This is a genomic window from Saezia sanguinis, from assembly GCF_003991585.1.
Taxonomy (GTDB): domain Bacteria; phylum Pseudomonadota; class Gammaproteobacteria; order Burkholderiales; family Burkholderiaceae_C; genus Saezia; species Saezia sanguinis.
This window is the reverse complement of record NZ_PQSP01000010.1, coordinates 1-113,668: the sequence shown is the minus strand read 5'-3', so window position 1 is coordinate 113,668 and position 113,668 is coordinate 1. Positions and strand designations below refer to the sequence as shown.

Sequence of the window (113,668 nt, the reverse complement as noted above, 5' to 3'; positions counted from 1 at the left end):
GCACATCATCCATGCATGGGGTAACAATGTGTATGTCAAGGTGCCGGTCATCACGCCCGCAGGGGAGTCCATGGGGCCGCTGATCCGCAAGCTTTCAGCACAGGGCATTGCCTTGAATGTGACCTGTGTGTTCACGGTGGAGCAGGCACAGATTGTGGCCGATGCACTGGACCCGGCCACACCGGCGCTGGTTTCGGTGTTTGCCGGGCGTATTGCCGATGTCGGGGTGGACCCGGTTCCCATCGTTGAAGCCTGTCGCGATATATTCAAAGGGCACCCCAGGGCAGAGCTGCTGTGGGCCTCCACCCGCGAGGTGTATAACATCTGGCAGGCCGAGCAGGCCGGTTGCAGGGTGATTACAGCACCGCTTTCGATGGTGAAAAAATACAATGCCATAGTGAAAACCGGCGGCAAGGATCTGACCGAGCTTTCGCGCGACGGTGTGCAGGCATTCATGAACGACATTGCCCAGGCCGGCGTGAAGTTTGGCGCTTAGTTCTTAGTGCTTAGTGCCTGTTAGCCTGTGAGTGCCTGTATCATGAATTCTGCCAATACAAGAGGAGTCCTGCCGATGACAAACATGTGTGTAACAAGGTTCGCAGCTTTGGCGATGGTGATGTTTTCCGGCCATGCGCTGGCCGAGCAGACCGTGGTGTGCCCGGAACGCGTGATGCTTGAATCAGCAACCCTGTCTCAGGACAGTATTCCCGCCGGTTTTGAGCAGATGGCACGCCAGTATCCGTTGTGGTTAAGAGGGGTTTCGATTTACGATGGACATCCGCAAGACAATGCGGATTTAAAGCCCGATGACGAAATGGCGCAACATCCCAGTTGGACGCTGGAGGGGAGCTATCCTGAAGGCAAATGGCTGGCATGCAATTACGGCGCCGGAGCGACCAAACTGATCATGCGGCTGGACGATGCGTCTGCTTCTTGTACTGCTGTTTCTGAAAAAGGGCCGGTTCAGGGGCAGATCAATATCACGGTCACATGCCGCTGAGCCGCTTGTGCGGTGTTTCAGCCATGGCTGCGTCACAGTAGCAAATAGAAATAGGATAGGGTGGCACGACCGCATCAGGCGTCAGACAGGTAGCGTTCTGCCAGCCGCACCCAGTAGGTTGCGCCCAGCGAAATGATGTCATCGTTGAAGTCATAGCTGGGGTTGTGCAGTTCACATGCGCCCAGGCCGTGTCCGTGCAGGCGGTGTGAACCATTGCCGTTGGCAATAAACGCATACGCGCCCGGTTTTTGTTGCAGCATATAACCAAAGTCTTCCGAGGCCAGCGACGGCTGCTGCGCCAGCACGTGCTGCTCGCCCAGAATATCGCTCATGACAGCGCGTGCCAGTTCGGCTTCCTGCGCATGGTTGACCGTGGGGACGTAGGTATGCACAAATTCAAACCGGCAACTGGCACCATAAGCCGCACAGGTATGCTCGGCCAGTTCGCGCATACGCTGCTCAATCAGCCGGGTGACCTGGTGATCAAATGTGCGCACGGTGCCGCTGAGGCTGCAGTTTTCCGGGATGACATTGCTGGCCTGCCCGGCATTGATGGTGGTGACCGAGAGTGCGGCCACATCAAACGGGTTGCGGTTGCGTGAGACGATGGTCTGCCAGCCCAGCACAACCTGGCAGGCAATGGGCAGCGGGTCAACGCTCAGGTGCGGCATGGCCGCATGGTTGCCTTTGCCCTGAATGTGCAGGTGAAAGTCGCTGCACGAAGCCATGACCGGCCCGGGTGAGACTGCCATGGTGCCTGCGGGCAGTTCCGGCCAGTTGTGCAGCCCGAATACGGCGTCCATCGGAAAGCGCTCAAACAGCCCGTCCTTGATCATCACGCGGCCGCCGGCGCCGTCTTCTTCGGCCGGCTGAAAGATCAGATAAACCGTACCGTCAAAGTGGCGATGGCGGGCCAGGTACTGGGCTGCTGCCAGCAACATGGCGACATGTCCGTCATGTCCGCAACCGTGCATTTTGCCCGGATGTATGCTGGCATGGGCAAAGGTGTTTTGCTCCTGCATGGGCAGGGCATCCATGTCGGCTCTTAAACCTACGGCGCGGGCTGATGTGCCGTTGCGGATGACCCCGACCACGCCGGTGCCGGCCAAGCCGTAATGCACCTCAATGCCCCAGCTTTGCAGGGTCGCGACGATCAGGCTGGCGGTGTGGTGCTCTTCAAAACTCAGTTCCGGCCGCGCATGCAGGCGTTTTCTGAGTTCGGCGATGGCAGGGGCGGCGGCCTCAATGGCCTCAATGAGCTTCATAAATTAGGTTGTCGGGTCTGTCAATCTGTGTACGAAAGCATATAATTATCAGTTAATTTGGTTATAACTGTGCAAGACATAGGCAATGCGCTACAAGCCTGTTGCCAAGGCGTCATTTCAGCAGGGGCCTGGAGTACAACCGGCCTGGTGGTTGCAATATCCAATGTGCAGGTTTGATGGAGACGGCCTGCAAACAGTTTTTGCGCTGCATTTTGAATGCGGCGTTGTCCCGTTTATTAGGTGAGGTTTAAAAAATGACGTCAATGGATGATAGAGATGGCAAGATATGGATGGATGGCGGGCTGGTGGACTGGCGTGATGCCAAGGTCCATGTGCTCACGCATACGCTGCATTATGGCTGCGGTGTGTTTGAAGGGCTGCGTGCTTATGAAACACCGCAGGGCACGGCGATTTTCCGGCTGGATGACCATACCCGCCGCCTGTTCAACAGTGCCAAGGTATTGCGCCTGAAAGTACCTTTTTCTCTGGAAGAAGTGATTCAGGCACATAAGGATGTGGTGCGCGCCAACAACCTGAAGAGCTGCTACATCCGGCCGCTGGTCTGGGTGGGCTCTGAGAGCCTGGGCGTTTCGTCCAAGGGGCAGACCATCCATGTGATGGTGGCGCCATGGAGCTGGGGCACTTATCTGGGTGAAGAGGGGCTGGCCAAGGGCATCAGTGTGATGGTATCCAGCTTTACGCACCACCATGTGAATGCCACCATGACCAAAGCCAAATCGGTGTCGAACTATACCAATTCCATTCTGGCCAACCGCGAAGCCACCGACAATGGCTTTGATGAAGCCATCATGCTCGATCCGACCGGGTATGTGAGCGAAGGCTCCGGCGAAAACCTGTTTGTGGTTTCCAAGGGCGTGGTGTATACGCCTGACCTGTCATCCGGTGCGCTGGACGGCATTACGCGCAATACCGTCATTACGTTGTGTGGTGACCTGGGCCTGAAAGTGGTGGAAAAGCGCATGACTCGCGATGAACTGTATGTGGCTGACGAGGTGTTTTTCACCGGTACGGCCGCTGAGGTGACGCCGATCCGGGCTATTGACCGCATTGAGATCGGTGCGGGCAGTCGCGGCCCGATCACAGAAAAGATTCAGAAAGCATTTTTTGATGTGGTACATGGCCGCAATGCCAAATATGCATCCTGGTTAAGCCTGATTTAATTTAATAGGAGACGAAAGAATGAGTCAAGTAACAACCGTTGTGGAGCTGTCGGTAACCGATCTGACTGAACAGGGAGAAACATACTGCCCCAACCCCAAGGCGGGAATGCAGTTATGGAATACACACCCCAGGGTATTTCTGGACGTGGGTAAAACCGGTTCGGCCAAATGCCCGTATTGCGGTCAGTTGTACCGCCTGAAAGCCGGAGAGGTTTTCCAGCACTCGCACTGATGCGCGTTGCTTGACGGTTTGTTCGGGCTGCGCAAGGGGCGAGTTTCTTCCGTGCCTGGCAGCCGGGCCACCCTGAATACGACAAAAGCTGTCATGATTTTTCATGCCGCAGGGGAATTCAGGTAAAGTCGGGAGCTTGCTCCCGATTTATTTTTTTACAGATTATTGTTGAGGTTTGCATGTCGGCCAGTACCGAATTTGTTTTGACGTTATCGTGTCAGGACCGCAAAGGCATTGTTTATGCGGTTTCCGGCCTGCTTTACCAGGCAGGTTGCAACATCATTGATTCGCACCAGTTTGGCGATGAGGATACCGGCCTTTTTTTCATGCGTGTGCATTTTCAGGCGCCCGGCCATCTGTGCGATGTGCCGATACTGGACAAACTGTTTGCCAACATCCGCAGCGAATTCGGCATGCAGGCACACTTTCACTCGCTGGCACGCAAGCCGCGCGTGCTGATCATGGTCAGCAAGTTCGGCCACTGTCTGAATGACCTGCTGTTTCGCCGCCAGGCCGGGCAACTGGATATTGAAGTGCCGGTGGTGGTTTCAAACCATCCTGATTTTGCCGAGCTGTGCGCAAGCTATGGCGTGCCGTTTAGGCACCTGTCATTGCCCACCGGCGCCAGTGCTGAAGCCAAGCGCGCGCAGGAGCAGCAGATTGAGCAGATTTGCAGTGAGGAGCAGATTGACCTGGTGGTGCTGGCGCGTTATATGCAGATATTGTCACCGGAGTTCTGCGACTTTCTGCGTGGCTGTGCCATCAATATCCACCACAGTTTTCTGCCCAGTTTCAAGGGCGCCAAGCCTTACTACCAGGCACATGCACGCGGTGTGAAGCTGATCGGCGCCACAGCGCACTATGTGACGCCTGATCTGGACGAGGGCCCGATCATTGAGCAGGATGTTTCGCGCGTGACGCATGAGATGAGTGCCGAAGACCTGACCGCCGTTGGCCGTGATGTGGAGTGTATTGTGCTGGCCCGCGCAGTGAAGTGGCATTGTGAGCACCGTGTGCTGCTCAATGGCTCGCGCACGGTTGTTTTCTGACGCGTGTGTGGGGCGTGTTGAAGGCGTCTTTATAAGACAAATTTAACGCCCAGGCCCTTGGCCTTTGCTTTGTGAAAATAAAAACGTTATATCTGCAGTTACTTCAGCAGATTGACTTTGTTCTGCCCAGCTTTCCAATAGGTGTGGATCAGTGCAGAAGTTTCATCAAATTTTTGCTGGGAATGAAAGTTTTTGCGATCAATCGCAATCACCATGTTGGGGGCGACAAGTATGGAGACATACTTTTTGTTTTTGAACACCCAGCTCACCTTGCTCCAGTCATAACGCCGTTCACTATGGGGGGACGTTTCCCGGATAAATTCGGGCGTGATGGTGATGGTCTGCGCTCCTAAAATGCCTTTTTTAAAATAACTGTATGCACAGCAAAGTGACGTCGTGGTGGCAAACAGCACTACCAGCCAGGCCAGGCTGCTCAGGATGGACCAGGTTCCTGTCATGCTGTAAACCAGCACAATTATCAAGATAAAATAAAGGCCCGCAAAAAGCGGGGACGGCATACCAAGGGTATTGAAATAGACCACATCCCGCATGGTGGTGTGTGTCTGTATGGTGATGGTTGTGCCTGGTTCGGCAGGGGGTATGTTGAGCGGGCCAGCAGCGTGACTCATGCGTTTTTTGCCCCCTGGTCGCAGGGCTCCACATCCGTGGGTTCGCCATGCGGTGCCAGTGAGTCATCGTCCAGATGGCTGGCGTCAGCCCAGCGCACCATGCTCAGTCCTTCGGGGCTCCACAGCAGGCGGCTGATGCTGGCGTTGCCCAGTTGCCATGTCCGGGGGGCACGGATGTCCTGATGCGTGGCGTTGCGGTACAGCGTGTCCAGCACACCACCATGGGTGATGATGGCAATGGTCTGGCCTTCGTGTTTTTGGACGATATCAGACAGGGTTTGCAGGATGCGTGCCTGGAAAACATGCAGCGATTCGCCGCTTTCGCCCGGCACAAAATCCGGGTCGCGCTGCTGCCAGCGCTGCGCGTCATCCGGCGCCATGGCCTGCACCTGCAAAAATGTTTTGCCCTGGTAATAGCCAAAATGGCGTTCACGCAGCCCGGCCAGCGTTTGTACCGGGCGTTGCAGTGCGTGTGCAATCGGCTGCGCGGTTTGCATGGCGCGCATCAGGTCGCTGCTGTAAATCGCGTCCAGCGGGTGGTCTTTCAGCGCGTTGGCAAGCTGTTGGGCCTGGCGCAGGCCGCGTTCATTGAGTTCAATGTCCAACTGGCCTTGCAGGCGGCCATCAACGTTCCAGCGGGTTTCACCGTGGCGTATGGCCAGAATATGGGTAATGTTTTGCAGCATGCTCATCAAAATACCGATGGTTCTCCGTTACGGGTGACTGTACTGTATACGGCGCCTGATCAGGGCTGCAGCCTGGGATTGGTGGAGTAGGTGCCCCTGAATGACGACAGTGCCAGTACGCTCCCCTGGGATTGCAGTTCGGCCAGTGCCACCATGAGCTGCGAGCCGTTAAACGGGTTGGCGGCCATATCGAGTTTGGGCACAGCCAGTGCGTACAGTGAAAAAATGTAGCGGTGCAGGATTGAATCGTTGCCCGGCGGGTAGGGACCATCATAACCGAAGTATTTGCCCTCCATTTTGGCGTCTCCTGCAAACCAGTTGGTGTAGTCGTTGAGCCCCTGGCGGCTGCCATAGGCGGCTTCAGGCCCGGCTTTGCCCTGAACGGTAAAGCCATTGCAGAACTCGCCTTCCTTGATCTGGCGCAGTGAGGCGGGCAGGTCGATGAGCAGCCAGTGGTAGAAGTTGGCGCGCGGTGTAGCGGCGGGCACTTCACGGTCGGGCTTGTTCACGTCTTCCATGGTGCTGGGGGCATCGGGGTCATGGCAGATCAGCACAAATGACTGGACGCCTTCAGGTACCTCGCTCCATGCCAGCGGCGGGTTGAGGTTGGGCGCAAACCCTTTGAGGTTGGCTGCACCTGCCGCATATTTGGTCGGGATGTAGGCGCCGTCTTTGATTTCATCACTCCAGAATTTCATGTTCTGATCTCCTTTGTATTTGAAAGTAAGCAAGGCACAAAAAGTGCAACCTTGATGATAATCGTTTTAGCCTGCTTTATGAAGCCGGCTCAATTCTGATCGGAATGGTGACAGGGCCATTGTTGATCAAATGAATCTGCATGTCTGCACCGAATTCGCCAGTGGCCACATGCGCCAGTGCGGTGCGCGCCTTGTCGACAAAAAAACGGTACAGCGCTTCTCCCTGTGCTGCCGGTGCAGCAGCGGAAAAGCTGGGCCGGTTCCCTCCGGTAACATCTGCGGCCAGCGTGAACTGGCTCACGATCAACATCTGGCCGGCCTGGCCGTTGCCATCCATGTTCAGCAGGCTGTGGTTCATTTTGCCGTTCTGGTCGGTAAAAATGCGCAGCTTGAGTATTTTGTCGAGCATTTTGCCGGCTTCGAGCTCGGTGTCGTTTTGCTCGGCACATAACAGCACCAGCAGGCCGGCTCCAATTTTGCCAATGGTTTGCCCGGCGACTTCCACATGGGCCTGGCTGACTCGTTGTACGATGCTGATCATGGGTGTTTATCTTAATGCGGCTAAGCGTTTATTGCAGTAAAAATCGGGGTGCAGGCGCGGTTATGGCGCCATACATGGGAAAAGGGGTGCCAGACAAAGCCGGCCCCATGCATTTTCAACACAAGGGGCCGGATATGTGCTGCGGCTTGCGACTTGCGCCTGTGGGTCAGCTCAGGTGCACGCGGGCGAATTTGCGTTTGCCGACCTGGACCACATAAGTGCCTGCGGGCAGTTTCAGGTCGCGGTCAGTCACAACGGCGCTGTCAATGCGCACGCCACGCCCGTCAATCAGGCGGCCTGCTTCGCCATTGGATGCAGCCAGCCCGGCCTGTTTGACCAGGTACGTGATACCCAGCGGTGCGCCCTGCAACTGCACTTCGGGAATGTCGTCCGGAATACCGCCTTTGGCCCGCAGGTTGAAGTCTTCTTCGGCGGCATCGGCCGCCTGGGCCGAATGAAAACGGGCCACGATTTCTTTGGCCAGCATGACTTTGGCCTCTTTCGGGTTGCGGCCCGCGTCAATTTCGGATTTGAGTTTGGCAATTTCGTCTTCCGAGCGAAAGCTCAGCAGGGTGAAATAAGGCCACATCAGGTCATCAGATATAGAGAGCAGCTTGCTGAACATGGTGTTGGCATCTTCGGTAATGCCAATGTAGTTGTTCTTGGACTTGCTCATTTTTTCCACACCATCAAGCCCCACAAGCAGCGGCATGGTCAGAATGCACTGCGCCTCCTGGCCGTATTCGGCCTGCAGGTGGCGGCCCATGAGCACATTGAATTTCTGGTCGGTGCCGCCCATTTCCAGGTCGGACTTGAGCGCCACCGAGTCATACCCTTGCAGCAGCGGGTACATGAATTCGTGGATGGAAATCGGCGTGTTGGCGGCATAGCGTTTGGTAAAGTCATCACGCTCCATCATACGCGCCACGGTGTATTTGGCGGCCAGCTGGATCATGCCGCGCGCGCCCAGTTCGTCGCACCATTCGGAGTTGTAGCGGATTTCGGTGTGCTGCGGGTCCAGAATCAGGCTGGCCTGGCGGTAATAGGTGTGGGCGTTGACTTTGATTTGCTCGGCGGTGAGTGGCGGGCGTGTGCTGTTGCGCCCGGAAGGGTCGCCAATCAGGGTGGTGAAGTCGCCGATCAGGAAGATGATGGTGTGCCCCAGGTCCTGCAACTGGCGCATTTTGTTGAGGACCACGGTATGCCCCAGGTGGATGTCGGGCGCGGTTGGGTCCAGCCCCAGTTTAATGCGCAATGGTTTGCCGGTTGCCGCGCTGCGGGCCAGCTTGTTGAGCCATTCATTTTCAGGCAGGAGTTCGTCAACGCCGCGCTTGGTGATCCGCAGCGCTTCTTGCACTTCGTCTGTAATTGGGTAAGTTGTTGAAGTCATTGAAGAAGTGTCAGTCATTGGAATTGAAATTTATACAGTAAATATGTGAAAAAATTACGGCGAAAAACAAATTATCTTGGTATACTTGGCGGGTATTACAATTTTCTATCACTGCGATAGCCGAAATTGTAGTCGAATTTAAACTGGATATGAGCCATTTGACAACACAGCCTTTGTATGTGCTTTCCATTGTGCATAAGTGGTGGTAAGAGGTTTTGTTGCCAAATGAATTTACGCAAGGAAATGTCTATTATGCCTGAGCGCGCTCATATTTTTCTATGGTCTGGTTTATCAGGATAAGACATAGTGGCTGATTGGTTGTCGCTGCCCAGGGCAGTAAAAAATCTGGTGTTAGACGGTGTGGTAGGGTCGTTTAAAAGACATCCACGGGTGACATTACTGGGGGCAAGTCTGTTGGTCTGCGGAAGCGCAATGGCTGCTTTGAGCGTGTCGCCGGCGACCGATGAGGCCGCTTCGGTTCATGTAACCGCCATTGAGCGGGTTCTGCCGGTAGAGTCCGAACTGGCCCAGCAGGCTGATTTGCTGGGAGAGCACCAGTATTCCTTGTACCGTGACGGCTATACCCGCAGTTCAGATACCATTCAGGCATTGTTTGGCCGTTTGGGCATTGACGATGCGCAGGCACTTGAATTCATGCGCAAAGACCCGCTGGCACGCCTGATCATGTCTTCCAACCGGGACGTGCGTGTGATGGCCGAGGTCGGCCAACAGGGCGAACTGGTCCGCTTGCAGGCCGGGCTGCGTTCACAGACGGCCCGCCATTTCAACCGCATTACCATTCAGCGCAATGAAGAAGGCAACCTGACATCGGTTTCGGAAACCGTGCCGGTGGAAGTGCGTGAGCGCGTTGCCATGGGTACCATCAAGTATTCGCTGTATGGCGCCACCGACGCCATTGGCCTGCCGGACAACATCGCGATTCAGATGGTGGATATTTTTGGCAGCCGGATCGACTTTACCCGCCATTTGCGGCGCGGCGATACGTTCCAGCTGGTATATGAGTCTTACGAGGCCGATGGCGTGCCGATGGGTACCGGGCGTATCCTGGGGGCACAGTTCATTAACGGTGGGCGTAACTACAATGCGGTGTGGTTCCAGCCGGACGAAAGCGTGCGCGGGACCTATTACACGTTTGACGGCAAGAGCCTGAGAACCACGTTCTTAGCGTATCCGCTGGAGTATACGCGGGTCAGCTCGGCGTTTGGCCGCCGTTTGCACCCGATTCAAAATACCTGGCGCGACCATAAAGGCATTGATTATGCAGCCCCCACGGGTACAACTGTACGTACCGTAGGCGATGGCCGCATTGAATTTGCCGGCGTGCAGCGCGGTTATGGCAATGTGGTCATTGTCAGCCATGATAAAACACGCTCAACGCTTTACGCGCACATGAGCCGTATTGACGTGACCAAAGGCCAGTTGGTGCAGCAGGGTGACCCGATCGGGGCCGTGGGGCAGACCGGCTGGGCTACCGGACCGCATTTGCATTTTGAATTCAAGGAAAACGGCGTACAGCGTGACCCGGCAATTTTGGCCGCTCAGACTGAGGCACAGCCTATTCCTGAAAACCTGCAGGCAGAGTTTGACCGTACCGCGCAGATCCACGCAGACCTGCTGGGTCGTGTCGCGGAGCTGATGGTTGTCAGATCAACAGATACAGAGGTAGCGAGCAGATAACGACTTGACTGATTACAGTCATGCATTGACAGGGGTGTGAAGGATTTCACATCCCTTTCTTTTTGGCTGTGTGGCATACTCTGACCATGCGGCAAACCTGCACCATGTCAAAATCATTGCGAGAGTTCGGATGAAAGAAAAAAATCAGTTGTATATCGGTCTGATGTCAGGAACATCGCTGGATGGTGTGGATGCGGTACTGGCGGATCTGCCATCGCCCCATGAGGTTGCCATCAAAGGCCATGTTCATCTGCCTATGCCTGCGGCCTTGCGGGTCGAACTGTTGGCACTGAATGCATCAGGAAAAGACGAGCTGCACCGGGCGGCGCTGGCGGCTAATCAACTGGCCACCTTGCTCTACGTGCCGGCAGTGCAGCAATTGTTGCAACAGTGCCAGGTAACGGCCAGCGATGTGCAGGCCATTGGTGCTCATGGACAGACCGTACGGCACCAGCCGCAGGCCCATGACGGCACCGGTTACACCTGGCAACTCAATGCGCCGGCGTTGCTGGCAGAGCAAACCGGTATTTCTGTGGTGGCAGATTTTCGCAGCCGCGATATTGCGGCTGGCGGGCAGGGGGCACCGCTGGTGCCCGCATTCCATGCGGACATGTTTGCTCAACCCGGAAAAACCGTGGTGGTACTGAATTTAGGCGGTATTGCCAACCTGACGGTACTGTATGCCGACGGGCATGTGCTGGGTTTTGACTGCGGGCCGGCCAATATCCTGATGGATGGCTGGTGCGAGCAGCAGACCGGCGCGCTGTTTGATGAGGATGGCCGCTGGGCTGAAAGCGGCCAGGTCATATCCGACCTGCTGGACAGAATGGTGCAGGAACCTTATTTTAAACAGCCGGCACCGAAAAGCACGGGGCGCGATCTGTTTAACATGGCCTGGTTGAAACGCCAGCTTGCCGGAATGAAGGGGCTGCGGCCACAGGATGTTCAGGCCACCTTGCTGAGGCTGACCGTCAGCATCTGCGTGCAGGCCGTGCACCAGTATGCCCCTGGGGCTGCCGAAGTGGTGGTTTGTGGCGGGGGGGCCTTGAATGCCTGCCTGATGCGGCAGTTGCAGGTGTATCTGGCGGGTGCATCGGTGAAAAGTTCTGCAGAACATGGCTTGCCTGCGCTGCAGGTGGAGGCGGCTGCATTTGCCTGGCTGGCCCGACAGTGTATAGAAAAAGTGCCGGCCAATCTGCCCGAAGTCACCGGGGCGCGCGGGCCGCGTATTCTGGGAGCGGTGTATCCGGCCTGATGAAGATGGCGATCAGCTCAATTTGCTTTGCATTAAAAACACACCTGGAGGCCCAGGACAATCCGGTGGATATCGCCGGCAAGCCTTTGCGGGCATTGCCTGTGGCGTCGCCAGAGGTGATTGACCAGTGCGAACATGCGCTCGGATTTGCCTTGCCGCCGCTTCTGAAAGCGATTTATCTGAATGTTGCCAATGGCAGCTTCGGGCCGGGTTATGGCATTGGCAGCGCGATGGGGCTGGTCAACTTGTACCGGTTTTGCATGGAGCCGGACCCGGCAGAACCGCGTGACGAATGGTGCCCGACATGGCTGGCGTTTTGCGACTGGGGCTGCAATGTCCACTCGGTTATTGCATGCGCACAGGCGGATTATCCGGTGTTTTTTTATGATCCGCTATCGCTGCTGGATAATGAGGAAGCGTCACTGGCTTCCATTTATAAGTCAAGCCCAAAGCGTCCGCTTGCCCAGTGGTTTGAGGCGTGGATGGCAGGTACCGATTTCTGGCAGGTGGGCTACTGACCAGGCCGTAGCCGCTGGGCCACCCGGCAAAAATGCCTGCCCTGCGTCAGCAGAACAGGCATTCGCTTGGTTGTTTATTCAGGGTTTAAACTGAGAAACTCGAGCCGCAGCCGCAGGTGGTGGTGGCGTTGGGGTTTTTGATGACAAACTGCGCACCTTCCAGGCCTTCCTTGTAATCGATTTCAGCGCCGACCAAGTACTGAAAGCTCATCGCGTCAATCAGCAACTGGACACCGCCTTTGGTCAAAACGGTATCATCTTCGTTGGTGTCTTCGTCAAACGTAAAACCGTACTGAAAACCTGAGCAGCCACCGCCTTGCACGAAAACGCGCAACTTCAGGTTCGGGTTGCCTTCTTCGGCAATCAGTTCAGCCACTTTGGCGACTGCGCTGTCGGTAAATACCAGCGGGTCGGGCATTTGGCCAGCCGCAGGTGTCGGATCCAGTGTTTGTGCAGATGTATTCATTGAGTATTCCTTTCGTAGCCTGCAGGGGGTTACAGTACAACGCTACATGTACAGCAAGCTCTGCGGCAATGCCGCAGAATGCTTTAAAAGATGTAAATATATTACCAGTTATTAAGGTTAATTGCTTGATCGGCTGCCATTTACATATTACGGAAGAATGGGCACTTGCGTGAGCCCCATGGTTTCAGGCAGGCCGAACATCAGGTTCATACACTGAACCGCCTGGCCGGCAGCACCCTTGACCAGGTTGTCCTCTACCACCAGCACCACAACCGTGTCGGGTTGTGGCTTGTGCACAGCGATGCGTACAAAGTTGGAGGCACGCACCGAGCGCGTTTCAGGCGCTGAGCCGGCGGGCATCACGTCGACAAACGGTTCGTTGACATAGGCCGCTTCAAAAATGCTTTGCAGGTCGGCGGCTTGTCCGGCTTCGTTCAGGCGGGCATACAGTGTGGAATGGATGCCGCGGATGGACGGAATCAGGTGCGGCAGGAACAACACGTTGGCCTGCGGGTCAATGCGGCGCAGTTGTTCATTGATCTCAGGGCCGTGGCGGTGCCCTTTGACGGCGTAGGCCTTGAAACTGTCGCTGACTTCGGAAAACAGGTTGCCGGTGCTGGCTTTTTTGCCCGCGCCCGAAACGCCTGAGGCACTGTTGGCAATCATATGCGCCGGGTCGATCAGCCTGCTGCGCAGCAGCGGGGCAAAACCCAGTTGTACCGACGTGGGGTAACAGCCGGGGTTGCCAATGACCCTGGCTTTGCGGACGTCTTCACGGTTCAGCTCTGGCAGGCCGTAAACGGCATCGGCCAGAATGTCCGGGCAACTGTGGTCAATTTCGTACCATTTTTTGAATACATCAATGTCCTTGAGCCGGAAGTCTGCCGCCAGGTCAATCACCCGCACATCATTGGCGAGCAGCTCGCGCGCCTGCGCCATGGCCACGCCGTGCGGGGTGGCAAAAAACACCACATCGCAGGCTTTCAGTGCCGGGCTGTCGGGCAGTTCAAACTTCAGGTCCACATGCCCGCGCAGGTTGGGAAACATCTGTGCCACAGCCACGCCCTGTTCGCTGCGCGACGTGATCACCTGCAACTTCGCCTGCGGGTGCTGGCTGAGCAGCCGCAAGAGTTCAACGCCGGTGTAACCGGTTCCACCTACGATACCAATGTTGACGGTCATGACTGTTACCTATGTTGCTTATTGTGACGTGCCCTATAAAGGGCAATCCATTTTTCATGGAGAGAAGTCTCCAATTGTCAGGCAATCAAAAAGCCACCGCAATGGGTGGCTTTTTTGTTGTGTATGCTGCAGCAGTATTTGTTGCAGTATACAAACAGCAGTATCAGCGTTTGCTGAACTGTTTGGCGCGACGTGCTTTGCGCAGACCGACCTTTTTACGCTCAACTTCACGGGCGTCACGGGTAACGTAACCGGCACGTGAGAGTTCAGACTTCAGGCCTGCATCATAATCGATCAGGGCACGGGTAATGCCGTGGCGCACTGCGCCTGCCTGACCGGATTCGCCACCGCCGTTGACGTTGACCTGAATGTCAAACGCGCTTTCGTTGCCGGTAAGCACCAAAGGCTGTTTTACAATCATGATCGAGGTCTGGCGACCAAAATACTGTTCAATGGCTTTGCCGTTGACAACAATGTTGCCGCTGCCTTTTTTCAGGAACACGCGAGCGACACTGGATTTGCGACGGCCTGTGCCGTTATTCCATTCACCAATCATCTCTTAGGCTCCTTAAATTTCCAGCGGTTTGGGTTGCTGAGCGCTGTGGGGATGCTCTGCGCCAGCGTAGATCTTGAGTTTTTTGATCATCGCATAGCCAAGAGGACCCTTGGGCAGCATGCCTTTAACGGCTTTTTCCAAAGCGCGGCCAGGATGTTTGGCCTGCATGTCTTTGAACTTGGTGGCATAAATGCCGCCAGGATAGCCGGTATGGCGATAGTAAACCTTGTCTTCGGCTTTATTGCCGGTAACACGGAGTTTGGAGGCGTTCACAATGATGATGAAGTCACCGGTGTCAACGTGAGGCGTATAGATGGCCTTGTGCTTGCCGCGCAGTCGGTGTGCCACTTCGCTGGCGACACGTCCGAGTACTTTATCTGTTGCGTCAATCACAAACCAGTCATGTACCACCTCAGCGGGTTTAGCGCTGATAGTTTTCATGAATATCACTTTCAAAAGTGCGGTTTGGAAAAGCCCTTTTCCACGTTCGGTGTTCCTCTTTGTAAAGGCGGGAACCTCTTAGGTGGTGTTTCGCATCTAAACAAATTAAGCCGGTTTAAAACCGGGTCATTGCCTTGATGTTTATCCCCGCGGGACTTGGTTACGCTGGGAAAGCCTGCTATTTTATCTGAATTTTGTAAATTTTGCCAGGCAAAAGAAACGCCTGCCTTCACTGACCCGGGCGCGGGGAAAGCCCGCCCGATTCGCCCGGCAAAAAGAAGGGGGCAAAACGGCCGGTTGGTCGTGACTGAGCTACCACAAAAAAGTATCAGGGAAAACCAGAGGGTAGCTATTGGCGGTAGAATAAACCATTCCTGATTCGGGTAGGGCAACTAGGTAGTAAAGTGAAAGAAGTAAATTGGTACGGGGCCGATTGGTGGCGGCTTTTTGCAGGTGCGAAATGGACGGATGGTTTAACGCATTTTGAAAGGATGTTTATGACTGCCCCTGATGAAAAACACGATATGCCAGGGACGGCGGCGCAGGCGTTTGAGCCCAAACCCAGACAGGCAGCGACCATTCATGCATTAACACCGTCGTATCTGGAAGACATTCGCAAGCATGTGCATGCGCTCAATGAGCGTGACCGCTATATGCGCTTTGGTTTCCAGGCCACAGATGATCAGATTGACGATTATCTGGACAAAATCGACTTCAACCGGGATGATGTGTTTGGCGTGCTGGACAATGACCTGAATGTGGTCGGGGTGGCACACCTGGCGTATGGCGCGGAAAATTCCTCTCCGCGCATGGCTGAGTTTGGTGTTTCGGTAAGTGCTGAAGCACGCGGGCAGGGCTTGGGCGGGCAGTTGTTTGCCTACGCTGCGCAGCGTGCACGGCGCCGTGGTATTGATCAGATGTTTATTCACACACTGAGCAAAAACGTGGCGATGATCAAAATTGTCAAAAAAGCCGGGGCTGAAATTTTCCGCGATGGCGGTGAAATTGACGCATACCTGAACCTGCTCACTGAACCCCAGGTGCACATGTGGATGGATATGCAGGCCGCGGCACAGGACCATGCCGCCCGGATGGACTACGGTATCAAGGTGGGATTGAAGTTCCTCAAGGATATGTCTGCCATTGGCGGCAAAGACAAGGCGATAGCCATGTCCAAATCTAATCCCAACCCCGATGAGGGAAAGCCATCTGACCAGTAGATCCGTAACGGATGCTATTTTTAAAAACATCTGCGGCCTTGTTGTCTGATATGGATGCAAGGCCGTTTTTCATGGGGAAGCATGATTTAACCGATGGATGCACAGGAGCGTTTTTTTGGCCTGCTGTCAGGCACCGCAGTTGCTGACAGCATAGGTTTGCCCAGGGAAGGGCTGGCCCCGCGCCGGGCCCAGCGGCTGTTGGGTGCGGCACCTTTGCGGCACAGTCTGATTGTTTTGCCCGGACTGCGTATCGGCCTGTGCAGCGACGATACCGAGCACGCCTGGCTGACGGCTCAAGCTTTGGTCAGTTTGTCCGCCATCAATGAAAGCGAGTTTTCCGCAGGTTTGGCAAAGCGCCTCAAACGCTGGCTGCTCTCTTTACCGGCAGGGTGCGGCATGGCAACGTTAAAAGCCTGTTTGCGGCTGTGCGTCGGGGTGGCGCCTGACAAGTCGGGGGTACGTTCTGCGGGCAATGGTGCAGTCATGCGTGCACCGGTCATCGGTGCTTTTTTTGCTGATGACTGGGATATGCTGGCGCGCATGACCAAATGCTCCACCGCAATAACCCATCGTGATGAACGTGCGCAAGAAGGCGCGCTGGTAGTTGCACTGGCTGCAGCAATGGCTTATATAGCAAATGGCCTGCCCGTGACAGTGGCATCTTTTTTTGAGCGGGTACTGCCTTATGTGCAGGGGAGTGAACTGAAAGACAGGCTGCTGCAGGCGAAAGCCTATGTACAGGCACAGCGTTCCTTGTCTGATTTTGTCCAGTATCTGGGGTTGCAGAAAAAAGGCATTACCGGCTATGTCAACCATACGGTTCCGGCAGTGATTTTTACCTGGCTGCGGTATGGTGATGATTATGAGCAGGCCATCACCCGGATCGTTGAGGCCGGTGGCGATACCGACAGCAATGCGGCGCTGGTGGGCGCGCTGATTGGCGTGAATCAGGGGGCTCAGTGTATTCCGTCCCCCTGGCTGCAAGGCATGAAAGAGTGGCCTGCCGACACGGCTTTTTTACACCGCATGGCGCAGACGCTGGCAACCAGACAGGCGTCTGCTACATCCCGTGTTACTGTGCCCGAACTGCCCTGGCTGTTGTTGTGGCTGCGCAATCTGGTGTTTCTGGTTGTGGTGCTGGTGCATGGTTTTCGGCGGTTGCTGCCTTTTTGACTCTGTCAACTTTGGCGGGGCCATAAGATGGCACTCCTTTGCCAGGGCGTGTTAACACCAGTTCTAAAAATAGAGAATTGCTGCGAAGTAAGCTCATGTTTGTGAGCAAAAGCAAGAAAGGTTAGATGCTGAAACATCTAACCTTTTATCTGGTGGCTTCACCTGAATTTGATCTACAGTCTATTTTCGATAGACATTAGATCCAATGGCATTTTCATCATACAGACCCCTATACAGCGACCCATCTCGTGAAAGCACCGTCTTCTGGCTTTTCTTCTATCAACAGTGGTTTACGCCAAACCTGTACTTTATTGAGTGATTCGCGTCGTTTTTCCTCCAAATCTGTGGCATTCACCGCATAAGGCAATGCTTCCTTATACCCGCCGGAGTGCATGGGCTTACGTTCGCTCCGGTTATAAAAATAACTGCGGTCAAAGCACATGCCTGCACTTCCAATCAACGAGGTGGGCAACACTGCATCTTCTGGAATGCATTGCAAACTTTCTGCATCCACCTGAACCTGTTCCACAGTGCCATCATCAAATGCGTAATAAAGTGTATTTTCTGTCAGCAGGCATAAATGTTCTGTTTCTAAACATACCAGCCTTGCCTGGCCATTGACCACTTTGCTCAAAGCAGGGCCAAAGTAACGACCAGGGAGATAAAATCCTGTTTTATCGCGAAAAACAACAGTTCGCTTTAACGCAGCATAGGTATCAAATGTTGGTGTATCGCCCCCCAGCAGGGTCTCAAGGTTGCCGCTGCCTTGTGCAACATTCTTAAAGAAGTAGATGGAGTGGTCATCTTTATAAAATGACATTCTTCCACTTTGGGAGCGAACGTGTTCTTGATAGGCATAAGCCGTTGGCGAATTTGAATCAGTTGCCTCTGCATCATTGAGCCGTGTTAACTCCCCTGTGACATGCAATGCATAATTACCATGGCGGTCCATGACAAAACTTCCGGCGTAAGTCGTTGCCCCGCAACCGCTGATAGGATTACCATTAATATATTTCAATACCTGAAAAGTGTCTGCATCCAATGCCAACGGTTTGGCACGATAATAAATATGCCCGTTTGAAATAACAAAAACCCCTTGGACTACAAATGCGTCAGGCAAAGCACCTTGCAGGATTTCGCCCCTAAAATAAATATGCTTCGCATCTGAATAATATCCGTAGCCTATTTCATGGGCTGTTTTCGCATCCCCGGCTACTTTCTGTCCATACAGATAAATATGCTGGTCATCCCGCGCATAGTCATGATTGCTATGGCTAATGCCCTGGTAAAAAGGAAGCCATTCAAAATCCGCACCGTTTGCACCTTCCAGCAGTCGCCCATAGTAATAAACACGCTCTGCATCTTTCAAGTAGCCTTCCCATTTGTTCATGTCCTCACGAGAAACATATTGATCGAGTCCATCAATCAAAGCAATCTGGCCAAAACGTTGATTCAGGAAGGCCGCCTGGGCCGGGTTTATGCCTGCCAGAACGCGCCCTTGATAATACACATGGTTTTTATCTAAAACATAGTCGCTAAAATACCACTTATTGGTAGAAGGAGGTTTTCCATCAAGGTGTGCTATTGATGCAGCGTCCGCACCTTCCACAAGTACAAAATCGCTTTGATCATGTGGTTTGCCAGCGGGCCTGTAAAAAACCTGTCCATCCCGGGCTTGATAACTTCCTTGAACGGGACCATCTTCTATACAAGAAGCCCATGCAGACACAAAGTACCCTAAAAAACAGCAGAAAAATATCAGTATCTTTTTCATACTTTCCCGTTCCCCTACACACAAATGTTTGGCATATCTTCTTTCAATCCTGAATTTTCATTCTATTTGAAATTTCATGTTTAATTTTTTATCCGCACTAAAATTTTTTAGTAATGCGGCATGGTCAAAGCTATTTGCTGATGTATGAATGCAGGAATGAGGCTGAGCTTTGGTTTTCACTCCCCCTCATGAGCTGCAAGCGGGTTGGCATCCACTTCAGCGGAGTGATCAATGTACCAGCTGATCCGGTGTGCATCTGTATCGTAATAGGGAATTTTGGGATACCAGTAGGAGCTGCCATCACGCATTTCCTGCACCCATTCGTATGGGTAAGCTTTCTGGATTTGCCAGCCCTGGGGAGTCTGCCGCCAGATGACAATTTCAGGGGCGGGGGAGGAAATGAATTCGTCCTCACAGTCCTGCATGTCCTGTGGCTGGCCCGTGTATGTCAGGGTGCCGTCAGGGCGCTCAACGACCATGCGGGAGAATGCCAGCGTGCCTGTGTCGTGATCGTATTGTGGCGTGGTGTAACAGTAGCTGATCTGCCCATCACTGCGTACCGGCATAAAGTAGCTGCTTGCCTGATCAAACAGTTCAAGTTCTGGTTGGCCGTTGCGGGTCTGCCAGCGGTAAACATCAACACCATGTGATGTTGCACCAGCGCGCCAGAAAGAATAGATCTGCTGGTGCGTGCTGTCTATTCCGGGGCTGGTGACCATTTGCAGGCTCTGCGGTGCGTCTTCAAACAGGCCGGTCTGCGGGTTGTATAGCCAGTACTGGTAGGGAATGTTGGGACTGATGGGCAGGGAGGTCATGATCATCAGGTCGTCATAGCCGTCAAAATTCAGGTCAGCCGTTTGTGGCGTATAGCCGGCACAGGTACCATCTGATTCTGTTGCCAGTTCCTGTACAAGCTCCTGCTCACGGTATAGGCGGATTGCGGTGATTGTGGGCGGATCATCATCGCATGCACGCGGGTCAGAAATACTGCCTGTCATGACGATGGCCATGCGGTAAGGCAGACGGGGTGCGCCAGGTGCAGGCTTTATCTCCTGAAAAAGCAGCGAGGAAGGCGTATTCGCTGCCTGCAATGAAATCAGGCGGCCGCCTTCCTGTGTTTGTGCGACAAGCCGCCATGTTGCAGACTGTATCTCGGTGTCTTGCATGGTTTCAATGGTCAGGAGAATGTGGCCCGCAGAATCCCAGGTGCCTTTTACCAGGCCCAGGCCTTGCAAGAGGTTGACCGGTGCTGTCTGGGTGTCACATGACGCCTGGCTGGGCCAGAGCTGGCCCAGCACGTTCGGGCCGATTCGCTCCAGAAACAGGCATAATGTCTGCCCGTCTTTCTGCCCTTCAAACAGATGCCGGCTGATGTGGTATTCAACAAAACCCTGATCATCATCGTTTTCCTGGGCCGCGCTGCTGAAGGCGCTGGTCATGAGCAATGCCAGGCACACAAAAAGACACGGTAAAGAATGCAAATTGATTTTCATAGTATGCTTTCTCTTTTGACTTTAGCTTGATGGGTTTGATCATGCCGGCAATATGAGAAAATTCTGTGAAGTTTAGGTGAATTGTTAATGAAAAGGAATATTCGTATGGGGGCTCAGATTCAGTTAACCGCAGCAGATGGTCATACATTTTCTGCCTATGTGGCCCAGCCTCAGTCCGGTCAGGCAAAGGCCAGTGTGGTGGTGTTGCAGGAAATATTCGGGGTGAACAGCCATATCCGCTCGGTGGCAGACCGCTTTGCGGCAGCCGGCTATCAGGCCATTGCACCGGCGCTGTTTGACCGTATCCGGCCCGGCATTGAGCTGACTTATGAGGGGCCCGATCTGGAAAAAGGCCGTGCCTATAAAGCCGCTACCGATCCGGCAAAAGCGCTGCTTGATGTGGCTGCTGCTGTTGAGCAGGGGCGTGCGGTGGGCAAGGTTGGCGCCGTCGGTTTTTGCTGGGGCGGCCTGCTGGCCTGGATGGGTGCCAGCGAACTGGCTGGTTTGAGTGCTGCGGTGGTGTATTATGGCGGCGGCGTGCCCAATAATGCAGACTTGCAGCCCAAATGCCCGGTGCTGGCGCATTTTGGCGAGCATGACAAACACATACCGGTAGATGCGGTAAAGCAGTTCGCCCAGTTGCAGCCTGCGGTTGACGTGCATATTTATGATGCCGACCACGGCTTTAACTGTGACCAGCGCGGTTCCTTTGACGCCGCGGCTTCGGCTTTGGCGTGGGAGCGAACGACGGCGTTTTTGGCAGCCCACCTGAAATAAAGGAATAGGTGTGTGGTTGACAGGCTCAGCGCACCCCTGAAATGGGGTGCACTGGGCAGGCAAGGAGCATCATGATGCGTATTAAGGAACTGGCGCAGGCGGTTGGCACACCGGTGGAAACCATCCGCTATTACGAGCGCTCCGGCCTGTTGCCGCAGGCCCAGCGTTCGGAAAACAATTACCGCGTGTATTCCAAAGCAGACGAAGACCGCCTGCGTTTTATCCGTAACTGTCGTGCGCTGGATATGAATCTGGATGAGATCCGCGAGCTGATTACATTCATTGACCATGCCGAGCAGCATGGCGGTGAGCATGAAGACTGCAGCGGTATCAGGGCCATTGTGGCAGACCATCTGAACCACGTGCGTGAGCGCCTGCTTCATCTCAAAATGCTGAAACGGCAGATGGAGCATCTGCTGGCCGCATGTGACCAGCCGGAGCCGGCGGTGGCGTGCAATATGGTGCGCCAGTTGTTTTCCGAGATGGGGGAGCTGACCCAGTCGGGTGCCGGGCACGGTGTGCATACCAGTTGAGCCATCCGGGCATGGCGTTTCGCAGATGTCACACTGGCAGCTTCGAATATAGACAATAGCGTGCACAAGTGGGCCGTTTGTTCTTAAAATGTGAGCCATCATCGTTCGGGCCGCTGTATGGCTGACCTGTTGACGCCCCCTTAAGTTTTGTAAAGATGATACCCATATGACTGAAGAGCAATCTGTCGATCTTTCCGGCATTTCCCCACGGCACAAGGCTGAAATTCTGTCTGAGGCGCTGCCTTATATCCGCAAGTTTCATGGTAAAACCATTGTGGTGAAGTATGGTGGCAACGCCATGACCGATCCGGCGCTGCAGGCCGATTTTGCCGAAGACGTCGTGCTGCTCAAGCTGGTGGGCATGAACCCGATCGTGGTGCACGGTGGTGGCCCCCAGATTGAAGGTGCGCTGAACCGCGTGGGTAAAAAAGGCACATTTGTGCAGGGTATGCGGGTGACCGATGAAGAAACCATGGAAGTGGTTGAATGGGTGCTGGTCGGGCAGGTGCAGCAGGACATTGTCGGCCTGATCACCCATGCCGGGGGCAAGGCCATCGGGCTGACCGGGCGTGATGGCGGCCTGATCCGGGCCCGCAAGCTCAAGATGAAAGATCCCAGTGACGCCAATGCCGAGCTGGATATCGGGTTTGTCGGTGATATTGTTTCGATTGACCCGTCGCTGGTCAAGGCACTGCAGGACGAAGCGTTCATTCCGGTGATCTCACCGATCGGTTTTGGCGAACAAAACGAGAGCTATAACATCAACGCCGATGTGGTGGCGGGCAAGCTGGCCGAAGTGCTGCATGCCGAAAAGCTGATGCTGCTGACCAACACGCCCGGCGTGCTGGATAAAGACGGCAACCTGCTGACCGACCTGACCACCAGCAAGATTGATGAAATGTTTGCCGACGGCACGCTGTCCGGCGGTATGCTGCCCAAAATCAGTTCAGCGCTGGATGCCGCGCGCAATGGGGTGAAATCGGTGCACATCATTGACGGGCGTATCCCGCACGCGGTGTTGCTGGAGATTCTGACCGAACAGGCGTTCGGCACCATGATCCATTCTCGCTGATCTGGCGCAGGAACCGGCACCATCATTTACATGCTGCTCTATACCGGATGCCTGGCGCTTGCCGCTTCTGTGGCGCGCGGAGCCGTGCGATGAGTGGCTGCTGCACCCGCTATCAGGCGGCAGCGTCCTGCAAAAATCAGCCGCCTGCGGCATTAAAGCGCAGGGTCTGGTTGTTTGACCTGGATGATACGCTGCACGATGCCAAGGATGCCGCCTTTGCCTACATCGACAAGGCGATGACGGCCTACATTGCGCAACATCTGAGTGTTTCCACACAACAGGCCGATGACCTGCGCCTGCGTTACTGGCAGCGCTATGGTGCCACGCTGACCGGGCTGGTGCGTCACCATGGTATTGACGGGGACCATTTCCTGCATGAAACTCACCTGCTGCCAGGGCTGGAGCAGCGTTTGCGCATCGACCGGCGCCAGTTGGGGGTGATTCCCCGGCTGAAAGGGGAGAAATGGGTCTATACCAACGGCCCGCGTGCCTATGCGCTGCGTATCCTGAAAGCCGCAGGCATCAGCCACTGGTTTACCGGTGTCTGGGGCATGGAGCAGTCGCTATGGCTGGCACAATACCATCCCAAGCCCAGCCAGCAGGCGCTGCGCCGGTTTGTCGCGCATCTGAATATCTCCCCGGCACAATGTGTGCTGGTTGACGATTCTCCGGGCAATCTGGCGGCGGCCAGCCAAATCGGGTTAAAAACCGTGTGGATGTGCGGTTACCATGCCCCGGCCGAGCAAAGGGTGTTGCGGCGCAGGTTGAAAAACGTCAGTGCCGTCATCCGCGGGCTGGATGAACTGCAAAAACAGGATTTCCACTGGCGTTAAATAGCTATTTCCGATGAGGAAGGTCGGATAGGTGGTATGCTGAGCCTGTTGTCAATCAACGCGCTGCGCCCATATTCCTGCCTGGTGGATTTTTTCCATGTACGCGAAGGCATCTGCTGTTAAAATTCCTCCCGTGGCATGCGCAAAAAGTGCCAGCGCTTTTTTGAGGAGTTCTCATGGGGGAATCCAGCCCTCTCGATCTGACCAACCATTTTCTGATTGCCATGCCCGGCATGCTGGACGATTCTTTTTCTCAAGGTATCATTTACCTGTGCGAGCACAATGCACAGGGCGCCCTGGGGCTGGTGATCAACAAGCCGGTGGATATTTCGCTGCAGCAACTGTTTGACAAGGTGGATCTGCCTTTGGCCGACATTTTGCTGCAGGACAACCCGGTGTATTACGGCGGCCCGGTGCAGACAGAACGCGGGTTTGTGCTGCACGACCCGATGATGCCGATTACCGATGACCGCACGCTGTCCTATTACAACGCCACCCTGCATGTGCCAGACGGTCTGGATATGACCTCCTCCAAAGACGTGCTGGAAGACATTGCCACGGGCAAGGGGCCGCAGCGTTTTCTGGTGACGCTGGGTTATGCCGGCTGGGGTGCCGGCCAGCTGGAAGAAGAACTGGCGCGCAACAGCTGGCTGACGGTGCGTGCCAGCCCGGAAATTATTTTTGACACCCCGGCGCCAGACCGTTATGTGCGCACATTGGCTTTGCTGGGCATACAGCCTGAAGCACTGGTGGGGATTGCAGGACATGCCTGAAGCGTTAGGACCTGTATAAGATGGCGGAAAACCTTTTTTCAGCAACCCGTTTAACGCCACAGACCTTATTGGGATTTGACTATGGCGAAAAACGGGTTGGCGTTGCTGTGGGCAATACGCTGACGCAAAGCGCCAGGCCGCTGCAAACCATTGCCGCCACAGGAGACGCCCGCTGGCAGCAGATTGCCGGCGTTATCGCCGAGTGGCAGCCGCAACTGCTGGTGGTGGGGGTGCCGTTTCATCCTGACGGGGCCGAGCATGAAAATACGCTGCGTGCCCGCCGGTTTTCAAGGCAGTTGCATGGCCGCTTTCATTTACCTGTTTTCGAAGCCGACGAGCGCTACACCACGACCAGCGCCCATGAAATGGGCGCAACCGGGTTGCAGGCAGACGCGCAGGCGGCTGCCCTTATCTTAGAACAATACTTAAGGAATCTGACATGAGCACATTGACGCTGGATGCGGAAGCACTCTATGCTGATTTGCTGCAGGCTGTGCGTGCACAGCTACAGCAAAAGCCGCAGACCTATCTGGTAGGCATTTATTCAGGCGGGGTCTGGCTGGCTGAGCGCCTGTACCGCGACCTGAACCTGAAAAATCCGCTCGGGGAGCTTTCCTCGGCGCTGCACCGCGATGACTTCAACCGCCGGGGGCTCGCTGCCATCAGCCACCCGACCACGCTGCCGTTTGAGGTGCAGGACGCGCACATCATCCTGATTGACGATGTGCTCTATACCGGCCGCACCATCCGTGCGGCATTGAACGAACTGTTTGACTATGGGCGGCCCCAGCAGGTATCGCTGGTGGTGCTGGTGGATCGGGGCGGACGCGAACTGCCGATTGAGGCCGAGTTTGCCGCTGCCAAAGTACGCCTGCCGGATGAGAAAACGCTGGCGCTGGCATGCAATGACGATGGGACCTTTGCCTTTGAAATTCAGAGTACCGCGCAAGGAGATGCATCTTGATGAACAGAAGGGATATTCAATTCAATAAAAACGGGGAGCTGGTACACCTGCTGACCACAGATGGCCTGCCGCGTGAAACCATGACCCAGATTCTGGACACCGCAGCGGGGTTTGTCAGTGTGAATGACCGCGAAGTGAAAAAGCTGCCGCTGCTGCGCGGCAGAAGTGTGTTCAACATCTTTTTTGAAAACTCCACGCGCACGCGTACCACGTTTGAAATTGCCGCCAAACGGCTCTCGGCAGACGTGTTCAACCTGGATATTGCACGCTCTTCCACCGCCAAGGGCGAAACGCTGCTCGATACGGTGGACAACCTGTGTGCGATGCATGCCGACATGTTTGTCGTGCGCCATTATGACAGCGGCGCTCCCTGGCTGATTGCGCAGCACGTGGCGCCGCATGTGCACGTGGTTAACGCCGGTGACGGGCGCAACGCGCACCCGACGCAGGGCTTGCTGGATATGTATACCATCCGGCATTACAAAAAAGACTTTACCAACCTGTCGGTCGCCATTGTGGGTGACGTGCTGCACTCGCGCGTGGCGCGTTCCGACATTCATGCGCTGCGCACGCTGGGCGTGCCCGATATCCGGCTGGTGGGGCCCAAAACGCTGGTGCCGGCCGACATGGCGGCCATGGGCACGCGCATCTGCCATTCGCTGGAAGAAGGCATACGCGATGCCGATGTGGTGATTGCACTGCGGCTGCAAAACGAGCGCATGAGTGGCGCGCTGCTGCCGTCCACCGGTGAATACTTCAAGACGTATGGACTGACGCCCGAACGCGTGGCGATGGCCAAACCGGACGCCATTGTGATGCACCCCGGGCCGATCAACCGCGGGGTGGAAATACACTCCAGCGTGGTGGATGGCCCGCAGGCGGTGATTTTGTCACAGGTGACGTTTGGTATTGCGGTACGTATGGCGGTGATGTCTATCATAGCGGGGAACGAGGCATGAATATCCTGATTCAAAATGGCCGGGTGGTGGATCCGGCGTCTGGCCTGGATGTGCAGCAGGATGTTGCAATTGCATCCGGAAGAATTATCCACATGGGGCGTGTATCGCCCGAGTTCAAACCCAACCGTGTGATTGACGCCACCGGCCTGGTGGTGGCCCCCGGCCTGGTTGACCTGTGCGCCCGCCTGGGAGAGCCCGGTCATGAACACGAAGGCATGTTGGAAAGCGAGCTGAAAGCCGCTGCTGCCGGTGGCATCACCAGTGTGGTGTGCTCACCGGATACCGACCCGGTGCTCGATGAGCCGGGGCTGGTTGAAATGCTCAAGCGGCGCGCGCGCAAGCTGAGCTATTGCCGCCTGTTTGCGCAAGGTGCGCTGACCAAAGGCTTGCAGGGCGAGGCGCTCACAGAAATGTCGGAGCTGACTGACGCCGGCTGCATTGCGTTTGGCCAGGCCGATACGCCGATTGTCAGCCTGGAGGTGCTGCTGCGTGCAATGCGTTACGCCGCCACTTTCAACTACACGGTCTGGCTGCAGCCCACACATGCCCAGCTTGGCGGCGGTGTGGCGGCCAGCGGCGCGCTGGCAACGCGGCTGGGGCTTTCCGGCGTGCCGTCGATTGCCGAGACCATTGCGCTGTACAGCATATTTGAGCTGGCCAAAGCCAGCGGCGTGCGGTTGCACATCAGCCGTGTATCCAGTGCGGCCGGGGTGGAACTGGTACGGCAGGCCAAAGCGCAGGGGCTGCCGGTCACGGCCGATGTCAGCATCAACTCGCTGCATCTGACCGATGCCGATATCAAAGACTTTGATGCCGCCTACCGTGTTTATCCGCCACTGCGCCAGGCGGCGGACCGTCAGGCCTTGCGTGATGCGCTGGCCGAAGGTGTGATTGACGTGCTGGTAAGCGACCATACGCCGGTGGATGCAGACCTGAAAGTGCTGCCTTTTGCCCAGGCCCAACCCGGCGCGGTAGGGATGGAGCTGTTGCTGGGGCTGGCGCTGCGCTGGGCCAAAGAGGAAAAACTTAGCATGGCCGATGCGCTGGCACGCATCACCTGCATTCCGGTCAAGGTGCTTGGAAAATCGCTGGGGTCGCTGGCGGCCAGTGCCGGGCAACTGACGGAAGGGGGCGTGGCCGACCTGTGCCTGTTTGACCCGGACAAGGAATGGAAAGTGGACATGGCAGGCATGGCAACGCAGGGCAAGAGCACGCCGTTTGCCGGGCAAACGCTTACCGGCCAGGTGCAGATGACCATTGTGGCCGGCCATATTGCCTATGAGCACGGTTAATGGTGCATAAGGGGGTGGCATTTGCAATTATTCTTCCGTGCGCTTAATATGCAGCCTGTCGTTGAAAATGAGTGGACAGAGTGAATTATAAAAAGCGCCCGGTGCTAACCTCTTTGTGGAAAATCCTGCTGGTTCTGGGGTCGATGTTCAAGGTGGTCTGGAGGATCCTGTTTCATTTTGAAAAAATGGATATCCCGGCCCGCCAGGAGTACATGCGTCGCTGGGCGCTCAATATTCTGGGCATTCTGGGCGTGACGCTGGAGCGGCAGGGCGTGCCGCTGGCAGATCAGCGTTGCCTGCGGGTTTCCAATCATGTGTCGTGGCTGGATATTCTGGTGCTGTATGCCTGCTCGCCGTGCCGTTTCATTGCCAAATCAGAAGTGGAGGGGTACCCGTTGATTGGCCGTATGGCCAGAAATGCCGGCACCCTGTTCCTTAAAAGAAGCAGCATCAAAGACGCCATCCGCATGTCGAGGGAAATCAGCGAGGCATTGATGCAGGATGATTGCGTGGCTTTTTTCCCGGAAGGCACTACGGACAATGGTGCCGGGCTGCTGCCTTTGCATGCGAGCCTGTTTGAAGGTGCCATCGCGGCCCAGTGCCCGGTGCAGGCGGTGGCGCTGCGCTACCATACCTCGCAAAGCCTGCGCCCGTCGCGCGACGCCGTATATGCCGGGCCTGACAGCATGCTGGGAACCTTGTGGCGCATTATCCGCAATGGTGACATCAAGGCGCTGGTGGTGGGGCTGGAGCCGATGCCGGTGACGCAGCAGGATGATCGGCGCAGCCTGACCGCACGCGTGCAGCAGCAACTGGAAGGCGTGCTGTTTGAACTGACCTACCAGGCCCGTCTGCCCGATTTTGCCGTGCCGGAACAGCCGGTCAAATCGTATGCAACGCAGGTGTTTACGCCTGTAGTGAGCGAGACTGAGCAGCAACAGCGGTTCTGGCAGGATATGCGTTTACTCGTCACCACAGGGCGCAATAGCGCGCAAAAACTGCAGGCCAACGGCGCCAACCGCGATGCATTGCTGGACTTAAGGCAGTCGTTCAACGTGTTCAAAGGCGCCTGTCAGGCGATGGGCCATGCGCCGCAGGCACAGGCGGCACAGGTGTGTGAGCGCAGCATGGACGAATGGCTCAGCAACAAAAAAGCGGCGGTACCTACTGCATTGCCCCAGTTTGCCCTGTGGGCGCTGGAACAGTTTGAAAACTGGCTGCAATGCGCTGAACAGGGGTTGCCTGCTGACTGGCAGGGCGATGCGTTTGAGCCGGCGGCACAGGCCGCCAAAGCTGTTTAAAAGACGGGACCTGTATAGCCTGCCTGGACTGGCTACGGTTTTTGAGTAGCTTTCCAGCCCCGGTAAGCCTGTGAGATGTAAGGCTCAATCCGGTCGTAATTCTCCCAGTTGTCTTCCACATGGTAGACCGAAGGCAGAATGCGTGAGAGCGCCTTTTCATAATCGGCGATATAGCCTTCATTCGGGCTGTTGTTGTCATAATAAAAGCGGGTAAAGGCCAGCCCCTCATCACTGAGGTCTTCCTCGATGAATTTTTCGTCGCAGACTTTCATGAGAAAGTCGCGCCCGGTCATCTGCCGGCTGCGTACGGCGTCAAGCTCTGCAGCAGCTTCTTCCTGCAAAAAAGTGCTTTCAAGGTGGTGATGGATGAGCCACGTCAGAAACATGCCAATGTGTGTGCCGCCATTTTCATCCGGCAGGTCTTCAGGATAATCGCCGCCGTAATGCCAGTCCATGCGGTCAATTGACATGATGCTTTCCTTTTTGCTGTATGGGTGAAAGTGCCTGATTTTATCAGGGCCGCTTTAATTGGCGTTTGATGTTCAGAATGCTCTGCACCGCAGCCTCCATTTTGGAGCGGGCCGAATAATTGGCTGAATGAATGGTGATGTTGGGGGGCTGAAACCCGTGCAGCGCCACAGCCTCTTCAATCCACAGCAGCACATCATAACCGGTGCCGCGTTCGTCATCGCCCAGGTCATGGTCCAGGCTGATGTCGGTGACCTGCCCGGTTTTAAGCAGCGCAATGGCCTCTTCAGGCCAGGCCACCAGAATCCAGCCCGGTGGCGGGGTGCGCAAATCATCAAGAAAAACTTTCATATCAGGGAATTAATACATGTTTTCAAAAGGGAGGTATGAGTACGGAAGGCTCATGCAAGTACAATACCTTTTTCTGTGTATCAAGGCAAGAGGTTTTCATGAGTTACAGCGTGCACATTACGCGCAGGGGTCAATGGTCAGAGCAGGGCGGGCCGGACATTACGCTGGATGAATGGGTGACGCTGGTACAGAGCGATCCGGACATGCGCCTGGGTGGAAGCCGGCAGTGGAAAGACGACCACGGTAAAAAAATGTCGGATGCGCCGCAAGGGCTGGCGTCTTGGCAGGCGTACTCGCGCAACCAGTCAGGCGGCCAGCCGGTGTGGTTTGAGTATGTGAGCGGCAATGTGCAGGTGATCAACCCGGACCAGGAAGTGATGGGCAAAATGTGGCAACTGGCGCAAAAGCTGGGGGCGCGGATTCAGGGTGATGATGGCGCCTGTTTTGACGCGCAGGGTAACGAAATACCGCCGGACAGCACAACGCCGACAAAACCATGGTGGAAGTTCTGGCAGTTTGATGACTGAGTGCATGCCAGGTCTGGCCGGCCATCACATAAGGCAATGAACAGCAAAAAGGGCGCATGGTGCGCCCTTTGCCATTGCTGCTAAGGCAGCATCACGACTGGATATCGCCCATGCACAGGTATTTGGTTTCCACATAGTCGTCAATGCCCTGACGGCCGCCTTCACGCCCGAGCCCGGACTGCTTGACGCCACCGAACGGAACTTCTGCGGTGGAAATCAAACCGGTGTTAATGCCCACCATACCGTACTCCAGCGCTTCGGCCACACGCCAGATGCGGCCGATATCACGGCTGTAAAAATACGAAGCCAGGCCGTAAATGGTATCGTTGGCCTGGCGTATCACGTCGGCCTCATCGGTGAATTTGACCACAGCGGCGACCGGACCGAATGTTTCTTCCTGCGTGAGGATCATGTTCGGTGTGATGTCGGCCAAAACCGTCGGCGCAAAAAACTGGCCTTCAATGACTTGGCCGCCCGCCAGCACGCGCGCGCCTTTCTGAGCGGCGTCTGCAATATGCTCACTGACTTTTTTGACGGCTTTGGCGTCGATCAGCGGACCAACCTGCACACCGGCTTCAAAGCCGTTGCCGACCTTGACCTCTTTGGTTTTCTCCGCCAGCAGTTTGACAAACTTGTCGTAAATGCCGGCCTGGGCATAAAAGCGGTTGGGTGATACACACACCTGCCCGGCGTTGCGGTATTTGGCCGCCAGCGCGCCGGCTACGGCGGACTCCAGATCAGCATCATCAAACACAATGAAAGGCGCGTTGCCGCCCAGTTCCAGCGAAAGCCCTTTGATGGTGGAGGCGCATTGTTTCATCAGGATGCGCCCGACCTCGGTGGAGCCGGTAAAACTCAGGTGGCGCACGGTGGGCGATTCGCACAGCACGGCACCCACTTCAGATGAATGTCGAGTGGGCAGAATATTGATGACACCGGCCGGAATACCCGCGCGTGCAGCCAGTTCCACCGCAGCCAGCGCTGTTAGCGGTGTTTCGCTGGCGGGTTTGATGATGACGGTGCAGCCTGCGGCCAGCGCCGGAGCCACTTTGCGCGTGATCATCGCAAGTGGAAAATTCCACGGCGTGATGGCAGCACACACCCCGACCGGCTGGCGGATAGCGAGCAGCCGCTTGTTGCTGTCGTGGGTGGGAATGGTTTCCCCATAAACGCGGCGGCCTTCTTCGGCAAACCACTGTACAAAAGAGGAACCGTAGCTGATTTCGCCTTTGGCCTCGGCAAAAGGTTTGCCCTGCTCAGCCGTCATGATGCGGGCCAGGTCATCGGTATTTTCAACCAGCAGCGCATACCATTTGTGCAGTAACTGGCCGCGTTCACTGGCGGTGAGCTTGCTCCATTGGGTAAATGCCTTGTCCGCCACTTCAATCACGTGTGCGGTGGTTTTGGCGTCAACCGATGTGACATCCGTCAGCTTGAGCCCGGTTGCCGGGTCCATGACCGGAAAAGTTTCGTTGCCACTAACCCATTTGCCGTCAATAAAAGCCTGGGTTTTGAGTAAAGAGCCGTCTTTCAGCGAAGCAAGCGGCGATACATGGGTGTTCATAATGACTCCTTGATTGAATGCAGTACGCCATATTTTTCAAAACCGGATGGGCTGTCTGGCTGTGCCTGCTGCAAGGTGATCATGCCGTACGCTTGAAGGCAATGGTTTGATGCACAGCAAACCGCCGTGAAAGTCTGTGCGGCAACGGGGGCGCTCCATCCATGGGCGCATGACCGCACGATACACAATGGTTTTGAATATGGTTGACTTCAACCTTGATCGTACGCCGATCGCAGAATCTTGACCACCACGGGCTTAAAAGGCAGTGATTACAGAGCTGTTAATCTGCCGGAAATTTGCTGGGAATCTGCTGGAAATCTGCCGGATGGAATGCATGCTCTGCTGCCGCTGGGTTCGGGTTACAGATCGGCCAGGCTGCCTAAAAAATCCCAGATATCACCGCCTGCCGCCTCACCAATGTCTGCAATGGCTGATCCGTCAAGGTCTGTTGGCAACGTGTCGGCTTCATTGGATGTGTGGTCCGCGCCCAGATCGGTTTCATAACTGTCGCCATCACCGTTGCGGTCAGCGGTTTCCCTTTCGATGATTTTCTGCAACTCATTTTTATCCAGCCAGATACCATGACATTGCTCGCAGTGGTCAATTTCAATATCCTGGTAGTGGGCAACGGCAAGTTGAACGCTATGGCAACGGGGGCAAAACATCGCAGCTCCTGTGTCGTATGTCGTGTGGTGGGTGTGCTTGCACCCGATGTAATTGCTGCCCACGGACCCATGGCCTGGGCTGAAAGTGCCGGGAAATGCAGCACAAAGTTAATTATGAAAAATTGTATGTGCGAAAAGCCTGCTTTAGCCGTTTATTCACCTGTTTTTCTACGGAATTGCGAAATATGGCGTTACAACAGGCGTGCAGATGCGTTTCCCTACTCTGGAATATAATTAAAAGTTCGCGCAAATATCAGGCTACGCAGAATTGAATGCCGGTCAAAACCCGCTTTTGATGCCAGAAAGGTTTGCGCCATAAAAACGATGTGAAAGTTAGCCAAAGGTTTTTCATGAAAGTCGCTGAGATTCGTTCCAAATTCCTGGAGTTTTTTGCCAAACGCGGGCATACCATTGTGCCGACATCATCGCTGGTGCCTGCCAATGACCCGACCCTGATGTTTACCAACTCAGGCATGGTGCAGTTCAAGGATGTGTTCCTGGGCACCGATGTGCGCCCTTACAAGCGGGCGGTTTCGGTGCAGGCGTGCCTGCGTGCCGGCGGCAAACACAATGATCTGGAAAATGTGGGCTATACCGCGCGCCACCATACTTTTTTTGAAATGCTGGGTAACTGGAGTTTTGGCGACTATTTCAAGAAAGAAGCGCTGCAATGGGCCTGGGAACTGCTGACGCAGGAATTCAAACTGCCAGCAGACCGCCTGTGGGCTACCGTCTATGCCGAGGATGACGAAGCCTATGACATCTGGACCAAAGACATTGGCCTGCCGCCTGAGCGTGTGATCCGCATTGGTGACAACAAGGGGTCGCGTTATGCGTCGGACAACTTCTGGATGATGGCCGATACCGGCCCATGCGGCCCGTGTTCAGAAATTTTCTATGACCACGGCCCGGAAGTGGCTGGCGGCCCGCCGGGAAGCCCCGATGAGGATGGTGACCGCTATATCGAAATCTGGAACAACGTGTTCATGCAGTTTGACATGAAGGCTGACGGCTCGCTGACCAAGCTGCCGCACCCGTGCGTGGATACCGGCATGGGGCTGGAGCGCATTGCCGCCATCATGCAGCACGTGCACAGCAATTATGAGATTGACCTGTTCCAGGCCCTGATCAAGGCGGCTGCCCAGGCCACCCATACAACGGATTTGAACAACCCGTCTTTGAAAGTGATTGCCGACCATATCCGTGCAGCCGCGTTTCTGATTGCCGATGGCGTGATTCCCGGCAATGAAGGGCGCGGGCATACGCAGCGCCGCATCATTCGCCGTGCCATTCGCCATGGTTACAAGCTGGGCTGTACAACACCTTTCTTTTATAAACTGGTGCCCGCATTGGTGGAGCAGATGGGTGCGGCCTATCCGAAACTGGTGGAACACAGCAACCGCATTACCGAAGTAATTGCCGCCGAGGAAAACCGTTTTTATGAAACGCTGGTGGACGGCATGGGCATTCTGGAAGCAGAACTGGCCTCAGGCGTGAAAGAGCTTTCGGGCGATGTGGCGTTCAAGCTGCACGATACCTATGGTTTTCCGCTGGACCTGACTGCCGACGTTTGCCGTGAACGCGGTGTGAAAGTGGATGAAGCCGGCTTTAACATTGCGATGAACCATCAGAAAGAGCAGGCCAGGGCGGCCAGCAAATTCAAAATGGACAAGATACTGGAATACAGCGGCGTGCCCACAACATTTGAAGGCTACGAGCGCACCACGGTTCAGGGCGCCAAAGTCACGGCGCTGTATGTGGAAGGCTCACCGGTTGACAAAGTCGTTGCCGGGCAGCACGCCGTGGTGGTACTGGACCACACGCCGTTTTATGCCGAAAGTGGCGGCCAGGTAGGCGACCAGGGCATGTTGCGGGGCGGGCAGGATGCAGTGTTTGCTGTGCTGGATGTGCAGAAAATTCATGCCAATGTGTTTGGGCACCATGGCGTGCTGGAAAAAGGCGCGCTGCATATAGGTGATGCGCTGAATGCGCAGGTGAACGAAATTTTGCGCGGCGCCACCATGCGCAACCACAGTGCCACGCATCTGCTGCACAAGGCATTGCGCGAGGTGCTGGGCAGCCACGTGCAGCAAAAAGGCTCACTGGTTGATTCAGACAAAACACGATTCGACTTTTCGCACGATGTGCCGGTGACGCGTGAACAGATGATCGACATTGAGAACCGCGTCAACATCGAGGTGCTGACCAATCAGGAAACGCATGCCCGCCTGATGGGGATAGAAGAAGCTCAAGAGAGCGGCGCCATGATGCTGTTTGGCGAAAAATACGGCGACGAAGTGCGTGTGCTTGACATTGGTTCCTCACGTGAATTGTGCGGTGGCACGCACGTGGAGCGTACCGGTGATATTGGCCTGTTTAAGATTGTGTCCGAATCCGGTGTGGCCGCAGGTGTGCGCCGTATTGAGGCGGTTACGGGCCTGAACGCATTGCACTATCTGCAAAGCATGGAAGAAACCGTGCAGCAGTCGGCTGCCACCTTGCGTGCGGCCCCTGCCGAGCTGCAGCAGCGTATCGGGCAGACGCTGGATGACATGCGTGCGCTGGAAAAAGAAATTGCGGCACTTAAGAGCAAGCTGGCAGCCAGCCAGGGCGATGAACTGGCCGAGCAGGCCAGTGATGTCAAGGGCGTGAAAGTGCTGGTGACCACGCTGGACGGAGCGGACGCCAAGATATTGCGTGAAACCATGGACAAGCTCAAAGCCCGGCTTGGCAGCGCTGTGGTGCTGCTGGCCAGCACCGAGGGCAGCAAAATTCAACTGGCGGCCGGGGTGACCAAAGACCTTATTGGCAAGGTCAAGGCCGGTGAACTGGTCAACATGGTGGCGCAGCAGGTTGGCGGCAAAGGCGGCGGCAAGCCCGATATGGCCATGGCCGGCGGCACTGAGCCGGCACACCTGGGCTCTGCGCTGCAAAGCGTGACGCCGTGGTTGAGTGAACGGTTATAAACGCCGGTTGAGTCAGTACGTTATAAGATAAGGGGAAGGCGTGAAATCCTTCCCCTTTTCATGAGCGTATGAAGGCAGGCAATGAAGCAGCATGAGACTGTTTTTAGGCAGAATGTAACCACTATCCGTGAAGTGCAAACCGGGCTTTACGAGCTGCACGGAAAGCATGATTTTGAACCTGGCTGGCAGCAGGGAGACCTTTTGTGGGTGGTGGGCTCAGAAGGCAGAAAGTTCATTGCCACTGTGCAAACGGTTCAGGGCCGGTTGGCACAGCTTTATATGTCCCGCGACTATAAAGACGAAATGCAGGGCGATATTGCATTTGAATTGCTATTTTCTTTTCTTGCCTCTGTAGATGGTGCAGACAAGGTGATGGAAGTGACCCGGATATTTCCTGCCTGCCATTATGAAAAGATTGTGGCGTTTTCAGCGAATGCGCATCAGGTGGTGCTGGATATTCATCTGAGCATGTTTGAGCAGATTTTACGCATCAATATGACAGAAATAGGCTCAGGCGGGTTTGAACCGTGGGAGGCGGAAAATGAGTTGCTCCAACTCGATTTTCGCAACCACCCCGATGGCATCCAGGTTCATCTGAGCGCAAATTATGGGCTGCAAGGAACGCTGACATGCAAAAAAGTGCATGCCAGCCTGTTGCCGGTTTCTGCGCTCAAGTGTTAAAAATATTTTATTGATTCCAATAGCTGCGGTCAGCCGGCACCGGGGCAGGTGAGCGAGTTGGTGATGAGTTCCTGTTTATCATTCAGGTCAAACTCCACGCCATAGGTGTAAAACACTTCATTGTCGGGCTCGTTGTGCTGAAACATTAGGCTGCAATGCCAGATGCCGCTTTCGCCGTTTTCAGCCTGCAGGCACTCTTTTCTAATCAGGTTGTTGCCCGGCTCTTCAAACAGGCCAAGCAGTCCATAGAGGTATTCGCCCAATGTGCTTTGCCCTTCAGACATGAATACGCTCTTGCAGGACGGGTGGCCTGTAATAACCAGCGTATCATGTTGCAGCAGGGTGCGCAAAAGCTGCGGTGTGTCCGGCTCATTTGGCGTGTTGCCGTTTGCCTGGGCCATGGCTGTCAGCGGTAGCATTAAACAAAGGCAAATGGAGCAAAACAGTTTTTTCATAGGTGGTACCGTATATAAAAAGACAAAGATCATCAACTGCCACACCCGTGTGCCAGGGTGTAACGGGCGCTACGATCAGGCATGAAATTCATTCTACATGATGTATGAAATGCAGCTTCTGTGATTGCCACCGGGTGTTTGCCATGATGCGTTGAGGGGACGGCATGTGTTCAAAAGCACTTTTTATTGGCAGAATGCCTGTATTTGAATTGCCAGCCTTTGCGGCCAATCGATGTAAACCATGGCATACTGCGGGGTTGAGAGCATGACCAAAAGGATGGGCGAAGAAGATGCGTGACCTTCAAGGCAAACATATTGTTCTGGGTCTTACAGGCGGTGTGGCTGTTTACAAGGCGGCCGAATTATGCCGCCTGCTGCAAGCCAATGGAGCCACCGTACAGGTGGTGATGACCGATGCGGCGTGCCAATTCATCACACCGATGACCATGCAGGCGCTGTCGGGCCGGCCGGTGTATACCTCGCAGTGGGACCTGCGGCAGAATAACGCCATGGCGCATATCAACCTGACACGCCAGGCCGATGCCATTGTGGTAGCGCCGGCTTCGGCCGATTTTATGGCGCAGTTGGTTGCCGGGCGTGCCTCAGAGTTACTGGCTTTGCTGTGCCTGGCCCGTCCTGCGGAACGCTGCCCGCTGTTGCTGGCACCGGCGATGAACCGTGAAATGTGGGTACACCCGGCAACCCAGCGCAATGTGCAGCAGGTGGTGCAGGATGGCGCCATCATCATGGGGCCTGCTTCCGGTGCGCAGGCATGTGGCGAAGTCGGGCAAGGCCGCATGCTGGAAGCACAGGAAATGCTGGATGCCTTGGTGGCCTATTTTCAGCCCAAAGTGCTGTCCGGGCGGCGTGTACTGGTTACGGCCGGGCCGACGTTTGAACCGATTGACCCGGTACGCGGCATTACCAACCATTCCAGCGGCAAAATGGGGTTTGCCATTGCACGCGCGGCCAGCGAAGCCGGGGCCGATGTGACGCTGGTGGCAGGCCCGGTGGTGCTTGACACCCCGGCGGGAGTGCAGCGTATGGATGTGCAGACCGCTCAGCAGATGTTTGACGCGGTGATGGGTTGTGTGCGTGCGCATGATATTTTTATTGCGACTGCGGCGGTGGCCGACTGGCGGCCGGCCAAAACCTCCGATTACAAAATCAAAAAGAATGGCAGCCGTGTTGCGCCTCAGTTTGAGCTGGAAGAAAACCCCGATATTCTGGCAAGCGTTGCAGCATTGCCCGAGCGCCCTTACTGCGTGGGGTTTGCTGCTGAAAGTCATGACCTGCTGCACCACGCCAGGGAGAAACGCCAGCGGAAAAATATTCCGCTGATTGTCGGCAACCTGGGGCCGGCCACTTTCGGGCAGGACGACAATGTGCTGCTGCTGGTGGATGATGACGGGGTGAAAGAACTGATGCGGGCCGATAAACTGACGCTGGCGCGGCAACTGGTGGCTGAAATAGCGCAGCGGGTCAATGCACAGAAAACCGCTTAATACCCGTTTGTCACAGACTGAATTTTAAAAATTGATCAGCGGCCAAAATGGCTGTTGCTGCTACAGAATATAGATTGGAAGTTATGAACATGAATGCATCCCCGGCCCCCATTGAACTCAAACTGCTTGACCCGCGCATGAAAGACTATCTGCCGCGTTATGCCACAACCGGCAGCGCCGGGCTGGATCTGCATGCCTGCATAGATGCGCCTGTTAAACTGGAGCCCGGCGCCACGCAGATGATCGGCACGGGGTTGGCCATTCACATCGGCAACCCCGGGCTGGCCGCAGTGATTCTGCCGCGCTCAGGCCTGGGCTCCAAACACGGCATTGTGCTGGGCAATCTGGTGGGGCTGATCGACAGCGATTACCAGGGGCAGTTGCTGATTGCGGCCTGGAACCGCGGCCAGACTGCCTACACGTTGCAGCCGTTTGAGCGCCTGGCGCAACTGGTGATTGTGCCGGTAGTACAGGCTCAGTTTCAGGTGGTGGATGAGTTCGGGCAGGAGACTGCACGTGGCACCGGCGGGTATGGTTCTACCGGGAAAAGCTGATTTTGAAGATGAGTGCTATGGATTATGATATTTGTATTCAGGTACATCAGTCATTAAATGCTGATGTACTCGAAGCGTTGGACCGGCTGGCCCAAAGTCATGAGTTAAAGTTTGAGGCCAGTGAATATGACGCGAAAGATGAGTTCCTTAACCTCTTTTTTAAAGGCCAGCAGTTTGACAATGTTCGCATGTTCTGGAACGAGCTGCAGGCTCAGGTGGAGGAGGGAAATTCTCCGCTAAGCATCTTAAAGCCGTATTGGATTGTGGTTCTGGTGCTTGACCAAAACTGGGATCGTTACATTCTTTTGGCACATGCAGATGAAAATCAGCAAGGACAGATAGATCCATGTCCGCAGGATGACAACTGGGATGCTTATTGGGCACAGTATGATCAAAGACATGATGCGGATTTTGAAGATAGCGGCACATCGTGATGGATTTCGACCAGGCTGGGGGCGCATGGTCCTATCACGAATAATGTTTGCCAACAGGTGATTTATGCTGCCGTTTGGATCGATTGATTTTGTGGTGTGCCGGGCGGCCAATGAGGCGGAGCTGGTCGGTGCTCTGAGTCGTTTTTTCAGCTATATACTGTCTGCGCCAGCGCAAGGTGTTTTTAACCAACTCAATACCCAACAGGTTATCGTGAACCCCTGGGCCAGACATAAAGTGGTGTCGTTGGACATTGCGAGCTGGTACAAAGAAGATGCCCTCCATGAAACGGATAAACACTTGCTTGATCTGCTTGCGGGCGAGGCCATTTATTTGCTGGAGCAGGATGCCGACCGGGAGCACATAGAACAGGCCACGCAGCGTTTCTGGTTGCGACTCAAGGCGGTAGAGGCTGAAGTAACAGAGCGCCTGCGATCAGCGGAGCTTCAAGGCACAACAAGCACAGGAACAAGTACAAGTATTGGCACAAAGAGCGCTGAGCCTTTGGCCACAGGTACGCTGAGCAGGCTGAAACGCTGGTACCGGCGCCATCGCGATCCGTCCGTGGTATTAAACGATTTTTATGAAAAAACCATCACGGGTCTGGAAAAGCAGCAGGACAAAGTAAAAATCACGTTGCTTGAACTTCAGGATGAGGTGTTGCAAGACCTGCCGGATGAAATACGGGTTGTGGCGAAAGACCTCTCTGGCGATCTGCACGGTGAACTGTATGTGGATATGCACCGCCTGAGCGTCAGGGGGCACTGGCGCTGGCCGATGGAAACCGAAGCTGACCGGGGCGTGAAATACCATGAGGAACTGACTGCCCTGCTTGGGCAATGGGGGTATCCGATTGGCAGCGCTGACATGCCTGGCTCGTACAATGCGGCGGGGCAATGAAATTTTTGACAGAACCGATGGCTGCTATCAAAACGGCTGATAACGCTCGGGGAGCATGAGGGTTTTGGTCGCGCGGTTGCCAGATTCCAAATGAATTTTGCGTATGCAATTTTTCTGATTTGGTACGCGATATATAAACCCTTTAATTTCAGAAAATGGTATGTTTAACCATGCTATTTTGCAAAGGCCGGAAATATCTTGCTATTTAAAGAATCTAAAGAATCAGGGAGGACAAGATAACAGTGGTTACACATACCGATACCCATAATGAGGGAGCAAAGGGGCAGGCCCATCAGGCGTTTGAACAAGGCGCTGTTTTTTACCAGCAGGGTTTGTCAACGGATGATAAAAAGGAACTCAATCAAAAGTTCAACGAAGCGGCCACACTCTTTACTGTGGCAGCAGAGCATGGACATGCTGATGCGCAGTATACGTTGGCCCAGATTTATGCTTCAGATTTTATTTCAGGGTTGGATGAGGATGCCCATGACCAAATAGACCATGAAAAAGCGGTGTATTGGTTAAAACGCCTGATACGGCAATGCGAGCTTCCTACCGACGAATCTGAGAGATTCAAATACGCGCAAGAGGCCCTTGAATTATTAGGAAGAATGACATGGTGGGGAATCGGTTGTGTGCCTGACAAGGCCCAGGCCGTGGCGTATTTTCAGGCCGCAGCCGCCCAGGGTGATGAAGAGGCTAAGCTGGCTTTATTTATTATCTATTTCACCTCTGATTATGGCACGCAGGATGAGCGTTTACAGTCATTGCAATGGCTCACCGAGGAATTGGGCGATGAGGATGACGGCCCTGATGGACATAAAGTTGTTCTGGCTTGCTACTATCTGGGAGATGGAGAAAAAAGGCCTGCAGATTATGCTCAAGCGGCCCGCTGGTTTTCAGGTGCAGTGCAAGAGTATGTGTCATGTTTCTTTGAATTTGAACGAGATAAGCCGTTGCCGGTTTATACGCAGCCTTTACATAAAGACAGCGCTATGCCTGATATTGAGCGCTTAGCCAATGCGGGAGACGTTGATGCCATGTATTTAGCAGGGTGGCGGTGCATGAAAGGAATGGGTGTTTCAAAAGATGTACGCCAGGCCCTTTTATGGTGGGAAAAAGCCGCAGCCTGTGGTTATTTACCGGCCCTGTTTCAGATTGGACGGCATTATGCGCAGGGGCTTGTCGGGGTCACCCAAGATGAGAAAAAAGCGGCAGAGGCTTATTTTGAGGCTTGCAAATCTTTTTCTGTACAAAACGGGTTTGACGCCGAAAAAGTTGAAGAGAATGAGCCGCCATTGGCACAGTGTTTAAGAATGTTAGGCTATTTGTAAGATGTATGTCTACAGATTTGCATGGCCGACTTGTGCGGTGCGGCAGGCCAATGAGACCTTTTTGCAGAGAGTTTATGGGCCCTGTAAAAACTACTGATAAAGCTCAGGTGATTGATAAGTTTACCGCCTGTTTGCATTGCTTGCATGCATATACGCGTTATAGATTGTTCATCAACTGGTCTACGCGCTTGGTGCCTTGCTGATAAGCTGTCAAAAGAATGGTATCGTTACGCCATTCTGGGTAAGCAATGTCCAGATATTGTGCCCATGCTTGACGCTGTTTTGTGTCCAGAGGCGGTGCTTCTTTGCTAAAGAGTTCCAAAATTGCTTCCAAGTCGCTATGCAGCATGTCGATGTAGGCGTCAAATGAAGGTGCAATTTCAAAAAAACCATTTTTATGATCATGCCGAGACCATTTGCTTTCTACCGGGAGCGCTTCCAGAAAAACGGCGATGCGCCCCTGAGCGTTTTCTCTGAGGTCAAGGTATGCATAGTTGCTGCCGTCTGTTGCAAAAGGTAGTACACCCGGAGGTATTTTCCGGTAGGAGTTTTGTTCAGCAATTATTTCTTGAAGAAATCCGTCATTGTGGGTGCAGAACAGTTCTCCCAGGCAGATGGCATCTACCTTGCCTTGCTCCACAGGAATATCCAGCAAATAATCGTGCTGCCCGCCGTTAGCCACCTGCAAATATGTCATGAATGATTTTGGCAGTGAAGCGCCCAGAGCGTTCTCCAATGTGGCAATCTCATTTGCATCAGGCGCAGATTGCGCGTTTTCAATTGCCAAATGTCGGTAACGGGTGTAATGACTCAATGACATCAGAGCAGTGTTCAATAGTGTTGAGTTTACTCTTGTGATAACGGATGGATGAAGGGTTATCCTTCTTCCGGCCAGGTTTTGATATAGGCCTTGAGCAGGCTGTTTTCAAAGTCCTTGGCTTCCAGCACGGCTTTGGCCACGTCATACAGGCTGATCAGCCCGACCAGTTGGTCTTTTTCCATGACGGGCATGTAGCGGGCATAGTTGCCGCTGATGATGACGCGCTCAATCTCGTCCATGCTGGTTTGTGGCGTGCAGGTCAGCGGGGCATCGTCCATGACGGTGCGCACCTGCATGTGTGCCCACTGTTCCGGGTGTTCGGTCAGGGCTTTGATCAGTTCGCGGAAGGTCAGCAGGCCGACAACGGCCCCATGCGATACAACAACCAGCGAGCCGATCTGGTTTTGAGCCATGACGGCAGCAGCGTGTTGCAGCGGGTCATCAGGTGTGACGGTAAACAGTCCCTGGCCTTTGATGCGTAAAATATCGCTGACATTCATGGCGGAAAACCCTGTAAAAAGTGGAAATCATAGCATGATGGCGCATTACACCAGCATCTGAGGTGAAAGATACCTTAATTGCACCGATCATGTATACCGCAATGTTGCCTTGTAGACAGCAATACCATGGCTTAGTGCGCTATCTGTAGCCAAGTTTTGCCAGATCGTTATAATCATGTTTTACCTGCTTTGCGAAAAGCTCAAATAAGCTGTATCGCCTCAACTGCACAATGACTAAATTCGTTTTCGTCACCGGCGGTGTCGTGTCCTCCTTAGGTAAGGGCGTGGCTGCTGCTTCCTTGGCTGCGATCCTTGAATCGCGCGGCCTCAAAGTCACCCTCATTAAAATGGACCCGTATCTGAACGTGGACCCGGGTACGATGTCTCCGTTTCAGCATGGCGAGGTTTTTGTTACCGACGACGGTGCTGAAACCGACCTGGATCTGGGGCATTATGAGCGTTTTATCAGTACGCGCATGCGCAAGGCCAACAACTTTACCAGCGGCCAGATTTACAAGAGCGTGCTGGAAAAAGAGCGCCATGGCGATTACCTGGGCAAAACGGTGCAGGTGATTCCGCATGTGACCAATGAAATCCAGGTCTACATTAAAAAAGGCGCCGGGCTGGATACGCCTGATGCGGTGGATGTGGCGATTGTGGAAATTGGCGGTACGGTGGGTGATATTGAGTCGCAGCCGTTCCTGGAGGCGGTGCGCCAGATGAGCCTGCGCCTGGGGCCTGATCAGACCGCATTTGTGCACCTGACCTATGTGCCGTGGATTCCGTCGGCTGGCGAGCTGAAAACCAAACCGACCCAGCATACGGTGCAAAAGCTGCGTGAAATCGGTATTCAGCCTGATGCGCTGTTGTGCCGGGCCGACCGTTATATTCCCGATGAAGAGCGGGACAAGATTTCGCTGTTCACCAACGTGGTGACCAGTGGCGTGATTTCGGTACCTGACGCCGATACCATCTACAAAGTACCCCGTATTCTGCATGAACAGGGGCTGGATGACCTGATTTGTAAAAAACTGCATCTGAACTGCCAGCCGGCCAACCTGCAACGCTGGGATGCGCTGGTGTATGAGGTGGAGCATCCCAAGGATGAGATCAAGGTGGCGATGGTGGGCAAGTATGTGGACCTGTCGGACTCCTACAAGTCGCTCAATGAGGCGCTGCGCCATGCTGGCATTCATAACCACGCCAAAGTGAACATCAGCTATATCGATTCGGAAACCATCTGCGCTGATAACGTCAACCAGTTGGGCCGTTATGATGCCATTTTGGTGCCGGGCGGGTTTGGCATTCGCGGCGTCGAAGGCAAGATTGCCACGGCACGCTATGCGCGTGAGCATCGCATTCCCTACCTGGGCATTTGTCTGGGTATGCAGGTTGCAACCATTGAGTACGCGCGTAACATGGCCGGTTTGCAAAATGCCAACAGTACCGAATTTAATCCCGATACGCCCGAGCCGGTGATTGCCCTGATTACCGAATGGCGCGACCGTGAAGGCAATCTGCAACAGCGCACTGCCCAGTCGGACATGGGCGGCACCATGCGGCTGGGGGCACAAAGCTCCGACGTGCAGCCCGGTACGCTGGCACACCAGATTTATGGTGATGTGGTGACCGAGCGGCACCGGCACCGTTATGAAGCCAATGTGAACTACCTGGACCAACTGCGTGCGGCCGGGCTGGTGATTTCCGCGCTGACGCAGCAGGAGCACCTGACTGAGATTGTCGAGCTGCCGCAAACGGTGCACCCCTGGTTCATGGGGGTGCAGTTCCACCCGGAATTCAAGTCCACACCGTGGAACGGGCACCCGCTGTTCAATTCTTTTATTCATGCTGCGCTGGAGCACAAGACACAACAGGACAAAAACTAGGGTCTGTTGGCACGTCCTGAATCAGGCTACAATCGCGCCAGGCAGCCTGCGGGCTGCTCTGGTGACGTGATCAGGGGTGTTGTGATTGTGTCATACTGCGTTTTAATTTACAGGAGCAATATCTGATGAGTGCATACATCATTGCCTATGTGGATGTGACCAATCCCCAGCAGTATGAAGAATATAAAAAGCTTTCCACCATCGCCATGAACACTTATCATGCGCAGATTTGTGTGCGCGGCGGGGCGGTGGAGGTGCTGGAAGGCGACTGGAGTCCGGCGCGTATGGTGGTGCTGAAGTTTCCCAACATGCAGGGCGCCAGGCAGTTTTACAATTCACCCGAATACCGTGCGGCGCGTGATGCCCGTGCCGGGGCTGCTGTGATGCGCATGATTGCGGTGGATGGTTTTGATAATGACGACAACGACGACAGCGACCTGATGGATACGTGAGATTGCCGCGTTCAGCAGGCAGACGTAGATTGGCGCTGTCAGAGCTTGTCCCCCCATTTTTATAACTTAGATGCGTTTGAGAGGTTTTTCATGAGTGCTATTGTTGATATCATCGGCCGCGAAATCATGGACAGTCGCGGTAACCCAACCGTGGAATGCGATGTGTTGCTGGAATCGGGCGCCATGGGGCGTGCCGCTGTTCCCAGCGGTGCATCCACCGGCAGCCGTGAAGCCATAGAGCTGCGCGACGGCGATAAAAGCCGTTTTAACGGAAAAGGCGTTCTGAATGCGGTGGAGCATATCAATACCGAAATTTCTGAAGCCATTCTGGGGCTGGATGCATCTGAACAGTCGTTCCTGGACCAGACGCTGATTGAGCTTGATGGTACTGACAATAAAAGCCGCCTGGGTGCCAATGCGATGCTGGCCGTATCGATGGCGGTGGCGCGTGCTGCGGCCGAAGAATCCGGCCTGCCGCTGTACCGTTATTTTGGCGGCATGGGCAGTGTGCAACTGCCGGTGCCGATGATGAACGTGATCAACGGCGGCGCACATGCCAATAACAACCTGGACGTGCAGGAGTTCATGATTTTGCCGGTGGGCGCGCCCACATTCCGCGAAGCCATTCGCTATGGCGCTGAAATTTTCCATACACTCAAATCCATCATCAATGACAAAGGCATGAGCACTGCCGTGGGTGATGAAGGTGGTTTTGCACCCAGCGTCAACGGGCAGGAAGCCGCCATTGAGCTGATTTTGCAGGCAATCGAAAAGGCCGGCTATACCGCCGGAGAGCAGGTCGTGCTGGGGCTGGACTGCGCATCCAGCGAATTTTACAAAGACGGCAAGTATGTGCTGGGCGGAGAAGGCCTGACACTCAATTCCGAAGAGTGGATTGACATGCTGGCCAACTGGTGCAGCAAATACCCGATCATCAGCATTGAAGACGGCATGGCCGAAAACGACTGGGACGGCTGGGAGAAACTGACGCTGCGGCTGGGCGACAAGGTGCAACTGGTGGGTGACGATCTGTTTGTGACCAACACCAAAATCCTCAAGGAAGGTATTGAGCGCGATGTTGCCAACTCCATCCTGATCAAAATCAACCAGATCGGCACCCTGAGCGAAACGTTTGCCGCCATTGAAATGGCCAAACGCGCCAACTATACAGCGGTAATCAGCCACCGTTCGGGTGAAACCGAAGACTCCACCATTGCCGATATTGCCGTGGGCACCAATGCCGGACAGATCAAAACCGGTTCGATGAGCCGCTCTGACCGCATGGCGAAATACAACCAGCTGCTGCGCATTGAGGAAGACCTGGGCGATGTTGCGGTTTACCCGGGACGTTCGGCCTTTTATAATTTGCGGTAAGATAGGAATATTTGCTGTATATTTCAGGCAGTTTAGAGGTTAATTCCCCTTTGATGACATTGTCATGCGTTTTTTAATTGCCGCTGTGCTTACTGCGATGCTCGCGCTGATCCAGTATGAACTCTGGTGGGGCGAGGGCAGCAGCATTGCCCACATGAAAACGCTGCAAACACAACTGACTGATGCGCAAAAAAGCAATGCGCAGTTGCGCCTGCGTAACGCCCAGTTACGTGCCGAAGTGCAGGATCTGGGCGAAGGCAGCGAAATTCTGGAAGAGCAGGCCCGCAGAGAGCTGGGCATGCTCAAACCCAACGAAGTTCTGATTCAGTTGCGCTGACTTTTTTTCTGCTGTTGATTTGATGCCTGTTCAGGCTGCCAGCAGGTATTTCTCTGCCCTGACCAACTCGGTAATCTGCTGCTCGGCTTTTTCTATGGCCTGGGCCCGGTGCTGCTCTGACAGGCCGATGCCTTCGGCTCTGATTACAGTCACGTTTTTAAGCCCCATCAGCCCAAGTATCGATACCAGAAAAGGCTCCTGAAAATCGTGTTCGCGTAGCGCTTCGGTGCTGTAAAGATTACCACGTGATGAAATGATGAACACAGGCTTGTCATCAACCAGCCCCACGGGGCCGTGAGGCCCGTATTTGAAAGTCCGCCTGGCCTGGCACACCTGGTCAATCCAGGCTTTCAGGTGGCTGGGTATGCTGTGGTTGTACATTGGCGCACCGATCACCAGCATATCGCAGGTCATTAACTCCTGGATAGCCCAGTCGATTTCAGCAATTTCTGCTGTGACCGATTCGGGCAGGTTGCTATCCTGCCCGCTGCGCATGGCCTGCATGGCCGCAGCCGATAAATGGTTCGGCGGGTTAAGCCCGACATCCCGATGGATCACCTGTACATCAGCATACTTTTGCCGTAAAGCGGCGATGAATTTGGCGCCCAGCATGCGTGAGGTGGAAGTTGATGCGAAGGGGCTGGAGTCAATGTGCAGAATGTTCATGGCAGTATTCCTTTCCGTTGTTCAATAGCTGCAAAGGCTGTATCAATGAATAAAGTGTAATTGTTTTATTTTTGAAATAAAATACAGAAAAATGTAATTTTATGTTCTAAAAATAGAACGATTGAGCAGGTGACTGACGATGAAGCAACACGACATTTGCGATGAACTCGGTGATATGGCCTGTTTTGCGGCGGTGGCACAGTACCAGGGGTACACCCAGGCGGCGCGTATGCTGGGGCTGTCCAAATCATTCATGAGCCGTCGTGTCGCACGGCTGGAGGAGCACCTGGGGGTGCAACTGATCAAGCGCACATCGCGCCACTTTTCGCTGACAGAGACCGGGCAGCAATATGCACAGCAATGCAACCGCATGCTGGAGCAGGCCGAGATGGCCAGGCAAGTGATCAGCAATGTGCAAAATAAGCCCCAGGGGTGGCTGAAGGTCAGCGCCCCGGTGATGATGACACAATTGCTGCTGGCGCCGATGCTGCCAGGATTTTTGCAACGTTACCCTGATGTGCATCTGGAGCTGCTGGCTGCAAGCCATGAAGTGAATATTTTGCAGGAGGGCATTGATCTGGCGATTTGTGCCAGGGCGCTGCCTTTGGCTGATTCCGGTTTGCGCATGAGAACACTGGGGCAGCAGCAGGATATTGTGGTGGCAAGCCCTGCCTGGATCGAAAAGCACAAAAGCCAACTGACCGGCCTAGACAGTTTGAGCCATTTGCCGACGCTGGTGCAGGCGGCTGCCGGGGCACAGGCCGAGGGCAGCGTGACATGGGCGTTGCAGCACAAAGCGGTGCTTCAGCGTCAAGCTGGCCGCAAAGGCAAGGCCGGCCAAAACCATCCATTACCGGCAGCGCCAGAGCGGCACCGCATCAGGCTCGCGCCTTATCTGGTTTCCAACAACCTGACGGTCTTGATTCAGGCCGTGCTTGCCGGGGCCGGTGTTGCATTGCTGCCGCAGGCTTTCTGCCAGCCCGAATTTGAGAAGGGCACGCTGCAGCAGTTATTTCCTGAATGGTCTTCGCCTGAAACCATTTATGCGGTATTTGCCTCGCGGCTGGACACATCGCTGGCGTTAAAGGTTTTTCTTGAATATCTGGTGGAACGCCTGGACGCCAGGCCGCATGGCTTATTTGAAAAATTTTATTTTGCACCCTGAGGTGCATGGCATGCACGGTGTTTTCACTTCGCTTTAATCGTCACTATCGTCAACGGTGCAGTCATCTTCCAGTAGCGTGCCATCGGTGAGCATTTCAAAACCGGTTCTGAATCCGGTCGTGAAAATAAGCAGGAATCTTTGATAACCATCCACTTCGATTCTGACGCCGCCGTTTTCGCCTGCTTTCCTGAGCAGGTAGATTTTCCAGCGGCCAAGGTTGTCGGGCGACCGGATATGGGTTCTGGGCGGCAATGCGGACAGTTCGCTGAAACATTTTGTTTTGAGCTGCGCGAGGTATTTTTCCTGAAAAGTCAAAAATGCGTCTGCGGATTGGCTCATGCTTGTTTCCTTTGGCCTGCGCCGGTATGGCCGGCCCTTGGCTGGATGTCAGACCAGCAACAATAACAACAGGTCCGCCACAGCGCTCAGGCTGTGGCGAAAGTGTGCTGGTGTTGAAATGCTGCTGGCTGCAAAGCAGCCATGCACATTACAACAATACCCGCTCAATCCCGTCGGTGCTGGCATGGCGGATGTAATCAGCCATCCAGTGCTCGCCCAGGATGGTGCGCGCCATTTCCACCACCACATAATCGGCTTCGAGCAGGCCGCTGTTGAGGTCATGGTTGTAGCGCGACAGGCCTTGCAGGCAGCTTGGGCATGAGGTGAGGATTTTCAGGTTACGCTGCGGCTGCACACCGTTTTCGGGTGTGGCGACTTGTTCACGCATGGTTTTTTCGTCCTTGCGCAGTTCTTCCACTTTGCGAAAGCGGACTTGGGTGGCCACGTCAGGGCGTACCACACCGAACGCACCGGACTCACCGCAGCAGCGGTCATTTTTCATGACGTTCGGCCCGACCAGCCCTTTGACGGTTTTCATCGGGTCCTGCAGTTTCATCGGCGAGTGGCACGGGTCATGGTACAGGTAGGCATTGTCCTGTGTTGGCAGGGTGATGCCTTTTTCCAGCAGATACTCGTGAATGTCGATGATGCGTGAGCCGGGGAAAATTTTGTCAAACTCGTAACCGATGATCTGGTCGTAGCAGGTGCCGCAACTGACCACCACGGTTTTGATGTCCAGGTAATTCAGCGTATTGGCCACGCGGTGGAACAGCACCCGGTTGTCGGTGATGATCTGGTTGGCTTTTTCAAACTGGCCGGCGCCGCGCTGCGGGTAACCGCAGCACAGGTAGCCCGGAGGCAGTACGGTCTGTACGCCCGCATGCCACAACATGGCCTGCGTGGCCAGCCCGACCTGCGAGAACAGGCGCTCGGAGCCGCAGCCAGGGAAGTAAAACACAGCTTCAGCGTCGGGCGTTGTGGTTTTGGGGTTGCGGATTACCGGTACGTATTCGCGGTCTTCAATGTTGAGCAGTGCGCGTGCGGTGCGCTTGGGCAGGCCGTCCGGCAGTTTTTTGTTGACAAAGTGCACAATCTGCTCGCGCAGCGGCGCTTTGCCTACTGTAGCCGGCGGGTGCTTGACCTGCAGGCTGGCAAAGCCGCGCAGCACATCATTGCCCAGCCGCTGCGCCTTGTAACCCAGGCTCATGGCGGTGCGGGTGGCCTTGATGGTTTCAGGCTTGGTCGAGTTCAGGAAGAACATCGCCATTTTGCCGGCCATGTTGGTACGGCCTTCGCCCAGTTGGTGCAGCAGGTTGCGCATGTTCATGCTGACGTCGCCATAGTCGATGTTGACCGGGCAGGGCGCCAAGCAGCGGTGGCAGACGGTGCAGTGTTCTGCAATGTCGGCAAATTCGTCCCAGTGGCGGATTGAGATGCCGCGCCGGGTTTGCTCTTCATACAGGAAGGCTTCAATCAGCAAAGACGTGCCCAGGATTTTATTGCGCGGCGAATACAGCAGGTTGGCCCGTGGCACATGGGTTGAGCATACCGGCTTGCATTTACCGCAGCGCAGGCAGTCTTTGACCGAATTGGCGATATTGCCGATGTCTGAGCGCTGCATCAGCAGCGACTCATACCCAAGCAGGCCAAAGCTGGGCGTATAGGCGTTGGTCAGGTCGGCCTTGACCGGCCCGTGCCGCAGCAGCTTGCCGTAGTTGAAGCGTCCTTCAGGGTCGACTTTTTGCTTGTAGGCTTCAAAGTCGCCGATTTCGGCATCCGAGAGGAATTCCAGTTTGGTGATGCCAATACCGTGTTCACCGGAGATGACACCATCCAGCGAGCGCGCCAGCGCCATGATGCGCTTGACCGCCGCATGCGCGGTGCGCAGCATTTCATAGTCGTCGGAGTTGACTGGAATGTTGGTGTGCACGTTGCCGTCGCCTGCGTGCATGTGCAGCGCAACAAACACGCGTGAACGCAGCACGCGTTTGTGAATGGCCTGGCATTCATCGAGTACCGGCTTGAAAATAGGGCTGCTGAACATTTCGCGCAGCGGCTGGCGGATCTGTGTTTTCCACGAGGCGCGCAGGCTGTGGTCCTGCAACTGTTCAAAAATGGTGGCGCTGCCGTCTGCCGGAGCATCGTCCATGGTGTTAAGCCAGGTCTGCCATTGCTCACGGACTTTGTTCAACAGTTTCAGCGCCAGGGCAATGCGCTCCTGCACCACATCTTCTGAGGGCACGGCGTCATCCGAATCGCTTTTGCCCAGCGGGATATGGCCGCGCTGGAAAAACTGTATCAGCTCATCTGCCAGCCGCAGTTTGTTTTGCAGCGAGAGTTCGATGTTGATGTGCTCAATGCCGTTGGTGTATTCACCCATGTGCGGCAGCGGTATCACCACGTCTTCATTGATTTTGAACGCGTTGGTATGGCGGCTGATGGCCGCGGTGCGCTTGCGGTCGGCCCAGAATTTTTTGCGCGCTTCGGGGGTGATGGCGATAAAACCTTCGCCGCTGCGGCTGCCGGCCAGCCGGACCACTTCGTTGGTGACCAGTTCCACCGCTTCCGGGTTGTCGCCCACAATATCGCCAAACAGCGCCATTTTGGGCAGGTCGGCATTGTGCTGGGTGGATTTGGTCACGTAGCCGACCGCGCGCAGATAGCGCTCATCCAGGTGTTCAAGCCCTGCCAGCAGCACCGGTACGCGGCCCAGTTCTGGTTTGCCGGGGATTTCGACGCCGCCGTCTTTGACCAGCGAGAACATGTAGTCTTTGATCTCGACGATGCTGGGCACCACGTCTTTGGCGTTGCCGAAAAACTCCAGGCAAACCGTGCGTGTATGCTCGGGCATGCGGTGCACCACCCAGCGCGCGCTGGTGATGATGCCGTCGCACCCTTCCTTTTGCACGCCGGGCAGGCCGCTGAGGAATTTGTCGGTGACGTCTTTGCCCAGGCCTTCTTTGCGGAAGCGCTGCCCCGGAATATCGAGCCGTTCGGTGCGGATGGGTGTTTTGCCATCCATTTCGAAGTATTGCAGTTCAAAGCTGGCCACTTCGGCGTCGTGAATTTTGCCCAGGTTGTGGTTGATGCGGGTGACTTCCAGCCACTGCATGTCAGGGGTAACCATGCGCCAGGAGACCAGATTGTCCAGCGCTGTACCCCACAGCACGGCTTTTTTGCCGCCGGCGTTCATGGCAATGTTGCCGCCCACGCACGAGGCTTCGGCCGAGGTGGGGTCCACCGCGAATACAAAACCGGCCGCTTCGGCGGTTTCGGATACGCGTTGGGTCACCACACCGGCTTCGGTATGGATGGTGGGCACCGGATGGTCCACGCCGGGAATGTCAATTTGCTCTACAGCCGAAATGGTGTCGAGCTTTTCGGTATTGATGACTGCGGTTTGCCAGATCAGCGGAATGGCGCCGCCCGTATAGCAGGTGCCGCCGCCACGCGCAATGATGGTCAGCCCCAGATCAATACAGTCTTTCACCAGTTTGGCGATTTCCTGTTCGCTGTCGGGGGTGAGCACGACAAACGGGTATTCCACGCGCCAGTCGGTGGCGTCGGTCACATGGGAAACGCGTGACAGGCCGTCAAAGCAGATATTGTCGCTGCGGGTGTGCTTGCCAAACACATGGCGGGCCCGCTGGCGCAGCTCCTGCGTGGCGTGCAGCGAGTCGGCAAAGTCGTCAATGGATTTGCGGGTGAGCCCGATCAGCTCGCCGACCATTTCGTCGCGTTGCAGGTCCTGCTGCGGCTGGCGGCGCTTCTGGCATTCGCGAATGCGGTGCTGCAGAGCGTCAATCAACTGGCCGCGGCGTTTGGGATTATCAAGCAGGTCGTCCTGCAGGTAGGGGTTGCGGCGTGCAACCCAGATGTCGCCCAGAATCTCATAGATCATGCGCGCAGAACGGCCCGTCTGGCGTTCGCTGCGCAAGGCCTGCATCAGCTCCCAGCCACGATCGCCAAGCAGGCGCCGGATGATTTCCTGGTCGGAGAAGGAGGTGTAGTTATAGGGTATCTCCCGCAGCCGAGGTGCGTTCTCATGGGTAGCCAGCAAATTCTCAATTGTCGTGGGTGCGTTCATGGATTCTGTCAATGTATGTATAAATCATTTATGCTGAAGTACAAATTTGCACACAGCCGAACCATGACGGTCATTTACCGCCATCTTACATTTTACCGGGTTTTGCCGGTCGATTTAGCAGTATGGAGATCGCCAGAAGCAGAGGCCGAAAAGCAAATGATTTGACAAAGCAGAAATGATTGTTTTATGGACACGTGCTTTGGCTACATCAAGGGTCCCGTCAGCGCTGGCATGGTCCTGCCCAAAATTTGGTAAAGGTCCCGAGCAATCCAATGGAAGGGAAACAGGAGCGTGCCGAGGGGAACAGTGTCATTAAAAAGCCACATTCTGCAGTGTAGAACGGCTTCGGTTTGTGCGGTATTGCACAAGATCGGGCGAACGGCTTTTTTGCGACAGTGTTCGCCCGGAAAAATAAGGAGGTGAGCCTGTACCCGGCACTGGCTACACAGTTAGGGCTGCTTGGTTCCCCACCTGACCCGGTTGGCTGTTTTACCATGCGGGGAGGCCCACCAGCGAGCAATTGTATGCGAGTTTGGCTTTCAGGGAAAGGTGCAGGGACATCTCTGCCCCTTTGCTGCCTTTTGCTGTCCTTTGCCCTTTCCCGCTGTTTTATCACGCCAGCCGTTAAGTTATGGCTTAGGGGGCTGAGGGTTTAAGCGCTAAGGCGTTTGTACCTGCTGGCTTTGTATCAGTTCGCTCAGTGTTTTGGCCGGCGTGTCCAAAAGCGTGGTGCCATAGTCGTAAATGGTTGAGCTCCCATCTCGGAAGGTACGTGGCCCCAGGGTGTACACCTGCCAGCCCTGCAGGGGCATATCGGCATCCAGCACCGGCGGGGTTGAGCGTTGTTCCCAAAGGCCGCTGATCCGCATTTGCCGATTGTTGATGTGCAGCAGCAGGCGGTAGCGAAATGCAGGATGATCAGCGGCGGGTTCGGGCTGTATCTCTGCGCTCAGTTGCCAGGGTGGCGGTATGCTGGCCGATGCACTTCTTGTGCCTGCGATAAGGCTTCTGTTTTGGTCTTTCACTTCTGCGGTTACGGGTTCTTTGAGTTGTGCCGGGCCTTTTTCATAAGCGGCCTGCAGCAGGTTCATCACCAGTGCGGTGTTCAGGGCAACGCCATCCAGCGCATCAATCATGTGGTTTTCGTCGAAATCGATACCCTGGGTCAGCAGCAGTTTGCCGTTGATCAGTTTCAGCCTGCCGCCTTGTTCGCCGCTCATTTCGATGCTGATGTTTTTTTCATCGTGAAACCACGCTTCAAGGGCCAGATGAATCTGAGGCTCATCCACCTGAAAGTCAATGGTCAGGTGGTTGGGGTTATTCCACAGCGAATTGCTGGCGCAAAGTGCCTGGGGCGGGCACGACTGGGCCCAGACCGTGGTCCACAGGAAAAATATCAAAGGCAGCAGTTTTTTCATGGTCTTGTTTTTGGCTGTATTTCAAAAGGTCAGTGTATATGCTTTTGCTTTCTATGGGAAAGTAAAAAGCTTATCGAACAAAAATATCCAGAACAGATAGATTTTGTAAAGTGAACTGAACAAAAATGTCCTAAACGCACAGTTTTGTATAGTGTACTTAACAAAAAATAACCAGAACACGTAGAATTCAAGGCTATGAGTTATCTTGTTCTGGCCCGAAAATACCGCCCTAAAACCTTCTCTGAGATGGTGGGGCAGGACCATGTCGTCCAGGCGCTGACCAATGCGCTGCAGACGCAGCGCCTGCACCATGCGTATTTGTTTACCGGTACGCGCGGGGTGGGAAAGACAACGGTTTCCCGCATTCTGGCCAAGTCGCTCAACTGTGTGGGGCCGGATGGGCAGGGCGGCATTACGTCGCACCCCTGTGGCGTCTGTCAGGCCTGCCTGGATATTGATGCCGGCCGTTTTGTTGATTATGTGGAGCTGGATGCGGCATCCAACCGCGGTGTGGATGAAATTTCACAACTGCTGGAGCAGGCGGTTTACAAGCCGGTGGTCGGGCGCTTTAAAGTGTTCATGATTGACGAAGTGCACATGCTTTCCAATACAGCGTTCAACGCAATGCTTAAAACGCTGGAAGAGCCGCCGGAATATCTGAAATTTGTGCTGGCAACGACCGATCCGCAGAAAGTGCCGGTTACTGTGCTGTCGCGCTGCCTGCAGTTTAACCTGCGGCCAATGGCGCCGGAAACCGTGTTTGAGCATTTGCAGCAGGTGCTGTCTGCTGAGCAGATTCCGTTTGATGCGGGCAGCCTGCGTTTGCTTTCACGTGCTGCACATGGCTCCATGCGTGATGCGCTGTCGCTGACGGATCAGGCCATTGCTTACGGCAACGGCACCATGGAAGAAAATGGCGTGCGGCAGATGCTGGGCTCGATTGACCGCAGCCATGTTTACCAGTTGATTGAGTCTCTTGCGGCAGGCAACGGCAAGGCGGTGATCGAACTGGTGGATTTCATGCGCACCCAGGGGCTGGCCGCTACGGCTGCGCTGGATGAAATGGCGACTGTACTGCAGCGTATGGCTGTATTGCAGGTGGTGCCCGATGCGCTGCAGGCGGGCGACCCGGATGACGCTGCGATTGCCGCGCTGGCGTCTTTGATGGCTCCCGATGAAATACAGTTGCTTTACAGCATTGTGTTGCGCGGACAGGACGAGCTGGGGCTTGCCAGCGACGAGTATGCGGCGCTGGTGATGGTGCTGCTGCGCCTGCTGGCATTTCAACCTGCCGGGCAGGCAACTATTCCGGCAACGGGAGCCGGGACGGCAGAAAAAAAAACACCACAATTAACACCCCGGCCGGTTCCGCCGGTTTCGGGCGCTGAGCAAAAGGCGGCTTCCCAGCCGGTTGTTTCTGCCCCTACTCCTATCCCTATCCCGTCCCCTGTTTCCACTCCTGCCCATGCTCCCATTGCCCGGCAGGCTGGTGCTGAAAGCGCCTCAAATGCGGGGCAGACAGTTGCACAGCCTGTGCAGGCAAGCCCACGGCAGGAAGCTCCGGTGTCTGTAACCACGCAGGTCAGGCCTGTTTCGCAGATGCCAAGGCCGTCTGATAGCGGAGGTGGAAACCTGCCGGAACGTGCTGCGCCACAACCGGAAAAAATGGATTCTCCGCCGCCCCAGGCAGTGGCGGCAGCCGTTGAGGATGATCTGCCGCCCTGGGTTGATGAAGTGCCGCACGAGGAAGGGTCTTATACACCTTCCGCACCTTATACAGCCCCTGCTGCCGGGCAGAGCGTTGTGGATCAGGGCGACAGAGAGTCCAAGGATAGCCTGCACAAGGATAAGCAGCCCCAGAACGGGGCTGCCAGTTATGCCGGTACAGGCGGTGCCGTACAACAGCCGGCATATTCTGAAACGGCCGGGGGTATGGCTGCATCCGCAGCGCGTGATACAGATTCTGCTGTCCCCGTACAACCTGTACAGCCCATACAACTGCCGGAAAGTACACCGCAGGCACAGCGCTGGACCGAAGTGGTCAACGCGCTGGTGGATACTGGCGCCATCAACGCACTGGCGCGGGAACTGGCGCTGAATGCCCAGGCGGTGCAGATCAGTTCTGACGAGCAGCAATGGGAACTGGTATGCGCCCGTAAGACGCTGATGCAGGATAACAACCGCCAGAAGCTGGCAGATGCGCTGCAGGCGTATCTGGCGCACCCGGTTGCTGTGACCGTGGCGTATGGAGAGGTGAGCGATACGCCGGCATTGCGTATACAGGCCTTTCTGGCGCAGCGGCAGGCACAGGCGCAGGCGGCGGTCGAGGCTGACCAGGATGTGCAGAAATGGCTGCAGGAGTTTCCGGGTGCCAGGGTGGTTCCAGGCACCGTGCGGCCGCTCGAATGACTTTGGCCTCAGGTCTCTGGAGACCTGTTTGTGCCTGGGGAACCATCAGCAGACTGTGGTTTTCCGCAAACAGGCACACTTATTTCGCATGCACAATGTGTAGTTAACGCAGTTTGCATACAATTACTCTTTTTGATGGAAGAAAGAAGCGTCACATGTTCAATAAAGGACAACTCGCCAATATGATGAAGCAGGCCCAGGCCATGCAGGATAATTTGAAAAAAGCGCATGATGAGCTGGCTACTGTGGAGGTTGAAGGGCAATCCGGTGCCGGGCTGGTGAAAATCACCATGACCTGCAAGCACGATGTCAAACGTGTGGAAATTGATCCCAGCCTGTTGCAGGAAGACAAGGAAATGGTCGAAGACCTGCTGGCCGCTGCCATGAACGATGCCATGCGCCGCGCTGCGGAAACTGAAAAAGAACGCCTGAGCAGCATTACAGCCGGTATGGCATTGCCGCCCGGCATGAAACTGCCGTTCTGACCAGGTTCCCTGTTTCTGCCAATGGGTATGGTCTGAAGGCTGTGCCTGTTGTCGTTCCATGATTTTGCCGGGTGGCAGAGGGGACAATGGCTGAAAACTCCACACTGGAAGCACTGGTACAGGCTTTGCGCTGCCTGCCGGGCGTAGGCGTCAAATCGGCACAGCGCATGGCGTTCCATTTGCTGCAATACGATCACAAGGGTGCTTTAGATCTGGCGCAGGCATTGCGCCATGCGGTTGAGCACACGCACCACTGCAAGCTGTGCCATACGTTTACCGAAGGCGACATCTGCGACGTGTGCGCTGACGCCACGCGTGATGCCACGCAGTTGTGCGTGGTGGAAAACCCGGCCGACCAGGCCGCCATGGAGAGAACGCGCACCTATAACGGCCTGTACTATGTGCTGATGGGGCATTTAAGCCCGCTGGATAGTGTCGGGCCTGATGAAATCGGGTTGCAGCACCTGTATACCAGGGCGCTGGATGGCAAGGTGCGCGAAGTGATTCTGGCCACCAACTTTACCGCTGAAGGAGAGGCCACCGCTTATGTAATCAGCCAGTACTTGAAACCGCATGGCATCAAGGTAACCCGGCTGGCGCGCGGCGTGCCTGCGGGGGCCGAACTGGAATATGTGGACCTGGGTACGATTGCCCATGCGCTGGCGGACCGGCGCAGTTCGTGAACATGTATATACTGGCTGGTATCCCACATTTGCCAATGCGCTCTGTTTTGTTGTTTAACCATTTTCTCTGCTGCCTGTTATGACACAGTTTTTGCTTCGTTTAGCCGGCTGGTTGCCATTGCCTGTTTTGCACAGCATTGGCTGGCTGGCGGGCTGGATCATGTGGTTTATTCCTAACTCACAAAAACGCACAGCCACGCAGCAGATCGCTTGGTGTTTGCCTGACTGGAGCCCGCGGGCACAAAAACGCCTGATTCGCCGCAGCCTGATCGAAACCGCAAAAGCCATTGTTGAAGCCCCTGCATTCTGGTATGGCCCGGCTTTCCGGCTTAAAAGATGGCTGAACGATGAAAAAATGCTGGCCGATTTACGGGCACGCACGGAGCGCAGCGGGGGAGCCGCCATTTTCCTCACGCCGCATCTGGGCGCGTGGGAGCTGAGCAGTTTTGTCGGTGCGCTGATTGGCCCGCTGACGGTGTTGTATAAACCGCAGACGCGGGCTGACGGCAAGGCCAATGAGATGATGAACCCGGGGCGTTCCCGGATGAAAAATATCAAGCTGGCATCCACCGATTCTGGCGGTGTGCGTGCCTTGCTGGCCGCGCTGAAGCGCCGCGAAATGATCGGTATTCTGCCCGACCATGACCCTCCCGAAGGCTCAGGCCAGTATGCGCCGTTTTTTGGGCATCCGGCGCATACCATGGATCTGGTCAGCAAGCTGGCCGGTAAATCCGGGGCACCGGTGATTTTCTTTGTGGCTAAACGGCTTTCCTGGGGACGGGGTTTCCGTTTTTACTGCATGGATGCACCTGCGGAGATATCCGATCCGCAGCAGGGTACGGCTGCCATGAACCGCGGTCTGGAGGAGGTCATCATGCGTTGGCCGGACCAGTACTGGTGGGGTTATAAGCGCTTTCGCCGTCTGCCACCCGGGGTGGAAAACCCCTATAAGAAAAAATAGATCATCTTTGCTCAACCCGTTTGTTGCCGGATGAACATCAACCCTGATAAAGGGGGACTTCTCCTGCGCGGGCATTTGTGTGCATCAGTGCACGCCGGATTTGGAAAATACATTGACAACCACGACACCGGCAATGATCAGTGTCAGGCCTATCCATGCAGCCAGATCCAGGTGCTGTTTAAAAAACACGATGCCTATCAGCGAGATCAGCACAATACCGACGCCGCTCCAGATGGCATACGCAATGCCTACCGGGATAAAACGCAGCGTGATGGATAAAAAGAAAAAGGCGGCGATGTAGCCGGCAATGCAAATCACGGACGGTATCCATTGTGTGAATTGTTCGGTTTGTTTGAGGGCCGTGGTGCCGATGATTTCACAGACGATGGCCGCAGCCAGTGAACCGTATGTCATGAGCGGTGTATTCATGTCTGTTCTGTTTCCTGTGCGGGTAGAGTCATTGCAAGCAGTTGCCGGATAATGCTTTTACGCTGTCTGGCGCCTGGCTGAGCCGTGTGCATCAAATCGTTGAGCCATAGGCCATCGGCAGCATACCGGGCCAGCATCAAGTGGGCAGAGCGTTCTTCCGGCCCGCTTTTCTGAAGCCGCTGCTCAAGCCACGTGTCCCAGCACTGGCGCATTTTTTCTTGCGAAAGAGATTCCAGCATCATGACTTCAATGAGCCGGGCCTGTTTTTTTTGTGATGAGCCCGTGGTATTGACAGTGATGTAGGCGCGTGAAAAGCTGCCAAAGGGCAGGGGGTCTTTTTTCATGGCGTTGCTGACCTGGGCATCCATCTGCTCCAGCAGTTCGTTGTACAGTGCATCCAGCAAGGCCTGCTTGCTGGCAAAGTGATGCAGCAGCCCCCCTTTGCTGACACCAGCCATTTGAGCAACAGCATCCAGGGTCAGGCCGGCAACACCCTGGGCAAGGATCATGTGTGCGCAGGCCTCCAGCAATTGGGCGCGTACCCGTTCGGGCTGCTTTTTTCGTTGATAAGCGTTTTCTGCATGTTGCTTCATGTTACAAAGATACCATCCAGATGGTTTGTTTTCAAGCCAGTCAAAGAAACACCGGCGCACCATATGGTTATCGGCTGCGGCAAAAACAGGAAAACAAGGGGCTTATCTGCGGTTTTAGCGTATCAGGCGTAATGAGTCCTGACCCTAGGGGGCGTCTTCATCCAGACCATGCGATAGTGGCTCATCATCGGTTTCAGGCGGTGGCAGGTGTATGGACGGATCAAACGTGAAGGAAGCATAGCCATTGTTTCTGAGCAAAACATAAAGCTCAAATGGCTGTTCTGACTGAATATGTTCCATCAGTTGTGCCGGTTGTTGCAGCCGCAGTGAAGAACCATTGTGGCTGAGTGTAGTGACAATGCCTGTTTCGTCGGGCGGGTTGCCGTATGTAGCGGGTACAAACACAGCGTGCAGACAATAGGTGTCGTGCGTAATGTTGTTGGTGCAGTCAATCAGATCACCTTCAACTTCCAGCATCACATGGGCCTCTTGCTGGTCTTCTTTAATGATGATCAGGCGTGCGCTCAGCCTGTCGGTTGTCAGCAGGTCGTCGTAAAAACGGGTTTCTGTGGAATGCAGCGTCTGTGCGGCAGGCGCGGGTTCTGTGTCCGGTGTTTGGGCATATACGGTTGGTATCAGCATGGCAGCCGTCAGCAACAGTGAGAGAAGTTGCCTGATGCCCCAAAACGGATAGCGCATGACCCGAAAAGCAGGTGAAAACATGTCAACCATGGTAAGAGAGGTGTGGAGGTGCGTACTTGCTTAGTGTGCCTGAGAGTGTAGCAAGAAACGGCGCATGACAGGCCAGGGGGCTGCATTGCCGTATGTTTTTGTTTTATTGGGATGGCGGAGCAGACGGGTAGGGGCCGCTAGCATATGGGCCGCTGATATACGGACCGTTAATATACGAGCCGCTATTAGCAATAGCCGTATTGAAATTGATGTTTGGGTATAAAGGAAATTGCCGCAGAACCGGAATGATGTTGCACACATATGCCATTGGGTGCGATGGCAGCACCCGGATATGCATGGCAACATGACAGAAGCTGCGCGGGCGCAGAGCAAAAGCAGATACGGCCTGCGGGGCTGCTTTCAGGCGTGTGCCTTGGGCATGCGTTTAAGGCGGGAAATGCACTTGTCCACCCAATAAGTAGCCGCTTTCAGATCTGAGCCGTCAATGTCCATACGGTGCTGGCAGTGTGGGCAGATAACGGTCGGGCTGTTTTTGATCTTCCCTACGCAGAGTTTGAATTTTTCTCTGCAAACAGAACAGGGCACGGGTACTTCAATGTGGTCAAAGTACATGATAAAGCCTTTCATACTTAGACAATTCTGCTTATAGTTATACATTCTTGTGCGTGCTTGTGCATCAGTATGTTGATGTTTATTAACTTATCGCCGGTGATACCAGATTAAATCTGGTCTGACCAGATGCAAGTGGCTGGCTGCAACGGTTTTGAATGGACAGGCAGCGGGAGCTGGCCTTATACAGGCGCAGGAGGCCGCAGCACCCTGCGCGGGTGGCCTCCTGACCGTGATTCAATATGGTCCGTTTAGAACTTCCACTCAAACTGCAGTTTCAGTGCATTGTCTTTGACCTGTGAGCCGTATTCGCCTTCATATCCGATGTTCAGGTTCATGTCGGGGCGCAACTGCAGATGGGCTCCCACACCGATGATGGCGCTGTCGCGACCAAGTTCCGGCCCCAGAATGGTGAAAGGTGTGCCGCCGATGAAGTTCAGTTTGGCCTCAGGCGTCTGGCTGCCAAAATGGTGCTGCCAGCCCAGGTCGGCATATATGGCGTGCTGCTGCTGTGCTCCCAGTTTCCAGTTGCCCCGCACGCCCAGCGTGGTGGTGGTCCGGTGGTCGGCCTGGCCGCTGCTGTGCAGTGCCGTGATGTTGCCGGTTTCATTAAAGCTGTTGGTTTTGACCCGGGTGAATGCCAGGTTGGCATATGGCGTGAGGCTGGCGTTGTCATTCAGCGTGAATGTATGGCTGCCTTCGGTAAATGCCTGTACCTGAGAGCCGTTGTAGTCGGCTTTGTTGGTGGATTGCAGGTTGGCAACCCAGATGTTGCGGGTGGTGTCCACATCGAGCCGGGCATAACCGATGCCGCCACGCAGATCGACCACGCCGACCTGCGTGCTGCCGTAGGCCATGACATGATAGGCGTCCACCGTGGCACTGCTGTTGCGGATGCCGCCCACATCGACCTTGGTCTGCTCGTAACCGGCAGCAATACCCAGCGTGCTGTATTCGCCTATTGGCCTGTCATAGCCAATCAGGAAACCGCCGCCCCGGTTGTCTGCACGCGCAGCATTGCCGTCGCTTTTGATGTGGCCGTCGTGCGCCCAGGCGCTGGCCCACAGGTTGCTGGCCGGCTCAGGCTGCGGTTGCAGCAGGCCATTGCTCCGGCTGTCCAGGTGCTGGTTGACCGCAGCACGCACATAGCGGCTGTTGGTCAGCAGTGCGCCTTTGAGGCTGGCGTGTATTTCGCCACTGAGGTTGTCATAGGCATTGAGCGCGGAGTAGCGGTCCAAGCTGACAATGGTGTCGTAAATGGTGTTGCCTTCACCCAGGCTCTCAATGCCTTTACCGATATCCCTCTGATTAAAGGTCAGGCCGATGTCGTCCATGCCGGTTTCATTGCGCTTGAAGGTCAGGTAAACATTGTCTGCATCATAGGTGAGTGTCGGGTCGAGAAAGGCCAGGTTACTGGTCACGCCTTCATACGTGCCGGCTACGCCGTTGCTGGTTGCCAGGATGTTGTAGATATCGGTTGTTTTCCAGATATTGCCATTGGCCAGTACGCTGACGGTGCCGCCATTGATGGTGGCTGCGCCGGTTGCGATGATTTTGTCGGCAGAGCCGTCCTCATGCGCTTCAAACGCATAGATGGAGCCAGGTTCAAAAGTGATGTTGCCGACTGTGAGGGTGCCAATAGAGTTGCCCGGTGCAATGGTGGCACCGCCAAGCAGGTGCACATGGCCCAGAATCTGCCCGTGCCCGCCCAGCGTGGCGCCTGACTGCACATCCACATCGCCGGCAACCGTGGCGCTGCCCAGTGTTGAGCTGCTGCCAACAACCAGTGTGCCGGCCTGCACATCGGTCAGGCCGGTATAGGTGTTGACACCGTCGAGCTGCAGGGTACCGGAACCGGTTTTGGTGAGCGTGGTGCCGTCCCAGCCGAACCCGAGAGCCGCGCCGCTTTTGTCTTCCAGATTCACACCCAGATTAAAGGAGTTGTTGCCAGCGATATTGAAGGTGCCATGCGCGCCGCCGGCCACGGTGTTGTTCCACACCAGGGTCAGGTCGGCGACCAGGTCATTGCCGTCCATAAAGGCCGAGCCGATCAGGTATTTGTCCAGATCGACAAAGTTGGAAAGGTGAACGCCCCCGACTGTTGGGGAAAACGCGCCTGTGATGCCGCCACTGGTCTGTACCAGTGTATAGCGGTCAGTGTCGTTGACGGGGTCGTAACCGATGATGTCAATGTTGGGGGTGTTGGTGAGTGCCGATGTGGCGGCGATAATGGCCGGCGCGTTGCTGGCGGTCACGCCCAGTACTGTGCTGCTGCCGTCCACGTTGGCAGCACCTGCCACGGTGACGGTTTTGTTGGCGGTGATGTTCAGCGTGCCAGCCGTATGGTTGAGCGCACCGATCTGCGAGTTGTTATCCAGTGTGAGCGCTCCCCCGCCAGTTTTATTGACCACATTGGTACTGGTAATAGTGCCGGAAAAGGTGGAGTTCTGCCCGCTGGCATTGTTCAGTGTCAGTATGCCGCTGCCTGCGGTAACCGTTGTGCCGGCATCGCCGCTGAGGGTATTGAGCGTTTGTGTGGTGTTCAGCGTGTCAATGATGCTGGAGCCGTTCAGAGTGGTTGAGGCGGTGTTGGCAAAGGTGTTGGCTGTGCTCAGTGCCAGCGTGCCCTGATCAACGATGACAGCACCTTGGTAGCCGCTGTTGTTGCTGTTGACGGTGAGTGTACCTGCACCTGCTTTGGTTATGCTGGCGTTGCTGGCGCCGGTCATGCTGCTGTTCAGGCTGATGTCAAACCCGTTGGAATCAATGGTGCCGCCGTTGGTGCCAATCGTTAATGATGTCAGATTCTGGATGAATGTGCCGTTGGACGCAAGGGCCTTGAGCGTGCCACCGTTGAATGTGACATAAGACGAGCCGTTAAAGCCGCTGAACTGGCTGGTTTCGAATGTGCCGCCGTTCAGGTTGACAAACCCTTGCGAGCCGGCATACGTGCCGATCCATGTCGCATTGGTGTGGGTGAAACGCCCGCCGGTCATGGTGAGCGTGCCCTGACCATTGCCACCAATATACATGGTGGAGCTGCCTGCATTCATGGTACCGTCATTGATGGTGACGATGCCCTGTGCCGTGCTGTTGGCACCTATCACCACAGTACCAGAAATGGTGCTGACCAGGCCCCCGTTGATGGTGAGTGTGCCTTTGGCAGCCGCACCAACCTGTATGCCATTGATGTTCTGTACCTGGAGCGTTCCGTCATTGATGGTGACTTGTCCCTCGCTGCCGCTCAATGTTCCCAGATACAGCCCGCTTGCAACGGTGGTTGTTCCGCCGTTCATTTCCAGTGTGCCCAAGCCTCCGTAGCCGATGTAAAGATTGCTGGAGCCTGTTGTGAGCAGGGAGGCATTGTCATTGACGGTGATGTGCCCAGGGCTGTTGAGCCCGCCCACGACAATGCCTGAATCCGATGTGAGCACAGCGTTGTCATTGAGCCTGACAATGCCGGTACCGCCTTGCGCAGCCAGGTTGCCGTTGCGGTATTCGCCGCCGATAAATATCCAGGTGGCTGTGGCCCGCCCGTCGTTGTTGATTTCAAGCGTGCCCTGGCCGGAGCGGCCAATGACAAAGTTATCGGCACCATAGCTGCCGCGCAACAATCCGCCGTTCACGATGACTTCGCCGACAGAGCCGGTCTGCTCACCAATGCGGATGGAGTAACCAGTCCCGGTTTGCACCGTACCGCTGTTCAGTATCAGTGTGCCGGTGCCGGTGGAGCCGATGTTAAGGTATTGTCCGCCGGTAATCGTGCCGCCATTATTGACAATGATGGTGCCGTTGCTGCCGCTGCCTTGCCCGGCGTTCAGGTAGGTGGCTGCCACACTGCCGCCATCAACGGTCAGTATGCCGGTGCCGCCGGAACCAACCGTGATGGTGCTGCTGCTCAGGCTGCCCTGAACCGTCAATGACCCGTTGCCAGCAGATGTGCCGGTGGTGACAGCGTTGGCACCGACAGACTGGCCGGTGCCGATCACAGCGGTGCCGCCATTGTTGATGACCACTGCGTCGCCGCTGCCGGGTGTTGTGGTGGTATCCCAGTTGGAGCCGGTCATCCAGTTGTCTTCGCCGGTGTTGACCCACGTAACCGTTGCCGCCTGGGAGAGTGCCGTGAACAGGCATGTGGTCAAGGCTACTGCCGTTAAACGCAGTCCCGACCATCTGGATGGCGCGACAGCGGGTACATTGCCGCGGACAGTTGTCGCGGTTGCACCAGTGCCTTTGCCATGGGAGCGGGCAATTTCGGATGCCGCAACCCATGTGCCCAATGAAGAGTTCCAGATAGATCGAAAAGCATTTTTATTCATATCAATAAGTGCCCGGTAATCAATAAACAAGGTGCAGTGATGCAAAAATCGGAAGATCAAAATTCACATGATCAGTAGCTTTTCGGCGTCTCCGCAAGCGAATCAACCTTGTTGCCATCATGGTGATGGGGTGATAAATCCCTTTGATTCTTTTAAAGTAAATGCATGTGCCTTACGTAATATAAAGAGTCTGTTGCCGTATTTTTATAACCCTGCTCCAAAAAGGAGCTGTGTTTGTGCAATAGTGCATAAAAAATAAGTATGCGTTGGCTACTAAGTGGCTTAGATTGTTGTTTTATCGAGATAAATAATCAGAAAAACAGGTGCGTTTTTATCTGTTGAGGGTGCGGTGGGCAGGGTCAAAATGTCTTAAAACTCACATCAAATTTGGGTGGAAATTGGAGTAAGACATGACAGCAGGACTGCCTTTGGTAGAAACCATTTCATAAGGAAAGGCTTACATAAGGTGTTATCTTTCGCGCCATGAGTTTTTGACGGCTCTGATGTGCAGCGGTGCTGTACTCAGATGTTCTGCAAACGCTTTTCATGATAAAACAAACGGATGCATAAGCACCGTTGCAAACACGCATTTCAAAATTAAAAAGGGGCGCATATGGCAGCAAAGCCTTTGCATCTTAATACACGATCCCACTTTGGTAAAACGCCTGTCACGCTGGCCATCGCGGTGCTTGGCACTTTGTCCTTGCAGGCATATGCGCAGGTGAGTATTGGTGACAGCACCACAACGGTAGACCTTGATTCTTACAGCGGCAATTCGGCCACTGTGAACCCTGGCATTACCGTGAATGTGTCCAATGGGCCTGCGATTCGTGCGCAAAATACAAGCTGGACGCTGGAAAACGCCGGTACTCTGAGCAGCACGGACAGTAATGCGTTTGCCGTACACCTGCAAAATGGTTCTGCATTTAATAATGCGGGCACGGTCTCCGGCACAGGGGGCGGCATTACCAGCATCAATTCGGCCGCCTCTGTTGTGAACTTCGGGGTGATTGAGTCCTCATCTGGTTATGCTGTCAATCTGCGCGCAGGGGGAGACATTCAGAATAAGACAGGCGCGCGCATTACCGGCAGTACCGCGGGGATTTATCTGATCAACAGTTCGGATACGATCATCAACAATGGAACGATTGAAGGCACTAACGGTGCGGGTGTCATCCTTGAAGGAGGAACCGTCAGGCTGCGCAACGAAGCCAGTGGGCTGATCACTGGTACGACGTATGGTGTCCGGCTTGTGAACGGTTCACAAACCGTGATCAACGTCGGGCTGATCAGCGCCAGTAACGGTAACGGGGTGGATCTTTCTGCCGGTGGGACCGTGACCAATGCGCAAGGGGCGGTGATCAGCGGGCAAAACGTGGGTGTATATACCATGAACGGCTCCGCACAGGTAACCACAGCAGGCGTTATTTCGGGCGGAAACAACTCAGTTATTTTTGCCACAGGCGGTGGTACGCTGACGATGCAAACCGGTGCCTTGTTGTATGGCGCTGCGCTGGGCGGCAATACCAGCAACATCATTTTGCAGGGCACGGGCACTGCCAGCAACGATTTTCTGAGCTTTGGATCGCTGAATATGACCGGCAGCGAATGGTCACTGGTCGGCAGGACCGAAGCCCGCGCAACCACGGTATCGAGCGGAACGCTGTTTATCGGCCTGCCCGGGTATACGGCGGGTGCGACGCTGGTGGCAGATACCGTCCAGATTCAGCCTGGTACCCGGATGGCCGGCTACAACAGCACGGTTGAAGGCGCGGTTACCAACAGCGGTACTTTATATGTGGGCAGTGGTTATCCTTATGCGGCAGGCGCGGCCACGGCTTCGCTGAATATTGCCGGCACGCTCAACAATGCCGGGCAAACCATTCTGAGTTCAGGTGCACCGTATGGCAACACGCTGAATATTCAGGGCAACTATAACGGTACCGGCGGTTCTCTGACGCTAGGGGCGCTTCTGGATGATGACCATGTCGGCGCCCTTGCCAATCAGCAGGCAGACCGTATGCTGGTACGGGGCAACGTGACCGGTAGCACGCCGGTGAATGTGCTGACCGTTGCAGAAACACGGGCAGCAACTTCTGCCACAACCCTGGTGGCCAACCCGAGTAACCTGCCTGCAGGCGCATATGTCAGGGCAGGCGGGGAAGTGGTGTCGCCCACCAGCGGCGTTTCCATTATTCAGGTTTCCGGCACTTCGACGGAAGGTGCCTTCACGATGAGCAAGCCTTATGTAACGGGTGGCACACCTTATCAGTACAAGATATATGCATTTGGCCCTGGCTCATCCAACGGTTCGGCCAGTGCTTCACAGAACCTGGTCGGCAACTCCGGGACGTATTGGGATTACCGTTTGACACATGCCTATCTCACAGCCATTCCATTGCCTCCTGGTGAAGTCATTTCATTCCCTGGGATTGATGGGGGGGATGGTGATGGCAGTGGCGGTAGCGGCGGCAGTGGTGGTGGAAGCGGAGGCAGTGGCGGCAGCGGTGGTGGCTTTGTTGTGATGCCCGATGATATCCGCTGGAAGGTTGCGCCGCAGGTGCCCAGCTACATCAGTTTGCCGGGGGCTTTATTCAGTGCCGGCATTCAGGATGTGGATAACCTGCATCGCCGGCTGGGCGAGGTTCGCAGCTCTCAGGCCGTGGGTGTTCCTGATACCGATGGCGAGGTTTTTGCCCGTGTCTACGGCAGCCAAACCGATTACCGGACCAATGTGGGCTTTAGCGATTACGGGTTCGATGCCAAGCAGGATTATTCCGCTTTGCAATTCGGCAGCAGTGCAACTCTGCATGAAGACAAGTATGGCGGTGTTTTCAGGTTGGGCGGCGCGGTGACTTTAGGGCACTCCCGCTTGACGCCGGACGCGGATGACGGGAACAGCGTCACCAAGACAGATACCCAGAGTTTTTCTGCCATAGGCACCTATCTGCATCCGGATGGCTGGTATGTTGATGTGGTTCTTTCTATGGGGCGCCTTAAAGCCAATACACGCACAGAGACTTACGGCAATCTGCAGGTCGCATCCATCAAGGGCCATAGCTATACCGCTTCGGTAGAAACCGGATATCCGTTTGCGCTGGGCGACAGCGGGTTCAATCTGGAACCCCAGCTCCAGTACATCTGGCAGAACCTGCAGTTCAAGGACTTTGTCGATATTGATAACATCCGAACCAAGCTGGGCCATCAATCACAAAGCGTGTTGCGTGCGGGCCTGCGTTTGACGCGTCCCATTGATACGCATGATGGCGCCCAGCTCACGCCTTATGTCCGCCTCAATTATTTGTATGGGTTGAACAACAGCAACTCGGTGAATGTTGGGCTGACCGATTTTGACCTGGGCAAGTATGGCCAGGCGTATCAGGTGGGGGCAGGGGTTTCCGGCATGATCAACAAACGCCTGTCACTGTATGGCGAGTTCTCCTGGCAGGACAAGGTGGGCAGTGCAGGCTGGAGCGGCTGGCAGTTTACCGGCGGGCTGCGCTACATGTTTGGTGGTGGCAAATAAAAACCACCCCGGCTTTTATCCGGGGTGGCTGCATGCAAAGGCTTCTGTCAACGATCAGAAGAAACCTACCGGTTTTTCACTGTAACTGACCAGCAGGTTTTTGGTCTGCTGGTAGTGTTCCAGTACCATCTTGTGCGTTTCGCGTCCGATGCCTGACATCTTGTAACCGCCAAATGCGGCGTGTGCCGGGTACATGTGGTAGCAGTTGGTCCACACCCGGCCAGCCTGAATGCCGCGTCCCATGCGGTAAGCCGTATTGATGTTGCGGGTCCACACGCCTGAGCCCAGCCCGTAGATGGTGTCGTTGGCAATACGCAGCGCATCATCCATGTCTTTGAAGGTGGCGACAGCCAGCACCGGTCCAAAAATTTCTTCCTGGAAAATGCACATGTCGTTGGTACCGGCAAACACTGTCGGGTCTATGTAAAAGCCGCCGGCCAGTTCACCGGGCAGCTTGGCCTGCTTGCCACCGGTGAGCAGTTTGGCACCTTCTTTTTTACCAATCTTGATGTAATTGGTGATGGTGTCTATCTGCTGCTGTGCAACCTGTGCGCCGACCATGGTGCTTTTATCCAGCGGGTTGCCCTGTTTGATGGCTTTCACACGCTTGATGGCTTTTTTAATGAATTTTTCGTAAATCGATTCCTGAATCAGCACACGGGAAGGGCAGGTGCAGATTTCGCCCTGGTTGAGCGCAAACATGGCAAACCCTTCCAGCGCTTTGTCCAGAAAATCATCATCCCGGTCCATCACATCTTCAAAAAAGACATTGGGCGATTTGCCGCCAAGTTCCAGCGTGACCGGGGTGACGTTCTGTGATGCGCTGCGCATGATGTCGATACCCACTTCGGTGGAGCCGGTGAAGCCGACTTTGGCAATGCGTTTGGATTTAGCCAGGTAGTCACCGATTTTGCCGCCAGGGCCGTTGACGATGTTGAGCACGCCGGGAGGCAGAATATCCTGAATCAGTTCGGCGACGATCAGAATGGACAGGGGCGTGAATTTGGCCGGTTTTAACACAATGCAGTTACCCGCAGCCAGTGCTGGGGCCAGTTTCCAGGTGGCCATCAGAATCGGGAAGTTCCATGGAATGATCTGACCGACAACGCCTAAAGGCTCGTGAAAATGGTAGGCCACAGTGTCATGGTCGATTTCACCCAGCGTACCTTCCTGGGCGCGAATACAACCGGCAAAATAGCGGAAGTGATCAATCGCCAGCGGAATGTCGGCGGCCATCGTTTCACGGATGGGCTTGCCGTTGTCCCATGTTTCCACTGTGGCGATCAGTTCCAGATTTTCCTGCATGCGGTCGGCAATGCGGTTGAGGATCAACGCACGTTCTGCAACCGTTGTATTGCCCCAGGCATCTTTGGCTTTGTGCGCTGCATCAAGTGCCATGTCAATGTCTTCAGTAGTGGAATTAGCCACCTGGCAGATCGGTTGCCCTGTCACAGGGGTGATGTTGTCGAAGTATTCTCCCTTGACCGGGGGAACCCACTTGCCACCGATAAAGTTGCCATAACGCTTTTTGAGCTTAACGGGAAAACCGTAAGAACCGGGTTTAATTGCGGGCATAGTGCCGATCTCCTGTTGATTTAATTGGAGTAGTCATAAATTCCATGAAAAGCGGTTTGGTCATGGAATCACCAGGCTGGCTGCATAGGGTTGGTAAAGCGTTATGCAGCATTACCATGGTCGAACATTTTATTTCACAATCAAATCATATATTTTTCAGTCATCATTTTCTAACGCGTCTGAATAGGGGCAATGCGTGTAAATAATGCAGAGCAAAAAATCCGAAAAAACCGGTATCGGTAGCGCTATACGTTATACTGCCCGGCAGCATGGCCGTTGGGGTCATGACAGGTTGAAAGGCGGGAGATGGCGGTGGGAATGGTGGTGAAAGTGGCGTTGAAATATGTGTCTAAAACGGTGGCTGGTGTTGTACTGCTGACAGGTCTATGTACAGCGTATGCGCACCCGGTAGAAACCGCTGCACCACCTGGTACAGGCTGTGATGCTATGGACGAAATGGCCGGGCACATTATGGCGTCACTGGCACAAGGCGAATCGGCCGATGAGGTGATGCAGGGCATTGCAACCAGGGCGGCGCCGGTGTCGCAAAAACTGATGCAAGCCTTTGTGGCTGCCGAAATGCTCTTGCACAGCCAGCAAGCGCCAGAGGTCGGCACTGAACAGTTCAGTTCGGCATGTGTCATGTATCAGCCTCAATTCATGCATACCATGAACAATACCTGTGAGCGTGTCAACCAGGTGATCGCGGCCAGTGTGAGACTGCGCGATGCCGGCAGTATTCCGGCGCAGCAGGTGCAGGCGATGGTGCTCAAAGGCATGCAGGAGGGTGTGGCGCAAAGTGCGGATGCGGAACGTCAGCGTTTGTTGCTGCCGGTGGTGCAGGCCGTTACGTTCGACGCGATTGATGAAGTGTATGCACACCCGGATCAGACAGAGGATCAACTGACCGCAGCGTTTGACCGGCAATGCCGTCTTGCAGCGGCGGATTGATGGGCATTGATGCTGTGGTCTCAGAACAGGTTAAAGGAGGCTGACGTGAAAAAGGCCGCGTTTTTATCTGGTGCCATGCTTTTGTTAAGTATCTGCACAATGCCTGTTGCGCAGGCCAGGCAGGGCATTGATAAAGCCAATTGCACATATAACGGCGTGCCGTTATATGGCAACGTCAAGGTGGTGACAAGCTTTGCTGATTTTGATGTGCAGGTTGTTTCCAGTTTTGCCGATCTGCATGTGCGGCCCGACAGTGCATTTGCCTCAGCCTGTGGTGAGTGGAAGTTTGTTGAAAATTTTCCGGACTTTACCGTCAGGTATGTCAATTCGTTCCCTGACTTCACGATCAAATTTGTGACGTCTTTTCCAGGGATGAATTAAAGCAGCCCAGGTGCATCTGCACTTACAACTGCCATGTTGCTGCAATGTTGAGCCGGGCGGCCTACTGGATATCCAGAGTCTTTGCGATGTGTTGTGAAAATTCCTGCATCAGCGCCATCCCCTGGTCGTGGGTGTAGAAGCCGAAAATATCCTGGATGATCATGCCCAGTACGTTGGCGATGCCCAGGTTGGCAAAACGTGCATGGTCGCCAGCGTTGTAGGCCTGCTGGATAAACCGCAGGTAATCGGGAATCACATGCTGTAAGGTATCCCGGTCATGAGAAAGCATGGGCGCAATACGCTCGTCAATCCAGCGTATCAGCATGCTGATCTTCTCCGGGCTGAGATCAAACTCCGCATGTTTGCTGTTTCTGTTTGCGCTCATGATGCATCTCCATCAGGTCACCTGCAATCACAGGTATTCAGTTGGTGGGCCTTGTTGATTTCAATGTAGCATAACCAGTATTCACTGTAGACAGGCAGCATCAGAACTGTGGCACAAATTTGGTTCTCTGTGTATTAATTCACGTATAGATGTTGGTATTTGAGCAAAAAAACAGCATAAAGCCGGTGCTGGCCCGCAGTTTGGGCCTGTAAACCTTACTGAGATATCAACCACTGAATCGGGCGGCAGGCCGCCGCCAGAGCTGCAGGGCGCGTGTTTTACCGGTCTGCCTGTGCTGGCGCCGCCGCAGCCGTTGCAGCCTGGTGGCTGATGATCTGATCCAGCGCCTGGATGACGTCAGCCGCCGCCAGCCGTGAGCCATAGCGTGAGAAATGACGCCCGTCGTTATAGATCTTGATGTCGTCTTCCAGGCGGCAGATGCCGTCCGGGCAGACTGTGGGGGTGACATCAATGAAATAGGCGTTTTCATGCGTGTCGGCATAGGCTTTCAACTGCGCGTTGATACGTCCTGACAACGCATCTTTGGCTGCATAGGGGGCATAAGCCTGCCGGTCACAGACTTGCGGCAGCCAGGGCGGGCGCGTCAGGCATTCGGCAATGTTGAAATGGTAACGGTAATAGTTGGGCAGCGACAAAATGACCAGCGGATTATCGCCAATGTCATTCTGAATGCTTTGCAGGTGCATATCCAGGAAATCGTAAAATGCCGCTTCGTTGGTAAAGCGGTTGGATTCGCGGTGGTCAATCGGTTCATGGCTGTAGTAAAGCAGCCAGTCTTGTGCCAGTATCAAAGGCAGATGCTGTGTGTTCACTTCGCTGACGGCCTTGTGATATAAATCCACACAGGTTTGCCGCAATGCAGAAGGCGTGCCCAGCATGGGATAGGCGTCTGACATGAAGCAGCCAAAATTGAAAATGGCTTCAATGTATTCGTTGCGCGGGCTCAGGGCGGCATTAAACCCCACATAGTAGTGGGCCGAGAAACTGTCGCCGAGCAGGTAGGCAATGCGCCGGCCTTGCGGGTCGCCAAAATGCGTCACACTGAAATTGCCTGGCGTGCCGCCTTCCACATAGTCTTCTGAATACAGGCCCTGCTGCGCACCTAAACGCCAGGGCAGGCCGTCGCTTTTGCTGGTGTACTGAAAACCCGCAACGATGGCACACACCACGGCAAGCATGGCGATGCAGCCATGCAGTTTGTTTTTCAGACCTTTCCAGTTGATCTTCTGTTCGATCAGATGATAGATCAACGCGCCAAGCAGCAATGAAGCCAGCAGCAGAATGATTTTTTCAATGCTATTGAGCTCACGGAAAACATAGTAGCGGTAGAACAGCAGCAACGGCCAGTGCACCAGGTAAACTGAATAGGAGATTTTGCCGATGTAAACCACAGGTGCCCAGCGCAATACGTTGCCGGTGGCAAAACCTTTGCCTGCGTACATACAGGCGGCGGCTCCCAGGCAGGGCAGTAATGCAGCCAGTCCGGGGAAAGGCGTTGCAGGCGTATAAACACAGGCCGAATAAACAATGGCGGCAATGCCTGCAACCATCAGCGCAACGCTGGCTGCGGGGTTGATCTGGCGGTCATATACAAATACCAGCAGCGCGCCAATGCCCAGCTCAAATGCGCGGTAGGGCATCAGGTAATAGGCGTTGACCGCATGTGTGCTGATCATGACCTGTGAGGCCGCCAGCGATGCCAGTGTGATCAGCGCCAGCAGTGCAATCAGAGCAATGCGGGTGAATTTTGCCGGCAGTTTAAATACAGCCCAAACCAGAACCGGCCAGATCAGGTAAAACTGCCATTCCACACCCAGCGACCAGGTATGCAAGAACAGTTGCTTGTCGGCGCCAAAGTCAAAATAGCCCTGGTGCTTGCTGAAAAATATATTGGATGCTGAGGCCAGTGCATATTTGCCGGTGCGTGCCATATTGGCCAGCGTAACCGGGTCGGCCAGCACAAAGGCAACCAGAAAGGTCAGCAGTGTGACGGTGATCAGTGCCGGATACAGGCGCACAAAACGGCGGCCATAAAAATTCCAGAATGAAAACCGGCCATTGCTCAGGCTGCCAACCACAATGGAGGTGATCAAAAAGCCGGAAATAACAAAAAAGACATCAACCCCGACAAAGCCACCGCTCATGCCCAATTGCATGTGGCACAGCAGCACCAGCAATACGGCAACGGCGCGCAGGCCGTCAAGTTCGGGTTTATACGTCATTGCTTGGCTGGGCCGAGGGTTCGGGCGTTGCGGGGGTATTCAGAATACGCCGGATTTCCTGCACAATATAAGCGCCCGCTTCCACCGAGCCATAGGCAGACAGGTGGAAACCGTCGTTATACAGCATGGCATTGCGCATGGCATTGCACATGCCGCCCGGGCAGAGTGCCGGTGCCGGGTCTATGTAATAGACCTGTTCGTGGGTATCGGCATAGTTTTTCAGAAAATCGTTGAATTCGGCCACCGGTGTTTGGCGGGGGGGATAGGGCTCAAGCTGTTGCAGGCAATTGCGTGTGGCCAGCGCAGGCCGCATCAGGCATTCCTTTTCGTCTTCACCCCAGCGCCGGTAAGGCACGCTGGCAACCAGAATCAACGGTTGGTGCCCGATTTTGGCACGGATGTCGTTGAGGTTGTTTTCGATGAACTGGGTATAGCTTTCGCGCGTGCGATAGTCCGATAAGATGGCGACATTGCGCTCATCCAGCGTCACGGATGTGCCCCATGCCTGCACCAAAATCAGGGGCAGGCCCTGGGTTCTGGCGCGGTCAATGGCCTGTGCCGAAGTAACACGGCACTCCTGGGTGACCTGCGTGCTGGCGTCAATTTCTGAAATGACACAGCCAGGGTAGGTGATCTGCTGGATCATCTGGCCGCTGTCCTGCAAGGCGGCATTCACGCCAATGGACAGGCTGCCGGCAAAGCTGTCTCCGGCAATAATGCCCAGTTCATGGCCTTGCGGGTTACCCAGTGGGGTGGTGAATGCAAACCCTTTGCCACCCCAGGTCAGGTAGGATGCATTTTGCAGTTCCGGGGTGGCGGCACGCCAGGGCAGGCCTTCGCCGTATTTACCGGTGTAAAGCATGGCACCTGTGCTGGCCACCACCAGGGCCATCATGACGGCACATCCTGCTTTTTTATTGGCCAGGCGTTTCCAGTTAATGCGCTGCTCGACCAACCGGTAAACCAACGCGCCAAGCAGCAGCGAAACGAGCACCAGCATTATTTTTTCTGTGATACGGATGTCGCGATAGACATAATATGTATACAGCACGAGCAGCGGCCAGTGCACCAGGTAAACCGAATACGATATTTTGCCGATGTAGACCACAGGCGCGCAGCGCAAGATGTTACCGGCGACAAACCCTTTGCCGCCATAAATACACGCGGCTGCTCCCAGACAGGGCAACAGCGCAGCTATACCCGGAAAGGGGGTGGCAGGCGAATAAAAGAAGGCCGAGCAGATGATGGCGGCCATGCCGGCAATCATCAGGCTGACCGAGGTGAGCATGCTGGCCTGTTTTTCATATACAAAGACCAGCAGTGCGCCGATACCGAGTTCAAAAGCCCGAAAGTGCATCAGGTAATACGCCCCTTTGGGGTCGTGTGAGATGGCCCACTGGCTGGCAGCAACCGAACCGATGGTGATCAATGCCAGAACGGCGACCAGCCATGCCATTTTTTTGGAGAACTTCAGCACCAGCCAGATGATGACCGGCCAGACCAGGTAGAACTGCCACTCCACGCCCAGCGACCAGGTATGCAGGAACGGCTGCTTCTGGGCGGCAATGGCGAAATAACCCAGGTGGTCTCTAAAGAAAATGTTGGAGGTGGATGTGATGGCGTAACGGCCTGAGCGGCTGAGGTTTTCGAGTGTGACCGGATCGGTCAGCAAAATACCTGCGAGCAGCGTCAGCAGTGTGACGACGATCAGCGCCGGATACAGGCGCACAAAGCGGCGGCCATAGAAGTTCCAGAATGAGAATTTGCCCTGTGTCATGCCACCAACCACAATGGAGGTGATCAGAAAACCGGAGATGACAAAAAAGACGTCCACACCAATAAAACCGCCGGGGGCGCCCAGTTGCATATGGCACAGCAAAACAAGGAGTACGGCGACAGCGCGCAGACCGTCAATCTCTGGCTTATAGGTCATGAAGTATTCTGATAATGAAAACAGTGAATCTCAAAAAGAAGTTATTTTAGCGGGATTTGGCGTATGGTTGTGTGGGTAACCGCCTGCTGTTTATGACTGGGGGGATAAGGCGCCCTGAGACGGGGTTTGCTGCAGTTGCTGAACAATCCCCTTGATTTGCTCGAGTACATGGGGCGCGACCAGCTTGGCGCCATAGTAAGACAGGTGAATGCCGTCGGCATAGAGTTTGGCATTTTGCCTGGCAGAGCAGATACCGTTGGGGCACAGGATGGGTTCAATGTCGATAAAGTAGACATTTTCCCGCGCGTGAGCCTGCGCATATGCTTTTAGGGTCAGGTTGGTTTTGTGGATGAAGATGTCTTCCACACGGTAGTCGCTGAGCTCTGCCTCACACGCCTGCGGCAGGTAGTTCGGGCGCAGCAGGCATTCCTGTTCACCGCCGTTCATGCGCTTGAGCGGTACGCCGCCCACCAGCACCATGGCCTGCCCGTTCAGGCGTTTGCGAATGTCGTCCAGGTTGGCCAGCAGAAAATCATGCGTGCCGGCAGCAACACCTTTCTGCGCGTCTTCTTTGGTGACCGGCGTATTGTTAACGAACCACCAGGCCTGCACCAGCACCAGCGGCAGGTTGTCCTCGCTGACGTTGTCAAACGTTGCCTGCGTCAAAGCGCGGCATTGAGGGGTGGCTTGCGGCCGGTAGTCAATTTCAGAGATCAGGCATCCTGGCGAAAAAATCAAATCCAGTGAACCCGGGGTTTGTCGGGTGGCATAATCCAGCCCGCTGGCCAGGCTGCCTGCCAGGCTGTCGCCTGCAACAATGGCCGATGGCGGCGTATCCACGGCACCCAAAAACAGCTCATGCTCGTAGTTTTCCCCGCCCCACATGGTGTACTGCGGGTCGTTCAGTTCGTTGTTGCCCAGCCGCCAGGGTAAGCCTTCTCCCTGGTTGCTGACATACTGAAACGCACCGACCATGACAACCACAAGAGCGACCATGGCGGAACAGTCCACCAGCTTGTTGCCCATGCGTTTCCAGTTGATGCGTGTTTCAACCAGGGTATACAGCAGTGCACCCAGCACCAGCGAGGCTGTAAACAGCGCGATTTTTTCCAGCGTGCTGATATTGCGAAACACATAGTAGCTGTAAAGAACCAGCAGCGGCCAGTGCACCAGATACACAGAATAAGAGATTTTGCCGATATAAACCACCGGCGACCAGCGCAGCACATTGCCAACGTTGAAGCCCTTGCCGCCATAAATGCATGCGGCAGTTCCCAGGCATGGCAGCAGCGCGGCTACGCCCGGAAAGGGCGTGCTTGATGTATAAACCAGTGCGGAATATAAAATTGCGGCGATGCCTGCCAAAACCAGCAGGATGGATGTGGGGCGGCTTGCCGGTTTTTCATAAACCAGCGCCAGCAGTGCGCCAATGCCCAGTTCAAACGCGCGGTACGGCATCAGGTAGTAGGCGGCATTGGCGTTGGTGTCGAGCATGGTCTGCGAGGCGACGAGCGAAGCTATGGTGATAGCCAGCAGCATGGCCCATAACACATATCTGGAGAGCTTCAGGGCCATCCAGACCAGCAAAGGCCAGGCCAGATAGAACTGCCACTCCACCCCCAGCGACCAGGTATGCAGAAATACTTGCCCCTGTGCGGCAACATCAAAATAGCCCAGGTGCCGGTTGAAAAAAACATTTGATGCAGAAGCCAGCGCGTATTTGCCTGAGCGGGTGATGGCCTCAAGGAAGGTCGGGCTCACCAGCAAAAAGCCGGCAATGAATGTCAGCAGGACGACCACAATCAACGCGGGGTACAGGCGCACAAAGCGCCGGGCGTAAAAGCTCCAGAATGAGAAGTGGTCCTGCGCGATGCCGTTGACAACAATGGTGGTGATCAGAAAGCCTGAAATGACGAAGAACACGTCCACGCCAATAAACCCGCCCATGAAGCCAAGCTGCATGTGGCACAGCAATACCAGGAGTACAGCTACCGCGCGCAGTCCGTCGATTTCTGGTTTATAGGTCATGGGATAGATTCAGTCAAACAGCCCGTCAATGCAGCGTATCCTGCATGATCATTTAAACCAATTATTTTAACGAGAATCCCGCAGAAAAGGGCCAGAATCAGTGCAACTATGCACCATGTTGTTGCATTTTTGAGGGTGAATGGCGGGTTTTAATGGTGGTTGTCCGCCTGGCGGTACTGTTCAAGAATATTTGTTATTTCCTGCATGACATAAGGCCCGACAATGTCTGAGCCATAAACAGAAAGGTGAAAGCCGTCGTAGTACATCATGGCGCTGCGCTGTGTTGTGCATACACCCTGCGGGCAAACCGCGTTGTCGATATCAATGTAATAAACGTTGTCGCGGGTTTGCGCATACTGGCTCAGTGCCTGATTGGTCTGGTAGGTCGGGAGGTTATTCACACGGTAGTCCCCGATCTGCTGTTCACAGGCGCGGTACACATATTGCGGTCGCAGCAGACATTCCTGCGCCCCCATTCCCCAGCGCTTGTAGGGAACATTGCCAACCAGAATCAGTGGGGAGTCGCCAATCAACTGCCGGATCTGGTCAAGCTGCTCATACAGTTCCTGGTGATACTGTGCCTGAGTTTCCTGGGGAATACCGTGGGAGAGCAGGAAGTGCTCGCTGTATGGCACGCCCCATGACATCACCAGCACCAGCGGCAGGTGTGCCTCCCGCGCCTGCTGGAAGGCACGCAGAGAGACTGTTTTGCAGTGTTCGTTGCTGGATGTCGGAGAAATCACACAGGCTGGAGAGAACATGAGTTCCGCAGACTGGTGGCGGGTTTTCAGATCATTGTCGATGCCATGCGCCAGGCTGGCTGCAAAGCTGTCGCCAGCAATCACCGCGACCTGAGGGGCATCTGCCTGGCCTTGAAGCGGCTGTTTGAATATATTGAAGCCGCCCCAGCGGGTGTATAACGGGGTGTTCAACTCGCCGGATGACAGGCGCCATGGCAGCCCGGAATCGATTCTGCTGGCATATTGAAACAAACCCAGGCACAGGACAACCACGGCAAGTGTGGCCAGCGACCTGGCCAGTTTGCTGGACAGGCGTTTCCAGTTGATCCGGGTTTCAATACAACTGTACAGCAACGCACCCAGTACCAGCGAGGCGATAAACAGGCCGGCTTTTTCAGTGGTGTTGATCTCGCGGAAAATATACAAACGGTACAGCACCAGCAGCGGCCAGTGCACCAGGTAAACCGAATAAGAGATTTTGCCGATGTACACAACCCATGGCCACTTCAGCACATTGCCCGTGGTAAACCCCTGTGCGCCATAAATACAGGCGGCTGCGCCCAGGCAGGGCAGCAAAGCGGCCAGTCCCGGAAACGGCGTGGCGGGTGTATACACGAACGCTGCATAAAGAATGGCCGCCATGCCTGCCAGTGTCAGCCCGGCTGAAACGGCGGGGTTGCTGCGTTTCGGGTACACAAATACCAGTAACGCACCGATGCCCAGTTCAAATGCGCGAAACGGCATCTGGTAGTAGGCGGTATTGGCGTTTTTGCCGATCATCCATTGCGAGGCAATGACCGAAGCCAGGGTGATCAGCGCCAGCGCGGCAACCAGCCATTTGCGTGGTGCCTGTACCGGCAGTTTGTAAATACCCCACACCAGCAGCGGCCAGATCAGGTAAAACTGCCATTCAACGCCCAGTGACCAGGTGTGCAAAAAAGGCTGTGCCTGTGCTGATGCGTCAAAGTATCCTTGAAACTTGCTGAAAAAAACGTTGGATGTGGAGGTGATGGCGTATTTTGCCGTGCGGGCAATCAGCTCCATGTAAGAAGGACTCAGCAGTAAAAATGCGGCCGCAAATACCAGCACGGTAACGGCAATCAACGCAGGATACAGGCGGATAAAGCGCCGCCCGTAAAAATTCCAGAATGAAAAGCGGCCTTCGCCGATGCCACCAACCAGAATGGAAGTAATCAGAAAACCGGAAATGACAAAAAACACGTCCACACCGATGAAGCCGCCTGACGCGCTCAACTGCATATGGCATAACAGCACCAGCAATACAGCAACCGCTCTCAGTCCGTCTATCTCGGGCTTGTAAGTCATGGCTGCGCACCATGCTCCTGGGCTAAGGCGGCATTGACCTGGCGCATGATATCCTGCACCACCAGGCGTGCGCCGTATTGGGATGTGTGAAACCCGTCAAAATACAGCATCGAGTTACGCTCTGATGTGCAGGTGCCCCCCGGGCAGGCTACCGATGCGGTATCAATGTAATAAACGCCGTCGTGTTGTTGCGCATAGGCCTGCAGCGCGGTGTTGATGTTGCTTACGGGCGATGCCTGTACCGGATAGGCCGGAATCTGCTGCTCACAAATCTGCGGCAGATAAGCCGGGCGGGTCAGGCAGGTTTTTTCACCGGTGCCCCAGCGCCGGTAAGGTGGGCTGCCCACCAGGAACAGCGGGCGCTCGCCAATGCGTGTGCGCAAGTCGTCCAGGTTATGGGTAATGACGGTGTTATAACGCTCCTGCAGGGCCATATCCGGTGGCGTGCCTTCGGCGTCGGCCTGTACCAGCGGGCCACCCCACGACTGGATCAGGATCAGCGGCAGGCCGGGGTTTTGCGCCACGTCCTGCAAGGTCAGGGCGGACAAGTGCTGGCAGGCGGGTGGAATGTTGATGATTTCCAGCTCGGTCGCTGCCGTGATCAGGCAGCCAGGCTCGTAAAAACGGTTCACGTTTTGGCCCAGCGGTTTGAGGTATTCATCAAACCCGGTGGACATATTGGCCGCAAAACTGTCTCCGCCAATGATCGCAACACGCTGCCCGTCAGGCTGCCCTAACACAGCAACCGCTGGAAAGCGGGCAATGCCCCACTCGTAATAATCAGGGTTTTGCAGCGTGTTGTTGTCGGCCATGCGCCATGGCAGGCCGTCGCCGGGCTTACCAGCGTAATAGAAAAGGGCGAGCATGACAACCGACAGGCCGATCATGCTCAGGCAGCCTGCCAGCTTGTTGGACAGGCGCTTCCAGTTGATGCGCTTTTCTACCAGCAGATAAACCACGGAACCCAGCGCAACAGAGGCCAACAGCAGTGTGACTTTTTCCGTGGTGTTGATGTGACGGTACACATAGTATTGGTACAGCACCAGCAACGGCCAGTGCACCAGGTAAATGGAATAGGATGCCTTGCCGATAAAGACCACTGGCGACCATTTGAGCACATTGCCCGCGGTAAATGCCTTGCCGCCGTACATGCAGGCGACCGCGCCCAGACAGGGCAGCAGTGCGGCCACACCGGGAAATGGCGTTTTCGGCGTATAGATAAGGGCCGAGGCGATGATTGCCAGCATGCCGGCGATGACCAGCAGGATGCCGGTTGCCGGTTTGACGGCACGCTCATAGCCAAATACCAGCAGGCCGCCCAGCCCCAGTTCAAAAGCGCGGTACGGCATGAGGTAGTAGGCCGCTTTGGCGTCATGCCCGATCATCCATTGCGAAGCAGCAACCGAAGCAATGGTGATCAGTGCAATCAGGCACACCAGTGCCGGGCGTACAGATTTGGCCGACAGCTTGAAAACGCCCCACATCAGCAGCGGCCAGATCAGGTAAAACTGCCATTCAACCCCGAGTGACCAGGTGTGCAGAAAAATCTGCTGCTGGGCCGCCTGGTCAAAATAATTCAGGTTGTTATTGAAAAAGATGTTGGAGGCTGAAACAATGGCGTAGCGCCCGGCCCGGTTCAGGTGTTTGAAGGTTTCCGCATCCATCAGCAGAAAGCCGGCGATGAAGGTCAGCAGGACAACGGTCAGAAGCGCAGGGTACAGGCGCACAAAACGGCGGCCGTAAAAATTCCAGAATGAAAATTTGTTCTGATCCAGTCCATTGTAAACAATGGATGTGATCAGAAAACCGGAGATGACAAAAAACACGTCCACCCCGACAAACCCCCCGGCCATGCCCAGCCGCATATGGCATAGCAGAACAAGTAAAACAGCAATAGCCCGCAGGCCATCAATTTCGGGTTTGTACGTCATGGTGTTTCACCGGGGTGAATGATGCGCTCGACCGCTCCGAGCACCGTTGGGGTCAGCAGTCGTGAGCCGTATTTGGACAAATGCGAGCCATCGTCGTAAATCATGGCATTGTGTTGTGCCGTGCAAATACCCTGCGGGCAGGCCTGCAACGACGGGTCTACATAGTAGACGTTCGGGTGCTGCTGAGCAAACTCCTGCAGCAAGGTGTTGATATGGTGTGCAATGGCTTCTTCAATGGGATACTGGAGCAGGATCTGCTGCGTGCAGACCTGGTTGGGAACATAAGGCGGGCGGGCCAGACATTCTTTTTCGCTGGTGTCGATTTTGAAGTAAGGCACTGTAGCCACCAGAATCAGTGGGCGTCCGTTCATCTGGCTCAGGGTATAGGTCAGGTTTTGCCGGATGAAATCATCGTATACCGCTTGCCGGTCAAAATGAAGCCGGCCGCTTTCGTCCAGCCGGGTGAATTCATGAATTTTGTAATTATCCCAGGACTGGACCAGCACCAGCGGCACATTGTATTGTGCCGATTTTTCAATGGCTTTCTGGTAAACGTCAATGCAGTCGGCCTTATCGGCTGCCGACAGGTCCGAGCGGTAATACAGGCCCGATACCATGCAGCCCGGGCTGGTGACCAGGTCAACCGCCTGCATCCGTGGGCTCAGGTATTCATCAAACCCCGTGGCATAGCTGTGGGCAAAGCTGTCGCCAGCCACCACGGCGATGAACGGGCCGGCCTTGTTGCCCAGTGTGCTTCGGTCATGGTAGCCGGCACGTGCCGGCTCAAAATAATCGCTGTTGTTCAGTTCGGTGGCATTCAGGCGCCAGGGCAGGCCGCCGCCCCCTTTGCTGATGTAATGGAACACCGGTGCAACCACCAGCACCACAGCGGCCATGGCCAGGCAGCCAACCAGCTTGTTGGGCAGGCGTTTCCAGTTGATGCGTTTTTCCACCAGCAGGTAAATCACGATGCCCAGCACCAGGGAAACCAGCAGCAGCACCAGTTTTTCTACGGTGTTGATATCCCTGAACACATAGTATTTGTACAGCACCAGCAAGGGCCAGTGCACCAGGTAAATCGAGTACGACGCCTTGCCGATGAAAACCACGCTGTTCCACTTGAGCACATTGCCCTGAACAAAGGTTTTGCCGCCCAGCATGCAGGCCGCAGCGCCCAGGCAGGGCAGCAGCGCGTAATAACCGGGGAAGGGTGTGCTGGGGGTGTAAAAAACAGAGGCAAACAGAATGGCTGCCAGCCCTGCAATAACCAGCACCACACCGGCGGCAGGTTTGATATGCTGATGGTAAATGAACACCAGCAGGCCGCCCAGCCCCAGTTCAAAAGCGCGGTACGGCATCAGGTAATAGGCGGCGCTGTCCCGGCCATGTGTCAGTGCCCATTGCGAAGCGACTACCGAAGCAATGGTAATGACCAGCAGCAAAGCAACCAGCAGCGCTTTGGTGCATTTCAGCGGCAGCTTGAAGACCAGCCAGACCAGCAGCGGCCAGACCAGGTAGAACTGCCATTCAACCCCCAGCGACCAGGTGTGCAGGAACGGTTGTTTCTGTGCCGCAATGGCAAAGTAGCCCTGGTGTTTGTAGTAAAAGAAATTGGAGGCTGACGTGATGGCGTATTTGCCGGTACGGGCCAGGTTTTCCAGCGTGGCGGGATCGGTCAGCAGAAAGCCGGCGATGAATGTCAGGATGACAACAACAATCAGTGCCGGATACAGGCGCACGAAGCGTCTGCCGTAAAAGTTCCAGAAGGAAAACTTGCCCTGGCTGAGACTGTCCACCACAATGGTGGTGATCAGAAAACCGGAGATGACAAAAAACACATCCACCCCGATAAAGCCGCCTGCCATGCCCAATTGCATGTGGCAAAGCAGTACCAGCAAAACGGCCACTGCCCGCAGGCCATCGATTTCCGGTTTATACGTCATGAAACGGGTTACAGAATGAGTGGGTGTAAAAAACTTTACATTTTAGCGTGATTCACGGCACACGCGCCAATATATGCGGCAATGAACGCGTGTTTGTGCACGGTAAAATGTCTTTGGGTGCCGGGGTATGCCGTACGGTAACGCCTTATTGTAAACAGATCGTAAAATGGCATGTTTGATGATGTGGACACAAAGAGAGTTAAGGTAAGCGATGGAAGCGCATATGACAGGTCAGCCCGAACGCTTGCGGCAGGTACTGGCACGCACATTGACGGAGGCGGGGTTTTGGAGTTTTCCGCACATGGACTTTTGTGTGCGCACCCGCCAGAATATCCGTGATGTCATTGGCTGGCGGCGCCATGAAGATGGCAGCCCCCGGTACGCGCTGTATTTTGGAATCTGGGTGCCGGAGCTGGAGCACACGTTGCCGCAGCACAAGGTGGACGAAGCGACCGATATCCATAATACCGAGCTGATGCACGACCTCTCCCCGGCGTTGTCCGACCAGTTGACTTACTGGTGGCGGGAAGATTGCAGCACCGTTCAGCAGGAGGTCTGGCTGGAGCAGCAGTTGCGCAGTGTGGCATTGCCTTATTTTGATACCTTTGCCTCGGTGGGAGACGTGGCGGAAATGGTCTTTTATGACCCGCGCTACCACAACACGGCGCTGGAGCACCGCCTGCTCAGCAACCCGCATGCCGCGCTGTTCAATTACGATATTGGGCAGGTCTGCGAGCAGGTGGATACGGTGCTCAAGCCGCTGCAAAAGCTGGTGCCGGCATTTCATTATTCCTCAGGTTATTTCTGGCGCCGGCGCGGTGAGGTGTTTGATGTGATTGTGCCCCGCTATCTGGCTGACTGGCGTTTTGTGCAGGTCAGGACGATGGTGTGGCACCCGGCGCTGGACGGGGTGGAGCATGCGCCGGATGCATTGCCGGAAGGCTTTTCACAGGTGGCATGGCGCAGCTTTTCAGACAAAGGTACCGAGTCGTCGCAGGCCTTGCCGGCATTTCTGGGCAGCAGCCGTTATGAGCATTTGTCGCTGGAGTCGCTGCTGGAAGGGCTGCGTTCCTACGGGCTGGCCTGGCTGGAGGGCATCAACACTCGGCAGGATGTGCTGGCGGCGGTCAGGCCGGAATTTAAAAAGTTCTATCCCGGCTGATTGGTGGCCTATACGGTCTATACACGGGTGCAGTTGTTAGTTATCAGGTTGCTAAAACAGCGACTGAAAAACTCAGCCGCTGTTTTGGGTTAAGTGCACCGCAAATGCGGGCTGTTAATGGCGGTAGTTGGGCGGGGGTGCGTAGGAGCCACCGGAACTGTCGCCTGGAAATGCCTGTGGCGTTTGTTGCGTGCCGCGTACGGGGGAAGACGTGGTGGGCCGCGGGTTGTTCAGCTCAAACACGGCAGTGCCGATGACGCCAACATTGCGAATTGAACCTGCATCGGTATTGGCCGCATAAGCGTCCCCAGGGGCCGAAAAGCGGAAGGCTGCAACTTCATTCTGGTTTTTGCGGAAACCTTCAATCAGCAGCGTGCTGTTGGGGTACAGCACATAACCCCGGTTCGACAGCGAGCCGGCAGAACCTTTGAGAACATCCAGCCCATCCACTGTCGCGACAATTTCATAGGTGTTTTGCGAATAGTTCTGGTAGAACAACTGGTAACGCTCGCCTTCACGTCCCTTCAGGTACAGGCGTTGTCCGTCCTGCGTGAGTTCCCACTTGCGGTTGTTTTCGTTCAGGATGGACATGCCAACGCGGCCATTGGCAATCATCGCTTCCTGAATGGCGTTGCCGGAATAGCGGGCAGCGGAGTAATTGATTTGAACCACATCCACCGGCTGGCTGGAGGTGCGGCGCAGGTCAACGGTGGTGACATTGGAGGATATGCCTTCACCCCACTGGGTTCCCAGCCGCTCTGACGAACGGGCCTGCTGAGGTGCCGGTAGCGGGGCGTCTGCCATCACGGCTGTCTGCTGCTGTTGTGCACAACCGGCGATAAAAGCCAGTGTTGCCACGGTAAAGCCTAACTGGGTATAAAAGCGCATGTAAATATTCCTTTACTCAATGAGGTTGCCTGATGCTGACGAGTGTAGCATCGTTCAGTTTTTATACGTGCGAAAACACCCTGCGGGGTTAAATGGCCGTGAAATCAGTGCGCATAAAAAAGCCCCCGTTGTGTGAGCGGGGGCCTTGCAGACAGAAAATCGTCTGAATTACTGTGCCGGAGCCGGTTCCGGTGTCACCGGTTCGAGCGGCAGCACTCTTTCAGTAATGCCTGGCGCAGCTTCCGGTTTTTCGGCATCGGAAGAGGATGCGGCTGGCTTATCTGTCTCGCTGTCAGCCTTGCTTTCATCAGCCTGAGCGATGATTACCGGTTTGCCCTGCAGGAAGTTCAGTGCCTGGCGCAAACGGAAGTCTTCGTCACTGCCGTATTCGGGCGGGCGTGGCAACGCTGTTTTGTCGTCGCTGCCGTTTTGCAGCCGGTTGATGGCCGCATCACGGTTGGCACGGCGCTCGGCGGCGGCTTTGGCATCCTCTTCGTTGACCGTCAGATGGCGCAGCAGGTCGGCTTCGCGTGTATAAAGAGCTGCCAGCGGGCTGCTGCCGTCTTCGTTTTCAGCCAGCAGAATATCGGGCACAATGCCTTTGGCCTGGATGGACGAGCCCGAAGGGGTGTAATACAGCGCAGTCGTGAGCTTGATGCCGGTATTTTCACTCAATGGGCGAATGGTCTGTACCGACCCTTTGCCGAAAGTCTGGGCACCCATGACGGTGGCACGTTTGTTATCCTGCAGCGCACCGGCCACAATCTCAGAAGCGGAAGCCGAGCCTTCGTTCACCAGAATCACCAGCGGAACGGTTTTAATGCCTTCCGGCAGGGCCCGCAGCGGGTCTCTTTGTGCCATCAGTTGCAGTGTCTGGTTTCTGCTTCTGCCTGCCATTTCAAGCGGGCTCAGGCGCACATAGTACTGCGGGTCTGATTTGAAGGTATATTTGGATTCTTCCAACTGCCCGTTGGTTGATACCACCACCGTGTTTTCCGGCAGGAAGGCTGAAGAGATGGCTACAGCAGCATCCAGCAGGCCGCCCGGATCGTTGCGCAGATCGAGCACCAGCCCCTTGAGGTTGGGGTCCTGTTGATACAGCTCGTTGATTTTGGTGACAAATGCTGCAACGGTATTATCCTGGAACTGGGATACGCGGATCCAGCCGTAACCAGGCTCAATGATGCGTGCCTTGACCGACTGGGTCTGAATTTCCGCGCGGATAATCGGCACGGTGAAAGTGCGGTTTTCTGATTTACGGAAAATCGTCAGCACCACTTTGGTATTGGGCTCACCACGCATGCGCTGTACCGCCTGCTGCAATGTCAGGCCGCGCACTTCGGTGTCGTCAATGCGGGTAATCAGGTCACCGGACTGAATGCCGGCCCGGTAAGCGGGGGAGCCTTCAATCGGGGAAACAATTTTCACCAGCCCGTCTTCCTGGGTAATTTCAATACCGACCCCGACAAATTTGCCCGAGGTGCTTTCACGGAATTCTTTGAAGTCTTCCGGGCCCAGGTATTGCGAGTGCGGATCCAGCCCGGCAACCATGCCGGAAATGGCATCCTGCATCAGTTTGTGCTCATCGGTCGGCTCAACGTAAGAGGTTTTGATGATGCCAAAGACGGCGGCAAATTCCTGAATCTGCTCCAGTGGCAAAGGAGAGATGGTGCCTCGGGCAATAGCCTGAAGCTGAATGGTTGCCAATGCCCCGGTCAGAGCGCCAATGGTGATCCACCCGGCGATTTTAAATTTAGGATTCATATTCAATTTTCCACAGAACATACGGGTATCAGGCCAGCCTGACTGGTTGCCAATACCTGAAATAAAGCTGCCGCACCAGCGTCATGCAGCTTGGGATTATATGCCTGATTCTCTTCAGAGATATACCTATCTTATTGAAAAATTACTCATTTTTTACATTTACGTCATCTGTGGCGGTGCCTCAATGCAGGCCGATGCCAAGGTTTTGTAACCCCGTATCGTATAGAAAATTGATTCCACAGATGGCAGTAGGGCATCAACTTACCACAAAAAAGGTAGAAAAATCAAGCATAAAGGCAAAATCATGCCTTTATGCCGATGTGTTATACCTTGCCTTGCTTGGCCACGGCGGCTGCCGCAGCAGCAGCGGCTTTTTCGTCGCCCAGGTAATAGTGCCGGATGGGCTTGAGGTTCTGGTCCAGCTCATACACCAGTGGAATGCCATTGGGGATGTTCAGGCCGACGATGTCTTTTTCAGAAATATCATCCAGATATTTGATCAGCGCGCGGATGCTGTTGCCATGGGCGGCAATCAGCACACGTTTTCCGGCCTGAATGCTGGGCGCAATTTCCTCCTGCCAGTAAGGCAGCACGCGGGCCACGGTATCTTTTAAGCACTCTGTCAGCGGGATCTGCTGAGCATCCAGTGCCGCATAGCGGACGTCATGGCGCTGCCCGCGCGGGTCATCTGCGGTCAGCGGCGGGGGCGGGCAGTCGTAGCTGCGGCGCCAGATCAGCACCTGCTCATCGCCGTATTGCTTGGCCATATCTCCCTTATTAAGCCCTTGCAGCGCGCCGTAATGGCGCTCGTTGAGCCGCCATGAATTGCGCACCGGCAGCCAGGTGCGTTCCATCTGGTCTAGCGTATGCCACAGTGTCCAGATGGCGCGTTTGAGTACAGAGGTGTATGCCAGATCAAAATCGTAACCGGCCTCCTTGAGCAGCCGCCCGGCCTGCTGAGCCTGTTGTACGCCTGTATCCGTCAGGCCGACGTCTGTCCATCCGGTAAAACGGTTTTCCAGATTCCAGGTCGATTCCCCATGGCGAAGTAAGACCAATTTGTACATGATGAGACATGCTCCGTGAAAAGGTAAAGAATCAATTTTATAATGATGTTTGAATAGGCGATAAAAAAAGGGTGTCATCTGGTGTTTGACCGATGGCACATTGTTTTGTTAACGCGGTTTTTTACGGTACCAAGGAGATTTTGTGGGCTTTATTCTTCAGAACTGGTTATTGATCCTGGTGGCAGTGATTGCAGGGATTGGTTTGTTTCTTCCCAGCGCACGCAGAAGCGGCGGGGGCGGTCTTTCACCGGCGCAGGCAGTCAGGGTCATCAACCATGAAAAAGGGGTTGTGGTCGATGTCCGTCCACAAGACCAGTTCGAGGCTGGACATATTGTGAACGCCCGCAGTCTTCCGCTGGAATCGCTGGCTTCTGAAGGCGTCAGCGGCCTGCCGACCAATAAAACGCTGCCATTGATTGTGGTGTGCGCAACCGGGCAGAGTGCCAAAAAAGCGCTGCCTGCACTTAAAAAAGCGGGCTATGAAAGCGTGCAATTGCTGACCGGCGGGCTCAGGGAATGGGCCAAAGCCGAGTTTCCGCTGGAAACCGGCCCGGCCAAACCGAATAAAGCCAAAAAATAACCATTTTGTGGGTTAAATACAGGGCGGTATCTGGAAAAATACGATACTGCCCCTATATAGAAGCAATGTCATTCAAATAACGGAGCAACCAGTCATGCAAGCAGTCAAAATGTATACCACCGCAGTGTGCCCATATTGCCAGCGGGCCAAAATGCTGCTCAAGCAGCGCGGCGTTGAGCACATTGAAGAAGTGCGTGTGGATACCGACCCTGCACAGCGTGATGAAATGATGAAGTTAACCGGCCAGCGCACTGTGCCGCAGATTTTCATCGGCACGACCCATGTCGGTGGGTGTGATGACCTGATGGCGCTGGACGGCCGTGGCGGACTTGTGCCTTTGCTTGAAGGGCAGCCGCAATAACCGGCAGCAGTGGTTCAGATGTACAGATTGTGAAGGTGGCAGGTAAGCGCGTGCGCCTTTGAGGTTTTGTCGACAACACTAGGCGCAGATGCCTACTTGGGTGATAATGCCCTTTGTGTTCTTTTCAGTGCTTTTCATTGCGAAAAGCGTTATTCTTCTATTTTGATAAGCAAGATTTTATTATGGCAACAACAAACGGTAACACCAATCCTAACACCGGAGCACAGGCACCGCAGGCCGCAAACGATCAGCCGGTGTTCAATATTCAGCGTCTTTACATGAAGGAAATGTCGCTGGAGCAGCCCAACTCTCCTAAAATTCTGCTCGAACAGGTGCAGCCGACTGTTGATATCCAGTTGCAGTTGGGTAACGAAAAAATTGCTGATAACAGCTACGAAGTTACCGTAACCGCCACCGTGCACACCAAGGTGAATGACCGCACGCTGTTCCTGGCCGAAGTGAAAGAGGCTGGTATTTTTGAACTGCGCAATATTCCGGCAGACCAGGTTGGTCCGGTGCTGGGGATTGCCTGCCCGCAGATCATTTATCCGTATTTGCGCGCCAATGTGGCTGATGTGATTAGCCGTGGCGGCTTCCCGCCGGTGCATCTGGTGGAAATCAACTTCCAGGCCATGTATGAAGCCCAGTTGCAGCAACAGCAACAACAGCAGCAAAAAGGCGATACCGGTACCACCACCATTGCAAGTGCATAAGCCTTTGGTGAAAGAATCCATAAAGGCGAAACAATGAAAATTGCCATGCTCGGTGCAGGGGCCTGGGGAACAGCCATGGCGCAAAGCGCTGCGACCAGGCATCAGGTCGTCCTCTGGTCAAAAGACCCCGAGCATGCGCATGCGGTACAGCAGGAACGCGAAAACAAGCGTTTCCTGCCTGGTATCGAACTGGATAAACGCCTTGAAATTACCTCCGATCTCGATGCAGCATTGGCTAACGCTGATCTGATCGTGCTTGCCACACCGATGGCTGCGTTGCGTGAAATACTGCTTACGCTGACAGCCAGACAGGTGCACTGTCCGGTCATCTGTCTGAGCAAAGGCATTGAAGAGCCGCAGCCAGGGGCCACGGTTGGTCTGCTGGGACATCAGGTGGCGCAGCAGGTGGCGCCGGACTTTGTTCGCCAGAACGGTTTTGGTGTGCTTTCCGGCCCGAGCTTTGCCAAAGAGGTGGCCCTGGGCTTGCCTACCGCCGTGGTGGTTGCCAGCGAACAGGAACGTGTATGCGAGCAGGCTTTGGCGGCTTTTCACAGTGAACGCCTGCGTGTTTACCGCAGCGATGACCCGATTGGCGTTGAAGTCGGCGGGGCCGTGAAGAACGTGCTGGCCATTGCCACCGGCCTGGTGGATGGTTTGAAGCTGGGCATGAATGCCCGTGCCGGGCTGATTACCCGGGGCTTGGCGGAAATGGCGCGTTTTGGTGTGGCGCTGGGCGCGCAGGCACAGACGTTCATGGGCTTGAGCGGCCTGGGTGACCTGGTTTTAACTGCAACCGGCGATCTGTCGCGCAATCGCCGTGTCGGCCTGCAACTGGCCGAAGGCAAAACACTGGAACATATTCTGCAAACCCTTGGGCATGTGGCCGAAGGCGTTTACAGTGCACGCTCCATTGTGATGGCCGCGCGCCATCTGGGTGTGGAAATGCCTATTTCCGAAGGGGTGCTGGCGCTGCTGGACGGCAAGATGACTCCCGATGCGGCTTTGCAGGCGCTGATGCAGCGTGAAGCCAAGGCGGAGTGGGACCTTTAACCTCCGGTTGACATTTTCTGTGCCTGGCTATTCCGGGAACAGCCACAGTATTTCAGACATACACTATTTTGAATGTGGTATAAAAGGGAAGGCTTGGCCTGAAGGTCTTGGTATTCCACAATTCCAACGAGAGGGTTCCCTATGATATCTACATCTTTTATTCGCCGGTCAGTCCATTTTTCTGCATCTGCGTTGTGTGCAGTCGTTTTATCCTGGTCGGGTGCGGTTTTGGCACAGGGGGTGATGAATTTGCCGGCACCGGAAAAAACCGGCGGCAAGCCTCTGATGGAGGCTTTGGCAGAACGCCATGCTGCACGCGATTTCAGTGACAAAGTGATTTCAGCGCAAACCTTAAGCGACCTGTTGTGGGCAACCTGGGGCATTAACCGCCCGGACGGCCACCGTACAGCGCCGACAGCACGCAATAAGCAGGAAGTGGAAGTGTTTGTAGTCATGGCTAGCGGCGTGTGGCGTTATGACGCAAAGGACAATACGCTGGTCAAAGAGCTGGATGAAGACTACCGCGCCCAGTTTGACAATGCGCCGCTGTCTTTTGTCTATGCCGCACCTGATGGCCGGTATGACCCGCTGCATGTGGGTGCCCTGTTCCAAAATGCCGGGCTTTACAGTGCATCGGTGGGTTTAAACAATGTGGTGCGTGGCGATAACTATATTCCCGTTTTGCAAGGCAAACTGGCTTTGCCTGAAGGCTATAAGATTTACATCACTCAGTCTTTTGGCTGGCCGCCTCAATAAGTGTGCTCTGATCTTCAAAGGTGGAGGTTTTAAATGCACTGCTTACGCAGTGCATTTTGTTTACTGAATGGGTTGCAGATCAGACGTTGCCATATTGACCAGTGCGGATTGCCCATCTGGCGTTACCGTGAATATGCCATAGTGGGCAGCTTCCCACCGCTTGCCATCGCCCTCCTGGAAAAACCAGGCATCAGCCGGCAGTGTCCAGCGGCCGCTGCGGTAAACCAGCTCAATACGGGGTTCTCCTTCACGTGCTTCACGGTGCAGGCGGGCAACATGGTCGGGCCCTATATCCAGATAGGCGTACCGTCTGGCCTGCTCAGGGGCGTTGGCAAGGGCAGAGCCAATTTCAAAATTCACCACCATATAGTCTCCCTGCATCAGGGAACGCGGGTCTACCGGCGCCAGCGGGATCAGTACCTGAAAATCGGCCGAGCGGATCTGCTCCTGCTTCCATATGCTGCTGTTAATACCCCCAAAAGCAACGACAGCGGCCAGTGCCAGCAGGGCCATGCTGACCACAGGTCTGGCGGGAAAAGGTGTTGTTTTTGACTGCGCTGCAGGTGAGGGTGTTTGTGCCGCCGGCTGCTTCAATGACTTACCGGCAAATGCCAGCACCAGTAGGACAAGCCCTGTGATGGCCAGCCACGCAGCTTTGTGGGCTAGAGTCATGTGCAGGTTGTAATACAGCGCTCCGATGATCCACAGCGCGGCAATTCCTGCGAGAATGGCAATGCGGTAACGCTGCGTTGCCAGTGCCATGGTTCCCAGGGCCAGGCTGATGGCCAGCAGGGGGCTGATGCACGAAAAGACAGTAACCACCAACAGCAAAGCAATGACACGCCCGTGTTGCAGAACTTTCCAATGCATGCCTGACCACCACCACGCAATGGGCAATGTTGCCAGCGATATCCAGGTCAGCGGGTAACGCATGTATTCAACCAACAGGCTGCCAAAGGCAGTTTTGCCTGAGGTTGCTCCGAAACTGGTAGGAAGAAAACCCCCGACAAACATGGCCTGCCCGGCGCTGATGGCGACTGCGATCAGGGTGGCAGCCACCCAGCCGCAAAGTATGGGTTCCAGATGCAACGCCAGTTTCCAGCGGCCTTGCCGGACAATGGATTGCTGTGCTGCAATAAAGACCATGGCAACCAGTGGCAGGGTCAGTACAGCAACGTACGATTGTGGGAAGCCGATAGCGCCGGGAAATACCTGAAAATAAAGATACAGCCACATGGCGGTGGCAAAGCCGCCGATGGCACGCCCCCAGTTGATGGACAAGGCAAACGTGCAGATGCCGCACAGTATGCTGATAAGCAGCGGAACCTGTTTTTCCCTGATAGGGCTGTCAACCAGAAAGCCTACGGTGATCAGTCCGATACCGACAACCAGCAAAATAAACAGCAGATACTCTGCAAAAAGACGCCGTTGCGATTTGCTGTGCAATGTAACCAGCGCACTTACCGTGCCCAAAAAACCGCAGATAAAGAAAAAGACTGAACTGTCGATGAGATCTAGCTCGTAGGCGATCAGGCCGAAACAGGCGATAAATAACAACGATGAAATGAATGCGCCAATGAATGTCAGCACCATGGTGGACCAGGGTGTGTGTTCCTCAAGCGAATATGAAGGGCCAATGATGCCTTGCTCTATAGCCTGTTGCAGGCCGGTTACCCAGCGGGAAGGTGCGGGCGATGTTTTGGGGGCGGTGGTATTCATCATGCGTTACTCCCTGAGACAGAGGGGGGGTTTTGCACAGTATCTGGTGATAAAGCCTGCCGTATCTTTTTCAACAAGATGACGCCGTAAGTCAGCAAGGCAACAGAAATGATGCCAAGCAGCAGTGTGATGAAAATCCATCCGATAACTTCGAGATCCATTTCTATAAAGAGACGGATAGCGGATGCCACAAGCAGTACATCAATGCAAAGCATGCACAGGGCGTATATGCTAATATCCAGGTACCGTGCGGTATACAGGGCACCTGCAATAGCTGCCAGAACCAGCAATCCAAACAAAGCCATCCATTGCGTATGGTCGAACAGATGCGCCAATGCGGTGTAGCCTATGAAAATAACCCCCAGGCAGGCAACCCAGCGGAACGCCAGATGCGATGCGCCGCCCAGCCATGCCTTGAGTATGCCGCGCGGGTACATGGCAGCGGCCAGAACCAGGATGACACCCCATGACACCCATGTGACGGAGGGCGGCATAGACCATCTTCCACTTTGAGACAGCCACAGGCTGTTGGCAATCAGTACAATGAAAGTCCACGGTATCCATACTGCCTGATGCCGGGCGGCCAGTGCAATTGGCAGTGCCATGGCGGCCCAGATGGCAAACAGCCGCCAGCTGTCGGCACTGGTACTGTACACCTGTGCATACAGTGCCAGCAGGCCGCCCAAGGCCAATAGCGCGAGCAGCAGAGCCGCCGGGCGCAGGCGGGTTGAAAAGCAACCGGCCAGCAGACTGACACCCAATGTTGTTTGTGCAATGGCAAAGCGCTGGAAGTTGGAAAAATCCTGCCAGTTGGCCGCAACCCAGAAAATCAGCGCCAGGCCCAGGCACAAGGCGGCCAGAATCAGCAGCCCTTTGCGCAGCCAGTGGTCGCTGGTGTTCAGCGCTGGCTGGGGAGATGCCAGTGCCTGAAGCTGCTGAAAGCGCTGTGGGTCCAGCGATTGCTGCTGGGCAATGCGCAGCAGTTCTGTGGTGTGCTCCATAAACAGTCCGTCAGGTTATGGGTGAATGGATATAGGTTTGCCAGCAGTTTAGCTTGAAACAAGTTGTAGCGATACAGCGGTTTTCAAAGTGTATTTTGGTGATACGCGGGGTTGATCAAAACAATACTTTATTGGGCACCTGATTGTTGCAGCCATGTATGAAAAGCCGTAATTTCATTTTAAATCTGGGTATATGCAAGGCACACGTTCTAAAATTATTAACGGGATATTTCCTGTTCATCTGAAGTGAACACCTGAAAGCGCCAGCTTGTGAATATAAGATCTGGTTGGATGGAGGTATCTCTATATAATAATGGTTAAGCTATTAATGGGTAAATTATGAGATGAAAATAAGTAAAGGTTATATTTCTGTTTTTGGGAGCTCATTAGGTGAGGGTAGAGAACTTCCGAAAGAAATAAAAGGAGTAAATTTAAATAATAATTCTAGTATTGAAAAAATGGTAAATAACTATTTAAAAATTGAACATAAGTTATGGTCCGACTCTATGCAGTTAAAAGTGAAAGAAAGTTTTCGATATGGAATTAATTATTGGCCTGATCAGGATTTATTGAATCTATACAACGAAGTGCTGCCTCAAATAGTTTTGCCAACAAATGTTTCTATAAGGGAATTTTATTTGAATGTATGGAATTTAATGTTTGATAATGAAAATATTGAGTTGCTTTCTTTTGATTACATAGAAATACCTGAGTTGGATATTTATAGTTAATTTATAAATAGATAGTGGTTTAAAATTAGTAAATCAACTCAGCGGCTAAGAGTTTGGGCACAGCGAAAGGTTGGAAACGGTGTTCATCGATAACAAGAGTGCTGCGTTGGTACGCGTTACATTACATCTGTACCGACACGATCAGGGCACTGCTGGAACTAACCTTGACGGGGCCACCACAGACACAATAAAGCTTTTTATAGATTTGAAAGTGTAGGTTAGAACTGTTTTCCCTCTATAATATGTATTGATGTAGGAATTCATATGAAAGAAAACACATTAGATGCATTAATAGATTCTATTTCCAATAGCAATAAAATAAAAAATTTTATCATTGGTAATTGCTCTTCAGAGGAGAAAAAAGAAATCAGATTAAATTTGGTTTATTTAATATTCAATTTTAATGGTCGTGAAATATTAATTCAATACTATGCAGCAGATGAAAGCTACCCAGATGTTGAAATAAGTTTTGATGATTTTATAAATATTGTAAAGAACAATTGAAGTTGCATTTAGAGAGGTATGGGTAGGCTATAACTTGGTGATGAACTATTATTAAAAATAGTGTGAGATTATCGGATATATCTATAAGCAAATAGATATACGGTTTTTTGATATGCAAAGTGTCATAACACCAGTTGCATTGTGATGCTCTATTTTTACAGGTACATCACGGTGATACAGCAAGGGGCAGGAGGGGATACCCGATCAGAAAGGCGATGAAAAAAGCTGCCGTTTCAAACGCCGCCGATATAGCCGTTCTGGCGCCAGGCCTCGTAGACGACAACGGCCACTGTATTGGAGAGGTTCAGGCTGCGCTGGGTTGGCAGCATGGGCAGGCGCACCCGCTGGCTGGCAGGGAAAGCGTTAAACACATCGGCAGGTAGCCCTTTGGTTTCACAACCGAATACCAGCCAGTCGTCCATTTGCCAGTGGTTGTCGGCAAACGGGCTGCTGCCTTTGGTGGTGAGTGCAAACATGCGTTGCTGTACGGGCTGTGCACGTTGCAGAAAGTCCTGCCAGTTGGCATAGCGCTGCACATCGGCGTATTCGTGATAGTCCAGTCCGGCGCGGCGCATGTAGCGGTCTTCCATGGAAAATCCCAGCGGTTCGATCAGGTGCAGGTCGCAGCCGGTATTGGCGGCCAGGCGGATGATGTTACCTGTGTTGGGTGGAATTTCCGGGTGGACAAGGACGATGTGCATACAGCAGCAGAGTGCGTGATGAAAACAGTTTTGCATTTTAGCGCTGATTGCGCTGCTCCGGGGTACGTGCAAAAACCCAGGCGCTGACTTTGCCTGCACCGGCCGCTTTGAGTGCCCGGGCCGCGGCGTCCAGGGTGGCGCCGGTGGTCATGACATCATCGACCAGGGCAATGTGTTTTTCTGCCAGGCGGTCATGCCAGCGGGGAGAAGCCGTGAAAGCATGGCGCAGTGCCTTGAAACGTTCTTTTCGCTTCCGGTGTGTCTGGCTGTCATGTTCGTGTGTGCGTATCAGTACATTGGAGGCGCATGGCAGTTGCAGCAGTTTGGCCAGAGGGCGGGCAATCTCCCAGGCCTGGTTATAGCCGCGTTCGCGCATCCGGCTGGGCGCTGCGGCAATGGGAACGATGAGGTCTGGTCGGTTGTCGTTGAGGTGTTGCGTAATGGCCATCTGCATTAACTGTGCAATGACTCTGGCGTATTCTGTTCCCTGATGAAACTTGAAGCGTTGCACCAGTTGCCGCCAGGGGTCTGTGTAGGGCACAGCGGCGATGGTGGCATCAAAAGCGAAGGGGTGGGTGAGGCACTGCCCGCAGATCTGTTGCGCTGTGGCCGGCATGGGAATGGCACAGCGGATACAGCACGATGTGCGCCGAAGGAACAATGCATAGCAGTTTGCACATAGGCCATGTGAGGGCCAGTGCCGGCAGGCGGCACAACGGCTGGGCAACCATGAAAACAGGCCATGGGCAGGGTAGCGGGCAGGAAAGGCCGCAGAAAATGGTTGAGGCTGGGAATGAGGCAAAATCGCAGTCTGGCATGCATCTTCCCCGTCTGTGCAGAAAGGTGTTTCGCAGGTGGGGGGCATGTTTTCTGGCTGCTTCATGGTTATCACAGTATACCGGCAGCATGGCCGTTGGCTTAAGGTAGACTAAGTGTTGTTTGGTTTAATGGTATTTCATGACAGAAAAGACGTATAGGCCGATTGATTCCTGGGCCGTGAACCGCTGGCGCAACATGCAAACGACACCGCCCTGGCTGCATCAGGAGGTTGGACGGCGCATGGCCGAACAGTTGCAACTGATCAAGTACGAGCCACAGGTGTGGCTGGACTGGCCTGCACTGGCCGATGGCAGCCATGAGCAGATCATGCAGCGCTATCCGCAGGCGAAAGGCATTCTGGCCGATGATGCGGCGCAACCTTTGCAGCAGTTATTGCAGCAGTTTCAAAACCCTGGTTCGTGGTGGAAACCGGGCCGCTGGAAGAAAGCGGCTATCACTGGGTGTGCGCCTGCTGAGTTGCAGGCGGGCTGTGCCGATTTGCTGTGGTCCAACATGGCGCTGCATTTTTGCCCGGACCCTCTGCAACAGATGAAGCAATGGCAGCAGTTACTGCAGCAGGGCGGGTTTGTGATGTTTTCATGCTTCGGGCCTGATACGCTCAAAGAGCTGCAGACTGTGTATGCCCGCAACGGGTGGGGCAGGCCTGCAGTTGATTTTGTTGACATGCACGATCTGGGCGACATGATGATGCAGGCCGGTTTCACCGACCCGGTGATGGATATGGAGTTCATTGAGCTCAGTTGGGCCAGCCCTGAGGCGCTGCTGCGTGAATTACGGACGATGGGGATCAATGCGCATCCGCAGCGTTATGTGGGGCTGCGTACGCCGCGCTGGCTGAATCAACTGCATCAGGCTTTTGCACTGCTGTCTTCCCAGGACCCGGATGGTAAAACGATTTATTCGCTGACGTTTGAAATTATCTACGGGCATGCTTTTAAGCTTGGCAGCGGTATCCGGGCAGAAGAGGAAACCGCTGTGGGGCTGGAGGACATGCGGGCCATGTTGCGCCAGCGCAGATAGGTTTAATGGTTGGTTTTGTTTCAAGGGAGTGGTGATGAGTCAGACATATCATATTGCGGTGATTCCCGGTGATGGCATTGGCAAGGAAGTGATGCCCGAAGGGCTGCGGGTGGTGCAGGCGGCTGCCGGTAAGTTTGGCCTGTCGCTGGAGTTTCACACGGTTGATTGGGCCAGTTGTGATTACTATGCACAAACCGGGCAGATGATGCCGGATGACTGGAAGGCGCAACTGCAGGGAATGGATGCGCTGTATTTTGGCGCGGCCGGCTGGCCGGCCACGGTACCGGACCATGTATCGCTGTGGGGGTCTTTGCTGAAATTCCGCCGTGAGTTTGACCAGTACATCAACCTGCGCCCGGTTCGTCTGTTCGAAGGGGTGCCGTGTCCGCTCAGCGGCCGCAAACCGGGCGATATTGATTACGTGGTGGTGCGTGAAAATACGGAGGGCGAGTATTCGTCAGTGGGTGGCGTGATGTATGCCGGGACTGAGCGTGAGGTGGTCATGCAGCAGTCGATTTTTTCGCGCTTTGGTACTGACCGTGTGTTGCGGTTTGCTTTTGAGCTGGCCCAGTCCAGGGCGCGCAAGCACCTGACGGTTGCGACCAAAAGCAATGGCATTGCCATCAGCATGCCCTGGTGGGACGCCCGTGCGCAGGCTGTGGGAACCGAGTATCCGCAGGTAACGGTTGACAAGCAGCATATTGATATTCTGAGTGCCCGCTTTGTGTTGCAGCCCAACCGTTTTGATGTGGTGGTGGCTTCCAACCTGTTCGGTGATATTCTGTCTGATCTGGGGCCGGCGACCACGGGCACCATCGGGCTGGCGCCTTCGGCCAATCTCAACCCTGAGCGGCAGTTTCCGTCGCTGTTTGAGCCGGTGCATGGTTCTGCACCTGATATTTATGGCAAGGGCATTGCCAATCCGGTCGCCATGATCTGGTCTGGCGCACTGATGCTGGACTTTCTCACTCACAGTCAGGGTGCAGGGCGTGCGGCACACGATGCGATCATGCAGGCCATTGAGCAGGTGCTGGCCGCGGGGCCGCGTACGCCGGACTTGGGCGGCTTGGCCACGACGACAGATGTTGGGCAGGCGATTGCCAAAATTGTGGCAGCCTGATAAAAATCAGGCAAATGCACATCTTTTATCCGGCGCTGTAGGCCTGTGCGGTTTTGACGGCGGTATTGAACCGGATGAGGATTGTTGTGGCGGTGTGCACAAAAAGCGACAAGATGATGCGGTAGAAGACAATGGAAAGCGGTGTGCCGGGAATGCTGTGCGATGAGGTTTCTGACAGTGAGGTGAGAGCGTTTATACTGTCGTGGTGTTTAAAACCCTTAACTGTTTACAGTCTCAAAGGGTACATTCTGGTTATTACATCAGCTAGTCAAAGGAATTTCAGCATTGGATATCCCGCGTATTTTTAATATTTCAGAAAGCGCCCACCGCATTCATAACCCGTTCACACCAGAAAAGTATGCCACTCTTGGCGCTGTGTTGCGCCTGGAGCCAGAGACCCGAGTGCTTGACCTTGGCAGTGGTTCGGGCGAGATGCTGTGCACCTGGGCACGCGATTACGGCATCACGGGTGTTGGCGTTGACATGAGCCAGTTGTTCAGCGAGCAGGCCAAACTCCGCGCTGAAGAACTCGGGGTGGCTGATCGGGTTGAGTTCATCCATGGTGATGCTGCCGGTTACGTTACAGACAAAAAGGTAGGTGTGGCTGCCTGTGTCGGTGCCACGTGGATTGGTGGCGGCGTTGCCGGCACCATTGCGCTTTTGGAGAAGAGTCTTCGCCCCAATGGAATCATCCTCATTGGCGAGCCTTACTGGCGGCAGTTGCCGCCGACGGAAGATATTGTCAGGGGATGCTCTGCCAATTCTGTTGCCGACTTTCTCATTCTTCCTGAGCTTGTTGCGTCTTTCGGTGACCTTGGCTATGACGTTGTAGAGATGGTTCTGGCTGACCAGGAGGGCTGGGACAGGTACGAGGCGGCCAAGTGGCTCACCATGCGCCGCTGGCTCGAGGCGAATGCCGACGATGACTTTGCACAAGAGGTTCGAGCTACGCTGACCCAGGAACCCAAACGCTATGCTGCGTATACGCGTGAATACCTTGGATGGGGCGTGTTCGCACTGATGGCACGGTGATGTAAGGTTGTTTCTGGCACCAAAACAAAAGCGGACATGTCCCGTGAGGAGCATGTCCGTTTTAAATTGCCAAATGTGTCAGTAGTTATTTATAGGCTCGCTCTCTGTGAAGCCTGTGCGTTATGCGTATTGCGCCTCCTGCAAGGCAGAGCGCATCTTTTTCATTGCGGCACTCTCAATCTGACGGATCCGCTCAGCGCTGACACCATATTCGTGTGCCAGTTCCTGCAGCGTCATGCCACCGCTGCCATCATCGTTGACCTTGAGCCAGCGCTCTTCAACAATACGGCGGCTGCGTGCATCCAGGCTTTCCAGGGCCTGCCCGATGCCTTCGCTGAGCAGGCGGTCATGGTTGCGCGCTTCCAGCATACGGGTGGGTTCGCTCTTTTCGTCAGCCAGATAGGTGATCGGGGCGAAATGTTCTTCCTGATCATCTACCGGGGCTTCCAGAGCAATTTCTCCGCCAGCCAGGCGGGTTTCCATTTCCAGCACTTCTTCAGGTTTGACCTTAAGCTGCTGCGCCATTTGTGTGACTTCGCCTGGCGTCAGCGTGGTGCGGTGCATGTCATTGTCTTCACCGTCCTTCATGCTGTTGCGCATTGAGCGCAGATTGAAGAACAGTTTGCGCTGTGCCTTGGTAGTAGCCACTTTGACCAAGCGCCAGTTTTTCAAAATGTATTCGTGAATTTCCGCTTTGATCCAGTGCAGCGCATAGCTGACCAGGCGCACCCCCTGGGTCGGGTCAAAACGTTTGACCGCTTTCATCAGGCCAACATTGCCTTCCTGTATCAGGTCTGCATGTGGCAAACCATAACCGAGGTATTGCCGTGCGACCGATACCACCAGGCGCAGGTGAGAAAGCACCAGTTTTCCGGCAGCATCCAGGTCGTTATGCTCGCGGTAAGCGCGGGCATAGCGGTTTTCTTCTTCTTCTGTCAGCAAGGGCAGGTTATTCACTGCCGTGATATAGGCATCCAGATTTCCCAGGGACGGGATTACCGCCCAGGAATTAGCCACGGCGACTGCATTGTTTGTTTTTTTGCCGGCCATGACGCTGTCATTTTGAGGGACGAGCATACCTTTACGTGTCATCAGTAACACTCCTTTCCTGATCAGGATATTAGCACTCTCTGGTTGAGAGTGCTAAACGTGTGCAACATACCCTTATCCGTGTGGGGGAGTCATCCGTTTTCATCAGAAATGGGATGCTGCCAACGATTCCTACCCAATGTAGAGTAAATCAATCGGGAAAAAGTTCAATGCAATGTTCAAAAATATCAATGTGATCCCTTTAGTATTACAGGTAATGCCTGTTTGCCAAAGGAAAAGCATCGATGATCCAGAGATAACCGGGGTCTATTGAAGCAGAATGACCCGTGGATAAGGGAAAAACTTTCGGCGGACAGCAGGATGCGGGCCCTGTTCCCCGGTTTTGAACCGGCGAACAGGGTATATAACACTATTGAACCACCGGGGCTGCTCCGAACATATAGGCATCCATGTTGATGACGCCGTTGGTGGTCTGGCCTTCGATGTATTTCACTTCTGACAGGGCATCGCTGCCGGCCCCCATGGCTACAAACAGCGGCATCAGGTGGTCGGGCGTGGGATGGGCGCGTGCACCTGCAGGCGAGAGCTCACGGTAATGCAGCATGCTTTCAAGGTCGCCTTGTGCCAGATGTTCTGACACCCAACTGCGAAACTCCTGCACATAAACCGGGACGGGGGCACCATCGGGCTGCATTTCATGCAGGTTATGTGTCAGGCTGCCTGAGCCAATGACCAAAACGCCCTGGTGACGCAACTGGTTCAGCGCCTGTCCGAACTGGTATTGTTCTGCCGGCGACATGGATGGATACATTGAAATCTCTGCCACAGGCACATCTGCATCCGGATACATATGGCGCAACGGCACCCAGGCGCCATGGTCCAGGCCACGCTGCGGGTTATTGGCCATGCTGTGAAGGATGGTGGGCTGCACGCTGTCCATAATCAACTGCACCGTTTCATCATCAGGCCCTTTGGCCGGATATTGCAGGGTGTACAGTACAGAGGGGAAGCCGTAAAAGTCATAAACGGTTTCGGGCTGCTGCGCGGTACTGAGCTGGGGCGTGCGGCTCATCCAGTGGGCTGATATGACCACAATGGCGCGCGGCTTTGGCCAGGGGCTGACCAGTTGACGCAGAGCCGGGGCAATCGGGCCTGGCTCAACGGCCCACATCGGAGAACCGTGGGAAACAAACAGCGTGGGGAAAGTCGTTTTCATAATGGCCTTTGCTGGTACAGACGAGGGCGTGTTAATACGCCCTGACAGTTTATCGTAGATTTGGATCTGTACACCTGATCAAGCTGTTATATCGGGGGAAGCAGGCACTTTTTCAAGGGTCCTGCGCTCTGAGGCGCTTATATAGGCCGGCATACTGATCAGGGATGAGTCAGGGGGCTACAATAACACTGGCGACAGATGGTGTTGTTTGGGTATGGCAGGTATGGCAACGATTCACGCGCGGTACCTGGAGAATCAGGCACAGGCCAAGCTGCTGGAGGCAGCTTGAGAGCAAACCGGGCATGGAAGCAGTAACGGATGAGCAACGGATGAGAATGGAGAAAAATACGACGCGCATGCTGGTATGGCTGATTGGTGCGGTAATCTGGGGTACTGGCATGCATGTCGGTGCGCAGCCACAGTCACAGCAAACCGGAGGGGTAACCGAACCTGCGGTGGCCAGGCCGGTGTGGAATGTGGGAGACCTGGTTGCCGAGGGTCGTAACAGTTGGGGTACACGGTTGTATCGCCTGTTTCGGGGGGTGACGCCTGAAGGGTTTTATCTGGTGCAGGATTTTTACCGGATTGGCCAGACACAATATACCGACCCGTATGTGCTGATGAATCTGGAGCAGGTGGTTGACCCGGATTTTGAGTTGCAGGGCAGAGAGATTACCGGCCCTTATGTCGGCTGGTATATCAGCCTGCTGAAGCGGGTGGAAGGGCAGTACCAGAACGGGCTGCAACAGGGGGCATGGACATACTGGCGTGAGGATGGCTCCAAAATGCTGCGGGCCTTCTATGAAGGCGGCCAGAAACATGGTCAGTGGACATACTGGTTTGAAAACGGGCAGGTATTTCGTGAAGTGACATATGCCGAAGACCTGCCGCATGGCACATGGACGGAGTGGTATGAAAACGGCCAGATGAAGCTACTTGCACAGTACCAGCGCGGGCAGTTGGATGGGCGACTGAACCAGTGGTACGAAGATGGTCGCATATGCCTGGAGGGGCAGTACCGGCAAGGGGCGAAGCAGGGCAACTGGCTGCACTGGTACCGCAATGGGCAGATCGAATCCAAGTTAACGTATGTTGACGACGTTTCACAAGGCGTTTACACGCAATGGCATGACAATGGCCAGAAAAAAGTAGAAGGGCACTACACCCAGGGAGAGCGGTCCGGTTTATGGCAGGAGTGGAGTGTGTACGGGGATCTCATCCACACGCATGACTATGGCGAGCCTGGGCCACAATGATGATGCGTTCATCAGATGGATGTGCTTGCCGCTACGCGCAGCAGCATGTCATTGCATCAGCGGGCCTTGGCCCGCATTTTGCGGCGGTATATCCAGACGCTGGGCAGCGCAAGCCCCAGTGACAGCGAGCCGACAATGAATGAAGCACGCAGAAAGTTGGTGACCAGTTGATCCATCAGCTCAGGCGTATAGCCCAGTTGCGAGAGTTTGATCAGTGCAATCATGGCGGTATAGGCACTGACGCCGGGGCACATGGGAATGACGGCCGCCACGCTGATGACTTTCGGGTGCAGGGCATGTTTGTACGCCATGATGATCGATAACGCGCCTACCGCCAGTGCCGCCAGCAGTGTGGCCCACTCGATACTCAGGCCGCACAAGGTAAAAATGGTGCGCAGGCCATTGCCCACCGCGCCCAGAATGGCGCAGTATTTCAGGTAACGGGCCGGCACGTTGAACACCATGGCAAAACCCACTGCCGCAATGGCTGCCAGCACCATACTTTGCAGTATCAGAAGCAGGTTCATTGCCATTGCTCTATCCCCAGTAGTGACATGGCCATCACAATGCCGATGCAGGTCGTCAGTGCCAGCATGCTGGCAATCACCCAGCGGGCAATGCCTGTATTGACGTGGCCTTTGAACACGTCAGACACGGCGTTGATCAGCGGAAAGCCCGGCACCAGCAACAGGATGGATGATGCCATGGCAATCGAAGGGGTCGCCACAGGAATAAAGCGCATGATCAGTCCGCAGGTCAGCGTGGCGGAAAAAGCGGTAATGCATGCGTTGATCATCGGGTGCACATGCCAAATCGCCATGCGCTGGCGTATGAACATGGCAATATAGGCAACCACAAAAGTCAGCATACAGGCACCCAGGCTGCCACCGGCCAGGCGGCAGAAACAGGCGCACCCCAGCCCCACCATCAACACCACCAGCCAGTTGGGGTGGCGCACCTGGGGAATGTTGTGCAGCATCTGCTGTACCTGTTCATAATCCAGCGCTTGCTGCTCGGCGGCCAGCACAATGCGCTGCACTTCTGATACCACCTGCATGTTAATGCCCCGGTCCATGCTTTTACGTGCGGTGGTCAGGCAGTATTTGTTGTAAATGGTGGTCAGTACAATCGCATTGGAGGAAATGGAACTCTCCACACTGTCCATGCCCAGCGCCAGCCCCAGCCGGGTGGACAGTTCGTCCACCAGTGCGGTTTCAGCACCATGCTGCAACAGCAACTGGGCACACAGCGCACACGAGCGTGTAATGATCCGCTGTTTTTCAGACTGGTTTTGGGTAGGGGTTTCGCTCATGGTGATTGAACAGACAACAAACTGATCGCGGCGTCAAACACTGCGGTTGTGCTTCATAGCTGCCATTATAGATGGAATGCTGACCGCACTGGTAATTGGCCAGCATGTTCTGATGCAATCTTGGTTCAGTCGTCAACAGCCAGATGCAGCAGCCAGTTACCTTCTTTGGTCGGCAGGGCAAAGTCCTGCCAGTGGGCTGCGTAGTAGACCCCTTGCGGAGGTATAGCCAGAATTTCATAGGCCACACCTGCAATAGAGAGGCTTTCCAGTTCGGAAAAGAATGCGGCAATCAGGGTATCTTTGGTTCTTTGCGTTAGGACTTCGGATGCCTGTGTATGAAAAAACCAGCCCAGAAGCGGTTGTTTCAGTGAAATATGTGGTGCTGCAGGCTGAGGTTTCAGCGTGATGTGCCACTGATCAGGTGGTACAGGTTTGCAGTTTTCTTTCAGGTACGCTTCTGTATCGGCCTGATAATAGGCGGTTACATCCTGCATCAGCCCGCCCCGGTCAGGCAGCTTTTCGATGGAAAAACTGAAAGCCAATGGGACTTCTTCATTTATCAATGCGATGGCATGTAAAAAGCCGTTAAGCCGTTGCGGTGAAAAAGGTTTCATAAAAAGATGTGTGCACCGTCGTAAGAGAAAAGCCTTTGAAAGGCGACTGAAGCGGGTTTTATAAATGGATTCCGGGGGCTGCACGGCGTTGTGCTGTTTATTCTCCCGGTACATAATGTTCTATTTGTATCTTTGCACAACAAGTGATGATGGTCAAGATTGCATTAAGCTATTCGCAACCGCTGGTATTGTACCTGGGGCTATCCTATGATGTATTGCTGCCGCAATGGAAAACGAAGTATGCTCAGGCTGCCTGGGCAGATGAGTGGGATTATTGGGAGCAGATGTGGGATGACACACTTGGCTTTTTATCGCATGCGCTGGCCGAGCACGGGTGTCAGGTGATTCAGTGTGACCATATCAGCCCGCTGACCATGCAGCCTGAAGAAAACCCGGCCACTATGCACAAAGATCTGCATACGCGCTGGCGTATTGTTGCGCAACCGCCTCATTTCGATGCCGGCATCATGCCCTCAGCATTAACCGCCGCCAGGCTGCATGGCGGTATTTTGTATTACCTGTACGATGACCGTTATGGGCGAAGGCTATCGCTGATGAATGAGGGTTAGCCAGTTTCCGGTGTTGCAGGCCGTTATTGGCGCTAATGGCCCGAGCGGTGTATAGTATCAACCTGACAGGGCTGTGCATAGCTGGACATAGAACCATGTGGCCAGTAACAAGTGACAGCCGGATATGAACAACGGGGAAAATATGGCAACTTATTCAATCATTGATATATTGGCGCGCGTTGCAGTGGTCGTCATCATCAGTGCGCTCTTGTGGCAGTTCATGAAAAAGAAATAACGCACCTGAGTTTTCATCAAGCGCGTTATTTCTGACGTGCACTTATCAATTCAATGCACTGGGTCACATGGTTGTGATGCCAGTGCATTTTCATTGTCAGCGGCCAATACCGCTATAGGTAAAGCCGGCTTCACGCATGGCTTTGGGGTTGTACTGGTTGCGGCCGTCAAACACCACCGGCTGGCGCAGCAGTTTTTTGATCAGGGCAAAGTCCGGGTGGCGGAACGGTTTCCATTCGGTCACCAGCACCAGCGCATCGGCCTGTTCCAGTGCGGCATACTGATTGTCTGCCAGTGAAAGCTGACCGCTTTGCAAAGCGGGGGCAGGTAATTCGTGTTTGGCCACTTCGTGTGCCACCGGGTCAAATGCCTGCACCTTGGCGCCGGCTTGCAGCAGCGCGCTGATCAGCACCTTGCTTGATGCTTCACGCATGTCGTCGGTTTCGGGCTTGAACGCCAGGCCCCACACGGCAAAGGTTTTGCCCTGGAGGCTGGTGCCAAAGTGCTGGGTGATTTTTTTGAACAGTACCTCTTTTTGCTGGTCGTTGCGGTCTTCTACCGCCTGCAGCACTTTAGGCTCAAATGCCTGCTCGTGTGCCATGCGGATCAGGGCCTTCACATCTTTCGGGAAGCATGAGCCGCCATAACCGCAGCCCGGGTAGATGAAGTGGTAGCCAATGCGCTGGTCACTGCCAATGCCCAGGCGCACCTGCTCCACATCGACATCGAGTTTTTCGCACAGCGTGGCAATTTCGTTCATGAACGAAATTTTGGTTGCCAGCATGGCGTTGGCGGCGTATTTGGTCATTTCGGCATCGCGCACCCCCATGAAAAACAGGCGCGGGTGATTGCGGATGAAGGGCTCATACAGTTCGCTCATCACCGCACGCGTCTTGTCGCTTGCGCAACCCACAATCACCCGGTCCGGGCGCATGAAGTCGTCTACCGCTTTGCCTTCCTTGAGAAATTCGGGGTTGGATGCGACATCAAATTCAATATTCGCGCCGCGTTTGTCCAGCTCAGCCTGAATGGCGGCACGGACCTTGTCTGCCGTGCCGACCGGCACGGTTGATTTATCCACAATGATGGCCGGGCGCTGCATGTGCGCGCCAATTTCACGCGCTACCGCCAGCACGTATTGCAGGTCAGCCGAGCCATCTTCACCGGGAGGCGTGCCCACGGCAATGAAAAATACGTCGTTGTCGTCCATGGTATCGGCCAGCCGGGTGGTGAACAGCAGCCGGCCCGCATCGTGATTTTTGATCACAATGCTATCCAGCCCCGGCTCATAGATGGGCAGTATGCCTTTTTTCAGGCGCTCGATTTTGCCCTGGTCAATATCGACACAGGTCACCACGTTGCCCATTTCGGCAAAACATGCGCCTGTCACCAACCCCACGTAACCTGTACCTACAACTGTGATATTCATGATGGACCGTTATTCTCTTGTCAAAACAATCAGTGTATTGTACTGCGATAGCAGCCAATGCCTCTGTCAACTGTCAGGCAATGATACCTGCATCCGCTGCCACTTTTTTGATTTAGGCCAAGGGCAGTTGACTGTGCACCTTGCACCAGTCGTCGTGCAAGGCCCTTACCTGTTCGGCCTTCGGGTCGGTAAATCCTTTGCCATACTGTTTAACAAAATGACAGGTGGCATAGTTTTGCGTGGTGTCTTCGTATTTTTCAATCCATGATAGGCGTGCCGGCAATCCGGCTTGGCTGATGTCCCAGATGCGGCGCTGCGGTTCAATGTGCTGCCTGATGCCGGTGCGCCAGGGCTTGGGTGTCAGCCGGGCGCGAAAACAGTTTTGCAGACGACACATGCGCACGTACATGGGGTCGGGCAACGCAGTTTCAATTTGCTGCCATATGGCCTCATCTGCAGGGTCGAATGTGCGGTGCAGCATCAGCAGCCGGTAACCGGCAGATGTGCGGTACACATTAAACAGCCAGTCCGGGTGGGTCTGCGCCAGCGCTTCTATACGTGCCAATGCACGCTGTTCAGGCTTGTTACCGGAAAAAAGAATGGACTGGGCAATGCGTTCAATCATCTCCAGGAGTACAAATGAGATAAGCATACCGGCCAGAAATCCCAGGCCGATACTGCCCATGACGGACTTCTTCCAGATAAATATGAACATTGCGGCAACTGTAACCCACAAAACCATGAACAATGCCAAAGAAAAAAGGCAACCAAATACAGGACGTTTTTTCTCGATATCCACATCGATGAACATCACATCCGGTGTATTTAGGCACAGTGCACCGTAGGCATTGCGGGTAATGACATTTTCGCCTTGTTTGTGCACAACCTCTTCCCGAATGGGCAACCCATCTGCACCGTTGTAGGCAAATTTACGCTCACGCCGCTGAATATCGGGCGCTTCCATCTGCCCGGACAACACTTCCTGCATGGCTTCGTGCACGCGCTGCTCGGCATGTCGTTGCGCATCTTCCTGGCTGGTGTCAGACCAGCCCAAGCGGCGCAGAGTTACTTGCCGGCGGGGTTTTTGCCCGGCAGGTGTTTTGTACTGTTCGCGGGCTTCTGCCCAGTATTTCGGAACCAGCATGATCGGTAAGCCTTTGATTAGGGTGAGGTATCTGCGCTGCTATCTTAAACCAGCTTGACTAAAACAGCTTAGCCTATTGCTTCAGGCAAGCGGGAGTTGGCTGGCTGAATTGGTCAGGCTGTCGTGCTGCTGGCTGATTTGAAGCAGACTTCCTATATTTTGGGACACGTATTAATCGTGTTGTTCTGGTGCTGTTTCGGGGCGTTTGGCATAACGGTTTGCCAGCATGGCACACACCATCAGTTGAATCTGATGAAACAGCATGATGGGCAGAATAAGCAGGCCCATTGGCTGGCCGACAAACAGGATCTGGGCAATGGGAACACCTGTGGCCAGGCTCTTTTTGGAGCCACAGAACACGATGGCAATTTCGTCTTCCTTGTTAAACCCCAGCTTACGGCTGCCAAAAGTCAGAATCAGCATGATCAGCGCCAGCAGGATCGAGCACACCACCAGCAGCCAGACCAGCGTCTGGAACGATACCTGGTGCCAGATGCCTTCCATGACCGCTTCACTGAACGCGCCATATACCACCAGCAAAATGGAGGACTGGTCAACATATTTCAACCAGGATTTATTTTTGATGACCCAGTTGCCAATCCAGCGGCGCGCAATCTGCCCGGCCACAAAGGGTACCAGCAGCAACAGCACGATTTTATAAATGGCATCAAGCGAAAACGGGTGTTCACCGCTGCTTTGCACGGTAAACAGCAAGCCCACCAGCAACGGCGTGAGCACAATGCCGATCAGGTTGGAAAACGATGCAGCGCAAATGGCGGCCGGAATATTGCCCCGTGCCACCGAAGTGAATGCAATGGAAGACTGCACGGTGGAGGGCAGGGCACAGATGAACAGCATGCCCATGTACAAGGTGCTGCCCAGTACGGGTTCAAAAACGGGTTTGAGTATCAGCCCGAGAATGGGAAACAGTGCAAACGTTGCCAGAAAAATCACCAGATGCAGCCGCCAGTGCAAAATACCGGCAACAACAGCATCGCGCGAAAGCCGTGCACCATGCAAAAAGAACAGCAGGGCCACAGCGATGTTGGTCATCCATCCCAGTACAGGTACGGCGCTGCCGTGTGCCGGTAAAAATGTGGCAAGCACGACCATGCCGATAATGGCTAATACAAAATTATCTGGAAGGAAGCGAGGGCGTTTCATGGTAGCAGGGGGGAAGACCAATCTAAATTTTTGAATAATAAAACGGAGCAGAGCCATTATGCACAAAATTCTCATCCCCAGGGCCAGGATGAGAATAGTTCATGACAGTGATCAGACTGTTTGTGCAAAAGGACAGCCTGCTTGCGGTTGGTTTTGGCGCTGAAAAGGGAGCCGCGCATTTTCAGACGCCATTGTTGCCAATCATGGTGCTGATGTCTCTGTTATGCCCCTGTCAGAACAGGGGCTGTGGTATGTCATTCATAATTTGAACGCATCGCGCTGATGCGTTTTTGAGGCAAAGGCGGGTGGACATTTACATATCTTTACTATCAGGAAAAAGAGTCTTCATGTACCGCTTGTACAGTAAGGTTAAACATTACATACCAACCAAGCTTGGAATCAATCAGGGCAAATCAGTGGATTTGAATACAACAGGAGATTGATGATGAAGATGAAAAGCATTGCATGTTCTTTGATCGCTGTGACGATGCTGGCCGGGCAGGTTGCTTCTGCGCGGCCGGACTCTCACCGCCGCGGCGGCCCAGAAGGGGACTACCCGTCGTGGCAGTACCAGAACGGGCGCCATCAAGGGGGGCCAGCATACCGGCCACATGCCGGGCCCAACAAATACCATCCCGGGCGGGGGCCGCATGCCTACAGGCCTGCAGCCCATTTCAAGCCGGGCGGATATTTGCCCCCTCATTACCGCGGGCACGGTTACTGGGTTAACGACTGGAGAGGCTATGGTCTGAGACAACCGCCCAGAGGACATCATTGGGTCCGGGTTGGGGATGATTTTGTGCTGATTGCAGTGGCTACCGGCATCATTACATCCATTCTGCTGAGCAATTAACACCAGCTCTTTGTTTCCGGCGGTGTGGTTAAACACCTTGTAAGGCGTTGCGCCATGGCACAAAAACACAGTGTCATGGCGCAATCTATTTGATGCCGGCAGTTTTACCGGCCAGTAAGGGGGCGGCAGGCAAGACAGATGCAGGTGTTCCATTTGGCTGCCTTTAGCGGGTGCGTATTTTTACATTTCTTTACAGAATGAAAATGAAATTGTTACACCTGTATTGTTAAAGTAGAACCAACGTTCTGGGCAGAGGTAGTGCAAAACAAATGGCATTTTTCGTTTTGACTGTTTCAGAAAGTATCAGTGAATCAATCGATAAACAAGGAGTCGATTATGAGAATGAAAGCGTTGACCTGTGCCTTAGTCTCCCTTTCCATGCTGGGAAGTTCGGTTGTACTGGCGCAGCCCGCGTCGCAGGACAGAGGCAGCCAGGAGCGGCCACAACAAAATACCAGCCAAAATCCAGGACGGGGTCAGAATAATAACGGCAATTCACAAAACCAGCGTCCTGAGGCGAACCGCCCTGGCAATGGCCAGCAATCGGGGCAGCAGTCGTCACGCCCACAAAACCAGCGTCCCGAGGCAAACCGCCCTGGCAATGGTCAGCAACCTGGGCAGCAGTCATCACGCCCGCAAAATCAGAACCAGGATCGGCCGCAGTCACAACAGCGGCCAAACCAGTCTCCGGGCCGGGACGATAACCGCGGTCCCGCTTCCAACCAGCGTCCGCAGGCCGGGCACCCTGGTAATGGCCAGCAACCATCCCGTCCGCAGAGTCAGGGACATGACAGGCCTCAGCAGCAACGGCCAAATCAGCCTCAGTCGCAGCGCCATGACAACCAGCCCAACCGTCCGGCGGCACATTTCAGGCAGGGTGAACCTCTGCCGCACCAGTACCGTTCCCATCAGGTGGACTGGCGAGCACATGGTTTAAGGCAGCCTCCTCAAGACCATCACTGGGTTCGCGTCGGGAATGATTTTGTTTTGATTGCGATGGCCACAGGTGTCATTACCTCCATTCTGCTGAATAATTAATGCCGCATCATCACTTATGAAAAGAGCCCTGTAATCAGGGCTCTTTGTGTTTTCGGTCAGTTTAAAAAGCGGTCTGTTTTACCACTGCCATCCCAGGCCAAGCTGGATCTCATAGCGCTTGAAGCTTTCACTGCCATGCTGCAACCCGATATGCCCCCAGGTACTCAGGCGCTCGGTAAGCTCTCCCTGCACCCCGATCTTGACTTCCCCGACGTTCCTGCCGATGTCACTGCTCAGTGC

Annotated in this window: 106 protein-coding genes and 1 other RNA gene (1 of these 107 cut by a window edge); 55 read left to right on the top strand and 52 right to left on the bottom strand. The window is 54.7% G+C overall.

Going from position 1 to position 113,668, the window contains the following annotated elements; all coding sequences use genetic code 11:
- Both CUZ56_RS13600 and CUZ56_RS13595 read left to right on the top strand, forming a co-directional pair.
- A protein-coding gene (locus CUZ56_RS13600) for a transaldolase family protein (protein WP_126980955.1) crosses the window boundary here: on the top strand, positions 1-496 show its 3' portion. It extends 239 nt beyond the left edge of the window; only the last 496 of its 735 coding nucleotides appear in the window; its start codon lies off the left edge, out of view; the stop codon is at positions 494-496.
- A 75-nt stretch (positions 497-571) separates the two neighbouring features.
- The gene (locus CUZ56_RS13595) at positions 572-1,000 is read left to right on the top strand and encodes an STY0301 family protein (RefSeq protein WP_126980954.1); all 429 of its coding nucleotides are present in this window, start codon (positions 572-574) and stop codon (positions 998-1,000) included.
- 74 nt (positions 1,001-1,074) lie between these two features.
- Here the strand turns inward: CUZ56_RS13595 and CUZ56_RS13590 are convergent, their stop codons facing one another.
- Positions 1,075-2,265: a M20 aminoacylase family protein gene (locus tag CUZ56_RS13590; RefSeq protein ID WP_126980953.1), complete on the bottom strand. Its 1,191-nt coding sequence runs from the start codon at positions 2,263-2,265 to the stop codon at positions 1,075-1,077.
- 254 nt (positions 2,266-2,519) lie between these two features.
- Between CUZ56_RS13590 and CUZ56_RS13585 the strand changes: the two genes are divergently transcribed.
- The 3 genes from CUZ56_RS13585 (at position 2,520) to purU (ending at position 4,727) form a co-directional block, all read left to right on the top strand.
- On the top strand, positions 2,520-3,446 hold the full coding sequence (locus CUZ56_RS13585; protein ID WP_239442530.1) for a branched-chain amino acid transaminase: 927 nt from the start codon (positions 2,520-2,522) through the stop codon (positions 3,444-3,446).
- 19 nt (positions 3,447-3,465) lie between these two features.
- The gene (locus CUZ56_RS13580) at positions 3,466-3,678 is read left to right on the top strand and encodes a zinc-finger domain-containing protein (RefSeq protein ID WP_126980952.1); all 213 of its coding nucleotides are present in this window, start codon (positions 3,466-3,468) and stop codon (positions 3,676-3,678) included.
- Between the two features lie 179 nt (positions 3,679-3,857).
- Positions 3,858-4,727, top strand: a complete 870-nt coding sequence (gene purU, locus CUZ56_RS13575; RefSeq protein ID WP_126980951.1) for a formyltetrahydrofolate deformylase — start codon at positions 3,858-3,860, stop codon at positions 4,725-4,727.
- A 98-nt stretch (positions 4,728-4,825) separates the two neighbouring features.
- Here purU and CUZ56_RS13570 read toward each other — a convergent pair whose 3' ends face one another.
- The 5 genes from CUZ56_RS13570 to tyrS all read right to left on the bottom strand — a co-directional run bounded on the left by CUZ56_RS13570 (position 4,826) and on the right by tyrS (position 8,671).
- Positions 4,826-5,356: a YcxB family protein gene (locus CUZ56_RS13570; RefSeq protein ID WP_126980950.1), complete on the bottom strand. Its 531-nt coding sequence runs from the start codon at positions 5,354-5,356 to the stop codon at positions 4,826-4,828.
- Complete coding sequence (locus CUZ56_RS13565) at positions 5,353-6,048, bottom strand: histidine phosphatase family protein (protein WP_239442528.1); 696 nt, start codon at positions 6,046-6,048, stop codon at positions 5,353-5,355. The genes CUZ56_RS13570 and CUZ56_RS13565 overlap by 4 nt, the downstream gene beginning before the upstream one ends.
- A 53-nt stretch (positions 6,049-6,101) precedes the next feature.
- On the bottom strand, positions 6,102-6,740 hold the full coding sequence (locus CUZ56_RS13560; protein WP_126980949.1) for a YbhB/YbcL family Raf kinase inhibitor-like protein: 639 nt from the start codon (positions 6,738-6,740) through the stop codon (positions 6,102-6,104).
- A gap of 76 nt (positions 6,741-6,816) precedes the next feature.
- Positions 6,817-7,281 (bottom strand): D-aminoacyl-tRNA deacylase, encoded by a 465-nt coding sequence (gene dtd, locus CUZ56_RS13555; protein WP_126980948.1) that lies wholly within the window; start codon positions 7,279-7,281, stop codon positions 6,817-6,819.
- 166 nt (positions 7,282-7,447) lie between these two features.
- On the bottom strand, positions 7,448-8,671 hold the full coding sequence (gene tyrS / locus CUZ56_RS13550) for a tyrosine--tRNA ligase (RefSeq protein WP_239442526.1): 1,224 nt from the start codon (positions 8,669-8,671) through the stop codon (positions 7,448-7,450).
- A 432-nt stretch (positions 8,672-9,103) separates the two neighbouring features.
- Between tyrS and CUZ56_RS13545 the strand changes: the two genes are divergently transcribed.
- The 3 genes from CUZ56_RS13545 (at position 9,104) to CUZ56_RS13535 (ending at position 12,142) form a co-directional block, all read left to right on the top strand.
- The gene (locus CUZ56_RS13545; RefSeq protein ID WP_126980946.1) at positions 9,104-10,369 is read left to right on the top strand and encodes a M23 family metallopeptidase; all 1,266 of its coding nucleotides are present in this window, start codon (positions 9,104-9,106) and stop codon (positions 10,367-10,369) included.
- Positions 10,370-10,499: 130 nt separating this feature from the next.
- Entirely contained in the window at positions 10,500-11,624 is a 1,125-nt protein-coding gene (locus tag CUZ56_RS13540; RefSeq protein WP_126980945.1) for an anhydro-N-acetylmuramic acid kinase, read from the top strand.
- A 5-nt stretch (positions 11,625-11,629) separates the two neighbouring features.
- Positions 11,630-12,142 (top strand): SMI1/KNR4 family protein, encoded by a 513-nt coding sequence (locus CUZ56_RS13535; RefSeq protein ID WP_126980944.1) that lies wholly within the window; start codon positions 11,630-11,632, stop codon positions 12,140-12,142.
- A gap of 85 nt (positions 12,143-12,227) precedes the next feature.
- Here the strand turns inward: CUZ56_RS13535 and erpA are convergent, their stop codons facing one another.
- From erpA to rplM, 4 genes are all read right to left on the bottom strand, one after another.
- Positions 12,228-12,560 carry an iron-sulfur cluster insertion protein ErpA gene (erpA, locus tag CUZ56_RS13530; protein WP_126980971.1) on the bottom strand — a complete coding sequence of 111 codons (333 nt, stop codon included), beginning with the start codon at positions 12,558-12,560 and terminating at the stop codon, positions 12,228-12,230.
- Between the two features lie 195 nt (positions 12,561-12,755).
- The gene (gene argC, locus CUZ56_RS13525; RefSeq protein WP_126980943.1) at positions 12,756-13,790 is read right to left on the bottom strand and encodes an N-acetyl-gamma-glutamyl-phosphate reductase; all 1,035 of its coding nucleotides are present in this window, start codon (positions 13,788-13,790) and stop codon (positions 12,756-12,758) included.
- Between the two features lie 163 nt (positions 13,791-13,953).
- Positions 13,954-14,346 carry a 30S ribosomal protein S9 gene (rpsI, locus tag CUZ56_RS13520; protein ID WP_126980942.1) on the bottom strand — a complete coding sequence of 131 codons (393 nt, stop codon included), beginning with the start codon at positions 14,344-14,346 and terminating at the stop codon, positions 13,954-13,956.
- A 12-nt stretch (positions 14,347-14,358) separates the two neighbouring features.
- Positions 14,359-14,787, bottom strand: coding sequence for a 50S ribosomal protein L13 (gene rplM / locus CUZ56_RS13515; protein ID WP_126980941.1), 429 nt, complete (start codon positions 14,785-14,787; stop codon positions 14,359-14,361).
- A 497-nt stretch (positions 14,788-15,284) separates the two neighbouring features.
- Here rplM and CUZ56_RS13510 point away from each other — a divergent pair, with 497 nt between their 5' ends.
- Positions 15,285-16,007 carry a GNAT family N-acetyltransferase gene (locus CUZ56_RS13510; protein ID WP_162615360.1) on the top strand — a complete coding sequence of 241 codons (723 nt, stop codon included), beginning with the start codon at positions 15,285-15,287 and terminating at the stop codon, positions 16,005-16,007.
- Positions 16,008-16,100: 93 nt separating this feature from the next.
- Positions 16,101-17,180, top strand: a complete 1,080-nt coding sequence (locus CUZ56_RS13505) for an ADP-ribosylglycohydrolase family protein (RefSeq protein ID WP_126980939.1) — start codon at positions 16,101-16,103, stop codon at positions 17,178-17,180.
- Positions 17,181-17,409: 229 nt separating this feature from the next.
- On the opposite strand, the gene CUZ56_RS13500 is transcribed toward CUZ56_RS13505, so the two are convergent.
- Positions 17,410-18,954, bottom strand: a complete 1,545-nt coding sequence (locus CUZ56_RS13500; protein ID WP_126980938.1) for a DKNYY domain-containing protein — start codon at positions 18,952-18,954, stop codon at positions 17,410-17,412.
- Positions 18,955-19,130: 176 nt separating this feature from the next.
- Entirely contained in the window at positions 19,131-20,447 is a 1,317-nt protein-coding gene (locus CUZ56_RS13495) for an XAC2610-related protein (RefSeq protein WP_126980937.1), read from the bottom strand.
- Between the two features lie 105 nt (positions 20,448-20,552).
- Here CUZ56_RS13495 and CUZ56_RS13490 point away from each other — a divergent pair, with 105 nt between their 5' ends.
- The 10 genes from CUZ56_RS13490 to CUZ56_RS13445 all read left to right on the top strand — a co-directional run bounded on the left by CUZ56_RS13490 (position 20,553) and on the right by CUZ56_RS13445 (position 28,951).
- Positions 20,553-21,224 (top strand): dienelactone hydrolase family protein, encoded by a 672-nt coding sequence (locus CUZ56_RS13490; RefSeq protein ID WP_126980936.1) that lies wholly within the window; start codon positions 20,553-20,555, stop codon positions 21,222-21,224.
- A 71-nt stretch (positions 21,225-21,295) separates the two neighbouring features.
- Positions 21,296-21,757 carry a MerR family transcriptional regulator gene (locus CUZ56_RS13485; protein ID WP_239442517.1) on the top strand — a complete coding sequence of 154 codons (462 nt, stop codon included), beginning with the start codon at positions 21,296-21,298 and terminating at the stop codon, positions 21,755-21,757.
- Positions 21,758-21,923: 166 nt separating this feature from the next.
- Positions 21,924-22,829 (top strand): acetylglutamate kinase, encoded by a 906-nt coding sequence (gene argB, locus CUZ56_RS13480; protein WP_126980935.1) that lies wholly within the window; start codon positions 21,924-21,926, stop codon positions 22,827-22,829.
- An 89-nt stretch (positions 22,830-22,918) separates the two neighbouring features.
- The gene (locus CUZ56_RS13475) at positions 22,919-23,662 is read left to right on the top strand and encodes a pyrimidine 5'-nucleotidase (RefSeq protein WP_162615359.1); all 744 of its coding nucleotides are present in this window, start codon (positions 22,919-22,921) and stop codon (positions 23,660-23,662) included.
- Between the two features lie 176 nt (positions 23,663-23,838).
- A complete protein-coding gene (locus CUZ56_RS13470; RefSeq protein ID WP_126980933.1) occupies positions 23,839-24,435 on the top strand; it encodes a YqgE/AlgH family protein in 597 nt (198 codons plus the stop codon).
- A gap of 20 nt (positions 24,436-24,455) precedes the next feature.
- Positions 24,456-24,878 (top strand): Holliday junction resolvase RuvX, encoded by a 423-nt coding sequence (ruvX, locus tag CUZ56_RS13465; RefSeq protein ID WP_126980932.1) that lies wholly within the window; start codon positions 24,456-24,458, stop codon positions 24,876-24,878.
- The gene (pyrR, locus tag CUZ56_RS13460) at positions 24,875-25,399 is read left to right on the top strand and encodes a bifunctional pyr operon transcriptional regulator/uracil phosphoribosyltransferase PyrR (RefSeq protein WP_126980931.1); all 525 of its coding nucleotides are present in this window, start codon (positions 24,875-24,877) and stop codon (positions 25,397-25,399) included. The genes ruvX and pyrR overlap by 4 nt, the downstream gene beginning before the upstream one ends.
- Positions 25,399-26,358: an aspartate carbamoyltransferase catalytic subunit gene (locus CUZ56_RS13455; protein WP_404948044.1), complete on the top strand. Its 960-nt coding sequence runs from the start codon at positions 25,399-25,401 to the stop codon at positions 26,356-26,358. The genes pyrR and CUZ56_RS13455 overlap by 1 nt, the downstream gene beginning before the upstream one ends.
- Positions 26,355-27,650, top strand: a complete 1,296-nt coding sequence (locus CUZ56_RS13450; protein ID WP_126980929.1) for a dihydroorotase — start codon at positions 26,355-26,357, stop codon at positions 27,648-27,650. The genes CUZ56_RS13455 and CUZ56_RS13450 overlap by 4 nt, the downstream gene beginning before the upstream one ends.
- Before the next feature lie 80 nt (positions 27,651-27,730).
- Complete coding sequence (locus CUZ56_RS13445) at positions 27,731-28,951, top strand: lysophospholipid acyltransferase family protein (RefSeq protein WP_126980928.1); 1,221 nt, start codon at positions 27,731-27,733, stop codon at positions 28,949-28,951.
- Between the two features lie 32 nt (positions 28,952-28,983).
- Here CUZ56_RS13445 and CUZ56_RS13440 read toward each other — a convergent pair whose 3' ends face one another.
- On the bottom strand, positions 28,984-29,421 hold the full coding sequence (locus CUZ56_RS13440) for a DUF7832 domain-containing protein (RefSeq protein ID WP_126980927.1): 438 nt from the start codon (positions 29,419-29,421) through the stop codon (positions 28,984-28,986).
- A 43-nt stretch (positions 29,422-29,464) separates the two neighbouring features.
- Positions 29,465-29,770: a cyclic-phosphate processing receiver domain-containing protein gene (locus CUZ56_RS13435; protein WP_126980926.1), complete on the bottom strand. Its 306-nt coding sequence runs from the start codon at positions 29,768-29,770 to the stop codon at positions 29,465-29,467.
- Positions 29,771-29,868: 98 nt separating this feature from the next.
- Here CUZ56_RS13435 and CUZ56_RS13430 point away from each other — a divergent pair, with 98 nt between their 5' ends.
- A complete protein-coding gene (locus tag CUZ56_RS13430; protein WP_126980925.1) occupies positions 29,869-30,297 on the top strand; it encodes a hypothetical protein in 429 nt (142 codons plus the stop codon).
- Between the two features lie 91 nt (positions 30,298-30,388).
- On the opposite strand, the gene CUZ56_RS13425 is transcribed toward CUZ56_RS13430, so the two are convergent.
- Positions 30,389-31,861 carry an NAD-dependent succinate-semialdehyde dehydrogenase gene (locus tag CUZ56_RS13425; RefSeq protein ID WP_126980924.1) on the bottom strand — a complete coding sequence of 491 codons (1,473 nt, stop codon included), beginning with the start codon at positions 31,859-31,861 and terminating at the stop codon, positions 30,389-30,391.
- 359 nt (positions 31,862-32,220) lie between these two features.
- A complete protein-coding gene (locus CUZ56_RS13420) occupies positions 32,221-32,526 on the bottom strand; it encodes a TFIIB-type zinc ribbon-containing protein (protein ID WP_126980923.1) in 306 nt (101 codons plus the stop codon).
- A gap of 350 nt (positions 32,527-32,876) precedes the next feature.
- On the opposite strand from CUZ56_RS13420, the gene alaS reads away from it, so the two are divergent.
- Positions 32,877-35,492, top strand: coding sequence for an alanine--tRNA ligase (alaS, locus tag CUZ56_RS13415; protein WP_126980922.1), 2,616 nt, complete (start codon positions 32,877-32,879; stop codon positions 35,490-35,492).
- 81 nt (positions 35,493-35,573) lie between these two features.
- Positions 35,574-36,173 (top strand): hypothetical protein, encoded by a 600-nt coding sequence (locus CUZ56_RS13410; RefSeq protein WP_126980921.1) that lies wholly within the window; start codon positions 35,574-35,576, stop codon positions 36,171-36,173.
- A gap of 29 nt (positions 36,174-36,202) precedes the next feature.
- Here the strand turns inward: CUZ56_RS13410 and CUZ56_RS13405 are convergent, their stop codons facing one another.
- The gene (locus tag CUZ56_RS13405) at positions 36,203-36,628 is read right to left on the bottom strand and encodes a hypothetical protein (protein WP_126980920.1); all 426 of its coding nucleotides are present in this window, start codon (positions 36,626-36,628) and stop codon (positions 36,203-36,205) included.
- 290 nt (positions 36,629-36,918) lie between these two features.
- Here CUZ56_RS13405 and coaBC point away from each other — a divergent pair, with 290 nt between their 5' ends.
- From coaBC to CUZ56_RS13380, 5 genes are all read left to right on the top strand, one after another.
- Positions 36,919-38,133: a bifunctional phosphopantothenoylcysteine decarboxylase/phosphopantothenate--cysteine ligase CoaBC gene (gene coaBC, locus CUZ56_RS13400; protein WP_126980919.1), complete on the top strand. Its 1,215-nt coding sequence runs from the start codon at positions 36,919-36,921 to the stop codon at positions 38,131-38,133.
- Positions 38,134-38,222: 89 nt separating this feature from the next.
- Positions 38,223-38,687 (top strand): dUTP diphosphatase, encoded by a 465-nt coding sequence (gene dut, locus CUZ56_RS13395; protein ID WP_126980918.1) that lies wholly within the window; start codon positions 38,223-38,225, stop codon positions 38,685-38,687.
- Positions 38,688-38,695: 8 nt separating this feature from the next.
- Entirely contained in the window at positions 38,696-39,121 is a 426-nt protein-coding gene (locus CUZ56_RS13390; protein ID WP_126980917.1) for a hypothetical protein, read from the top strand.
- A gap of 64 nt (positions 39,122-39,185) precedes the next feature.
- On the top strand, positions 39,186-40,019 hold the full coding sequence (locus tag CUZ56_RS13385) for a hypothetical protein (RefSeq protein ID WP_126980916.1): 834 nt from the start codon (positions 39,186-39,188) through the stop codon (positions 40,017-40,019).
- A 434-nt stretch (positions 40,020-40,453) separates the two neighbouring features.
- Positions 40,454-41,353 (top strand): tetratricopeptide repeat protein, encoded by a 900-nt coding sequence (locus tag CUZ56_RS13380; RefSeq protein ID WP_126980915.1) that lies wholly within the window; start codon positions 40,454-40,456, stop codon positions 41,351-41,353.
- Positions 41,354-41,510: 157 nt separating this feature from the next.
- Here the strand turns inward: CUZ56_RS13380 and CUZ56_RS13375 are convergent, their stop codons facing one another.
- Together CUZ56_RS13375 and CUZ56_RS13370 are read right to left on the bottom strand one after the other, a co-directional pair.
- Positions 41,511-42,188 carry an SMI1/KNR4 family protein gene (locus CUZ56_RS13375; RefSeq protein WP_126980914.1) on the bottom strand — a complete coding sequence of 226 codons (678 nt, stop codon included), beginning with the start codon at positions 42,186-42,188 and terminating at the stop codon, positions 41,511-41,513.
- 41 nt (positions 42,189-42,229) lie between these two features.
- On the bottom strand, positions 42,230-42,673 hold the full coding sequence (locus tag CUZ56_RS13370; protein WP_126980913.1) for a CBS domain-containing protein: 444 nt from the start codon (positions 42,671-42,673) through the stop codon (positions 42,230-42,232).
- Between the two features lie 230 nt (positions 42,674-42,903).
- Here CUZ56_RS13370 and CUZ56_RS13365 point away from each other — a divergent pair, with 230 nt between their 5' ends.
- The 4 genes from CUZ56_RS13365 to CUZ56_RS13350 all read left to right on the top strand — a co-directional run bounded on the left by CUZ56_RS13365 (position 42,904) and on the right by CUZ56_RS13350 (position 46,722).
- Complete coding sequence (locus CUZ56_RS13365) at positions 42,904-44,559, top strand: CTP synthase (RefSeq protein WP_126980912.1); 1,656 nt, start codon at positions 42,904-42,906, stop codon at positions 44,557-44,559.
- A gap of 122 nt (positions 44,560-44,681) precedes the next feature.
- The gene (locus tag CUZ56_RS13360; protein ID WP_126980911.1) at positions 44,682-45,011 is read left to right on the top strand and encodes a DUF1330 domain-containing protein; all 330 of its coding nucleotides are present in this window, start codon (positions 44,682-44,684) and stop codon (positions 45,009-45,011) included.
- A 90-nt stretch (positions 45,012-45,101) separates the two neighbouring features.
- Positions 45,102-46,385, top strand: coding sequence for a phosphopyruvate hydratase (eno, locus tag CUZ56_RS13355; RefSeq protein ID WP_126980910.1), 1,284 nt, complete (start codon positions 45,102-45,104; stop codon positions 46,383-46,385).
- 64 nt (positions 46,386-46,449) lie between these two features.
- Positions 46,450-46,722, top strand: a complete 273-nt coding sequence (locus CUZ56_RS13350) for a septum formation initiator family protein (protein ID WP_126980909.1) — start codon at positions 46,450-46,452, stop codon at positions 46,720-46,722.
- Positions 46,723-46,752: 30 nt separating this feature from the next.
- Here the strand turns inward: CUZ56_RS13350 and CUZ56_RS13345 are convergent, their stop codons facing one another.
- Positions 46,753-47,388 (bottom strand): FMN-dependent NADH-azoreductase, encoded by a 636-nt coding sequence (locus CUZ56_RS13345; protein ID WP_126980908.1) that lies wholly within the window; start codon positions 47,386-47,388, stop codon positions 46,753-46,755.
- 139 nt (positions 47,389-47,527) lie between these two features.
- On the opposite strand from CUZ56_RS13345, the gene CUZ56_RS13340 reads away from it, so the two are divergent.
- Complete coding sequence (locus tag CUZ56_RS13340; RefSeq protein WP_126980907.1) at positions 47,528-48,553, top strand: LysR substrate-binding domain-containing protein; 1,026 nt, start codon at positions 47,528-47,530, stop codon at positions 48,551-48,553.
- A 33-nt stretch (positions 48,554-48,586) separates the two neighbouring features.
- Here CUZ56_RS13340 and CUZ56_RS13335 read toward each other — a convergent pair whose 3' ends face one another.
- From CUZ56_RS13335 to CUZ56_RS13320, 4 genes are all read right to left on the bottom strand, one after another.
- Positions 48,587-48,892, bottom strand: a complete 306-nt coding sequence (locus CUZ56_RS13335) for a hypothetical protein (RefSeq protein ID WP_126980906.1) — start codon at positions 48,890-48,892, stop codon at positions 48,587-48,589.
- Between the two features lie 148 nt (positions 48,893-49,040).
- Positions 49,041-52,979 (bottom strand): DUF3683 domain-containing protein, encoded by a 3,939-nt coding sequence (locus CUZ56_RS13330; protein WP_126980905.1) that lies wholly within the window; start codon positions 52,977-52,979, stop codon positions 49,041-49,043.
- Between the two features lie 415 nt (positions 52,980-53,394).
- An RNA gene (ffs, locus tag CUZ56_RS13325) (signal recognition particle sRNA small type) lies at positions 53,395-53,490 on the bottom strand.
- A 148-nt stretch (positions 53,491-53,638) separates the two neighbouring features.
- On the bottom strand, positions 53,639-54,397 hold the full coding sequence (locus CUZ56_RS13320) for a hypothetical protein (RefSeq protein ID WP_126980904.1): 759 nt from the start codon (positions 54,395-54,397) through the stop codon (positions 53,639-53,641).
- A 195-nt stretch (positions 54,398-54,592) separates the two neighbouring features.
- Here CUZ56_RS13320 and dnaX point away from each other — a divergent pair, with 195 nt between their 5' ends.
- The 4 genes from dnaX (at position 54,593) to CUZ56_RS13300 (ending at position 58,935) form a co-directional block, all read left to right on the top strand.
- Positions 54,593-56,806, top strand: a complete 2,214-nt coding sequence (gene dnaX, locus CUZ56_RS13315) for a DNA polymerase III subunit gamma/tau (RefSeq protein WP_126980903.1) — start codon at positions 54,593-54,595, stop codon at positions 56,804-56,806.
- 155 nt (positions 56,807-56,961) lie between these two features.
- Positions 56,962-57,291: a YbaB/EbfC family nucleoid-associated protein gene (locus CUZ56_RS13310; protein ID WP_126980902.1), complete on the top strand. Its 330-nt coding sequence runs from the start codon at positions 56,962-56,964 to the stop codon at positions 57,289-57,291.
- 86 nt (positions 57,292-57,377) lie between these two features.
- Positions 57,378-57,974 (top strand): recombination mediator RecR, encoded by a 597-nt coding sequence (recR, locus tag CUZ56_RS13305; protein ID WP_126980901.1) that lies wholly within the window; start codon positions 57,378-57,380, stop codon positions 57,972-57,974.
- Between the two features lie 79 nt (positions 57,975-58,053).
- Positions 58,054-58,935 carry a lysophospholipid acyltransferase family protein gene (locus tag CUZ56_RS13300; RefSeq protein WP_126980900.1) on the top strand — a complete coding sequence of 294 codons (882 nt, stop codon included), beginning with the start codon at positions 58,054-58,056 and terminating at the stop codon, positions 58,933-58,935.
- An 84-nt stretch (positions 58,936-59,019) separates the two neighbouring features.
- Here the strand turns inward: CUZ56_RS13300 and CUZ56_RS13295 are convergent, their stop codons facing one another.
- From CUZ56_RS13295 to CUZ56_RS13280, 4 genes are all read right to left on the bottom strand, one after another.
- Positions 59,020-59,349 carry a DMT family transporter gene (locus tag CUZ56_RS13295; protein WP_126980969.1) on the bottom strand — a complete coding sequence of 110 codons (330 nt, stop codon included), beginning with the start codon at positions 59,347-59,349 and terminating at the stop codon, positions 59,020-59,022.
- A gap of 11 nt (positions 59,350-59,360) precedes the next feature.
- The gene (locus CUZ56_RS13290; RefSeq protein ID WP_162615358.1) at positions 59,361-59,957 is read right to left on the bottom strand and encodes a TetR/AcrR family transcriptional regulator; all 597 of its coding nucleotides are present in this window, start codon (positions 59,955-59,957) and stop codon (positions 59,361-59,363) included.
- Between the two features lie 144 nt (positions 59,958-60,101).
- Complete coding sequence (locus CUZ56_RS13285) at positions 60,102-60,680, bottom strand: hypothetical protein (protein WP_126980898.1); 579 nt, start codon at positions 60,678-60,680, stop codon at positions 60,102-60,104.
- Positions 60,681-61,510: 830 nt separating this feature from the next.
- Positions 61,511-65,578, bottom strand: coding sequence for an autotransporter domain-containing protein (locus CUZ56_RS13280; RefSeq protein ID WP_126980897.1), 4,068 nt, complete (start codon positions 65,576-65,578; stop codon positions 61,511-61,513).
- A 613-nt stretch (positions 65,579-66,191) separates the two neighbouring features.
- Between CUZ56_RS13280 and CUZ56_RS13275 the strand changes: the two genes are divergently transcribed.
- Positions 66,192-69,104, top strand: a complete 2,913-nt coding sequence (locus CUZ56_RS13275; RefSeq protein ID WP_126980896.1) for an autotransporter family protein — start codon at positions 66,192-66,194, stop codon at positions 69,102-69,104.
- Positions 69,105-69,158: 54 nt separating this feature from the next.
- On the opposite strand, the gene exaC is transcribed toward CUZ56_RS13275, so the two are convergent.
- The gene (gene exaC / locus CUZ56_RS13270; RefSeq protein WP_126980895.1) at positions 69,159-70,679 is read right to left on the bottom strand and encodes an acetaldehyde dehydrogenase ExaC; all 1,521 of its coding nucleotides are present in this window, start codon (positions 70,677-70,679) and stop codon (positions 69,159-69,161) included.
- A gap of 306 nt (positions 70,680-70,985) precedes the next feature.
- Here exaC and CUZ56_RS13265 point away from each other — a divergent pair, with 306 nt between their 5' ends.
- Complete coding sequence (locus CUZ56_RS13265) at positions 70,986-71,630, top strand: hypothetical protein (RefSeq protein WP_126980894.1); 645 nt, start codon at positions 70,986-70,988, stop codon at positions 71,628-71,630.
- A gap of 45 nt (positions 71,631-71,675) precedes the next feature.
- Positions 71,676-72,011 carry a hypothetical protein gene (locus CUZ56_RS13260; RefSeq protein WP_204250911.1) on the top strand — a complete coding sequence of 112 codons (336 nt, stop codon included), beginning with the start codon at positions 71,676-71,678 and terminating at the stop codon, positions 72,009-72,011.
- Positions 72,012-72,072: 61 nt separating this feature from the next.
- Here CUZ56_RS13260 and CUZ56_RS13255 read toward each other — a convergent pair whose 3' ends face one another.
- From CUZ56_RS13255 to CUZ56_RS13225, 7 genes are all read right to left on the bottom strand, one after another.
- A complete protein-coding gene (locus tag CUZ56_RS13255) occupies positions 72,073-72,396 on the bottom strand; it encodes a hypothetical protein (RefSeq protein WP_126980893.1) in 324 nt (107 codons plus the stop codon).
- 278 nt (positions 72,397-72,674) lie between these two features.
- Complete coding sequence (locus CUZ56_RS13250) at positions 72,675-74,639, bottom strand: acyltransferase family protein (protein ID WP_126980892.1); 1,965 nt, start codon at positions 74,637-74,639, stop codon at positions 72,675-72,677.
- Entirely contained in the window at positions 74,629-76,572 is a 1,944-nt protein-coding gene (locus tag CUZ56_RS13245; protein ID WP_126980891.1) for an acyltransferase family protein, read from the bottom strand. Before CUZ56_RS13245 ends, CUZ56_RS13250 begins: the two co-directional genes overlap by 11 nt.
- A gap of 90 nt (positions 76,573-76,662) precedes the next feature.
- Positions 76,663-78,600: an acyltransferase family protein gene (locus tag CUZ56_RS13240; RefSeq protein WP_126980890.1), complete on the bottom strand. Its 1,938-nt coding sequence runs from the start codon at positions 78,598-78,600 to the stop codon at positions 76,663-76,665.
- 149 nt (positions 78,601-78,749) lie between these two features.
- Entirely contained in the window at positions 78,750-80,666 is a 1,917-nt protein-coding gene (locus CUZ56_RS13235; RefSeq protein ID WP_126980889.1) for an acyltransferase family protein, read from the bottom strand.
- Positions 80,663-82,597: an acyltransferase family protein gene (locus tag CUZ56_RS13230; RefSeq protein ID WP_126980888.1), complete on the bottom strand. Its 1,935-nt coding sequence runs from the start codon at positions 82,595-82,597 to the stop codon at positions 80,663-80,665. Before CUZ56_RS13230 ends, CUZ56_RS13235 begins: the two co-directional genes overlap by 4 nt.
- Complete coding sequence (locus CUZ56_RS13225; protein ID WP_126980887.1) at positions 82,594-84,540, bottom strand: acyltransferase family protein; 1,947 nt, start codon at positions 84,538-84,540, stop codon at positions 82,594-82,596. Before CUZ56_RS13225 ends, CUZ56_RS13230 begins: the two co-directional genes overlap by 4 nt.
- 223 nt (positions 84,541-84,763) lie before the next feature.
- Between CUZ56_RS13225 and CUZ56_RS13220 the strand changes: the two genes are divergently transcribed.
- Positions 84,764-85,702: a hypothetical protein gene (locus CUZ56_RS13220; protein ID WP_126980886.1), complete on the top strand. Its 939-nt coding sequence runs from the start codon at positions 84,764-84,766 to the stop codon at positions 85,700-85,702.
- A gap of 114 nt (positions 85,703-85,816) precedes the next feature.
- On the opposite strand, the gene CUZ56_RS13215 is transcribed toward CUZ56_RS13220, so the two are convergent.
- From CUZ56_RS13215 to gpmA, 3 genes are all read right to left on the bottom strand, one after another.
- Positions 85,817-86,590: a hypothetical protein gene (locus tag CUZ56_RS13215; RefSeq protein WP_126980885.1), complete on the bottom strand. Its 774-nt coding sequence runs from the start codon at positions 86,588-86,590 to the stop codon at positions 85,817-85,819.
- A 168-nt stretch (positions 86,591-86,758) separates the two neighbouring features.
- Positions 86,759-88,354: a S41 family peptidase gene (locus CUZ56_RS13210; RefSeq protein ID WP_126980884.1), complete on the bottom strand. Its 1,596-nt coding sequence runs from the start codon at positions 88,352-88,354 to the stop codon at positions 86,759-86,761.
- A 323-nt stretch (positions 88,355-88,677) separates the two neighbouring features.
- Positions 88,678-89,421, bottom strand: a complete 744-nt coding sequence (gene gpmA / locus CUZ56_RS13205; RefSeq protein ID WP_126980883.1) for a 2,3-diphosphoglycerate-dependent phosphoglycerate mutase — start codon at positions 89,419-89,421, stop codon at positions 88,678-88,680.
- A 142-nt stretch (positions 89,422-89,563) separates the two neighbouring features.
- On the opposite strand from gpmA, the gene CUZ56_RS13200 reads away from it, so the two are divergent.
- The 5 genes from CUZ56_RS13200 (at position 89,564) to CUZ56_RS13180 (ending at position 92,881) form a co-directional block, all read left to right on the top strand.
- Positions 89,564-90,001, top strand: a complete 438-nt coding sequence (locus CUZ56_RS13200) for a rhodanese-like domain-containing protein (RefSeq protein WP_126980882.1) — start codon at positions 89,564-89,566, stop codon at positions 89,999-90,001.
- 94 nt (positions 90,002-90,095) lie between these two features.
- On the top strand, positions 90,096-90,362 hold the full coding sequence (gene grxC / locus CUZ56_RS13195; RefSeq protein WP_126980881.1) for a glutaredoxin 3: 267 nt from the start codon (positions 90,096-90,098) through the stop codon (positions 90,360-90,362).
- A 182-nt stretch (positions 90,363-90,544) separates the two neighbouring features.
- The gene (secB, locus tag CUZ56_RS13190) at positions 90,545-91,075 is read left to right on the top strand and encodes a protein-export chaperone SecB (RefSeq protein WP_126980880.1); all 531 of its coding nucleotides are present in this window, start codon (positions 90,545-90,547) and stop codon (positions 91,073-91,075) included.
- Between the two features lie 33 nt (positions 91,076-91,108).
- On the top strand, positions 91,109-92,125 hold the full coding sequence (locus CUZ56_RS13185) for an NAD(P)H-dependent glycerol-3-phosphate dehydrogenase (RefSeq protein ID WP_126980879.1): 1,017 nt from the start codon (positions 91,109-91,111) through the stop codon (positions 92,123-92,125).
- Between the two features lie 141 nt (positions 92,126-92,266).
- Positions 92,267-92,881, top strand: a complete 615-nt coding sequence (locus CUZ56_RS13180; protein WP_126980878.1) for a nitroreductase family protein — start codon at positions 92,267-92,269, stop codon at positions 92,879-92,881.
- 60 nt (positions 92,882-92,941) lie between these two features.
- Here the strand turns inward: CUZ56_RS13180 and CUZ56_RS13175 are convergent, their stop codons facing one another.
- Complete coding sequence (locus CUZ56_RS13175) at positions 92,942-94,603, bottom strand: GDYXXLXY domain-containing protein (protein ID WP_126980877.1); 1,662 nt, start codon at positions 94,601-94,603, stop codon at positions 92,942-92,944.
- Positions 94,600-95,601, bottom strand: coding sequence for a DUF2157 domain-containing protein (locus CUZ56_RS13170; protein ID WP_126980876.1), 1,002 nt, complete (start codon positions 95,599-95,601; stop codon positions 94,600-94,602). Before CUZ56_RS13170 ends, CUZ56_RS13175 begins: the two co-directional genes overlap by 4 nt.
- 344 nt (positions 95,602-95,945) lie before the next feature.
- Between CUZ56_RS13170 and CUZ56_RS13165 the strand changes: the two genes are divergently transcribed.
- The gene (locus CUZ56_RS13165) at positions 95,946-96,332 is read left to right on the top strand and encodes a hypothetical protein (RefSeq protein ID WP_126980875.1); all 387 of its coding nucleotides are present in this window, start codon (positions 95,946-95,948) and stop codon (positions 96,330-96,332) included.
- Positions 96,333-96,596: 264 nt separating this feature from the next.
- A complete protein-coding gene (locus tag CUZ56_RS13160; RefSeq protein WP_126980874.1) occupies positions 96,597-96,836 on the top strand; it encodes a hypothetical protein in 240 nt (79 codons plus the stop codon).
- 233 nt (positions 96,837-97,069) lie between these two features.
- On the opposite strand, the gene trmL is transcribed toward CUZ56_RS13160, so the two are convergent.
- Positions 97,070-97,537 carry a tRNA (uridine(34)/cytosine(34)/5-carboxymethylaminomethyluridine(34)-2'-O)-methyltransferase TrmL gene (gene trmL, locus CUZ56_RS13155; RefSeq protein WP_126980873.1) on the bottom strand — a complete coding sequence of 156 codons (468 nt, stop codon included), beginning with the start codon at positions 97,535-97,537 and terminating at the stop codon, positions 97,070-97,072.
- 37 nt (positions 97,538-97,574) lie between these two features.
- The gene (locus tag CUZ56_RS13150) at positions 97,575-98,153 is read right to left on the bottom strand and encodes a ComF family protein (protein ID WP_162615357.1); all 579 of its coding nucleotides are present in this window, start codon (positions 98,151-98,153) and stop codon (positions 97,575-97,577) included.
- 341 nt (positions 98,154-98,494) lie between these two features.
- On the opposite strand from CUZ56_RS13150, the gene CUZ56_RS13145 reads away from it, so the two are divergent.
- From CUZ56_RS13145 to CUZ56_RS13135, 3 genes are all read left to right on the top strand, one after another.
- Entirely contained in the window at positions 98,495-99,397 is a 903-nt protein-coding gene (locus CUZ56_RS13145; protein WP_126980871.1) for a methyltransferase domain-containing protein, read from the top strand.
- A gap of 34 nt (positions 99,398-99,431) precedes the next feature.
- Positions 99,432-100,517: a tartrate dehydrogenase gene (locus tag CUZ56_RS13140; RefSeq protein ID WP_126980870.1), complete on the top strand. Its 1,086-nt coding sequence runs from the start codon at positions 99,432-99,434 to the stop codon at positions 100,515-100,517.
- Positions 100,518-100,802: 285 nt separating this feature from the next.
- Positions 100,803-101,549, top strand: coding sequence for an SAM-dependent methyltransferase (locus CUZ56_RS13135; protein ID WP_126980869.1), 747 nt, complete (start codon positions 100,803-100,805; stop codon positions 101,547-101,549).
- Positions 101,550-101,669: 120 nt separating this feature from the next.
- Here the strand turns inward: CUZ56_RS13135 and rpoH are convergent, their stop codons facing one another.
- On the bottom strand, positions 101,670-102,599 hold the full coding sequence (rpoH, locus tag CUZ56_RS13130) for an RNA polymerase sigma factor RpoH (RefSeq protein WP_126980967.1): 930 nt from the start codon (positions 102,597-102,599) through the stop codon (positions 101,670-101,672).
- Positions 102,600-103,008: 409 nt separating this feature from the next.
- Positions 103,009-103,815: a DODA-type extradiol aromatic ring-opening family dioxygenase gene (locus CUZ56_RS13125; protein WP_126980868.1), complete on the bottom strand. Its 807-nt coding sequence runs from the start codon at positions 103,813-103,815 to the stop codon at positions 103,009-103,011.
- A gap of 302 nt (positions 103,816-104,117) precedes the next feature.
- Here CUZ56_RS13125 and CUZ56_RS13120 point away from each other — a divergent pair, with 302 nt between their 5' ends.
- Entirely contained in the window at positions 104,118-105,071 is a 954-nt protein-coding gene (locus CUZ56_RS13120) for a toxin-antitoxin system YwqK family antitoxin (RefSeq protein ID WP_162615356.1), read from the top strand.
- 56 nt (positions 105,072-105,127) lie between these two features.
- Here CUZ56_RS13120 and CUZ56_RS13115 read toward each other — a convergent pair whose 3' ends face one another.
- The 3 genes from CUZ56_RS13115 to CUZ56_RS13105 form a co-directional block, all read right to left on the bottom strand.
- Positions 105,128-105,598 (bottom strand): threonine/serine exporter family protein, encoded by a 471-nt coding sequence (locus CUZ56_RS13115; RefSeq protein WP_126980866.1) that lies wholly within the window; start codon positions 105,596-105,598, stop codon positions 105,128-105,130.
- Entirely contained in the window at positions 105,595-106,383 is a 789-nt protein-coding gene (locus CUZ56_RS13110) for a threonine/serine exporter family protein (protein WP_126980865.1), read from the bottom strand. Before CUZ56_RS13110 ends, CUZ56_RS13115 begins: the two co-directional genes overlap by 4 nt.
- A 125-nt stretch (positions 106,384-106,508) precedes the next feature.
- Positions 106,509-106,997: a hypothetical protein gene (locus CUZ56_RS13105; protein WP_126980864.1), complete on the bottom strand. Its 489-nt coding sequence runs from the start codon at positions 106,995-106,997 to the stop codon at positions 106,509-106,511.
- A 146-nt stretch (positions 106,998-107,143) separates the two neighbouring features.
- Here CUZ56_RS13105 and CUZ56_RS13100 point away from each other — a divergent pair, with 146 nt between their 5' ends.
- On the top strand, positions 107,144-107,566 hold the full coding sequence (locus CUZ56_RS13100; RefSeq protein WP_126980863.1) for a hypothetical protein: 423 nt from the start codon (positions 107,144-107,146) through the stop codon (positions 107,564-107,566).
- A 331-nt stretch (positions 107,567-107,897) separates the two neighbouring features.
- Here CUZ56_RS13100 and CUZ56_RS13095 read toward each other — a convergent pair whose 3' ends face one another.
- The 3 genes from CUZ56_RS13095 to CUZ56_RS13085 form a co-directional block, all read right to left on the bottom strand.
- On the bottom strand, positions 107,898-109,229 hold the full coding sequence (locus CUZ56_RS13095) for a UDP-glucose dehydrogenase family protein (RefSeq protein ID WP_126980862.1): 1,332 nt from the start codon (positions 109,227-109,229) through the stop codon (positions 107,898-107,900).
- Between the two features lie 112 nt (positions 109,230-109,341).
- On the bottom strand, positions 109,342-110,373 hold the full coding sequence (locus CUZ56_RS13090; protein WP_126980861.1) for a hypothetical protein: 1,032 nt from the start codon (positions 110,371-110,373) through the stop codon (positions 109,342-109,344).
- A gap of 171 nt (positions 110,374-110,544) precedes the next feature.
- A complete protein-coding gene (locus tag CUZ56_RS13085) occupies positions 110,545-111,537 on the bottom strand; it encodes a bile acid:sodium symporter family protein (protein ID WP_126980860.1) in 993 nt (330 codons plus the stop codon).
- 442 nt (positions 111,538-111,979) lie between these two features.
- On the opposite strand from CUZ56_RS13085, the gene CUZ56_RS13080 reads away from it, so the two are divergent.
- Both CUZ56_RS13080 and CUZ56_RS13075 read left to right on the top strand, forming a co-directional pair.
- Entirely contained in the window at positions 111,980-112,390 is a 411-nt protein-coding gene (locus tag CUZ56_RS13080; protein WP_126980859.1) for an RcnB family protein, read from the top strand.
- A gap of 336 nt (positions 112,391-112,726) precedes the next feature.
- Positions 112,727-113,428, top strand: a complete 702-nt coding sequence (locus CUZ56_RS13075) for an RcnB family protein (protein ID WP_126980858.1) — start codon at positions 112,727-112,729, stop codon at positions 113,426-113,428.
- Positions 113,429-113,506: 78 nt separating this feature from the next.
- Here the strand turns inward: CUZ56_RS13075 and CUZ56_RS16385 are convergent, their stop codons facing one another.
- Positions 113,507-113,653 carry an autotransporter outer membrane beta-barrel domain-containing protein gene (locus CUZ56_RS16385; RefSeq protein ID WP_369126762.1) on the bottom strand — a complete coding sequence of 49 codons (147 nt, stop codon included), beginning with the start codon at positions 113,651-113,653 and terminating at the stop codon, positions 113,507-113,509.
- Positions 113,654-113,668: the final 15 nt, after the last annotated feature.

What these genes read in the sequence shown, in the direction of transcription:
- CUZ56_RS13310 (WP_126980902.1), top strand. Translation starts at nt 56,962, where the DNA reads ATGTTCAATAAAGGACAACTCGCCAATATGATGAAGCAGGCCCAGGCC.
- erpA (WP_126980971.1), bottom strand. Translation starts at nt 12,560, where the DNA reads ATGCCCGACCCGCTGGTATTTACCGACAGCGCAGTCGCCAAAGTGGCT.
- CUZ56_RS13170 (WP_126980876.1), bottom strand. Translation starts at nt 95,601, where the DNA reads ATGGAGCACACCACAGAACTGCTGCGCATTGCCCAGCAGCAATCGCTG.
- CUZ56_RS13500 (WP_126980938.1), bottom strand. Translation starts at nt 18,954, where the DNA reads ATGAAAAAGATACTGATATTTTTCTGCTGTTTTTTAGGGTACTTTGTG.
- CUZ56_RS13240 (WP_126980890.1), bottom strand. Translation starts at nt 78,600, where the DNA reads ATGACCTATAAACCAGAAATCGACGGACTGCGCGCGGTAGCTGTACTC.
- CUZ56_RS13490 (WP_126980936.1), top strand. Translation starts at nt 20,553, where the DNA reads ATGGGGGCTCAGATTCAGTTAACCGCAGCAGATGGTCATACATTTTCT.
- coaBC (WP_126980919.1), top strand. Translation starts at nt 36,919, where the DNA reads ATGCGTGACCTTCAAGGCAAACATATTGTTCTGGGTCTTACAGGCGGT.
- ruvX (WP_126980932.1), top strand. Translation starts at nt 24,456, where the DNA reads ATGGCGGAAAACCTTTTTTCAGCAACCCGTTTAACGCCACAGACCTTA.
- CUZ56_RS13495 (WP_126980937.1), bottom strand. Translation starts at nt 20,447, where the DNA reads ATGAAAATCAATTTGCATTCTTTACCGTGTCTTTTTGTGTGCCTGGCA.
- CUZ56_RS13115 (WP_126980866.1), bottom strand. Translation starts at nt 105,598, where the DNA reads ATGAACCTGCTTCTGATACTGCAAAGTATGGTGCTGGCAGCCATTGCG.
- CUZ56_RS13595 (WP_126980954.1), top strand. Translation starts at nt 572, where the DNA reads ATGACAAACATGTGTGTAACAAGGTTCGCAGCTTTGGCGATGGTGATG.
- CUZ56_RS13280 (WP_126980897.1), bottom strand. Translation starts at nt 65,578, where the DNA reads ATGAATAAAAATGCTTTTCGATCTATCTGGAACTCTTCATTGGGCACA.
- CUZ56_RS13175 (WP_126980877.1), bottom strand. Translation starts at nt 94,603, where the DNA reads ATGATGAATACCACCGCCCCCAAAACATCGCCCGCACCTTCCCGCTGG.
- CUZ56_RS13180 (WP_126980878.1), top strand. Translation starts at nt 92,267, where the DNA reads ATGATATCTACATCTTTTATTCGCCGGTCAGTCCATTTTTCTGCATCT.
- CUZ56_RS13105 (WP_126980864.1), bottom strand. Translation starts at nt 106,997, where the DNA reads ATGAAACCTTTTTCACCGCAACGGCTTAACGGCTTTTTACATGCCATC.
- CUZ56_RS13590 (WP_126980953.1), bottom strand. Translation starts at nt 2,265, where the DNA reads ATGAAGCTCATTGAGGCCATTGAGGCCGCCGCCCCTGCCATCGCCGAA.
- CUZ56_RS13210 (WP_126980884.1), bottom strand. Translation starts at nt 88,354, where the DNA reads ATGAATCCTAAATTTAAAATCGCCGGGTGGATCACCATTGGCGCTCTG.
- CUZ56_RS13340 (WP_126980907.1), top strand. Translation starts at nt 47,528, where the DNA reads ATGAAGCAACACGACATTTGCGATGAACTCGGTGATATGGCCTGTTTT.
- gpmA (WP_126980883.1), bottom strand. Translation starts at nt 89,421, where the DNA reads ATGTACAAATTGGTCTTACTTCGCCATGGGGAATCGACCTGGAATCTG.
- CUZ56_RS13160 (WP_126980874.1), top strand. Translation starts at nt 96,597, where the DNA reads ATGAAAGAAAACACATTAGATGCATTAATAGATTCTATTTCCAATAGC.
- dtd (WP_126980948.1), bottom strand. Translation starts at nt 7,281, where the DNA reads ATGATCAGCATCGTACAACGAGTCAGCCAGGCCCATGTGGAAGTCGCC.
- CUZ56_RS13075 (WP_126980858.1), top strand. Translation starts at nt 112,727, where the DNA reads ATGAGAATGAAAGCGTTGACCTGTGCCTTAGTCTCCCTTTCCATGCTG.
- CUZ56_RS13505 (WP_126980939.1), top strand. Translation starts at nt 16,101, where the DNA reads ATGGATGCACAGGAGCGTTTTTTTGGCCTGCTGTCAGGCACCGCAGTT.
- CUZ56_RS13385 (WP_126980916.1), top strand. Translation starts at nt 39,186, where the DNA reads ATGCTGCCGTTTGGATCGATTGATTTTGTGGTGTGCCGGGCGGCCAAT.
- CUZ56_RS13090 (WP_126980861.1), bottom strand. Translation starts at nt 110,373, where the DNA reads ATGCTGGTTCCGAAATACTGGGCAGAAGCCCGCGAACAGTACAAAACA.
- CUZ56_RS13565 (WP_239442528.1), bottom strand. Translation starts at nt 6,048, where the DNA reads ATGAGCATGCTGCAAAACATTACCCATATTCTGGCCATACGCCACGGT.
- CUZ56_RS13335 (WP_126980906.1), bottom strand. Translation starts at nt 48,892, where the DNA reads ATGAGCCAATCCGCAGACGCATTTTTGACTTTTCAGGAAAAATACCTC.
- CUZ56_RS13100 (WP_126980863.1), top strand. Translation starts at nt 107,144, where the DNA reads ATGATGGTCAAGATTGCATTAAGCTATTCGCAACCGCTGGTATTGTAC.
- CUZ56_RS13080 (WP_126980859.1), top strand. Translation starts at nt 111,980, where the DNA reads ATGATGAAGATGAAAAGCATTGCATGTTCTTTGATCGCTGTGACGATG.
- CUZ56_RS13410 (WP_126980921.1), top strand. Translation starts at nt 35,574, where the DNA reads ATGAAGCAGCATGAGACTGTTTTTAGGCAGAATGTAACCACTATCCGT.
- CUZ56_RS13220 (WP_126980886.1), top strand. Translation starts at nt 84,764, where the DNA reads ATGACAGGTCAGCCCGAACGCTTGCGGCAGGTACTGGCACGCACATTG.
- CUZ56_RS13230 (WP_126980888.1), bottom strand. Translation starts at nt 82,597, where the DNA reads ATGACGTACAAACCCGAAATTGATGGCCTGCGGGCTATTGCTGTTTTA.
- CUZ56_RS13580 (WP_126980952.1), top strand. Translation starts at nt 3,466, where the DNA reads ATGAGTCAAGTAACAACCGTTGTGGAGCTGTCGGTAACCGATCTGACT.
- CUZ56_RS13330 (WP_126980905.1), bottom strand. Translation starts at nt 52,979, where the DNA reads ATGAACGCACCCACGACAATTGAGAATTTGCTGGCTACCCATGAGAAC.
- recR (WP_126980901.1), top strand. Translation starts at nt 57,378, where the DNA reads ATGGCTGAAAACTCCACACTGGAAGCACTGGTACAGGCTTTGCGCTGC.
- CUZ56_RS13320 (WP_126980904.1), bottom strand. Translation starts at nt 54,397, where the DNA reads ATGAAAAAACTGCTGCCTTTGATATTTTTCCTGTGGACCACGGTCTGG.
- tyrS (WP_239442526.1), bottom strand. Translation starts at nt 8,671, where the DNA reads ATGACTTCAACAACTTACCCAATTACAGACGAAGTGCAAGAAGCGCTG.
- CUZ56_RS13150 (WP_162615357.1), bottom strand. Translation starts at nt 98,153, where the DNA reads ATGCCGGCCACAGCGCAACAGATCTGCGGGCAGTGCCTCACCCACCCC.
- CUZ56_RS13300 (WP_126980900.1), top strand. Translation starts at nt 58,054, where the DNA reads ATGACACAGTTTTTGCTTCGTTTAGCCGGCTGGTTGCCATTGCCTGTT.
- alaS (WP_126980922.1), top strand. Translation starts at nt 32,877, where the DNA reads ATGAAAGTCGCTGAGATTCGTTCCAAATTCCTGGAGTTTTTTGCCAAA.
- CUZ56_RS13215 (WP_126980885.1), bottom strand. Translation starts at nt 86,590, where the DNA reads ATGCGCTTTTATACCCAGTTAGGCTTTACCGTGGCAACACTGGCTTTT.
- CUZ56_RS13535 (WP_126980944.1), top strand. Translation starts at nt 11,630, where the DNA reads ATGGCGATCAGCTCAATTTGCTTTGCATTAAAAACACACCTGGAGGCC.
- CUZ56_RS13540 (WP_126980945.1), top strand. Translation starts at nt 10,500, where the DNA reads ATGAAAGAAAAAAATCAGTTGTATATCGGTCTGATGTCAGGAACATCG.
- dut (WP_126980918.1), top strand. Translation starts at nt 38,223, where the DNA reads ATGAATGCATCCCCGGCCCCCATTGAACTCAAACTGCTTGACCCGCGC.
- CUZ56_RS13390 (WP_126980917.1), top strand. Translation starts at nt 38,696, where the DNA reads ATGAGTGCTATGGATTATGATATTTGTATTCAGGTACATCAGTCATTA.
- grxC (WP_126980881.1), top strand. Translation starts at nt 90,096, where the DNA reads ATGCAAGCAGTCAAAATGTATACCACCGCAGTGTGCCCATATTGCCAG.
- CUZ56_RS13560 (WP_126980949.1), bottom strand. Translation starts at nt 6,740, where the DNA reads ATGAAATTCTGGAGTGATGAAATCAAAGACGGCGCCTACATCCCGACC.
- pyrR (WP_126980931.1), top strand. Translation starts at nt 24,875, where the DNA reads ATGAGCACATTGACGCTGGATGCGGAAGCACTCTATGCTGATTTGCTG.
- CUZ56_RS13290 (WP_162615358.1), bottom strand. Translation starts at nt 59,957, where the DNA reads ATGAAGCAACATGCAGAAAACGCTTATCAACGAAAAAAGCAGCCCGAA.
- purU (WP_126980951.1), top strand. Translation starts at nt 3,858, where the DNA reads ATGTCGGCCAGTACCGAATTTGTTTTGACGTTATCGTGTCAGGACCGC.
- CUZ56_RS13165 (WP_126980875.1), top strand. Translation starts at nt 95,946, where the DNA reads ATGAAAATAAGTAAAGGTTATATTTCTGTTTTTGGGAGCTCATTAGGT.
- CUZ56_RS13485 (WP_239442517.1), top strand. Translation starts at nt 21,296, where the DNA reads ATGATGCGTATTAAGGAACTGGCGCAGGCGGTTGGCACACCGGTGGAA.
- rplM (WP_126980941.1), bottom strand. Translation starts at nt 14,787, where the DNA reads ATGAAAACTATCAGCGCTAAACCCGCTGAGGTGGTACATGACTGGTTT.
- argC (WP_126980943.1), bottom strand. Translation starts at nt 13,790, where the DNA reads ATGACCGTCAACATTGGTATCGTAGGTGGAACCGGTTACACCGGCGTT.
- CUZ56_RS13225 (WP_126980887.1), bottom strand. Translation starts at nt 84,540, where the DNA reads ATGACGTATAAACCGGAAATCGATGGCCTGCGGGCAGTGGCCGTTTTG.
- CUZ56_RS13125 (WP_126980868.1), bottom strand. Translation starts at nt 103,815, where the DNA reads ATGAAAACGACTTTCCCCACGCTGTTTGTTTCCCACGGTTCTCCGATG.
- CUZ56_RS13510 (WP_162615360.1), top strand. Translation starts at nt 15,285, where the DNA reads ATGACTGCCCCTGATGAAAAACACGATATGCCAGGGACGGCGGCGCAG.
- rpoH (WP_126980967.1), bottom strand. Translation starts at nt 102,599, where the DNA reads ATGGCCGGCAAAAAAACAAACAATGCAGTCGCCGTGGCTAATTCCTGG.
- CUZ56_RS13245 (WP_126980891.1), bottom strand. Translation starts at nt 76,572, where the DNA reads ATGACCTATAAGCCAGAGATTGACGGTCTGCGCGCTGTCGCCGTACTC.
- CUZ56_RS13365 (WP_126980912.1), top strand. Translation starts at nt 42,904, where the DNA reads ATGACTAAATTCGTTTTCGTCACCGGCGGTGTCGTGTCCTCCTTAGGT.
- argB (WP_126980935.1), top strand. Translation starts at nt 21,924, where the DNA reads ATGACTGAAGAGCAATCTGTCGATCTTTCCGGCATTTCCCCACGGCAC.
- CUZ56_RS13420 (WP_126980923.1), bottom strand. Translation starts at nt 32,526, where the DNA reads ATGTTTTGCCCCCGTTGCCATAGCGTTCAACTTGCCGTTGCCCACTAC.
- CUZ56_RS13250 (WP_126980892.1), bottom strand. Translation starts at nt 74,639, where the DNA reads ATGACGTATAAACCCGAACTTGACGGCCTGCGCGCCGTTGCCGTATTG.
- CUZ56_RS13435 (WP_126980926.1), bottom strand. Translation starts at nt 29,770, where the DNA reads ATGAAAGTTTTTCTTGATGATTTGCGCACCCCGCCACCGGGCTGGATT.
- CUZ56_RS13570 (WP_126980950.1), bottom strand. Translation starts at nt 5,356, where the DNA reads ATGAGTCACGCTGCTGGCCCGCTCAACATACCCCCTGCCGAACCAGGC.
- CUZ56_RS13425 (WP_126980924.1), bottom strand. Translation starts at nt 31,861, where the DNA reads ATGAACACCCATGTATCGCCGCTTGCTTCGCTGAAAGACGGCTCTTTA.
- CUZ56_RS13085 (WP_126980860.1), bottom strand. Translation starts at nt 111,537, where the DNA reads ATGAAACGCCCTCGCTTCCTTCCAGATAATTTTGTATTAGCCATTATC.
- CUZ56_RS13095 (WP_126980862.1), bottom strand. Translation starts at nt 109,229, where the DNA reads ATGAATATCACAGTTGTAGGTACAGGTTACGTGGGGTTGGTGACAGGC.
- dnaX (WP_126980903.1), top strand. Translation starts at nt 54,593, where the DNA reads ATGAGTTATCTTGTTCTGGCCCGAAAATACCGCCCTAAAACCTTCTCT.
- CUZ56_RS13110 (WP_126980865.1), bottom strand. Translation starts at nt 106,383, where the DNA reads ATGAGCGAAACCCCTACCCAAAACCAGTCTGAAAAACAGCGGATCATT.
- CUZ56_RS13470 (WP_126980933.1), top strand. Translation starts at nt 23,839, where the DNA reads ATGGGGGAATCCAGCCCTCTCGATCTGACCAACCATTTTCTGATTGCC.
- CUZ56_RS13295 (WP_126980969.1), bottom strand. Translation starts at nt 59,349, where the DNA reads ATGACATACGGTTCACTGGCTGCGGCCATCGTCTGTGAAATCATCGGC.
- rpsI (WP_126980942.1), bottom strand. Translation starts at nt 14,346, where the DNA reads ATGATTGGTGAATGGAATAACGGCACAGGCCGTCGCAAATCCAGTGTC.
- CUZ56_RS13140 (WP_126980870.1), top strand. Translation starts at nt 99,432, where the DNA reads ATGAGTCAGACATATCATATTGCGGTGATTCCCGGTGATGGCATTGGC.
- CUZ56_RS13350 (WP_126980909.1), top strand. Translation starts at nt 46,450, where the DNA reads ATGCGTTTTTTAATTGCCGCTGTGCTTACTGCGATGCTCGCGCTGATC.
- CUZ56_RS13475 (WP_162615359.1), top strand. Translation starts at nt 22,919, where the DNA reads ATGAGTGGCTGCTGCACCCGCTATCAGGCGGCAGCGTCCTGCAAAAAT.
- exaC (WP_126980895.1), bottom strand. Translation starts at nt 70,679, where the DNA reads ATGCCCGCAATTAAACCCGGTTCTTACGGTTTTCCCGTTAAGCTCAAA.
- CUZ56_RS13430 (WP_126980925.1), top strand. Translation starts at nt 29,869, where the DNA reads ATGAGTTACAGCGTGCACATTACGCGCAGGGGTCAATGGTCAGAGCAG.
- CUZ56_RS13235 (WP_126980889.1), bottom strand. Translation starts at nt 80,666, where the DNA reads ATGACTTACAAGCCCGAGATAGACGGACTGAGAGCGGTTGCTGTATTG.
- CUZ56_RS13345 (WP_126980908.1), bottom strand. Translation starts at nt 47,388, where the DNA reads ATGAACATTCTGCACATTGACTCCAGCCCCTTCGCATCAACTTCCACC.
- CUZ56_RS13450 (WP_126980929.1), top strand. Translation starts at nt 26,355, where the DNA reads ATGAATATCCTGATTCAAAATGGCCGGGTGGTGGATCCGGCGTCTGGC.
- CUZ56_RS13145 (WP_126980871.1), top strand. Translation starts at nt 98,495, where the DNA reads ATGACAGAAAAGACGTATAGGCCGATTGATTCCTGGGCCGTGAACCGC.
- CUZ56_RS13120 (WP_162615356.1), top strand. Translation starts at nt 104,118, where the DNA reads ATGGAAGCAGTAACGGATGAGCAACGGATGAGAATGGAGAAAAATACG.
- CUZ56_RS13265 (WP_126980894.1), top strand. Translation starts at nt 70,986, where the DNA reads ATGGCGGTGGGAATGGTGGTGAAAGTGGCGTTGAAATATGTGTCTAAA.
- CUZ56_RS13440 (WP_126980927.1), bottom strand. Translation starts at nt 29,421, where the DNA reads ATGTCAATTGACCGCATGGACTGGCATTACGGCGGCGATTATCCTGAA.
- CUZ56_RS13370 (WP_126980913.1), bottom strand. Translation starts at nt 42,673, where the DNA reads ATGAATGTCAGCGATATTTTACGCATCAAAGGCCAGGGACTGTTTACC.
- CUZ56_RS13585 (WP_239442530.1), top strand. Translation starts at nt 2,520, where the DNA reads ATGACGTCAATGGATGATAGAGATGGCAAGATATGGATGGATGGCGGG.
- CUZ56_RS13275 (WP_126980896.1), top strand. Translation starts at nt 66,192, where the DNA reads ATGGCAGCAAAGCCTTTGCATCTTAATACACGATCCCACTTTGGTAAA.
- CUZ56_RS13255 (WP_126980893.1), bottom strand. Translation starts at nt 72,396, where the DNA reads ATGAGCGCAAACAGAAACAGCAAACATGCGGAGTTTGATCTCAGCCCG.
- CUZ56_RS13185 (WP_126980879.1), top strand. Translation starts at nt 91,109, where the DNA reads ATGAAAATTGCCATGCTCGGTGCAGGGGCCTGGGGAACAGCCATGGCG.
- CUZ56_RS13405 (WP_126980920.1), bottom strand. Translation starts at nt 36,628, where the DNA reads ATGAAAAAACTGTTTTGCTCCATTTGCCTTTGTTTAATGCTACCGCTG.
- CUZ56_RS13545 (WP_126980946.1), top strand. Translation starts at nt 9,104, where the DNA reads ATGGCTGCTTTGAGCGTGTCGCCGGCGACCGATGAGGCCGCTTCGGTT.
- secB (WP_126980880.1), top strand. Translation starts at nt 90,545, where the DNA reads ATGGCAACAACAAACGGTAACACCAATCCTAACACCGGAGCACAGGCA.
- CUZ56_RS13285 (WP_126980898.1), bottom strand. Translation starts at nt 60,680, where the DNA reads ATGTTTTCACCTGCTTTTCGGGTCATGCGCTATCCGTTTTGGGGCATC.
- trmL (WP_126980873.1), bottom strand. Translation starts at nt 97,537, where the DNA reads ATGCACATCGTCCTTGTCCACCCGGAAATTCCACCCAACACAGGTAAC.
- CUZ56_RS13455 (WP_404948044.1), top strand. Translation starts at nt 25,399, where the DNA reads ATGAACAGAAGGGATATTCAATTCAATAAAAACGGGGAGCTGGTACAC.
- eno (WP_126980910.1), top strand. Translation starts at nt 45,102, where the DNA reads ATGAGTGCTATTGTTGATATCATCGGCCGCGAAATCATGGACAGTCGC.